This is a genomic window from Rhizobium sp. CSW-27, assembly GCF_018760785.1.
In the GTDB taxonomy this organism is placed as follows: Bacteria; Pseudomonadota; Alphaproteobacteria; order Rhizobiales; family Rhizobiaceae; genus Neorhizobium.
Genome location: NZ_JAHHZO010000001.1, coordinates 1 through 111,777 on the forward strand (window position 1 = coordinate 1; position 111,777 = coordinate 111,777).

The window sequence follows — 111,777 nt, forward strand, 5'->3', positions numbered from 1 at the left end:
CGCGAACTCGCAGATCAACAGAGAGAGCTTTTGACATATCTGCCGACCTCCATCGGCAGATAGTTTGAATCAGAACATCGCTGATTTGCAAAGACCCGAAGATTCATTCAGTCAGGGAACCGCTCTAGCCAGCAGTGAAGAAGCTGCCATGGCATGTACCGGCAGGATCAGGCTCAGCAGGACCAGAAAAGCATATCTGCGCACGTCAACAGTCCTTCGATCACCGGGAGACCCTGGCAGATTGATGGCAGGCAACTGTACTTTTTTGTGGCAGAGAACCGAGGAAGCCAGCCGAAATCCGAGTTCGACAGCATGGCCGACCCGGCATGGCTGCAGCCCCATTCGGGACCGCAGCCCGAAGGCGAACGATTAGAAGGTCAGGACCGTTCCAACCTTCGGCGTCTCCACCCGTGTTTTCAGCCCTTCCATGCCCTTCACGAAGGTCTCCGGCGTCTGGTCGATGATCGGGAAGGTGCCGTAATGGCAGGGAATGGCGTGCTTGAAATCGAAGAAGCGCTGGCAGGCAAGGGCTGCCACGGCGCCGCCCATGGTGAAGCGGTCGCCGATCGGCACGAGGCCGATATCCGGCTGGTGCAGCTCGTTGATCAGGCCCATATCGGTGAAGATGTCGGTATCGCCCATGTGCAGCAGCGAGGGTTCGTCTTCGAAATGCAGCATCAGGCCGTTGGCATTGCCGAGGCAATGCGACACGCCGTCCTCGGTGATCTGGGCGGAAGAGTGCAGCGCCTGGGTGAAGGTGGCGGTAAAGCTGCCGAGGTTCACCGTGCCGCCGGTATTGCCCATCTCGATCTTCTTGACGCCCTTGGCCCCGAGCCAGGCGGCGAGATCGGCATTGGCAAGGACCACGGCACCGGTCTCGTTGGCAAGCGCCACGGTGTCGCCCACATGGTCGCCATGGCCGTGGGTCAGGAGAATATGGGTAATCCCTTCGGCCACGGCCTTGCGATCCTGATCCGCAAAGGACGGATTGTAGCTCAGGAAGGGGTCGATCAGGATTTTTGCACCGGCAGTTTCAATCCGGAAGGCCGCGTGGCCAAGCCAGGTGATCTTCATGGAAAATCTCCTTGTTTCCTCGATAAATTGATGTGATGGCTCGGCCGGACCGAGCGGTGACAGTCTGCTCTGACATTGCGGCTCTACGCCGAACCGCTGGCTGCGGATCTCGGCGTGCCGCATGGGTTAGCACATCGGCAACGGGCCGATAAATGGAAGTTATCGTGAAGACGAAGACCGGCAAGGGGGAGCGGACATGGCATCGTTGACCATCGAGGAACTGGCGGCCACGCTGCAGCCCGGACAGGCCATTGCCGGCCTCGACCTCGGCACGAAGACGATCGGTCTGGCCATGTCCGATCTCGGTCGCCGCTTCGCCTCGCCGCGGCCGGTGCTGAAGCGTGTAAAATTTACCCAGGATGCCGAGGTGCTGCTGGAATTTGCCGCGCGGGAAAAGGTAGCCGCCTTCGTCATCGGCCTGCCTATGAACATGGACGGCTCCGCCGGCCCGCGCGTTCAGGCCACCCGCGCCTTCGTGCGCAGCATGGGCGAAAAGACCGATATTCCCTTCATCTTCTGGGACGAGCGGCTGTCGACGGTTGCCGCCGAGCGGGCGCTGCTGGAAATGGACGTGTCGCGGGCAAAGCGGAAGGAGCGCATCGATTCGGCCGCCGCGAGCTTCATCCTTCAGGGCGCGCTGGACAGGCTCTCTTCGCTGGCCGCCAGCCGCGGCACCGAGGCCTGACGCGCCCGCCACCAGGTGGCAATGGCGCGCCGCTTGCGAAACAGCACGATGGACAGGACGATCAGGCTGTCGAAGGCAATCGCGCGTGCGACCATCGGCGGCAGGTCCTGCGGCGGAATGCCGAGGATGTTGCCATAAATCTGGAACACCAGATCATGCGTCTTGCGCGTCAGCATGAAGAAGCCGAAGCTCATGTCGTAATAGGAAAGCCCGTACCACAGGCCGAGCAGCGCCACGGGACCCGCCCACAGAATCAGGAACCATTTCATGCGGGCACTCCTTGCGGCACGGGGCGATCGAGAGTCAGAAGCAGCCGGCGCATCAGCGCCATGCCGGACAGCACCAGCGCCGGCACGGCAATGTTGAGCGCCAGCGCCGAAAAGAAGACGAGTGCTCCGACGAGCAACGCAAAACTGTAAGGGCTATATCCCGACACCGGCGCCTCATGCGTGGTTAACGATCCGTTAACGCCACCTTAAGGGCCGGAGCCTGCCGCGCAACGAAAACCCCGCGGCATGGTTAACCGCGGGGCGAAAACGCCGCAAATCGTGGATTTCTACGCCGAACGCTCAGGTCGCCGCCGGATAGAGAAGGTCGACGATATAGGATGCGTCGAAGCGCGAATCGAGCATGCCATAGGTGGTGCGCCAGCCGCCGGCGAGGCGTGTCTCGAGGAAGGCATCGGCGATCTTGCCGGCCCCCAGACGGAACAGTTCGGCGGCACCGGCCGCCAGCGCCAGTTGCTCCACCAGCAGGCGCGAAGCGCCCTCGTCACGTTCCGCCAGCGCCATGGCCGCGCGCAGCACGTCGGTCGTCTTGCGCCCGCTCGGCCCCAGATCCCGCTCGATGCCGCCCAGCACCAGGTCGAACAGATCACGGCCGCGATCCATCACGCGCAGCACGTCGAGCGCCATCACATTGCCAGAGCCTTCCCAGATCGCATTGACCGGGGCTTCACGGTAATGGCGCGCCAGCGGCCGTTCCTCGACATAGCCATTGCCGCCCAGGCACTCCATCGCCTCGTAGATCAGCGAGGGCGCGATCTTGCAGACCCAGTACTTGATGACCGGCGTCATGACGCGGGCATAGGCCGCGTCGGTCGGGTTGCTGCCCGCCTTGTCGAAGGCTTCCGCCAGCCGGTAGGCGAGCGCGGTTGCGGCCGCGACATCGAGCGCCATGTCGGCCAATACCCGCGTCATCAGCGGCTGGTCGATGAGGTTCTTGCCGAACACGCTGCGGCCGCGGCAATGATGCACGGCCTCCGCCAGCGAGGCGCGCATGATGCCGGCAGAGGCCAGCGCGCAATCAAGCCTGGTCAGCGTCACCATGTCGAGAATGGTGCGGATGCCGCCGCCCGCATCGCCGAGCAGATAGCCGAAGGCATCGGTGAACTCGACCTCGGAGGACGCATTGGAACGGTTGCCGAGCTTGTCCTTCAGCCGCTGGAACTGCAGGCCGTTGGCGGTGCCGTCCTCCAGCAGGCGCGGCACGAGGAAGCAGCCGATCCCTTCATTGGTGCGCGCCAGCATCACGAAGGCGTCACTCATCGGCGCCGACATGAACCACTTGTGGCCGGAAAGGCGATAGACGCCCTCTCCCACCCGCTCGGCGGTGGAGCGGTTGGCGCGCACATCCGTGCCACCCTGCTTTTCCGTCATGCCCATGCCGATTGTGATCGCGCTTTTCTGCATCGCCGGACGGTTGGACGAATCGTATTTGCGCGACAGAACGCGCGGCGCCCATTCCTTGTGGACGCGCGGCGAGGCCATCATCGCCGCCACCGAGGCGCTGGTCATGGTCAGCGGGCACAGATGCCCGCATTCGAGCTGCGCCGTCAGATAGAAACGGGCGGCGCGCGCCCGGTGCTGGGCATTGCGCGATTCGGCGGCATTTTCCCAGATCGAGGAATTGAGGCCGGTCGACATGGAGCGGCGCATCAGCGCATGCCAAGCGGGATGGTATTCCACCAGGTCCTGCCGCTCGCCGCGCGGGCCGTGCGTCTTCAGCTTCGGCGGATTTTCATTCGCCATCCGCGCCAGTTCCTGCGCTTCAGGCGAGGTGACGTAACGGCCAAGCGCATCGAATTCCTCGCGCACGGCACGGTGCAGCCCGGCCGTCAGATCCACCATCAGCGGATCGGTGCGGTAGGCGTTGATACCGGACCAGAGGCCTGGCTGGTTCAGCTCGGTAAGGGTGTCTTCGGTCCGGGTCATCTGATTCATAGGCTGCTTCTAAACGAATTCTCGGGAAATTGCATGCGCAACGGATCGTCTGGTCATCTGCTCCGCTTGCCCCTCCCGCGCTCAGTCTCTATAGACCGCGGGAAACCAGCGGAGGACAAATTTCGTGGTCTTCTTTCCCCACCGCCATCTCCTCGGAATCAAGGGCCTGACCGAGCAGGACATCACCTTCCTTCTCGACAAGGCAGACGAGGCGGTCAAGATCAGCCGGCAAAGAGAAAAGAAAACCTCGACGCTGCGCGGACTGACCCAGATCAATCTCTTCTTCGAAGCCTCGACCCGAACGCAATCCTCTTTCGAACTCGCGGGCAAGCGTCTTGGCGCCGATGTGATGAACATGTCGGTCGGAAACTCTTCGGTCAAGAAGGGCGAAACGCTGATCGACACGGCCATGACGCTGAACGCCATGCGGCCGGACGTGCTCGTCGTGCGCCATTCCTCCGCCGGGGCCGCCGCCCTTCTCGCGCAGAAGGTCGGCTGCTCGGTCGTCAATGCCGGCGACGGCCAGCATGAGCATCCGACGCAGGCGCTGCTGGATGCGCTGACGATCCGCCGCGCCAAGGGCAAGCTGTCGCGCATCATCGTCGCGATCTGCGGCGACGTTCTGCATTCGCGCGTCGCACGCTCCAACATCCTGCTGCTCAACGCCATGGGGGCACGGGTGCGCGTCGTCGCCCCCTCCACGCTTCTGCCGTCGGGCATCGCCCAGATGGGCGTCGAGGTCTTCCACTCGATGGAAGAGGGGCTGAAGGATGCCGATGTGGTGATGATGCTGCGCCTGCAGCGCGAGCGCATGGCCGGCTCCTTTGTGCCCTCCGTGCGCGAATACTTCCACTTCTACGGCCTCGATGCCGAAAAGCTGAAGGCGGCCCGGGAGGATGCGCTCGTCATGCATCCGGGACCGATGAACCGCGGCGTGGAAATCGCTTCCGAAGTGGCCGACGGCCCGCAGAGCGTGATCGAAAGCCAGGTGGAGATGGGGGTCGCCGTGCGCATGGCGGTGATGGAAGCCCTGCTGGTCTCGCAGAACCAGGGACCGAGAAGCGAAGGAATGGGTGCATGATGAAGCCGCTTGTCCTGACCGACGTCCGCATCGTCGATCCCTCCCGCCGTCTTGATGAAACCGGCACGATCATCGTCGGCGCCGATGGCATGATCCTCGCCGCCGGTGCGGATGCCCGTAACCAGGGCATGCCCGAGGGGGCGGAGGTGAAGGATTGCCGTGGTCTCGTGGCGACCCCCGGCCTCGTCGATGCGCATGTCTTCATCGGAGAACCGGGCGCGGAACATCGCGAAACCATCGAATCGGCGAGCCGCGCCGCCGCCGCCGGCGGCGTCACCAGCATGATCATGATGCCGGACACCGATCCGGTGCTGGACGACATCGCCCTCATCGAATTCGTCAAGAAGACGGCGCGCGACAAGGCGCTCATCAACGTCCATCCGGCCGCCGCCCTGACGCGTGGCCTGAAGGGCGAGGAAATGACCGAGATCGGCATGCTGAAGGCAGCCGGCGCGGTGGCTTTCACGCAGGGGCGCCACGCGCTTGCCGACACACAGGTGCTGCGCCGCGCCATGACCTATGCGCGCGAATTCGGCGCCGTGGTGTCGCTGGAGGCGCGCGATCCCTATCTCGCCGTCAACGGCGTGATGAACGAAGGCCTGTTTGCCAGCTGGCTCGGCCTTTCCGGCGCACCGCGCGAGGCGGAACTGATCCCGCTCGAACGCGACCTGCGCATCGCCGCACTCACCGGCGCACGCTACCATGCCGCCAAGATTTCCGTACCGGAATCGGCGCAGGCGCTGCGCACGGCGCGCGCCCGCGGCGCAAAGGCAACCTCGGCCATCTCCATCAACCACCTGTCGCTCAACGAGAACGACATCGGCGAATACCGCACCTTCTTCAAGCTGTCGCCGCCACTCAGAACCGAGGACGACCGCCAGGCCATGGTCGATGCGCTGGCCGACGGCACGATCGACATCATCGTCTCCTCGCATGATCCGCAGGATGTCGATACCAAGCGCCTGCCCTTCGCCGATGCGGCCGATGGCGCGATCGGGCTGGAGACCATGCTGTCGGCTGCCCTTCGCCTTCACCATGCCGACCGGGTGCCGCTGATGCGCCTGATCGATGCCCTCTCCACCCGCCCCGCCGAGATCTTCGGTCTGGAGGCCGGTACGTTGAAGCCCGGAGCGCGGGCCGATATCGCGCTGATCGATCTCGATGAGCCGTGGCTCGTGTCGAAGGACATGATCGTGTCGCGCTCGAAGAACACGCCCTTTGACGAGGCCCGCTTCAGCGGCCGTGCCGTCGCCACCTATGTGGGCGGCCGTCTCGTTCACTCGCTCTGAGGAGATTTCCGCATGTCCGAACTCTTCACCTGGCAGATCACGCTTGCCACCGCCCTGTCGGCGCTGGCCTTCGGCTACCTGCTCGGCTCGATCCCCTTCGGCCTGCTGCTGACCAAGGCGGCCGGCCTCGGCGATATCCGCTCGATCGGCTCCGGCAATATCGGCGCAACGAACGTGCTGCGCACCGGCAACAAGAAGCTTGCCGCCGCCACGCTGCTGCTCGATGCCTTCAAGGCCACGGCCGGCGCCCTGCTGGCCGGCGCGCTGTGGGGCCCCGAAGCGGCGATCCTCGGCGGCTTTGCCGCCTTTATCGGCCACCTCTTTCCCGTCTGGCTCGGTTTCAAGGGGGGCAAGGGCGTTGCCACCTACATCGGCACCCTTCTCGGCGTCGCACCCGCCATGGTCCTCGTCTTCGCCTTCGTCTGGCTGACGGTCGCCAAGCTCAGCCGCTACTCGTCGCTCTCCGCTCTGGTTGCAACCCTTGTCGTTCCGGTTGCATTGTGGATAGTAGGCGAACAGAAGATTGCGCTCGTCATGGCCGTGATGACCGTGATCTCCTACTGGAAGCACAAGGCAAACATCGAGCGGCTGATCAACGGCACCGAAAGCAGGATCGGCCAGAAGGGCTAAGGGGCATGCCATCCGACAGCGCAAGGCGACCGGGAATTGCGCTGACGGACAAACAGAGGATCGCCTGGCTCAGGCTGATCCGCAGCGACAATGTCGGCCCGTCGACCTTTCGCGATCTCATCAACCATTTCGGCTCGGCGGAGGCGGCTCTGCAGGCCCTGCCGGAATTGTCACGCCGCGGCGGTGCCTCGCGCAGCATCCGCATTGCATCGGTGGACGATGCGGAACGGGAACTGGAACGCGCCCGCCGCTTCGGCGCCCGTCTCGTCGGCATCGGCGAGCCGGACTATCCGCCCGCACTGCGCCAGATCGACGGGGCGCCCCCGCTTCTGGCCATCAAGGGCGACGCCTCGGTGGCCGCCGCTCCTTCCGTCGGCATCGTCGGTTCGCGCAATGCCTCGATCAGCGGCGCCAAGTTCGCCGCCATGCTGGCCCGCGATTGCGGCCGTGCCGGCTATACCATCACCTCGGGCCTCGCGCGCGGCATCGATACGGCTGCTCACCGGGCGAGCCTGGAGACCGGCACCATCGCGGTGCTCGCAGGTGGCCTCGACCAGCCCTACCCGCCGGAAAACCTGCCGCTACTCGACGAGATCACTGGCGGGCGCGGCCTGTCCGTCAGCGAAATGCCCTTCGGCTGGGAGCCGCGAGCCCGCGATTTTCCCCGCCGCAACCGGCTGATTGCCGGCATCTCGCTCGGCGTCGTCGTGGTGGAGGCGGCAGAACGATCCGGCTCGCTGATCACGGCGCGTCTTGCCGGCGATTTCGGTCGCCTGGTGTTTGCCGTGCCGGGCTCGCCGCTCGATCCGCGCTGCCAGGGCACCAACGGCCTGCTGAAGCAGGGCGCCACCGTGACCACCAGCGCCAGCGACGTCATCGAGGCCCTTGCGCCGCTTTCCCAACTCGACCTTCTGGAGGACAGGGTGATCGACGAACCTGGCGGCGAGCGCTCGCCCGATCTCATGCTGCCGCCCGACGACAGCGATCGCCAGAGGATCGCTTCGGCGCTCGGTCCGACGCCGGTGGAGATCGACGACATCATCCGTCATACCGCTCTTCCCGCCGCGACGGTCTATCTCGTGCTGCTGGAACTCGATCTGGCCGGTCGCCTACACCGGCATGTCGGGGGACTTGTCTCCCTGTCCATGATCGATTGAGAGGCGTCGGCGACCGATCTGCAGGTCACCGGCCTCGACATAGGCCATCTCGATCAGATAGCAGAGCATGTCGGCCCCTTCCCGATCCGCCACCACGCGAAGCTCTCCGAGCATCTGGCGGATATAGGCAAAGGTCTCGAAGCTGTCACTGCGTCCTGTCCTGCCGCGATTCGACGTCATGGGTTCACTTTCTATCCGACAAACACTCACGTTATGCGTGCAATATATGCGACATGCTCGCAAATTTACACACACCATTGAAAATTGCAACCAACAATAAATCTTCTAGTGGTTGCATTCCCGCATCGAGAAAATATGGCGCCCCCCTTGACCGCAGGCGAAAGGCCCTCCATGTCGGGAGGTCAGTTTCCCGGCAAGGTCCCTGCGTTCATGACCGACCTTGCGCCGTTTCAGAGAACAGAGATGAATGTTGTAGTTGTAGAATCTCCTGCCAAGGCCAAGACGATCAACAAATATCTTGGCTCCGGCTACAAGGTTCTCGCTTCCTTTGGCCATGTACGCGACCTGCCGGCCAAGGACGGCTCGGTGCTTCCCGACCAGGATTTCGAAATGTCCTGGGAGGTCGATGGCGCGTCTGCCAAGCGGATGAAGGACATTGCCGATGCCGTGAAGGGCTCGGACGGCCTCTTTCTCGCGACCGACCCGGATCGCGAGGGCGAAGCGATCTCCTGGCATGTGCTGGATCTTCTCAAGAAGAAGCGGGTGATCGGCGACAAGCCCGTCAAGCGCGTCGTCTTCAACGCCATCACCAAGAAGGCGGTGCTGGATGCCATGGCCAATCCGCGCGACATCGATATCGCGCTGGTGGATGCCTATCTCGCCCGCCGCGCGCTGGATTATCTCGTCGGCTTCAACCTGTCGCCGGTGCTGTGGCGCAAGCTGCCGGGCGCCCGCTCCGCCGGTCGCGTCCAGTCGGTGGCCCTCAGGCTGGTTTGCGACCGTGAAAGCGAGATCGAACGTTTCGTTCCGGAAGAATACTGGAACATTTCCGCCCTCCTGAAGACGCCGCGTGGTGACCAGTTCGAGGCCAAGCTCGTTTCTGCCGACGGCAAGCGCTTGCCGCCGCGTGGCGTGAAGAACGGCGAGGATGCCGGCCGCCTCAAGGCGCTGCTGGAAGGCGCGGTCTATACGGTGGACTCCGTCGAGGCAAAGCCCGTCAAGCGCAATCCCGGCCCGCCCTTCACCACCTCGACCCTGCAGCAGGCCGCCTCCTCCAATCTCGGCTTCTCCGCGTCGCGCACCATGCAGGTGGCGCAGAAACTCTACGAAGGCGTCGATATCGGCGGCGAGACGGTCGGTCTCATCACCTATATGCGTACCGACGGCGTCCAGATGGCACCGGAAGCGATCGATGCGGCACGCCGCGCCATCGGCGACCAGTTCGGCGAACGCTACCTGCCGGAAAAGGCCCGCTTCTATTCCACCAAGGCCAAGAACGCCCAGGAAGCGCACGAAGCCATTCGCCCGACCGATTTCAACCGCTCGCCGGACAAGGTGCGCCGTTTCCTCGACAGCGACCAGCTGCGCCTCTACGAACTGATCTGGAAGCGTGGCATCGCCAGCCAGATGGCTTCCGCCGAGATGGAGCGCACGACCGTGGAGATTGCTGCGGCAAATGGCGCAGACCGCGCCGGTCTGCGCGCCGTCGGCTCCGTCATCCGCTTCGACGGCTTCCTGGCCGCCTATATGGATCACCGCGAGGATGGCGAAGGCGGCGAGGACGATGAGGACGGCCGCCTGCCGGAAATCAACGCCCGCGAAAAGCTGGACAAGAACAAGGTCAATTCCAGCCAGCATTTCACAGAGCCGCCGCCGCGCTATTCGGAAGCCTCGCTGATCAAGAAGATGGAAGAGCTTGGCATCGGCCGCCCTTCCACCTATGCGGCGACGCTGAAGACGCTGAGCGACCGCGAATACATCGTCGTCGAGAAGCGCAAGCTCATTCCCCATTCCAAGGGCCGCCTTGTCACGGCCTTCCTCGAGAACTTCTTCACGAAGTATGTGGAATATGACTTCACCGCCGACCTCGAGGAAAAGCTCGACCGGATTTCCGCCGGCGAACTGAACTGGAAGCAGGTTCTGCGCGATTTCTGGCAGGATTTCTTCGCCCAGATCGAGGACACCAAGGAACTACGCGTCACCAATGTGCTCGATGCGCTGAACGAGGCGCTCGCGCCGCTCGTCTTCCCGAAGCGGGAGGACGGTTCGGACCCGCGCATCTGCCAGGTCTGCGGCACCGGCAACCTTTCGCTGAAGCTCGGCAAGTACGGCGCCTTCGTCGGCTGTTCAAACTATCCGGACTGCAACTATACCCGCCAGCTCTCCTCCGACGGCGCAGAGGCGGAGGCCTCTGCCCTGAATGAACCGAAGGCGCTCGGCACCGATCCGATGACCGGCGAGGAACTGACGCTGCGCTCCGGCCGTTTCGGACCGTACATCCAGCGTGGCGACGGCAAGGAGGCCAAGCGCGCCTCCCTGCCGCGCGGCTGGAAGCCGGAGGACATCGACCACGAGAAGGCGATGGCGCTGATCAACCTGCCGCGCGATGTCGGCCAGCACCCGGAGACGGCCAAGATGATTTCCGCCGGCATCGGACGCTATGGCCCCTTCCTGCTGCATGACGGCACCTATGCCAATCTGGAAAGCGTCGAGGACGTCTTCTCGATCGGCCTCAACCGCGCCGTCACCGTTCTGGCGGAAAAGCAGAGCAAGGGCGGTGGACGGGCGCGCGCCGGCACGGCCGCGCTGAAGGAACTTGGCAACCATCCGGCAGGCGGCGCCATGACGGTGCGTGAAGGCCGCTACGGCCCCTATATCAACTGGGGCAAGGTCAATGCCACGCTGCCGAAGGGCAAGGACCCGCAGAGTGTGACGGTGGAGGAGGCGCTGGCGCTTCTGACCGAAAAGGCCGGCAAGACGCCCGCCGCCAAGGGCAAGGCCGCCAAGGCGCCCGCCAAGGCAAAGACGGCATCCGCCGACGAGGATGCGGCAAAGCCGGTGAAGAAGACCGCGAGCAGGGCGAAGGCTGCGGCCAAGCCCAAGGCCGCCGCGAAAACGAAGAAGACAGGAACGTGAGCAAGAATCCGCGCGAAGCCAAGCCCTCCCAACCCCTGAGCCGCAAGGCTGCCCTTCGCGCGGAGCTGGCCGCTTCCGGTGACCGGTCGATCATCGTGCAGGGCGTGGTTCCGCCGCGCGAGGTGCTGCTCGCATTCATCGCCGACAATCCGGATCGCGCCACCAAGCGCGAGATCGCCAAGGCCTTCGGCCTGAAGGGCGATACGCGCGTCGAACTCAAGGATCTGCTGCGCGACCTTGAAGACGAGGGTCTGCTGCAGAAAAGCCGCAAGGCGCTGACGCGGCCGGGCGCCCTGCCGCCGATGACGGTGCTCGACATCACCAGCCGCGACAAGGATGGCGAACTGATCGCCCGTCCCGCCGAGTGGCTGGAGGACCAGGGTGTCGCGCCGGCCGTGCTGATCCGTCAGTCCTCCGACAATCGCAGCAAGGCGAAAGCGCCTGCCGCCGGCCTTGGCGACCGGGTGCTTGCTAAGATTTTCCCCAACAAGGATCGCACCGGCCCGGCCTATACGGCGCGTGTCGTGAAAATCATCGACAAGCACCGCAATGCAGCACTCGGCGTCATCCGCCTGATGCCGGAGGGCGGCGCGCGCCTTCTGCCGATCGACCGGCGCGGCGAGGAGATGCAGATCGCTGCCGCCGATCTCGGCGAGGCGAAGGATGGCGACCTGATCGAGGCGGACGTGCTGCGCGGCAACCGTTTTGGACTGACGCGCGCCAAGGTTCTCTCCGTTGTCGGCTCGGTCGCCTCGGAAAAGGCGATCTCGATGATCGCCATCTATTCGCATGGCATTCCGCACATCTTCCCGAAACAGGTGATGGACGAGGCGGAAGACGCCAGGCCCGCCAGCATGGTGAAGCGCGAGGACTGGCGCGACCTGCCGCTCGTCACCATCGACCCGGCGGACGCCAAGGACCATGACGATGCGGTCTATGCCGAACCGGACCCCTCGCCCGACAATGAAGGCGGCGTGATCGTCACCGTCGCGATTGCGGATGTCTCCTATTATGTCCGCACCGGCTCGCAGCTCGACCGCGAGGCGCTGAAGCGCGGCAATTCCGTCTATTTCCCCGACCGCGTCGTGCCGATGCTGCCGGAGCGGATCTCCAACAACCTCTGCTCGCTGCGCGAGGGCGAGGACCGGCCGGCGCTTGCCGTGCGCATGGTCTTTTCGAAGGAGGGCCGCAAGGCGAGCCACACCTTCCACCGCATCATGATGAAGAGCGCGGCAAAACTCTCCTATCAGCAGGCACAGGCGGCGATCGACGGCAAGCCGGATGACAAGACAGGCCCGCTGCTCGACCCCATCCTGAAGCCGCTGTGGAACGCCTATGCGATCATGAAGCGCGGCCGCGACCGCCGCCAGCCGCTCGAACTCGACATGCCGGAGCGCAAGATCCTGCTGAAGCCGGACGGCACGGTCGATAAAGTTATCATCCCCGAACGCCTCGACGCCCACAAGCTGATCGAGGAAATGATGATCCAGGCCAATGTGTGCGCCGCCGAAACGCTGGAGAAGAAGCGCCAGCCGCTGATCTACCGCATCCACGACGCCCCCACCCTTGCCAAGCAGGAGGTGCTGCGCGAGTTCCTGGCGACGCTCGGCATCTCGATGGCCAAGGGCGGGCAGATGCGCTCCAACTCGTTCAACGGCATCCTTGCCAAGGCCGAAGACACGCCGCATCAGGTGATGGTCAACGAAATGGTGCTGCGCAGCCAGAGCCAGGCGGTCTACAGCCCGGAGAATATCGGCCATTTCGGCCTCAACCTGATGAAATACGCGCATTTCACCTCGCCGATCCGCCGTTATGCAGACCTTATCGTGCACCGCGCGCTCGTCGGCTCGCTGGGGCTTGGCGAAGGCGGGATCACGCCGGAGGAAGAAGGCCAGCTCGACGACATCGCCGCCGAAATCTCGACCTTCGAACGACGCGCCATGGCCGCCGAACGCGATACGATCAACCGGCTGATCGCCCATCATCTCGCCGAGCGCGTCGGACAGGAATTCGAGGGCCGCGTCTCCGGTGTTACCAAGGCGGGACTTTTTGTCACGCTGCCTACCTATGGCGCCGACGGTTTCGTGCCCATATCTACGCTCGGCAATGATTATTTCCACTACGACGAAAGCCGGCAGGCCCTGATCGGCGACAAGACCGGCCTCGGTTATCAGCTTGGTGACGCGGTGGATGTTAAGCTGGCGGAGGCGATCCCTCTTGCCGGCGCCCTGCGCTTCGAGATGCTGAGCGAGGGCCAGAAGATGGGCGCGGCGACCCGTTCCTTCCACAAGTCTGGACGGCGCGGCCGCACCGCCGCACGAAAACCCGGAACCCGTCCGCCACGGCGCGGCCGATAGGAGAACAGCGATGACAGTTTCGAGCGATCATGCCCACGGCCCGGCTCAGCCCATTCGCTACGGCAGCCCCGATCGCCCGGAACGTCCGCTTGGCCAGTCCATCCTGCGCGGCCTGAAATGCACCTGTCCCAATTGCGGCAAGGGGCGCCTCTTCGGCCGCTTCCTCAAGCCCGTCGATCGCTGTGCGGCCTGCGGCGAGGAAATGTTCCATCACCGGGCCGACGACCTGCCGCCCTATCTCGTCATCTTCGTCATCGGCCATGTCACGGTCGGCGGCTTCATGATGACGGACATGGTCTGGCAGCTGTCGATGTGGACGCATCTCGCCATCTGGACGCCGATCACCATCCTGACCGCGCTTGCCTCCATGCAGCCGATCAAGGGAGGCGTGATCGGTCTGCAATGGGCGCTGCGCATGCACGGCTTCGGCCAGGAGGACGAGAGCGTCGATCCCGGCCGTGGCGGTCACGGCGCATGACCGGATCGGCCGCATGACCAGCGGGGCCGGCGCGCCAGGCCCTGTCGGACCCTCTGCCGCTTCGACCGGGGCTGCGGCGAGACTGCGTCCGCACCCTTCCGCCTCGCTCATCCTCGTCGACCGCAGCAGCAGCATCTGTCGCATCCTTGTCGGCCGGCGTGGCAGCGGCCATGTCTTCATGCCCGATCTCTACGTGGTGCCTGGCGGCCGGCGCGACCCGCGCGACCACGCCCTGCCCTTCGCGCGCGATCTTCACCCTCAGGTGCTGGCGCGGCTGCAGCGGGATGGCAGGCGCCTGCTGTCGGCTGCGAGCGCCCGGGCACTGGCTCTGGCGGCCGCACGCGAACTGCTCGAGGAAACCGGGCTTGGCCTCAGCGCCGGGCCGGCACAGGCACCGGATCTCTCCTGCCTGCGTTATATCGCCCGCGCCGTTACTCCGCCCGGCGCGCCGAGACGCTTCGACAACCGGTTTTTCGCGGCCTTCATCGACGAGTGCAGCATCGATGACCGGCAGATGAAAGACAGCGACGAACTGACGGACCTGCGCTGGCTGGCAATCGATGCGCTCGAAACCGTGAAAATGCCGGAGATCCTGCTGGCCGTCCTGGGTGACTTAAAAAAATCACTTGAGTCGGATCGTTCTTTGCCGTTTGGAAGCGATGTATGTGTGTACACCAATCGTAACGGTGCGTTTCTGCGTAGGCGGTTGTAAAGAAAATGGATTCCTACACGAAGGATCGACAGATGTCCCAGGCGACGGGCGGCAACATGGGCCACCCCGAAGAGATCCATTGGCCGTCGCTGATTGCCGCCATCTCCGCCATCAGCGCGGTCGGCATCGCCATCGGCCTCGGTCTGCCTCTGCTCAGCATCATTCTCGAAAAGCGGGGCATTTCCTCCACCCTCATCGGGCTGAACTCGGCCATGGCCGGCGTCGCGGCGATGATCGCGGCACCGATCACCACCCGCCTCGCGCATGATTTCGGCGTGGCCCGCACCATGCTGTGGGCCGTGGTGATTTCCGCCGTCAGCGCGCTCGGCTTCTATTACGCCGATGCCTTCTGGATGTGGTTTCCGCTGCGGCTTGCCTTCCATGGCGCCACCACGACGCTGTTCATCCTCTCCGAATTCTGGATCAATGCCGCAGCGCCGCCGCGCCGCCGCGGCCTTGTGCTTGGCATCTACGCCACCGTGCTGGCGGTCGGTTTCGCGATCGGCCCGCTGATCTTTTCGGCGATCGGCAGCGAGGGTATCCTGCCTTTCATCATCGGCGCCTGCGCCATCCTGGTTGCCTTCGTGCCGATCTATATCGCGCGCGACGAAAGCCCGGTTCTGGAGGAAAAGCCGCAGAAGCACTTCCTGCGCTATGTCTATCTGGTGCCGACCGCGACCGCCGCCGTCTTCGTGTTCGGCGCCGTCGAGGCCGGCGGCCTGTCGCTGTTTCCGGTCTATGCCAACCGCTCCGGCCTGCCGGAGGCCAATGCCGCCCTGCTGCTGACGGTGATGGGCATCGGCAACATGGTGTTCCAGATCCCATTCGGCATGATTTCCGACCGGCTGAAGGACCGCCGGCCGATGCTGTTCCTGATGGCGATCGCCGGACTGATGGGCGCGCTTGCGCTTCCCTTCCTGATCCACCACTGGTGGCTGATGGCCGGCCTGCTGCTGGTCTGGGGCGGCTGCGTCTCCGGCCTCTACACGGTCGGCCTTGCCCATCTCGGCTCCCGACTCACCGGATCGGACCTGGCTGCCGCCAATGCCGCCTTCGTTTTCTGCTATGCGGTCGGCACCGTTGCCGGCCCGCAGGCCATCGGCGCCGCCATCGATATCAGCGGAAATGACGGCTTTGCCTGGGCTTTGGCGGGCTTCTTTGGCCTTTATGTGCTGATATCCATATGCCGGCTGCTTTTCGGCCGAGAACGGGCTTGACTTTTCGGACGCGATTTGTAGTTTCGCGCCAGATTTCGCCGTGGACCGCTCAGGCGTCCGCGGCTTGATTTTTATTCAGAGGCAGGAAGACCATGGCGAAAGCTACGACCATCAAAATCAAGCTGCTGTCGACGGCCGATACCGGTTTCTTCTACGTCACGACGAAGAACAGCCGTACGATGACGGACAAGATGACCAAGACCAAGTACGACCCGGTCGTCAAGAAGCATGTCGAGTTCAAGGAAACCAAGATCAAGTAATTGATCGGTTTCCTCTCTTCAAAAAGGCGCGGCGCCCAGGCTCCGCGCCTTTTTTCGTTTCGGCCGAACGCCCGCGACACCGCGCGGCGCAAGCCGGATCTGCAGGAGTACGCTTTCGGCACAGGAGCGTGCTGCATTGAGCGCATCATCCGGCCGGATGCGCCGGCAGCGTGACCACGTCGCGGTCATGTCTCGATTGCGAAAACAAATGGGGTTGGAGGCTAAGGGGGTCGGCCGGCGCGCAAGCGGCACGAGGAACCGCGTTATATGCGAACCGACCGACCGACCCCACGACCCAGGAGATGCGGCGGACCTGAGCATCATGGGGTATCTGAGTTCCCGCGGGAACAAACTGCCTTGTTGCTAAACTTGCGTAATTTAGAACGAAAATCAACCTATTCTTAACCGGCATCCGCTTTTCCCCAGGACATGGTTAAAAACAGTGCGCCGATTGCTATACTCCGGCAAAAATAAGCGAAGTAATATTGCACACCAACTTTGCAACGAGTCAATCTGGCAAAAGCTGAGTGTTTTTTGGACAATGTGCCGCAAAGAAAGACGCGCGCCAGATCAGGCTTTTGTCAAAAGCATACGAAAAATCGGATAGTGCAGCGCACGCCCGCCTTCTCGTCTAACTTTTCGCAAAGCTTTGCGGTTCAGGGCGGACCGTCATCGTCGGGCAGGTTCTATCGCATTTTTGCAATAAAGCCGCGAATCATCAGGCGGCAGATGCCACGACTCGGTTGCGACCGGCAGTCTTTGCCGCATAGAGGGCGCGGTCGGCCTGCTTCAGCAGGTGCTCCGGTGTCTCGATGCCGGAATCGTTGCTGGCAATGCCGAGCGAGGCGGTTATCGACAGCCGGAGCGCGCCTTGCGCCAGTACGAAGGGCTCGCCTTCGATGATGGCGCGCAGCCGTTCGGCAACGACCGCCGCGGTCGCCGCATCGGTTTCCGGCATCACCACGACAAATTCCTCGCCGCCATAGCGGCAGGCAAGGTCGGCTCCACGTACGGTGGAGCGGATGCGCCGCGCGAATTCACGCAGCACCTCGTCGCCCGCATCGTGGCCATAGGTATCGTTCACCTGCTTGAAGCGGTCGATATCGGTGATGCACACCGAAAGAGGCCGTGTCCGGCTTGCCGCACGGTTGAACAGCGTTCTCAGGTGGCTGTCGAGATAGCGGCGGTTGCTGAGCCCCGTCAGCGCGTCCGTGACGGCAAGTTCTATGGAGTGGCTCAGGCTGGCGCGCAGGCGGTCGTTGTAGCGCTTGCGCTTGATCTGGGTCAGCGTTCGGGCCACCAGTTCGTTCGGATCGATCGGACGCATGATGTAATCATTGACGCCGAGATCCAGCGCGCGGATCACCATGTCCTCGGCGCCGGTCTCGGTCACCAGCAGCAGCGGCAGGAAGCGTGTGCGCTCCAGCAGGCGCAGCTGCGCGCAGATCCGCAAGGGGTCGTAGTCCTCACCGGCGGCATTGACGATGACGAGATCCACCGGGCTCTCCGCCGCCTCGAACAGGGCCGCCTGCGGATCGGAGAGCGCCTGCACCTCTGCCACCGGCTTCAGGGCCCGCACGATACGTTCCTGCGAGGCGGCACGGCTGTCGACCAGCAGAACCTGGCCCGGCCCGTCCTCAAGATCCAGGCGGAAGGCGTCTTCAACGCCGATCTTGCGTGCCGTTTCGGCGCGGATGCGCAGCTCGTCGCTCAGCATCTTCAGCCGCACCAGGCTTTTCACGCGCGAGACGAGCTGCAGATCGTTGACCGGCTTGGTGAGAAAATCGTCGGCGCCGGCCTTCAGGCCCTGCACGCGATCTGCCGGCTGGTCGAGCGCGGTCACCATGACCACCGGGATATGGGCGGAGCGGGGATCGGCCTTCAGCCGCGCACAGACCTCGAACCCGTCCATGCCGGGCATCATGACGTCGAGAAGGATGATGTCGACGGGCGTACGGGCAACGATATCGAGCGCCTCTGCGCCGCCGGAGGCCGTCAGCACGTCGAAATATTCGGCAAGGAGCCTGGCTTCCAGCAGCTTCACATTGGCCGGAACATCGTCAACCACCAGGATCCGTGCCGTCATTTACCCTTGTCCCGTATCAGGCATCACCAAGATAGGTCTTGATGGTCTCGATGAACTTCGGCACGGAAATCGGCTTGGAGACATAGGCCTCGCATCCGCCCTGGCGAATGCGCTCCTCATCTCCCTTCATCGCGAAGGCGGTGACGGCAATGACCGGAATGACGTGCAGTTCGTCGTCTTCCTTCAGCCATTTCGTCACCTCCAGCCCGGAGACTTCCGGCAGCTGGATGTCCATCAGGATGAGGTCCGGCTTGTGCTTGCGGGCCAGATCCAGCGCCTCCATGCCATTGCGCGTCTGGATCGTTGCATAGCCCGAGGCCTCGATCAGGTCGCGGAAGAGCTTCATGTTAAGCTCGTTGTCTTCGACAATCATGACCCTCTTGGGCATAACATCATCCCCAAATCCTGCCTTGCAAGCATATCCTGCGAAGATAAGCTCGCCTGCGGCCGATTCCATTCATTCGGTTCAGACAGTCTAAAGCCATTTGGTTGAAGAAAAGGTAATTTGTTGCAGCATGCGGCGCGAGACAGGAAAAACATCATCGCTTCCCCCGGCGGAAGAAACGGCGACCGCCATTCTGCAATGGCTTGCGGAGGAGCCGGAGATGCTCGGCCGTTTTCTCGCGCTGTCGGGCGTGCGCGTGGACCAGTTGCGCGACGCAATCGGCGATCCCGGCTTTCTCGCCGGCATGATCGATTTCGTGATGGGACATGAACCGACCCTGATGGCCTTCTGTGCCGCGCGGGACTGGAAGCCGGAAGCAGTGGTCGCCGCCTGGCACCACTATTCGGGACCGGGCCTCGATTCGGGGGAATCCGGATGAGCGAGATTGTCGACCTTGCCCATGTGCGCCTTGGAGATCGGCCGCTTGCCGTCTGCGACGTCGACGACGTGGTGCTGGAGTTTCTGCGCCCCTTCGAACGTTTTCTCGACAGTCTCGGCCACCGGCTGGTGCCCCGCTCCTACCGGCTGCACGGCAACATCGTCTCCGCGCGCGACGACTCGCCGCTCGCGGACGCGCTGGTCAGCCAGCTGATTCTCGATTTCTTCGAGGCGCAGGAAAGCTGGCAGACGCCGTTCGGAGACGCTGTCACCACCCTCAAGCGGCTCGGCGAAACCGCCGACGTGGTGTTCCTCACCGCCATGCCGCCCCGTTACACGCTGATGCGCCGCCGGCTTCTCGACCGGCTTGACCTCACCTTTCCGCTGCTGGCCACCGAAAGCCCGAAGGGGCCGGTGGTCCGGCACATGCATGCCGACCGGCCGCTGCCGCTCGCCTTCATCGACGACATGGCCCACAATCATGTCTCGGTCGCCGAAAGCGTGCCGCAATGCCTGCTCGTCCACCTTATGCCTGAAAGCGACATGCACCGGCATGCCCCGAAACCCGGGCCACATGTGGTTCAGGCCCGCAACTGGCCCGAGGCGGAAGGCCATCTGCTGCGACATTTTTCCAGGCGCTGAAGCGCGCCCTGCCCAGCGGCGGCCGCCAGCTGTCCACAACCTGCGCCGACGGTGAAGCACGGTGCTTGTCTGCGGCCGCCAAGGCGGCTATGGTCGTGATGTTCAATCTTTGTTCCGGACATGACGCAGCCTGCCGCCCTCGATCCCGGCTTTTGTCGTGACTGCCTGACCGGTCAACCGGAAGGCCGGCGGCGCTGTCGCGCCTGTGGCAGCCCGCGCCTTGTCTACCATCCGGAACTCTATGATCTCACCATCGCCCATATCGATTGTGATGCCTTCTATGCCTCGGTCGAGAAACGCGACAATCCGGAACTCGCCGACAGGCCGGTGATCATCGGTGGCGGCAAGCGGGGCGTTGTGTCGACCGCCTGTTATATCGCCCGCATCAGCGGCGTGCGCTCCGCCATGCCGATGTTCAAGGCGCTGGAAGCCTGTCCCGATGCGGTCGTCATTCCGCCCAACATGGAGAAATATGCGACGGTAGGCCGGCAGGTGCACACGCTCTTCCAGGAACTGACGCCACTGGTGCAGCCGCTCTCCATCGACGAGGCCTTTCTCGATCTCTCCGGGACCGAACGCCTGCACCACGATCCGCCGGCGCGCATCCTTGCAAGGCTGGTGCGCCGCGTGGAAAGCGAAATCGGCATCACGCTCTCGGTCGGCCTGTCCTACTGCAAGTTCCTCGCCAAGGTGGCTTCCGACCTGCAGAAGCCGCGCGGCTTTTCGGTGATCGGCCGGGAGGAAGCGGTGACCTTCCTCGCGCCCCGCCCGGTCACCACCATCTGGGGCGTCGGCAAGGCCTTTGCCGCGACGCTGGAGGCGGACGGCATCCGCACCATCGGGCAGTTGCAGACAATGGCGGAAAGCGACCTGATGCGCCGCTATGGCACCATGGGCCAGCGTCTGTTCCGGCTGGCGCGCGGCATCGATGATAGAAGCGTCCATCCCAACGAGCCTGCCAAGAGCGTTTCGGCCGAAACCACCTTCTTCGAGGACATTGCGCGCTACGAGGATCTGGTGCCGGTGCTGCGCCGGCTGTCGGAGAAGGTCTCCACCCGGCTGAAGAAGCAGCAGATCGCGGGGCAGACGGTGGTGCTGAAGCTGAAGACCGCCGATTTCCGCAGCCGCACCCGCAATCGGCGGCTGGAGGATCCAACCCAGCTTGCCGACCGCATTTTCCGCACCGGCCTCTCGCTTCTCGAGCGGGAAACCGATGGCACCAAATTCCGGCTGATCGGCATCGGCGTTTCCGATCTCACCGATCCGGACCGCGCCGACCCGCCCGATCTCGTCGACCGGCAGGCCGGTCGCCGGGCTGCCGCCGAGGCGGCCATGGACAAGCTGCGCGACAAGTTCGGCAAGACCTCCGTGGAAACCGGCTATACCTTCGGCGCGCGCAAGCCCTAGCAGACCGCCTGCCGGACACCGGAGGGACGGAAGGGAGTGGCACGGCAATGGCCGGCGCGACGCATCGCGTTCTTCCTCCGGTCCGCCGCCCCCTCCCCGCGCCGCCGGGCATCATGCACCGCCTTTGCCTGTCCTGATACAGTTTCACGGGATGGCGGCGGCACAGGAAACCCTTCCTTAAGCATGTGCCTCTAGCATGGTCCCTTCCCGATAATGTCGCTGCCGTGCCATGCCCCCTCGCCTCGCTGCCCGTCTCCTGCTTCTTGCCACCGTTGCCATATCGTCCTCGGCTGCCGACGCCGCCGATCGGCACACGCTGCAGATCATCGTTTCCCGCCAGACCCAGTCGCTCGCCGTCTATGAGGATGGCGTGGTGGTGGCGACCTCGCATGTCTCCACCGGCAAGGCTGGCCACGAGACCCCGACCGGCATCTTTTCGGTGCTGCAGAAGGCACGGCACCACAAGTCCAACATCTATTCCGACGCTCCGATGCCCTGGATGCAGCGCCTGACCTGGTCCGGCATCGCGCTGCATGAATCAAGCAGCGTGCCCGCCTTTCCCGCCTCGCATGGCTGCGTGCGGCTGCCGGCGGAATTTGCCCGTTCACTCTACGGCATGACCGGGATCGGCACGCATGTGGTGATCTCGGACGCACCGGTGGCGCCTCGGCCCGTCCGGCATGCCACATTGTTCCAGCCGCTGCCGGCTGCACCACCGCAGCCGCAGCTTACCGATGCCCCCGAGCGCCACGCCGCGCTGCCGGCCGGCGACGATCCGGTGGACGTGGCGCTGAACACGGCGCATGCGGACACCCTGCCTGCCGCCTCCCCAGACCGGGCCGCGCGTGCGGACGAGCCGCCGGTGCGCATCCTGATCACCCGGCGAACCGAGCGCGACGAGATCGCCGACATACAGGCCATGCTGAGCGAACTCGGCTTCGATGCCGGCACCGCCGATGGCATCATGGGGCCTGCCACCCGGCAGGCGCTGGCCGGCTACAAGCGCTGGAAGGGCCTGCCGGAGACGGGAGCGCAACTGGCACCGGCGCTTGTCTCCGCACTCCGGGCCTCCGCAGGACGCGACAGGCCGCCGGCGGGCAAGCTGATCGTGCGGCAGAATTTTGCCGACGTGCTGTCGGAGCCGGTCGACTTCGACGCGCCGCAGGTGGCGCTCGGCACCCATTTTCTGAGCATCGTGCGGATCGAGCCGGCAAGCCGGGCGGCGGCATGGCAGGGTCTGTCGCTGCCGAACGATCTGTCACCGGAGGAACGCCAGCGCCTCGGCATCACGCAAGAGGCCCCGGACGGCCCGCAGGCGCTGCAGACCGTGCTTGACCGCCTTCATGTGCCGGCAGAACTGCAAGCGCGCATCGGCGCGTTGCTGACCACCGGCGCCTCGCTGACGATCACCGATACCGGCACCGAGAAGGAAACGACTAAGGGCACCGACTTCATCACGCTGACCCATCGCGGCCACAGCGCGCTCGATCTCTGACCGCTGACGGATCAGCCCGCAAGCGCCCGCGCTTCGCCTCAGACCAGTTCCACGTCCAGAACGCCGGGCGCCGCGCGCAGGGCTGCGGCGATCTCCGGCGAAAGGCGGAATTTCTCCGTCAGCTCCACTTCGATCTCCCGCTTGCCGTCATCCTTGATGACGATGAAGGAGACGAGGCCGTCGCCACGGGCATTGAGATGCCGGGCGACCGTCTTCAGCGGACCGGAATCGCGCACATAGACGCGCAAGGCCTTCTGCATCTGCACCGACTTCTCCTCCAGCGACTGCACCGTCTGGATGCGCAGGCCGATGCCTTCCGGCCGCTCGTCGGCCTGCACGGTGATCACCAGCGACTTGCCGGGTTCCAGCAGGTCGCGATACTGGTTGAGCGCCTCGGAGAACAGGATCGCCTCGAACTGGCCGGAAGCATCCGAGAAGGTAACGATGCCCATCTTGTTGCCGGTGCGGGTCTTGCGCTCCTGCTTCGAGGTGACCGTTCCCGCCAGACGCCCTGCCGAGGCGCCTGCCTTCACGGCGGCGGAAAACTCGGCAAAATTCTGAACGCGCATCTTGGCCAGCACATCCTTGTAGGTATCGAGCGGATGGGCCGACAGATAGAAGCCGAGCACCTGATATTCGCGCATCAGCTTTTCCGATGCGGTCCACGGATCGAAGGAGGGCAGGATCAGCTTTTCCGGACCCGCGGCGGAGGAGGAACCGAACATGTCGTGCTGGCCGCTCGTCTTGCCCTCGGCGGCGCGCTGCGCATAGCCGATGATGCGGTCGAGGCCGGTCACCAGTTCGGCGCGGTCCTTGCCAAAGCAATCGAAGGCGCCGGCATAGATCAGGCTTTCGAGCACGCGGCGGTTCACCTGCTTCGGATCGATGCGCAGGCAGAAATCCTCGATGCTGGCAAAGGGCGTGTCGCCGCGCACCGCCACGATGTGTTCCACGGCCGATTCGCCGACGCCCTTGATGGCGGCCAGCGAATAGAAGATGCAGTTCTCGCCGGTCTCGAACTTGCGGAACGAGGTCTGGATCGACGGCGGCACCACCTTAATTCCGAGACGCGCCGCATCCTGGCGGAAATCGTTCAGCTTCTCGGTATTGGCCATATCGTAGGTCATCGACGCGGCGAGGAACTCGACCGGGTAATGCGCCTTCATGTAGGCCGTCTGGTAGGAGACGATGGCGTAGGCGGCGGCGTGGGACTTGTTGAAGCCGTAATTGGCGAATTTCGCCAGAAGGTCGAAGATCAGGTCGGCCTGCGGCTTGGACACGCCGTTCTTCATCGCACCATCCACGAAGCGGGCGCGCTGCTTGTCCATCTCCTCCTTGATCTTCTTGCCCATGGCGCGGCGCAGAAGGTCGGCTTCGCCGAGCGAATAGCCGGACAGGACCTGCGCGATCTGCATGACCTGTTCCTGGTAGACGATGACGCCCTGTGTTTCCTTCAGCAGGTAATCGATCTTCGGATGGATCGATTCGATCTCTTCCTCGCCATGCTTGCGGGCATTGTAGACCGGGATGTTTTCCATGGGGCCCGGACGGTAGAGCGCCACCAGCGCGATGATGTCCTCGATGCAGTCCGGCTTCATGCCGAGCAGCGCCTTGCGCATGCCGACACTTTCCACCTGGAACACGCCGATGGTTTCGCCGCGCGACAGCATCTCGTAGGTCCTGGCGTCGTCCAGCGGGATTTTTGCGAGATCGACGTGGATGTTGCGCTTGGCGACGAAATCCACGGCGGTCTTGAGAACCGTCAGCGTCTTCAGGCCGAGGAAGTCGAACTTCACCAGGCCGGCCTGTTCCACCCATTTCATGTTGAACTGGGTGACCGGCATGTCGGAGCGCGGATCGCGATACATCGGCACCAGCTTCGACAGCGGCCGGTCGCCGATCACGATACCGGCGGCATGCGTCGAGGCGTGACGATAGAGCCCCTCGATCTTCTGGGCGATATCGAGCAGGCGGGCGACGACCGGTTCCTTCTCCGCCTCCTCCTGCAGCTTCGGCTCTTCCTCGATCGCCTTGGAGAGGGGCGTGGGATTGGCCGGGTTGTTCGGCACCAGCTTGCAGATCTTGTCGACCTGGCCATAGGGCATTTCCAGCACGCGGCCGACATCGCGCAGCGCCGCACGCGCCTGCAGCGAACCGAAGGTGATGATCTGCGCCACCTGCTCGCGGCCGTATTTCTGCTGCACGTAACGGATCACCTCTTCGCGGCGATCCTGGCAGAAGTCGATGTCGAAGTCGGGCATCGAGACGCGTTCCGGGTTGAGGAAGCGCTCGAACAGCAGCGAGAAGCGCAGCGGATCGACGTCGGTGATGGTGAGCGCATAGGCGACCAGCGAGCCGGCGCCCGAACCGCGGCCCGGCCCGACCGGGATATCCTGCGTCTTCGCCCATTTGATGAAGTCCGAAACGATCAGGAAGTAGCCCGGGAACTTCATGCGCTCGATGACCGAAAGCTCGAAATCCAGCCGCTCGCGGTAATCCTGTTCCGTATAGCCCGCCGCCATGCCAAGCGCGGCCAGTCGACGCTCCAGACCTTCGACGGACTGGCGGCGCAATTCGTCCGCCTCGGCGCGCTCGGCCTCTTCCGCATCGGCGGTGGCGCCGGTGAAGCGCGGCAGGATCGGCTTGCGCGTCTTCAGGATGAAGGAGCAGCGCCTTGCGATCTCGACGGTGCTTTCCAGCGCCTCCGGCAGATCGGCGAACAGCTTTGCCATGTCCGCCCGGCTTTTCAGATAGTGATCCGGTGTCAGGCGAAACCGGCTGTCGTCGGAGACGATGGCATTGTGCGCCACCGCCATCAGCGCGTCATGCGCGTCATACTCGCCCTTCGAAGGGAAGAAGGCCTCGTTGGTGGCGACCAGCGGCAGATCGTGGCGATAGGCAAGCTCGATCAGCCGGCGCTCGTGGCGACGATCATAGCGACCATGCCGCTGCAGTTCGACATAGAGCCGGTCGCCGAACACCGCCTTCAGCCTGAGAAGACGCTGTTCCGCCTGGGCTGCATGGCCCTCCTTCAGCAGAGGATCGATCGGACCGGAGGAAAAGCCGGTGAGCGCGATGATGCCATCCGCACCCTCCTCCTCCAGCCAGGACATGGCGATGTGCACCGCCTGATGGCTGCCTTCGCCACCGAGATAGGCGCGGCTGACCAGATCCACCAGCCGCTCGTAACCCACCGCATTGGCGGCGAGCAAAACCAGCGCCGGCAGTTTGGCGAGACCGTTCTGGTTGCCGCGCTTCTCCTCGCCCTGGTCCTCCATGTCGATGGCCATCTGGCAGCCGATGATCGGCTGGATGCCCTCGTCCATGGCCTTCTGGGAAAATTCCAGCGCGACGAACAGATTGTTGGTGTCGGTAATGGCTATGGCCGGCTGTCCGTCGGCGGCGGCCTTGCCGAGGATCTTCTTGAGCGGCAGCGCCCCTTCCAGCAGCGAATAGGCCGAATGCACCCTCAGGTGAACGAATTGCGGATCTGCCGCCGCCTGATCGCCCGAAACCTTCGTGTCATTCACTTCTGCCATGTCGCCGCCATCCGATTCAGAGGCGGGCATTGTCCGGCCTCGGACAGATGAAGTCCAGCCGAAGCTTTTCCCATCAACTTAAAATGTGGGAACCCCGCCGGGGCCCATGGCCACGAGAAACACCCAGAGGCAGAGGAGAAAGGTCATCATGGAGGCAAATGCAGCCACATCGCGGAGGAAATCAGTCATCAGCGCTCTCCTTTTCCGTTATGTTTCTATTTTGTTCCAAATATGTTCATGCGTCAACAAAAAGAACGAAGGCGGAACAAACTTGTTTAACCGGAGGTAAACCGCACCCGTTTTGCCCGCTTTCCACAGGCCTCCGCTCGTATCCGATGCGTGCCGATGCGCCGCGCGCAGCCGCGATCCCTCACGCGGCCGGTTTCGACCCGTGGTGTGACGCTGTGTCCGGCCGGGGCGCTGAAAGCTGCCTCGTGGGGTAGTCTATAGGTAGCACCTCTCAGCGCCCCGTTCGGTTGTTTGTGCCCGCCGGTCGGTCCCTCTGTCTGAAAGGCCGGTGGTGCCGTTTGCCATCGCCGTTCCCGCATCTTCCCTTGCGGGACGGATGCGGGCGGACAACGGGCGATGCGGCCCCTGCCTGCCTTCCCCGTGTGTGCCACATAAGGCACGCCCGACGCGCAGCTGGGAGCGTTGAAGGACAGGGCGCAGACGTCCGACGCGCCTTCTCCTCCACCCGGTCGCCGGAGGGGGACCCTGTTGACGGACCCGGATCAGGCGGTTTTGCGTCTCACCCGCCTGCCCCGAACCGGCCCCGCATCGCCGGCACGCCTGCCGGTGTATCCGCTGCGGGACGAGGGGATTGTAGGCATGGATTTCGGGGGTGGGGAAATTGCGAGGGTGATTTTTTTGCCGGAGGCTTGGAGGCTTTGTGCGGAGACCTGTCGGAAGGCGTGTCCGGTCAATGGGTTAGGGAGCTGTCGTTGGACGTTCGCGGATGGGGCTACCCCCTCTGTCCTGCCGGACATCTCACCCTCAAGGGGGGAGATCGGCAGAGTGGTTGGCCGCTCGCAGGACAGAGAGCTCGGAGCGGTTTCTTCGATTGTGACGGTCATGGGGCGGGGAGGTGGCGCCGCGATGCGATCTCCCCACCTGTGGGGGGAGATGCCCGGCAGGGCAGAGGGGGCTGGCGGGCACAGTCGCTTACAACACGCGTCCCAAAGTCCAAAGATGTAACCGCCTGCTGCGCGCTGGGCACGTGCGAGATCGCTGTCGCCATCGGCGGAGGCGTCCGCTTTCGGTGCGTCGGCGCGCCATCTCCCCGGCCAATATATAGCGAGGGCAGAGGGGGCTGGCGGGGGACGCACGGGGTCATGGATCCTCGGGTCAAACCCGGGGATGACCGAGTCTGTGGAGCTGCGGGTGACGCAAGAGACGCCGCTGTCTGCTACAGTGTTCATGCTCGGATGATACGCGGGCACCGCCCTTGGAACATACCGAAGACAAGCCTGATGCTCCTGTTCGCGCGGCAGCAGCGCCAGGCCGCCCTCGCCGCTCCTCCTCGATGCCTCGTCGGCGCTAGGGCTGCACCATGCCGGGCGGGGTCAACACATGCACCAGCAGGAAGCCCGCCATGCCGAGCGCGAGCATCAGGAGGATGATGTCCGTGGCGCGCAGGACGAGCGGCGGACGGTGGGCGGGCGCGGCGGGCAGCGGGCGCGCATGGCCTTTGCGTATGCGGCGCATCAGTCGGACCTCCGCAGCAGCGGGCGGCGAAGCAGGTCGGGCGGCACGCCATCGACGATCTCGCCCTCGATGTCGAGGCTTTGCTGCTCCGGCAGGCAGCAGACGGAACAGGGCGCACCATCGCTTTCATACATCGCCGCATGCACGGCAGACGCCCGGTCGGCAAAGATGCCGCCGACGGTGCCGCGCCCGTCGCAGACCAGCCAGCGGCCGCGTTTGTCCCGGCCGATCCACAGGCGCACGGAGGGATAACCGAGACGGTACGGAAGCTTCACCCGCATGGCAGCCTCCCTCACAGCACGGCAAGGCCGGTCATGCCGGCAAAAAGCAGAGCAATCAGGCCGAACAGACCGGACAGGCGCAACGCCACGGCAAAATCCGGCTGGGACCGCGCGAGGGGTGGAAGCCCCCTTGCCTGCTGATCCCGCGCCCCGGAGAAGGATGAGCGGGCCATGCCCGCGAACCGGCTTATCATTGAACGAACTCCCCTGAACATGCCGTTGCCAGCAACGACATCACCAATGCCGCAAGGTTAGGCCGATGCAGATCAGGTTTCGATTGGGGAGCGTGCCCGCGGGCATCAGGAAAACATCAGGACGGAACGGCGGCCAGTGGGCAGTGGGCAGTGGGCAGTAGAAGCCTCGCATTGCAGTCTGGCGGGCGGTGTTTTCCGGTGCAACAGGCCGATTTCCGAGGCAAGACAGACGGGTGGCAGAGGGCACACGCATCGGGGAGGCCAGTGCTTTGCGTTCCGGGGCGGAGGGCCGGCCGAAGACAGTCAGGCGCGTACATCATCCAGCCGTTTACATCCGCCGGCGCCTCGCCTACTGGAACCCGGCACATCACAGGCGGAAGGCACACCCATGCTGATCAAGCAGAGCGACTATCACCGGATCTACAAGGTCATCCACAGCCTGCTTGTGGCGCAGAAGGCCGATCCCGCCACCGCCTCGATGTATTTTGCGAGCTTCGGCGCCTTCATCCTGAAGCATCACTTCAAGCTGCAGGCGGTGCCGAAGGGCGGGCTGGCGGCCTATAATCTGGGTGGCACCATCGTGCTGTTTGCCGATCACCGCGACGACGGCTATGTGACCGGCGCGGGCGAAACCTTCCACTGCTGGGTGGAGGCGGAAGGTTTCGTCCTCGACTTCATGGCGCCGGCCTTTCCGCAGGCGGTGAAGACGGCCGAGGTGCCGGCCCGCATGTTCCAGAAGCCGGTCAGCGCCATGGCCGCCTCGATCAACGATCTCGGGCAATCCGGCGACTTCTTCCTTCATGCCGAGCCGGAAGCGATGGCCCGACGCTTTGCCGACTGGCGGGGCCAGGGTCTGATCGGCGACCTTGCCAGCATTGCCAGCCAGTGGTTCCGCCCCTCGCCGAAGAAGATGCAGGCGGCGCTCTCGCTGCGCGACTCCGCGGGCACCGAGCGCGCCATTCCGCTTTCCGGCAATCCGCTGTCCGGCAGTTGGTAGGCAGGCAATTTCGCAGGGGTCGGGCGGATCACAGGTACGCCGCCCTGTTGCGCCCTTCGGGTACAGGACCGGGGTAGAACCGAAAAAGTCGGGAGCCGTTGAACCAACAGGCGCGCGGTGAGCAAAGCCCCCTCATCCGCCCTTCGGGCACCTTCTCCCCACAGGGGAGAAGGGACAAGCCTCAACCGCGGCAGTTCTGGGAAAAGCGACCGGCGTGCCGAAAAATCCCCTCTCCCCTCGGGGAGAGGGTTAGGGTGAGGGGGCGCCGCCAACGCAAACTGCATTGAGGCTGCCCTGCGCCAAGATCCACCCATCCCGAAAAGCCGGGGACGCGAAAGAATCAGAACTCGCGGATCTTGCCGCCTTCGATCGTCACGCGGCGGTCCATGCGGGCGGCAAGATCGTGGTTGTGGGTGGCAATCAGTGCGGCAAGGCCGGACTGGCGGACGAGAGCTTCCAGCGCATCGAACACATAGGACGCCGTTTCCGGGTCGAGATTGCCGGTCGGCTCGTCGGCGAGAAGCAGAAGCGGCGCATTGGCAACCGCACGGGCAATCGCCACGCGCTGCTGTTCGCCACCGGAAAGCTCTGCCGGGCGGTGAGCGGCGCGATGGCCGATGCGCATGTAGTCCAGCAGCTGGGCGGCGCGCTCTGCGGCCTCCTTCTTCGGCAGGCCGGCAATCATCTGCGGCATCATGATGTTTTCCAGCGCGGAAAATTCCGGCAGCAGATGGTGGAACTGGTAGACGAAACCGATATCGGTGCGGCGGATGGCGGTGCGGCGCTCGTCGGAAAGTCCGTTGCAGGGTTCGCCGTTGATGTAGATCTCGCCGCCATCCGGATGTTCCAGCAGGCCGGCCAGATGCAGCAGCGTCGACTTGCCGGTGCCGGACGGCGCCACCAGCGCGACGACCTCGCCGGAATTCAGTTCGAAGCTGGCACCCTTCAGGATCGACAGCATCATGTCGCCCTGGCCGTAATGGCGGTCGACACCGATGAGCTTCAAGACGGTTTTGCGGGGCATGGGCTGTCAGCAGTCCTATTCGTAACGCAGCGCCTGCACCGGATCGAGCCGGGAGGCCCGCCAGGCCGGAAAGATGGTCGCGATGAAGGAGAGCGTCAGCGCCATGACGACGACCGAGACGGTCTCGCCAAAACTCATTTCCGCCGGCAGCTGGCTGAGGAAATAGAGCTCCGGATCGAACAGCACCGTACCCGACACCCAGGAAAAGAACTGGCGGATCGATTCGATGTTGAGGCAGACGACGACGCCGAGCAGCACGCCGGCAATGGTGCCGACAATGCCGATGGCAGCACCCGTCATGAAGAAGATGCGCATGATGGCACCCGACGAGGCGCCCATGGTGCGCAGGATCGCGATGTCGCTGCCCTTGTCCTTCACCAGCATGATGAGGCCGGAGATGATGTTGAGCGCCGCGACCAGCACGATCAGCGTCAGGATCATGAACATCACGTTGCGCTCCACCTGCAGGGCGGAGAAGAAGGTCTGGTTGCGCTGGCGCCAGTCGGTGATGAAGACCTGTCGGCCCGCCGCCGCCTCCACCTTCGGACGCAGCGCATCGATGTCATCGGGATTGGAGACGAAGAGCTCGATCGACTGCACGATGCCGTCGGCATTGAAATAGGCCTGCGCTTCGGCAAGCGGCATGTAGATGATCGAGGCGTCGTATTCCGACATGCCGACCTCGAAGATGCCGGAAATCGTGTAGGACTTGACGCGCGGACTGACCCCCATCGGCGTGACATCGCCTTCCGGCGACACCAGCGTGATGCGGTCGCCGGCACCAAGCCCCAGCGAGGCCGCGAGCCGCGAGCCGACGAGCACGCCATCGCCGGTGGCAAAACCGGTGAGATCGCCCGAGCGGATATTGCCGGAGACTTCCTTCAGCTTTTCCAGATCCTCGGCGCGGATGCCGCGCACCAGGGCACCGGAACCGGCCCCCTGCTTGCCGGAGGCGAGCGCCTGCCCCTCCACCAGCGGCAGCGCCATGGTGACGCCCGGTACCGCCGCAAACTTCTGCGCAAGCTGTGCGTAGTCGGTCAGCGGCTGGTCGACCGGCTGGATGATCATGTGGCCATTGATGCCGAGAATGCGCGAGATCAGCTCGGTGCGGAAGCCGTTCATCACCGCCATCACGATGATGAGGGTGGCCACGCCCAGCATGATGCCGACGAAGGAGAAGCCGGCGATGACGGAGATGAACGCCTCGCGCCGGCGCGAGTGCAGGTAGCGCCAGGCCACCATTCGCTCGAACACAGAAAAGGGCCCGGCGGAGGGAACCGCGTCCTGCTGCTGCGTCGTAACCTTCGCACCCTTCGCCATCGTCTCTCCCTGTGCCCGCCGCGCCTGCGGCGGGTCTTGTCCGTCGTCTTTACGCCGAAGCCGTCAGACGGTTCAGCGCCGCTTCAACCGTCATGGTCTCGCGGGCGCCCGTCTTGCGGTCCTTCACTTCCACTTCGCCGGTGGCCGCAGAACGCGGGCCGACAATCACCTGCACCGGTACGCCGATCAGATCGGCGGTCGCGAACTTCGTGCCGGCGCGGTCGTCCGTATCATCGTAGAGCACGTCCATGCCGGCCTTGGTGAGACCCGCATAGAGGCTGTCGCAGACCCGGTCGCAGGCTTCGTCCCCCACCTTCATGGTGATGACCATTGCATCGAACGGTGCAACCGAGGCAGGCCAGATGATTCCATTCTCGTCATGCGATGCTTCGATGATGGCGGGAACAAGGCGCGTCGGGCCGATGCCGTAGGATCCCATGTGGACAAGGTGTTCCTTGCCGTCCGGACCCTGCACCTTGGCGCCCATCGGTTCGGAATATTTGGTGCCGAAATAGAAGATATGGCCGACCTCGATGCCGCGTGCCGACAGACGGTCGCTTTCCGGAATGGCGTCGAAGGCTGCCTCGTCATGCATTTCCGAGGTCGCGGCGTAGACGGAGGTCCACTTGTCGAAGATCGCCTGCAGGCCGGCGACATCGTCGAAATCGGTGTTCTCGCCGGGAATGTCGAATTCGATGAAGCTCTTGTGCGAGAAGACTTCCGATTCGCCCGTATCGGCGAGGATAATGAATTCATGGCTGTGATTGCCGCCGATCGGGCCGGTATCGGCACGCATCGGGATGGCCCGCACGCCAAGCCGCGCAAAGGTGCGCAGATAGGCCACGAACATCTTGTTGTAGGAATGGATGGCATCCTCGCGGGTCATGTCGAAGGAATAGGCGTCCTTCATCAGGAATTCGCGCGAGCGCATGGTGCCGAAGCGCGGACGGATCTCGTCACGGAACTTCAGCTGGATGTGGTAGAGGTTGAGCGGCAGGTTCTTGTAGGACTTCACATAGGAACGGAAGATGTCGGTGATCATCTCCTCGTTGGTGGGGCCGTAGAGCATCGGCCGGTCCTGGCGGTCCTTGATGCGCAGCATTTCCTTGCCGTAGGCCTCGTAGCGCCCGCTTTCCTGCCAGAGTTCGGCCGACTGCAGCGTCGGCATCAGCAATTCGACGGCGCCGGCGCGGTTCTGCTCCTCGCGGATGATCGCGTTCACCTTGTCCAGCACGCGCTTGCCGAGCGGCAGCCACGAATAGATGCCCTGGCTCTGCTGGCGGATCATGCCCGCGCGCAGCATCAGGCGGTGGGAGACGATTTCCGCTTCCTTGGGATTTTCCTTGAGGATCGGCATGAAATAGCGGGACAGGCGCATCGCGGTTTCCGGGTTCTTTGCGGCCGTCCCGCAAGAGGCAGGAATCGGCCGGTGACGGGCTGATATAGGGCTGGCTTCATAGCCTTTTCAGGGCCACATGGAAACCCGCCTCCGCCAGCGGCCCACATGCGGCCCACATGTGGCTCACATGTGCCCCCACGCGCCCACCGCACGCCGGACGCGTGCCGCAGCGATGCCAGGCCATCTGCCCGCGACGCGGACGAAGCACGCCCCTGCCGCGATTGCGCCATGTTTGTGACAAGGCCGATCTCTTTTCCGTCAACAGGAAAATTTTTACGGAAGTGTAGCAAAACTGCCAAATTTGATGGTGACAAGGCCCAAATGTTAAGCTAGTTTCGGCTCATAAAAGAGGCAGGGAGTTCAAATTTCTGCCATTCGCGGTCAAGTCTTGGGAGGATCAGATCTTAGGCGCGCTCGTTCGCAGCCCCGGCAACGGTTAAAGGATCACGCGACACTTGAAACAAGGCTGCAAGGCCTTGTTTTTTTTTGGTTCTTCGACAACCGACCAAGCGCTCGGTCGCCCTGTTTCCGCCGCCGTCATGACAGTTCAATTGGGGCCGAAATCCGGCACGATGCGTGGCAGCGACGACAGGTTGAAGCCGTAATAGGTGGAGAGGGCGAGCCACAGACCGTAGACAAGCGCCGAGACCAGCGTGGTGAGCAGCAGCACACGGCCGCCGCGGAATTTTGCGGGTGCGCTTTCCACGGTGCCCAGCACCACCTCATCCTCATCGGCCTGCGTGCGCAGCCCGATCGGCAGGATGGCGAACAGCGTGATCCACCAGATGATGAAATAGACGGCGAAGGCCGACAGGAATGTCATGCGGGCAAGCTCCTCTTCCGGCCGCACTGTAGCGGGTGATAGCCGCCGGTTGAAGGGCAACCGCCAGGGACCTGGTGTCACACCTGTTCGAGTTCGACCAGCGTGCCGCAGAAATCCTTCGGATGCAGGAACAGCACCGGCTTGCCATGCGCGCCGGTCTTCGGCTCGCCATCGCCCAGCACACGGGCACCGGCGGCCTTCAGCCGGTCGCGCGCGGCGATGATGTCCTCCACCTCGTAGCAGACATGGTGCATGCCGCCGCCCGGATTCCTGGCCAGGAAGGCTGAGATAGGAGAGGCCTCGCCGAGCGGCTCGAGAAGCTCCACCTTGGTATTGTCCAGTTCCACGAAGACGACGGTGACGCCATGCTCGGGCAGTGCCTGCGCCTGCGAGACACGCGCACCCAGCGTATCGCGGTAGGTGGCGGTCGCGGCGGCGAGATCCGGCACGGCAATCGCAATGTGGTTGACCCGTCCGAGCATGCTAGTCCTCCCTCACTTCCAACAGATGCCCGTCGCGCCTTCCACCGGAGCCTAGACCTTGCTGACGAACACCGTCACCACCGGCTTCTTGCCCCAGGCGGCATTGGCGGCCGAGCGCACGGCGCGCCGCACCGATTCCTGCAGCGCACCAAGATCCTTGCGGCGACTGCGCGGAATGCTCTCCACAGCCCCCAGCACGGCGTCATAAAGCGTATCGGCCATGTCCTCGCCCTCCTCGTCGTAATCCGGCAGGCCGAACGGCACCACATCCGGATCGGCGAGGAAATCGAAGCGCTGGTCGAGCAGGATGTTGACCGCGACATGGCCAACATAGGCGAGCTTCTTGCGATCCGAAATTCCCATTTCGTCGATATCGCCGATCAGCTTGCCATCCTTGAAGATGCGGCCATGCGGCACATCCTCGACAACCTCGACGGCGCCCGGCGCCAGCCGCAGCAGATTGCCGTTGCGAACGCGCGGCACGGTGGGGATGCCGGCCGAGCGGGCAAGCTCCGCCTGCGCCGTCAGATGCGCCGCCTCGCCATGCACCGGCACCAGCACCTGCGGCCGGATCCACTCGTACATCTTCTGCAGTTCGTTGCGGCGCGGATGGCCGGACACATGCACCAGCGCCTGACCGTCGGTGACGATCCTGACGCCCTGGTCGATCAGACCGTTCATGATCTCCAGAATGGCCTTCTCGTTGCCGGGAATGGCACGCGAGGAGAAGACGACCGTATCGCCGGCGGCAAGCGCCACATGGCGCATCTCGTCGCGGGCGAGCTTGGCCAGCGCAGCCCGCGGCTCGCCCTGGCTGCCGGTAAGGATCACCACCACCTTGTCGCGGGGAATGTAGCCATATTCGTCCTCGGCGATGAAGGGCTTGACGCCTTCCATCAGGCCGACATCGCGGGCCACGTTGCAGACGCGCTTCAGCGAGCTGCCGAGCAGCAGCACTTCGCGACCCGCCGCCTCGGCGGCCTGGGCGATGGAGCGGATGCGCCCCACATTCGAGGAAAAGGTGGTGATCGCCACGCGCCCTTCGGCCTGCTCGATGACCTGACGCAGCCCCTCCGACACCTCCTGCTCCGAAGGCGAGACGCCTTCGCGCATGGCATTGGTGCTGTCGCACATCAGGGCCAGGACGCCCTCGTCGCCGATGGCCCGGAACCGGTTCTCGTCGGTCAGCGGCCCGAGCGAAGGCTCGGCATCGATCTTCCAGTCGCCGGTATGCACCACATTGCCAAGCGGCGTACGGATGACGAGCGACATCGGCTCGGGGATCGAGTGGTTGACGCCGACCGCCTCGATCTCGAAGGGACCGACATTGATGCGGTCACCCGCCTTGAAGATGGTGATCGGGATCTCGGCGCGGCTGCCTTCATATTCACGCTTGGCTTCCAGCATGCCGGCGGTAAACGGCGAGGCATAGACCGGCACGTTGAGACCCGGCCACAGATCGTTCAGTGCGCCGTAATGGTCCTCGTGCGCATGGGTGATGATGATGCCCTTCAGCCGGTCGCGCTCGCGGGCCAGAAAGCCGATATCGGGCAGCACGAGGTCGACACCCGGCAGGTCCGGTCCGGCGAAGGTGACGCCGCAGTCGACCATGATCCACTGGCGCTTCGCGGCAGGTCCGTAGCCGTAGAGTGCGAGATTCATGCCGATCTCGCCGACCCCGCCCAGCGGCAGAAAAACCAGTTCGTCCTGTTTTGCCATTCACATACTCATTTCGGTTCAAAGGAATTCGGGCTTCGCCCAGGGCCGGATGTCAGAGAAAAAAGACATCGCCGGCGGCGATCGGCAGCATGCCGTGTTGGGTATCGAGTAGCAGAAGTCCCCGATCATCGATACCGGCAAAACGCCCGTCAATGGAGCGATCCGGCAGATTGACGCGGATCGGTTCGCCGATGCCACAGGCAACGGAGCGCCAGCGCTCGGTAATGGCAGACACCGCCCGTCCCTCGTCCCACATCTCCAGCACTTCGGCCATCTCGCGGTAGAGATGGGAAAACAGTTCTTCGGCGGAAATGTTGCAGCCCTGTTCCTGCAGCGAGGTGACCCCATAGGGCGCATCATCGGGGCGAAAGCGGATGTTGACGCCGATGCCGGCCACCAGCGCACGTTGGCCGCCGGGCAGACCCTCGCCTTCGAGCAGGATGCCGCAGGACTTCTTGCGGCCGATCAGCACGTCGTTCGGCCACTTGATTTCCAGAGCTTCGGCCGCTGCCGGCAGAACGGAACGAAGGGCGCCATGCACGGCAAGCGCAACCGCCAGCGGCAGCGAGCCGAGCCGCTCCGGGGGTGCCGGATCGATCAACAGAAGGGAAGCGTAGAGATTGCCGGGCTCAGAGGCCCAGCTTCGTCCGCGGCGGCCGCGGCCGGCCGTCTGGCGGCTGGCGGTGACCCAGAGATTGCCGGGGTCACCGTGCCTGGCACGCGCCAGGCATTCCGTGTTGGTGGAGCTGACCTCGCCCATCGCCACATGGCGGAAGGCGTCGAGGGAGTAGCGCCCCCCTCGCCCGCTCGTCCTCAAAAGAAGGCCTTCGCGGCGGCTTCCGCCGCGCTGCCGACCGGGCCGCCGAACAGCACATAGGCCGTGACGAACAGGCCGGACAGGCCGAAGACCAGACGCAGCTCGCCGGAGATGCGCCCGAATTCACCGGCCGCCGCATCGAACCACATCACCTTGATGACGCGCAGATAGTAATAGGCACCGACGACGGAGGCGAGAACACCGATAACGGCCAGTGCATAGAGCTTGGCTTCGATGGCCGGCAGGATGACGAACCACTTGGCCCAGAAGCCCGCGAAAGGCGGGATGCCGGCCAGCGAGAACATCAGCGCCGTCATGACGAGCGCCATGAAGGGATTGGTCGAAGAGAGACCGGCGAGATCGTCGATGTTCTCGACCGAACCGCCATCCTTGCGGCGCATTGCCATGATGCAGGCGAAAGTGCCGAGCGTCATCACCATGTAGATCAGCATGTAGAGCGCGACGCCCGACACGCCGGACTGCGAACCGGAGGCAAGGCCGACCAGCGCATAGCCCATGTGACCGATCGAGGAATAGGCCATCAGGCGCTTGATGTTCTTCTGGCCGATGGCAGCAAACGAACCGAGCAGCATCGAGGCAATCGAGATGAACACCACCACCTGCTGCCAGTCGGCAAAGACCGGCATGAAGGCTTCGGTCACGACACGCACGAAGACGGCCATGGCGGCAACCTTCGGACCCGAGGCGAAGAAGGCCGTCACCGGGGTCGGCGCACCCTCATAGACGTCCGGCGTCCACATGTGGAACGGCACGGCGGAGATCTTGAAGGCGAGACCGGCCAGAATGAAGACCAGACCGAACACCACGCCGAGCGAACGGGTTTCGGCGGTCAGCACGGCCGCGATGTTATCGAGGCCGGTATTGCCGGTGAAGCCGTAGATCAGCGACATGCCGTAGAGCAGCATGCCGGACGACAGCGCGCCGAGCACGAAATACTTCAGGCCGGCTTCCGTCGAACGCAGGCTGTCGCGGTTGATGGCGGCGACGACGTAGAGCGCGAGCGACATAAGTTCGAGGCCGAGATAGAGCGCGATCAGGTCGTTTGCCGAGATCAGCAGCATCATGCCGAGCGTGGCGAGCAGCAGCAGGACCGGGAATTCGAAACGGTCCAGCTGCTCCGAGCGGGCATTGCCCACCGTCATCACCATGGCGGTGATGGAGCCGACCAGCGCGATCACCTTCATGAACCGGCTGAACGGATCGAGGATGAAGGCGCCGCCCCAGGCTTCGCCCTGGACCGGAACGAGGACCAGCCACAGGCCGGCGGCGATCATGATCGCCACGGCCAGCCCGGTGACCGTCGGAGCCGACCGGTCGCCCGAGAAAACGCCGATCATCAGCAGCGCCAGCGCGCCGATCGCCAGGATCAGCTCGGGCGTCGAGATCTGCAAGCTCGCAAGCAGGATTTCAGCAGTCATGTCCAATCGTGTCCCGTCTCAGTGCACCAGGAGTGCCAGTTTCCCAGCTGCCTGAAGGGCAGCGGAATAGTTGTTGACCAGCAAGTCCACCGAAGCGGCGGTCGCGTCGAAGACCGGAGCCGGATAGACGCCGAAGAAGATGGTCAGGATGACCAGCGGATAGAGCACGATCTTCTCGCGGGTGCTGAGGTCGAGGAGGCTCTTCAGGCTTTCCTTTTCCAGGGCACCGAAGATGACCCGGCGATAGAGCCACAGCGCATAAGAAGCCGAGAGGATCACGCCCGTGGCGGCAAACAGCGCCACCCAGGTGTTGACGCGGAACACGCCGATGATCGTCAGGAACTCGCCGACGAAGCCGGAGGTGCCGGGAAGACCGACATTGGCCATGGTGAAGATCATGAAGGCCACGGCATATTTCGGCATGTTGTTGACGAGGCCGCCATAGGCCGCGATCTCGCGGGTATGCAGGCGGTCATAGATCACGCCGACGCAGAGGAAGAGCGCGCCCGACACGATGCCGTGCGACAGCATCTGGAAGATCGCACCCTGCACGCCCTGCTGATTGGCCGCGAAGATGCCCATGGTCACGTAGCCCATGTGGGCAACGGAGGAATAGGCGATCAGCTTCTTGATGTCATCCTGCATCATCGCGACCAGCGAGGTGTAGATGATGGCGAGAACCGACAGCGTGAAGACGAAGGGGGCAAAGTAGTCAGAGGCAAGCGGGAACATCGCAAGCGAGAAGCGGATGAAACCGTAGCCGCCGAGCTTCAGCATGACGCCGGCCAGGATAACCGAGCCTGCGGTGGGCGCCTGCACGTGCGCATCCGGCAGCCAGGTATGCACCGGCCACATCGGCATCTTGACCGCGAACGAGGCGAAGAAGGCAAGCCATAGCCAGGTTTGCAGACCGGCCGGAAAGCCGAACTTCAGCAGCGCCGTAATGTCGGTCGTGCCCGCCTGCCAGTACATGGCCATGATGGCGACCATCATCAGAACGGAGCCGAGCAGCGTGTAGAGGAAGAACTTGTAGGAGGCGTAGACGCGATCCTTGCCGCCCCACACGCCGATGATGATGAACATCGGCACGAGGGTGGCTTCGAAGAAGACGTAGAAGAGAACGATGTCGAGCGAGACGAAGACACCGATCATCACCACTTCCAGAAGCAGGAAGGCGATCATGTATTCCTTCAGGCGCTTCTCGATCGAGTCCCAGCTTGCGAGCACGCAGAAGGGCATCAGGAAGGTCGTCAGGATCACGAAGAGCATGGAGATGCCGTCGACGCCCAGGTGATAGGCGATGCCGGTGTTCATCCATTCATGCTTTTCCACCATCTGGAAGCCAGGGTTCGCATTGTCGAACCCGATCCAGATGAACAGCGACACCACGAAGGTGAACACCGTCGTCAAAAGCGACACGTTCAGGATATTCCGGCGGCCGAAGGGGCCGTCCTCCCGCGTCAGAAGCAGAAGAACAACACCGACCAGCGGCAGGAAGGTGACCGTGGAAAGAATCGGCCAATCGGTCATCAGAAGGAACTCCCGAGCATCATCCAGGTGACGAGGGCTGCGATGCCGATCAGCATCGCAAACGCATAGTGATAGAGGTAACCGGACTGCAGGCGCACGACACCGCGGGTGATATCCGCGACGCGGGCGGCAATGCCGTTCGGGCCATAGGCGTCGATGACGGCGACGTCACCCTTCTTCCACAGGAACCGGCCAAGCGCCTTGGCGGAACGGACGAAGAGGAAGTCGTAGAGTTCGTCGAAATACCACTTGTTGAGCAGGAACTGGTAGAGAACCCGGTGGTTTTCGGCGAGACGCTTCGGCGTCGACGGCGACTTGATGTACATGTACCAGGCGGTCACGAGACCGGTCAGCATGGCGATGAACGGGCTCCACTTTACCCAGAGCGGCACGTGGTGGAACTCGTGCAGGATCTCGTTGTGGGCGGAGGTGAACAGCGCGCCCTTCCAGAACTCCTGGTATTCGTCGCCGAAGAAGTGACCTTCGAAGACCACACCGGCAAACACCGCACCCACCGTGAGGAAGGCGAGCGGCAGCAGCATCACCAGCGGCGATTCATGCACGTGATGCATGACATCCGACGAGGCGCGCGGCTTGCCGAAGAAGGTGAGGAAGGCGAGACGCCAGGAATAGAAGCTGGTGAACAGAGCCGCCACCACCAGCAGCGTGAAGGCAAAGCCCGACACGGCCGAATGGGAGGCGTAGGAGGACTCGATGATCACGTCCTTCGAGAAGAAGCCGGCAAAGCCGAACATGGTGCCGGGAATGCCGACGCCGGTCAGCGCCAGATTGCCGATGGTCATCGCCCAGAAAGTATAGGGGATGTGCTTGCGCAGGCCGCCCATGTAGCGCATGTCCTGCTCGCCATCGACGGCGTGGATGACCGAGCCGGCGCCGAGGAACAGCAGAGCCTTGAAGAAGGCGTGCGTGAACAGGTGGAACACGGCCGCGCCGTAGGCACCGACGCCAAGCGCCACGAACATGTAGCCGAGCTGCGAGCAGGTCGAATAGGCAATCACGCGCTTGATGTCGTTCTGCACCAGGCCGACGGTCGCGGCGAAGAAGGCGGTGATCGCGCCGATGATCGTCACGAAGGTCAGCGCATCCGGCGACAGTTCGAACAGCGGCGACATGCGGGCCACGAGGAAGACGCCGGCGGTGACCATGGTTGCGGCGTGAATGAGGGCCGAAACGGGCGTCGGGCCTTCCATCGCGTCCGGCAGCCAGGTGTGCAGCAGGAACTGCGCCGACTTGCCCATGGCGCCCATGAAGAGCAACAGGCAGACGCCGGTAATGGCATGCGCCTTGTCGAGCTGCATGCCGAACAGGTTGATCACGGCCTGCTGCGCATCAGCCGCTCCTTCCGCCGGCAGATAGGTCTGGGCGGTCGCGAAGATGGTGTCGAAGTTGATCGAGCCGAACAGCACGAACACGCCGGAAATGCCGAGCACGAAGCCGAAGTCGCCGACGCGGTTGACGATGAAGGCCTTCATCGCGGCCGCCGAAGCCGACGGCTTCTTGAACCAGAAGCCGATCAGCAGATAGGAGGCAAGACCCACGCCTTCCCAGCCGAAGAACATCTGCGCCAGGTTGTCGGAGGTCACCAGCATCAGCATGGCGAAGGTGAACAGCGACAGATAGGCAAAGAAGCGCGGCCGATGCGGATCGTGGTGCATGTAGCCGATCGAGTAGAGGTGAACGAGACAGGAGACCGAGTTCACCACGACGAACATCACCGAGGTGAGCGTGTCGATGCGGAAGGCCCACTCGAAATCGAGGCCGCCGGACTGGATCCAGCGCAGCACGCTGACCTTGATCACCTCATGGCCTTCGGCGTGGCCGAGCGCCACGTTGAAGAAGACGATCCACGACAGGACGGCGGCGACGACCATCAGGCCGGTGGTGACATATTCGGAGGCCTTGGCCCCGATCGAACGGCCGAACAGGCCGGCGACCAGGAAGCCGATCAGGGGAAGAAAGACGATAGCCTTGTAGATCATGACCTGATCAGCCCTTCATCATGTTGATGTCTTCGACCGCGATGGAGCCGCGGTTGCGGTAGAAGACCACCAGAATTGCAAGACCGATCGCGGCTTCCGCCGCCGCGACGGTGAGGATGAACAGCGCGAAGACCTGGCCGACGATGTCGTTCAGGAAGGACGAGAACGCCACCATGTTCAGGTTGACCGACAGCAGGATGAGCTCGATCGACATCAGGATGATGATCACGTTCTTCCGGTTCAGGAAGATGCCGAACACGCCAAGCGTGAAGAGAATGGCGCTGACGGTCAGGTAATGAGAAAGTCCGATTTCCATATTCGCTGTTCCTTGATCGCGCTCAGACGCCCTGACCGGGCTTGACCTTGACCACCTCGACAGCCGTTGCCGGCGTGCGGGCGACCTGCCTGGAAATGTCCTGGCGCTTGATGTTCTGCCGGTGGCGCAGCGTCAGCACGATCGCACCGATCATGGCCACGAGGAGAACGAGACCTGCCACCTGGAAGAAATAGACGTAGTTCGTATAGAGCAAATCACCGAGCGCTGCGGTGTTGGTGCGGGCAGCCGGCGACGGGATCGGCGTGGTGATCGACTGGGCGGCCTGCGGCGTGATCACGCTGCCGCCCACCACGATGATCAGTTCGGCGGCGAGGATCAGCCCGACCAGTGCACCCATCGGCGCATTCTGCATGAAGCCGGAGCGCAGTTCGGCAAAATCGATGTCGAGCATCATCACGACGAAGAGGAACAGAACCGCCACGGCGCCGATATAGACGACGAGCAGGATCATCGCGAGGAATTCCGCCCCGGTCAGCAGGAACATGCCCGCCGAGTTGAAGAAGACCAGGATCAGGAACAGAACCGAGTGCACGGGGTTCCTGGCCGAGATGACCATGAACGCAGATGCCACCGCGACGAAGGCGAACAAATAGAAGAAAACAGCCTGCAAACCCATAGTGGTGCCTTTTCGTCTTCCCCGGCGGGGCCCTGCCCCTCACCGTCAAAACCCGGCGGTCGGTTTCACCGGCCAGGCCTCATGCTTGTGGTCGATCCGGCACCAGGGCGGCGCCGGCAGTGTCATTCGATCAGCGGTACGGCGCGTCGATCGCGATGTTGCGCGCGATTTCGCGTTCCCAGCGGTCGCCATTGTCGAGCAGGCGCTGCTTGTCGAAGTAGAGTTCCTCGCGTGTCTCCGTGGAGAACTCGAAGTTCGGACCTTCGACGATGGCATCGACCGGGCAGGCTTCCTGGCAGAAGCCGCAATAGATGCACTTCACCATGTCGATGTCGTAGCGCACCGTGCGGCGGGTGCCGTCATTGCGGCGCGGGCCGGCTTCGATGGTGATGGCCTGGGCAGGACAGATGGCTTCGCACAGCTTGCAGGCGATGCAGCGCTCCTCCCCGTTCGGATAGCGGCGCAGCGCATGCTCGCCACGGAAGCGCGGGCTGACCGGACCCTTCTCGAAGGGATAGTTGATCGTGGCCTTCTGCTTGAAGAAGTAGCGCATCGACAGGAAGAAAGCCGAAACGAACTCCTTCAGGAACAGCGAACTGACGGATTGTGCCAGACTTGCCATTGTTATTCTCCAGGTGAAGCCGGGTGGCGGCGCCGATCAGGCGCCGGCCGTCAGCTTGACAACGAATGCAGTGACGATGACCAGAACGAGCGACATCGGAAGGAAGACCTTCCAGCCCAGCCGCATCAGCTGGTCATAGCGGTAGCGCGGAACGAAAGCCTTCACCATGGCGAACATGAAGAAGACGAACATGCCCTTCAGGATGAACCAGATGATGCCCGGAACCCAGTTGAGGACCGCGATATCGAGCGGCGGCAGCCAGCCGCCGAGGAACAGGATGGTGGTGAGCGCGCACATCAGCACGATGGCAGCATACTCGCCGAGCATGAACATCATGTAGGGCGTGGAGCCATATTCCACCATGAAGCCGGCGACCAGCTCGGATTCCGCTTCCGGCAGGTCGAAGGGCGGACGGTTGGTTTCGGCGAGCGCCGAGATGAAGAAGATCACCATGGCCGGGAACAGGACGAGCCAGTTCCAGTCGAGGAAGGAGTTCGGCAGGCCGATCATGGTCCCGATGCCGTCCTTCTGGCCGGCGACGATGTCGGTCAGGTTCAGCGAGCCGACCGTCAGCAGCACCGTGACGATGATGAGACCCATCGACACTTCATAGGACACCATCTGCGCTGCCGAACGCAGCGCGCCGAGAAAGGGATATTTCGAGTTCGACGCCCAGCCGCCCATGATGATGCCATAGACCTCGAGCGAGGAGATGGCGAACACATAGAGAATGCCGACATTGATGTTGGCGATCACCCAGTTCTCGTTGACCGGGATGACGGCCCAGGTCGCAAGCGCCAGCGTGACGGAGACGAGCGGCGCCAGCAGGAACACACCCTTGTTGGAGCCGGCCGGGATGATCGGCTCCTTGAAGACGAACTTCAGAAGGTCGGCGAAGGACTGAAACAGACCCCAGGGACCGACGACGTTCGGACCGCGGCGCAGCTGCACGGCAGCCCAGATCTTGCGGTCGGCCAGCAGGATGTAGGCAATGAAGACCAGAAGGCAGACCAGCAGCAACAGGGACTGACCGATCATCACGATCGCCGGCCAGAGATAGGTCAAGAAGAAGGAGTCCATGTCAAATCAGCCTTTACTCAGCCGCAGCCTTGAAGTTGTTGCGGGCCAGCGCCGAACACTCGGCCATCACGGCCGAAGCGCGTGCGATCGGGTTCGTCAGATAGAAGTCTTTGATCGGGGACGCAAACCCGGACTTTCCGAGGCTCACCGGTTTTTTCGCAAGCGTTGCAATATCGTCCGCCGCACCGGCCGCGATCTCGTCCAGCTCGGCGAAATGCGGATAGGCGGCATAGAGCCTGGCGCGCAGCTGCGACAGCGAATCGAAGGGCAGCTTCTTGCCGAGCACGTCGGAGAGTGCACGCAGGATCGCCCATTCCTCGCGGGCCTCGCCCGGCGCAAAGCCGGCGCGGTTGCCCATCTGGACGCGGCCTTCCAGGTTGACCCAGGTGCCCGACTTTTCCGTGTAGGCGGCACCCGGCAGGATGACGTCGGCATTGTGCGCGCCGGCATCGCCATGGCTGCCGATATAGACGGTGAACTTGGCATGCCTGGAGGCAAATTCCATTTCGTCCGCCCCGAGCAGGAACAGAACGTCCATCGCCCGCAGCATGGTGGCGGCATTGGCGCCATTCGGGCCCGGCACGAAGCCGAGATCGAGACCGCCGACACGCGAGGCTGCCGTATGCAGCACGCCGAAACCGTTCCACTCTTCGCCGACGGCGCCGACGGAGACGGCAAGGCTGGCCGCAGCCGCCAGAACGCCTGCCCCGTCATCACGGGTGACGGCACCCGAGCCGACGATGATCAGCGGCTTCTTGGCATTGCGCAGCTTCTCGACGAAACCGTTCGAACCGTTGACCAGATCGGTCAGCGTGTCGGTGCCGGCGCCGAGATAGTCATAGGCGTAACGCAGTTCGGACGCTTCGCCGATCACGCCGATCGGGAAGTTGCCACGGCGCCAGCGCTTGCGGATGCGGGCGTTGAGCACGGCGGCTTCGAAGCGCGGATTGGCGCCGATCAGAAGCAGCGCGTCCGCCTCTTCAATGCCCTGGATGGTGGAGTTCAGGATATAGCTGGCGCGGCCGAGGGACGGATCGAACTTGGCGCCGTCCTGGCGGCAGTCCATGTTCTGCGAACCGAGCGCGGTCAGCAGTTCCTTCAGCGCATACATTTCCTCGACGGAGGCCATGTCGCCGGCGATCGCGCCGATCTTGTCGCCCTTGGTGGCGGCAACGGCGGTCTTGATGGCGGCAAAGGCTTCACCCCAGCTTGCCGGCTGCAGGCGGCCGTCACGGCGAACATAGGGGCGATCGAGACGCTGCGTCTTCAGGCCATCCCAGATGAAGCGGGTCTTGTCGGAGATCCACTCCTCGTTCACGGCCTCGTTGACGCGCGGCATGATGCGCATGACTTCGCGGCCGCGGGTATCGACGCGGATCGCGGAGCCGACGGCATCCATCACGTCGATCGATTCGGTCTTGCCGAGTTCCCACGGACGGGCGGTGAAGGCGAAGGGCCGCGAGGTGAGCGCGCCGACCGGGCACAGGTCGATCACATTGCCCTGCAGCTCGGAGGTCATCGCCTGTTCGAGATAGGTGGTGATTTCGGCATCCTCGCCGCGGCCGATCAGGCCGAGTTCGGAAATGCCGCCCACTTCCGTCGTGAAGCGGACGCAGCGCGTGCAGTGGATGCAGCGGTTCATCACCGTCTTGACGAGCGGGCCGATATACTTGTCTTCGACGGCGCGCTTGTTCTCCGTGTAACGGGAGGCGTCCATGCCGAAGGCCATGGCCTGGTCCTGCAGATCGCATTCGCCGCCCTGGTCGCAGATCGGGCAGTCGAGCGGGTGGTTGATCAGCAGGAATTCCATCACGCCTTCGCGGGCCTTCTTGACCATCGGCGTGTTGGTGTAGACTTCCGGCAGCTCGCCGTTCGGGCCACCACGAATATCGCGCACGCCCATGGCGCAGGAGGCTGCCGGCTTCGGCGGGCCACCCTTCACCTCGATCAGACACATGCGGCAGTTTCCGGCCACCGACAGGCGTTCATGGAAACAGAAGCGCGGAACTTCGGCACCAGCTTCCTCGCACGCCTGCAACAGCGTGAAGTGATCCGGAACCTCGATCTCTTTGCCGTCAACCTTGAGCTTAACCATCGTCACTTACGTCCTGTTTCCAGTCCCCTGCCCTCTTTGACGAGAAGCCGGCGACACATTCCGTCACCGCAGCAGCGCCTTGGCCTGCGCGATCCAATCATCCTTGGCAATGCGGCCGTCGAGCCCCAGCTCCCGGTCGAAATGCTCCACGTCCTTGTCCGTCCAAGCGGCGATGGCGGCGTAACTCGCCACACCCATGCCGTTCAGCAGGTCTTCCAGCTTCGGGCCGATGCCCGAGATCTTCTTCAGGTCATCCGCCTTCGCCTTGCGGGCAGCGGGCTTCGATGCCTTTGACTTCACCGCCTTTGCCTTCGGCGCCGGGGCCGGCTCCGCGACAGAAGGGGCGGCCTTCATGCGTCTGGCCGTCGCCTTTACTGGCGCGTCTGCCTTGACGGCAACCGGTTCGGCCACCTTGCGCACCGGCTTGGCCTTAGCCTTGCTCGGCGCTTCGGCAACCGGAGCGGACTCGACCGGCGCAACCGGTGCATGCGCCGGTTCGGCCTGACTTACAGACGGTTCCGGAGCAGCGTTCGGTTGATCCGTCTTCGGCTCCGACCGGGCCGCCGCATCCATCGATGCCTGCATCAGGCCAAGGAAGGCGGTGGCGAACTGCGTTCCGATCGCAACGCTGGCCGCCGTTGCCGCAGCCATCACCGCGACCGGATTGGCCAGCGCACCGGCCGGGACTTCATCGGCAAAGGGCAGCGTGAAGCCGAGCGACGACGCCGGCCCCTGCTGTTCCCGATCCTTGCCGTTTGTCCCGTCCGCCATCCGTACTTACTCCGCAGCCACCAGAACCGCGCCGTCCTTCGTCGCATTGGCCGTGTACTGGTCGATGCGTGCTTCGATCTCCGGGCGGAAATTGCGGATCAGACCCTGGACCGGCCAGGCGGCCGCGTCGCCCAGCGCGCAGATCGTGTGTCCCTCGATCTGCTTGGAGACCTGGAACAGCATGTCGATTTCGCGCTTCTGCGCCTTGCCCTGCACCATGCGCTCGAGAACGCGCATCATCCAGCCCGTGCCTTCGCGGCACGGCGTGCACTGGCCGCAGCTCTCATGCTTGAAGAAGGCCGCGATGCGCCAGATCGCCTTGATGATGTCGGTCGACTTGTCCATGACGATCATGCCGCCGGTGCCGAAGGACGACTTCACGTCGCGCATGCCGTCGAAGTCCATGATGGCATCCTTCATGTCCTCGCCCTTGACGACCGGACAGGAGGCGCCGCCGGGGATGACGGCGAGCAGGTTGTCCCAGCCGCCGCGGATGCCGCCGCAGTGATGCTCGATCAGTTCGCGGAACGTCAGGCTCATCTGCTCCTCGAAGGTGCAGGGCTTGTTGACGTGGCCGGAGACCATGAACAGCTTGGTGCCGACATTGTTCGGGCGACCGAAGGAGGAGAACCAGGAGGCGCCGCGACGCAGGATGGTCGGGGCAACAGCGATCGATTCGACGTTGTTGACCGTGGTCGGGCAGCCGTAGAGGCCCATGTTGGCCGGGAACGGCGGCTTCAGGCGCGGCTGGCCCTTCTTGCCTTCAAGGCTTTCGAGCAGCGCGGTTTCCTCGCCGCAGATATAGGCGCCGGCGCCGTGATGGACGTAGACGTCGAAATCCCAGCCGTTCTTGTTGTTGCGGCCGAGAAGCCCTGCATCATAGCATTCGTCGATCGCCGCCTGCAGCGCCTCGCGCTCGCGCATGTATTCGCCGCGCACATAGATATAGGCGGTGTGGGCGCCCATGGCGAAACCGGCAATCACGCAGCCTTCGATCAGCGTGTGCGGATCGTGGCGCATGATCTCGCGGTCCTTGCAGGTGCCGGGCTCCGACTCGTCGGCATTGACGACGAGATAATGCGGACGGCCATCGGATTCCTTCGGCATGAAGGACCACTTGAGACCGGTGGGGAAGCCGGCGCCACCGCGACCGCGCAGACCCGACGCCTTCATCTCGTTGATGATCCAGTCGCGGCCCTTCTCAATGATCTCCTTGGTGCCGTCCCAGTGGCCACGGCTCATCGCGCCCTTCAGCGACTTGTCCTTGAGGCCGTAGATGTTGGTAAAGATGCGATCCTGATCTTTCAACATGATCTATTCCACCAGTCCGCGGCCACTTCCGGCCGGCTTGTCAAATGCGTGATGCGCCCGGCCTTCCGGGTGCGGCCCGAGGGAAGAAGGCGCTCTGCCCCTTCCCCGGTTCTGCTTACTTCTTGGTGCCGGCGACATCCGACCCTTCGGCCGGCGCACCTTCCGCCGTGCTGCCGACGGCCTTCGGATCCGGCACGCTCTTTTCGGTGCCCGACAGCGGCCCGGCCTCGGCGGCCTTGGCATTGGCCTGCGCGGCAGCCGGCGCCGTGACCGGCGTCTTCACCGCCGGATTGGTTTCGGCTGCCGTATCCTTCGGCCGGCCTGCATCGCCAGGCGGAACCGAAACGGCTTCTTCGGCCGGCTTCGGATCGAGATTGCTGCGAACCGGCCTGATCTCGTCGAGAAGCGTTACCGGGCCGCCTGCCGGCGCCGACGTGTGGCGGTCGATCTGCGGACCGGTCTTGACCTCGGCACCCTTGCCTGCCTCGAACGCGTCGATGATCTCTTCCAGACGCTCGGGCGTCAGGTCCTCATAGGCATCCTTGAAGATCATCACCATCGGCGCGTTGACGCAGGCGCCCTGACATTCGACCTCTTCCCAGGACAGCGTGCCGCTCTCGTTGCGTTCGAAGGGCTCGTGATGGATCTTGCGCTTGCAGACCTCCATCAGCGCCTCGGAACCTCTGAGCATGCACGGCGTTGTACCGCACACCTGGATGTGGGCCTTCGTGCCGATCGGCTTCAGCTGGAACTGGGTGTAGAAGGTCGCGACCTCCAGCACGCGGATATAGGGCATCGCGAGTTTCTGCGCGATGAACTCGATCGCCGCGCGGGTCACCCAGCCGTCCTGCTCCTGCGCACGCATGAGCAGAGGGATGACGGCCGATTGCTGGCGACCCTCGGGATATTTCCGGATCGTCGCCTCCGCCCATGCTGCGTTCTCCGCAGTGAAGGCAAAGGCTGCCGGCTGGAACTGATCTTCGGCTAGTCGACGAACGGACATTCTTTCTCACGCCTTATCAATTGACAGATCCGCACCGCGTCTTCGTGACACTCACGAATTCACAGGCATAAGCCGACGTGCCCTTCTGCAGGAAAACGATGAGCTTCGTTCCATTGGGCACGGCCGCCTTGATTTCATACTCCCTGGAGAGCAGATGCGCCATGGTTTCCGATGCTCCGCCGCTCTGCGTGCTCGGCTCCGAGGTCTGCGCCAGCGCAGAACCCGAGGCGAGCAGACCGCCAAGAAGGAGGAGCGTGCGGCCCATCAGCGGTCCACCTCTCCGAACACGATATCGATCGAACCCAGGATGGCCGAGACGTCCGCGAGCTGATGGCCGCGGCACAGGAAATCCATGGCCTGCAGATGCGCATAACCCGGAGCGCGGATCTTGCAGCGATACGGCTTGTTGGTGCCGTCGCCGACCAGATAGACGCCGAATTCGCCCTTCGGCGCTTCAACGGCCGCGTAGACCTCGCCTTCCGGCACGTGGAAGCCCTCGGTATAGAGCTTGAAGTGATGGATCAGCGCTTCCATCGACCGCTTCATCTCGCCACGCTTCGGCGGAACGATCTTGCCATCGACGGAAGAGACCGGGCCGGTCTTGGCATCGGACAGCAGGCGGTTGACGCACTGCTTCATGATCTTCACCGCTTCGCGCATTTCGAACATGCGGATGAGGTAACGGTCGTAGCAATCGCCGTTCTTGCCGATCATGATGTCGAAGTCGAGATCGGCATAGCACTCGTAGGGCTGCGACTTGCGCAGGTCCCACTTGGCGCCGGAACCGCGCACCATCACGCCCGAGAAGCCCCAGGCCCAGGCATCTTCCAGCTTGACCACACCGATATCGACGTTGCGCTGCTTGAAGATGCGGTTGTCGGTGACGAGCGCATCGATGTCGTCCAGCGCCTTCGGGAAGGCATCGCACCACTTGCCGATGTCTTCCACCAGCTCCACCGGCAGGTCCTGATGGACGCCGCCCGGACGGAAATAGGCAGCGTGCATGCGCGAGCCGGAGGCGCGCTCATAAAACACCATCAGCTTCTCGCGCTCCTCGAAGCCCCACAGCGGCGGCGTCAGCGCGCCGACGTCCATGGCCTGCGTGGTGACGTTGAGCAGATGCGAGAGGATGCGGCCGATTTCCGAGTAGAGAACGCGGATCAGCTGGCCGCGGATCGGAACCGTGATACCGAGCAGCTTTTCCACCGCGAGACAGTAGGCATGCTCCTGGTTCATCGGCGCGACGTAATCGAGCCGGTCGAAATAAGGCAGCGCCTGCAGATAGGTCTTGGTCTCGATCAGCTTTTCGGTGCCGCGGTGCAGAAGCCCGATATGCGGGTCCACGCGCTCGACGATCTCGCCGTCCAGCTCAAGAACAAGCCGCAACACGCCGTGAGCCGCAGGATGCTGCGGCCCGAAGTTGATGTTGAAATTGCGGACGTTATGTTCAGTCATTGGCGCGCTCCGCGCTGGTGATTAGCGAATAGCGAATAGCGAATAGTTGATCTATGCCGCTCATGTCTTCTCCTGCAGGCTTCTGATCAGCGCACGCATCATCCGACCAATTTCATCGCATTGTTCCATCAAGCTCTGAAACGGCTGTTGCGGGAGAATATCAACCCTCCGCGCAATGATCACATGCGTCTCCAACTCTTTCAGCGATCCCTGAGCGATCCTCAGAAACTGCACGAAGCTTCCGGTATTTTCCCGACCATGCCCTTCCGCGATATTGGCTGCCACCGATGCGGCGGCCCGTCGTATCTGGGCTGTCAGTCCGTAAGCCTCGCTCTTGAGAAAGTTCTCGGTGCAACGGTAGCATTCGACTGCCAGTTCAATGGCCTGCTGCCACACCTTGAGATCCTTGTAAGAGCTGATCGTCTGCCTAATCCTTTCCTTGTGGCGACAACTATTCGCTATTCGCTACTCGCTATTCGCCGTAAAACCCAATCAAGCCTTGGCCTTCTCATCCCCCGGCAGCACGTAGTCCGTGCCTTCCCAGGGGCTCAGGAAATCGAAGCTGCGGAATTCCTGGCGCAGTTCCACGGGCTCGTAGACGACGCGCTTGGCGCTGTCGTCGTAGCGAACCTCGACGAAACCGGTGGTCGGGAAATCCTTGCGCAGCGGATGACCTTCGAAGCCGTAATCCGTCAGGATGCGGCGCAGGTCCGGATGGCCGGTGAAGAGGATGCCGTAGAGGTCCCAGGCCTCGCGCTCGAACCAGTCGGCGCCCGGGAAGATGCCCGTGAGCGAGGGAACCGGCACATCCTCGGCCGTCTGCACCTTGATGCGGATGCGCATGTTCTGGCGCGGCGACATCAGGTGATAGACCACGTCGAAGCGGCGCTCGCGCTTCGGCCAGTCGACGCCGCAGACATCGATCAGGTTGACGAAACCGGCCTGCACATCGTCGCGCAGGAAGGTGACGAGCGAGATCAGCTTGTCGGCCTCGACCGAAAGCGTCAGCTCGCCGAAGGCAACCTTCGTCTCGGCAACCAGACCCGGCCGGACTTCGGCCAGGTAGGCGGCAAATTCGTTCAGGGCTTCATTCATGTTCACGTCCTCGCCCTCAGCGCTCGATCGTACCGGTCCGGCGGATCTTCTTCTGCAGCAGAAGGACCCCGTACAGCAGGGCTTCTGCCGTGGGGGGACAGCCCGGAACATAGATATCGACGGGTACGACGCGGTCGCAGCCGCGGACCACCGAGTAGGAATAGTGATAATAGCCACCGCCATTGGCACAGGAGCCCATGGAGATCACGTAACGCGGCTCAGGCATCTGGTCATAGACCTTGCGCAGCGCCGGGGCCATCTTGTTGGTCAGCGTGCCGGCGACGATCATCACGTCGGACTGGCGCGGGCTGGCGCGCGGCGCAAAGCCGAAACGCTCGACGTCGTAGCGCGGCATCGACAGCTGCATCATTTCCACGGCGCAGCAGGCCAGACCGAAGGTCATCCACATCAGCGAGCCGGTGCGGGCCCAGTTGATCAGCTCGTCGGTCGAGGTAACCAGAAAACCCTTGTCGGCGAGCTCATTGTTGATCTCGCCGAAGAAGGCATCGTCGCTGCCGATGGGCTTGCCCGTATTGGGATCGATGATCCCCTTGGGCTGCGGCGCGATGAGGGTGGACGAAGGATCCATCACTCCCATTCGAGCGCTCCTTTCTTCCATTCATAGATGAAGCCGATGGTGAGGACGCCGAGGAACACCATCATGGACCAGAATCCGAACCAACCGATCTCGCCGAAGGACACGGCCCAGGGGAACAGGAAGGCGACTTCCAGGTCAAAGATGATGAAGAGGATCGACACCAGGTAGAAGCGAATGTCGAACTTCATGCGCGCGTCGTCGAAGGCATTGAAGCCGCACTCGTAAGCCGAGAGCTTTTCCGAATCGGGCGCCTTGTAGGCAACGGCGAACGGCGCAATCAGAAGCGCCAGGCCGATCACGAGGGAGATTCCGATGAAAATCGCGATCGGGACATAGGAACTGAGAAGTTCAGTCATGGTATTCGATCCCTGCTTGCCAAGCGGTGCCCGGGCGGCACATGAGCGAATGCGCGGCAAGCGAACGTGCATTGCAACAAGCCGTGACTAGCGCAGCCCGCATCGCGGCGCAAGACTTTTGAGCGCCACATCCAGCACCAAAATGACACAAAGTGCCACGGCCAGTCGTTGTTGATTCAGACTCGGACCTCACCTTGGCGAAGCCGACAGATGATCGCATGGCCATTGCAAAAAGATGATAAAAATCATCATGTTCAGCAAACGGTTTAGTTGCGGATTTTAGGATATGCAAACTCTGCAGCAATTTCCGCACGCTCATGGCGACCGAGTTGTAGATAGGCACCCTACGGGGCATATGCAACAGGATGTCGGAAATATTCGCAGAGAGTGATGAACGCGATAAAGTCACATTTTCCGGGGCTTGGCACCATTGGCGCGCGACATGGTTAGGCAGGGGTCAATACAAGGAGATCCGGCATGACCCATCACGAGAAAATGACCGACGGCGCGAATGACCGGTCGCGCGAGGCCCCGATCGGCCAGACAGCCGGCGGCCTGCCCGATGACAGCTCCCGCCTGCCGCAACCAAGCGAGGCAGAGGAGGAGGCCGTGCGCCGTGCCGTCTCACCTGGACGCCAACCGGGCGACAAAACACCGCACGACAGACTGATGGAGGAGGTGGACGAGCAGATCGCCGCCTCCGAGCGCGGCTCGGAATAGGCTCTGTGCCTGCTGCGGCGCAGCATGACCTGCTGCCCGCCGTCGGGCGAGAATCTGCGCATCCACGCACTCCACCGGCGCAACCATTCCCCCCTCCCCGCGCAACCGGCCGGCTTCGCCCGCCCGCAGGCGGCAAGACGCCAGCCTGTCGCGGGCATACCCGGCAGCGGAAGACATGGGGAGCCACGGGGACACGGCACAAGGCACAAGGCACAAGGCACAAGGCACAAGGCAAGGAGCACAGCGGCGCAGAACGCAAGATGTTCGACTGCCCGCAGGCATCGATCATGCCTTCATGAAAAACCGGAGAGATTAAAATGGCGCGAGTGACGGGGCTCGAACCCGCGACCTCCGGCGTGACAGGCCGGCACTCTAACCGACTGAGCTACACCCGCGCATCTTCGGATGAACAAACATCCGCCTTCTTTTTCTGGAAATGGCGCGAGTGACGGGGCTCGAACCCGCGACCTCCGGCGTGACAGGCCGGCACTCTAACCGACTGAGCTACACCCGCGCATCGTTTCCAGGGAAGGAAGAAGTCTTCCCGCCGACCGGCAGCGCCAGTCGATGAGCGGCTCTCTAAGGGGTTCATCTCGGGGTGTCAAGCAGGTTTCACGACAAAACGGTGACGCGATGCGCTTTCTGGCACGGCCCGGTTTCACGCTCCGGGGCAGCCTGTGGACGGACACACTTTCGCATCTGCTGAAATGCCCGGCACGGCAGGGCTTTTCACGCACCAGCCCGTTTCGGCCCGCAAAAAAATCAAAAAAACTTCACAAACCCTCTTGCGTCATTCCCGCGATCCGCATAGATCACGGCCACCGACGCGGCGGACACGAACCGCACAGCGGACGGGCGATTAGCTCAGTTGGTAGAGCGCCTCGTTTACACCGAGGATGTCGGGAGTTCGAGTCTCTCATCGCCCACCATTCTATCCCCTTGATATCGCTGAACAATCTGAATTTGTTGACGTTTGCGCCACCTGTTCTGGTACACATGGGTGGTACACATCATGGGTCTGTCGATGCCTACTCCGATCAGGATTGGCCCCAACTACTATCTCCGGGTTCGCGTCCCTTCCGATCTGAAAGACCGCCTCAAAGGCGTGACCGTGACCGTTCCTGTCGATGGTCGCCCCCGTGAGGTCCGCATAGGCGAGTTCGTGAAGGTCTCGCTGGAGACGGCCAAAGCGGCCACTGCGAAGGTTCGTTTCGCTGAGACCTACGACTTCCTCCAACGCTATTGGGCAATGCAGCGAAAGCCCGTGGAGCGACTCACTCACAAGCAGTTGGTCGCCCTCGCAGGTGCCCTCAGGAACGCCTTCGTGACGGCGTTCGAGGACGAGCCGGGAAGCCCTTCCCTGTGGATGAAGGTGCTGGACACGAACGCAGCAGCGAGGGTCGGAAAGGTGAACCCCCTCGCCATCGGTGGTGAGTCGCGAAAGGCCGCAGGACTCAGCAAGCGCTTCGGCCCGATGGTAGACGCTTTCCTCGCTCACCAGTGCGTCCAACTGGATCCTGAACAGCGAGTACGACTCCTCGAACTTGTTGTGGATAGTCTCGACGATGCTGCCATGGTCACCCTCAGGCGAGCCGAAGGGGACTATTCGCCAGACACCGGGGCGGCGAAGTACCCGCCCTTGGAGGTTGTGAGGCCGAAGACCAGCAGTCCAGCCGGTGACCGGTCCACAGACGAACTGACGTTTGACAGCGTCATCGATACTCAGGTCTCTAACAAGGCCGCAGGGAAAGATGCCGCGCCTATGAGGGATGCAACGGTGAGGAAGTTCCGGCTTGCTGCTGCCGAGTTCGTGGCCTTCCGTGGCAGCGACCTGATCAGCACCGTAACAGCGCAAGAAGCCGACCGATGGAAACGGGCAATGCTGGCGGATGGTAAGCTGTCGAACAACACCGTGGGGCAGCGCATCCAGAACCTGAAGACCGTGATCCAGTGGGCACGAGAACAAACCCTTGGTGCGGTCTTTCCTGACGTTCACCCGCTGCATCTCGTCACAACACCAGATGCGGCACCGGTGGCGAGTGAGGACCGGACATTCACCCTGGACGAAGCCCGCGCCACCCTTCTCGCAGCAAGGAAAGAAAAGAAGCCGGAACTGCGGTGGCTTCCGTGGATGTGCGCCTATTCAGGTGCGCGTATCAATGAAGTGGCCCAGCTTCGCCGTGAGGACTTCTTCCAAGTCGGTGACGACTGGTTCTTCGAATTGACGACCAAGGGCGGGAAGTCCCTGAAAAACAGGAACAGCATTCGAAAGGTGCCGGTCCACCCTGCGCTGATCGACGAAGGACTGATCGACTTCGTCAAATCCTGCCCAGCCGGAAAGCGCATCTTCCCGCCTCGGTCCCAGCCGAACATCTCCGAATGGCTGAGGGGTGAAGTCGGCATCAAACGCGCCGAGCTGGCACCTAACCACGGATGGCGTCACCTCTTCGAAGACCGCTGCGTAACCGGGGGCGTCCTCGACAAAGCTCGTCTTTATATAACAGGGCGCACCACAGGCGCATCAGACGAAGGCTATGGTCGCAGCCAAGCGCTGCTGCCGGGGCTGGCGAAGGAGATGGCGAAGGTTCCAAGGATCGACTTGGAGGGGTGAACTCCCAGTGAGTCCCGGCCCCCTCACGGAAAATGAAAGAATGGTAGTCAAACTACCCGGCATCTGTCGCGCTAACCACTCTCTTCCAATCTCACGGGGTCTGTTTCCTCGCGTTCATCACCGAGTCCGGTCTAATGTGGATCGGATCAACATTAGCTTCCCGAACCGGGGTCTCAAAAATTCAGACCCCTAGTGGTCGTAAGGACATGGATCTCATCTCCGAGTCCGCTTTCTCCAACACCGTTCGCGTAGTCGAGATCGACGGCCAGCCGTGGTTCGTTGCGATGGACGTGACGAACGTGCTTGGTATCACGGAGAAAGCTCGCGGCTATGCCGTAGCGCGCTTGGCTGATGATGAACGCTCTCTGTATCAGATACAGAAAGGGCAGAGGTCCGTATCGATCATCTCCGAGTCCGGTCTCTACAAGCTCATCATGCGCTCCGACAAACCGGAGGCCCGTAAGTTCCAAGACTGGGTCACCCGTGAAGTCCTCCCCGCGATCCGTAAGGATGGCATGTACGTGGCCGGTGAGGAGAAGGTGAAGACCGGCGAGCGAATGGCGCACGGCAAGCCAATTATTTCCACCGTGGAAACAAATCCACAGAAGCTCGGTGCATGAGGCTTTGTCATTGCCCGGAATTTTCCGGTGAATGGTCACCCCCTCGATCACGTGAAGCCGAGAGTTCTGACGGAATGCGTCCAAAGTCTTCGATAGCCCCCCCGCAAATGTAACGAAACGTGACGTTAACCCCTATTTGCACGGTGTCAGTGCAAAGCTCGCCATACGCCAGCAATTCCATCGCATCCGATCTATCTACCTTGCCAACTATCCATATGATTTTGAATGATTTTCTGACTTGACGCCTGACTCTTGGCTGCGTTATCCAATCCCCGTTCTGGCCGGAACGTGATCATTCGCAACAGCATGACTACGGACTGACATGGAAATCGCATTCAGCATTGGACGCTTCACGCTCAAAATCGAAATCCTCGGCTTCCTCGACTTCACCTTGGAGACCAACAGCTTCGAGTTCGCCTTTGACCGTCGCCACTGGTTCGAACACCCTGACGGCAAGATGAGGCGCTGGGAGTTCGTCAGGAAGACCAGAAGGGCCGCAGAGACGGCAGCGGTCTGAGATCTGATAGAGGAGCCCTGCCGGTCGATCTGGCGGGGCTTGCTGATTTTTCAGCAGGGGTCATCCACCGTTGGGGGAATACCATGTCGGAGATCTCCTCAGATTTGAGGGCATCTAGGCGGGGGGTGCGTCAATTTTGTCGAGCCCCCCTCCGTCCTCACCATGTCCAGCCGCGAGATCGCAGAGCTGACTGGTAAGCGTCACGCTGATGTGATGCGGGATATCCGTGTCATTCTCGCTGATCTCGAAATCAACGAACGCAAATTTGCGTCGGTCTACATCGACACCAAAGGAGAGCAGCGTCCCTGCTTCAATCTCCCCAAGCGCGAGACCATGATCCTCGTTTCCGGTTACTCGGTCGCCCTCCGCGCCCGCATCGTGGACCGCTGGATGGAGCTTGGGGTGACAATGCACATACTGCTGGGTTTTCAGCACTATGCTAGGCTATGCTCCGCCATTGCGCTCAATTTTGAGGGTATTCAGATGGCGATGGGTGTCCTGATTTTTCAGGAGACCCCCTACGTCCATCCGCAGAACGATCAGACCTACCGCTCGTTCGATATGACCGTGACGGGTTCACTCTCCTTGCCATGGGCTTCACCGGGAAGAAGGCATTTACCCCTGCAATAAGGAAAACCTGCGGCCCTGGCCCGTGATCCGACCGCCCGTCGATTACCCGCCACATAGGGTAGAAGAATTCGAGGTTCCTCGGCCATTACCCCTTCTATCTGGATAAGCCCAAAGGTCATCCGTCCCCGACATCTGGGAGATGGGTATCTCAGCCATGTTCCTGACAGCCTTGCCCTCGGTCGGTCCTCATCGCTCCAGTTTGCTGGCGCGTGGGGACTGCCGGGGGAGCTTTTTAGGTGCCTCCAAAATTGGATAGACCCCACTGTGACATGTGGGTGATCATCTACCCATGACAGCCTGTCAGTGACCGGCAGCGGCCCCTAAGCTGCTCTCTCACGACTCGCCCTTCTCGTCCCCCTCCAGTCCCTGTCCATCGCTGCACCGCCCGCGCCTTCCATGTTCGTGAAGGTCCGTGTTGGTCGCTGGCGTGTGCGCGTGTGTCCCCTTCACAGGCCCCCGGCAGCGGACGGGAGGGGCGGGTTCTGAGAGCGCAGGACGCTCTGCAACGCAACCAATCATGAGACCTTCACATGCATAACCCGATTGAAACCAAACGTCCCATCCGCTTCTCCAAAGACGGCCTGACGGTCTTCGTCACCCTCAAATGTGGTTCCTCGGTCATGATCGACCGGGATGATTTCGACCGCTTCGTGACAGAGCACCTGACCCTGAACTGGTACCTCAGCGGCAACGGCAAGGGCCAGCAGTACGTCTGCGCTCATGACCAGCGCTTCGGGAACATCGTCCCAGTCGCTCGCGAGATCATGCGAGCCGGAAGAGGTGAAGTCATCCGTTACCGCAGCCGTGACCGCCTCGACCTTCGCAAGTCCAACCTGACGCGCTGCGGGGGACCAGCCAAGAGGTCGCTCCGTGGCTGATTTCGCAGCGTGGATCGCTGCCCAGAGAGAAGCCGCGATTGCCCGTGGAGGGAAGCCTTTGACCTTCGTCCCCAGCGATGATGGTCGTGGCTTCCCCTACGCGGCCAGACGCAAGCGCGGTGAGATTATCAACCCCCTCACGGGGGAGATCGTCACAGGATGCCTGACCATCTCGAAACTCTCCGACCAACTCGGTCTGTCGTCCCAGAAGGTGACCGATGCGCTGGAGAAGATCGGAGCCGTTGTCCGTGTCCTGACGACCAAGGAAGTCCCGATGATCTGCGCACCGGAGGTGACCAAGCCCCGGTATGAGCGCGTTCCTCAGGCGACCCGTGAGGGGGTGGAGGATGGTCTTGTCATCCCCATCACCTTCGACCACGGAGGCAGGAAGACCCAATGCGTCCTCGTCACGCCGGAAGGACAGGCTGCTGTCAGCGCTGCCCTGAAGGAGGAGATGAAGACCAAGGGTCCAAAGCCAAGGAAGGTGGAGACGAAGACACAGGTCATCCGTGAACTGATAGCTGCTGGTCATTCCCAAGCCTCTGTCGTGAGGCAGACGGGATGGCCGAAGCAGACAGTTTCACGGCTGGTGAAGACGATGGAGCATAGGGCAGGAGGATGAGTGTCCCATTTTCTCGTCCATACCCATAGTTAAGATAGCAAACGAGACCTAGAGGCAGACAGAAGGTGGGCTTCGAGGAGGGCATGAGGATCGACCATCCATGTTCATTCCCTCCTCAGTCCATCGTCACGTACAGCCTCTGGGTTCTCTGGTCTTACGACCATCGAACAGTCCGACCAGAGAGTGAGGCGTTACAGTTAGCCTGATATATCGACCATGATCTTCGTCATCATCGCCGGAGACGACGAGGATCAGCCGACAACTTCGTAGAGGCGCATAGCGACCCCAGCTACGGTCGTGCAGATCAGCAGGAGCAGCAGAGCGATGATTACAAAAGCCATGAGATCGCGTTTCATGCCCCATTCGTAACGATGCCAGGGGGCCGCGTCGATGTCGGATCTTGCAGAAAATCGTGCTGAGATCCGTCCCGAACTATCTTCAGTCCCTCCGAGGATGGTGATGAACATGAAAACCAGAGAACATCGATCGATCCTTGGTCTTCCACACGGTCACCATAATGGTGGTGATGATCCTCATGGTCTTGATGATCGACAGCGTGTGCATCCCATAGACCGTGCAAAATGCATACCCAGACCCGGAATGTTTGTCGGAAAAATCTGAGACCCCAAGATCATAAAACAGGCTTGGCAAGTCCCCCCGTCCCCCTGCCGCCCTTCATCTGTCGAAGGCCTTATGGTCTTCCGCCGAAACATCAGGTGGTCCAGCATTGCCGTCGGTCTGGTGATCATCTCGTCTCACTAGACCTAGGTTCTGTGGCACTTCGCCACCCACGGCAGAAACAGTCCCACAAGAGTGGGTATTGACTTTTGACACCGATAGTCTCACAACGTCATTGACTTCATTGAAACTTGTGGAGCTGAGACTTATGACTTCGACACTCGTCGGCTACGCCCGCACCTCTACGCTCGAACAGATTGCAGGACTGGAAAGCCAAATCCGGGATCTGACTGCGGCGGGATGCACCAAGATCTTTCAAGAACAGGTGTCGTCGGTGGATACGAAGCGCCCGGAACTGGAGCGCGTCCTGGACTATGTCCGAGAAGGGGACACGCTGGTCGTCACCAAGCTCGACCGTTTGGCACGGTCCATGGCCAACCTGATGGAGATCATGGGCAAGCTGCAAGCAAAGGGCGTGGAGCTGAAGATCCTGGCACTGAACCTCGACACCTCGACGCCAACCGGGAAACTGATGCTGAACCTGCTCGGGTCCATCGCGGAGTTCGAACGTGAGCTGATGCTAGAACGTCAGCGAGAAGGCATCGCCAAAGCCAAGGCAGAGGGCAAATATCGAGGCCGTGCCCCGACTGCTCGTAACAAGGCTGACAAAGTTCGCGGGATGCGCTCTCAGGGTAAGACCGTCGAAGCAATCATCGCGGAGCTGGGGGTGAGTCGTTCCAGTGTCTTCAGGGCGCTGAAGGAAGGAAAGACAGCGGCTTAGTTTCTCTGGGGGAGATAATGTCTTTTGGTCGCCCTGCCCTGCCCGCGTGGAATCGCGCACAGATGACTGCTTAGCGATAATTGCGGATTGCTGCGGGGTCCAAGTCGGCAGCGGGAACGAGCTTATAATGGCGCTCCTCCACGACCTTCACGGCATTATCTTCCACGGTCAGCTCGAAGAGGGCGACCTTCTCGCTTCCTACGAACTGCGCCGAGATCGCCCGCGCTCTCATGTCGGGAAAGGCCTGGGCGCACCAAGCCAGATCCTGCTTTGTCTGCACCACCGAGATCTGATCGGTTCCGCCCTTGGCTTGCACAGGTATTGCATAGTGGCAGCCGTAACGGTCCATACCGACGTACAGCTCATCGATCTCGATCTGCCCGATCCCCTTCACCGTGGTCCTGAGATGGTTCTGGAGGGAGTACGTGGTAAGCCCCAAGAAAATGTCGATTAGTCTATTGTACCGAACGATAGCCAACAGAGCTTGTTCGTCATCGAGCGCGTAGGCGCGGATCATCTCAGGTGTCCCATCAGGCACACCAATCGTAACGAGATCAGCGCGAGGGATAATTCGGTTCAGAGGAACAAGTGTAAACTGATACCGGGATCTTCCTGCACCCTCTATGATCCACTCCATACCCTCAGGCTGCGTGGCAAGGATATCAGGGGGAAGCTTCGCCCGATAGCGCACATTGTACAGAATGTCCCCAAGGTTCTTAGGATCGACGCCCAGTTCCAACGCGGCCTGTTCAATATCTGCACGTGTGAACTCGAAAGCGTGATCGCCCTCTTTGTATTTGTCAGTGAAGATTTTCCGAACTACGGGTTGGTAGATGCTACCCCTCGGCTTCTTAGCCATCGGCGGAGGCTCCAAGCGCAGCAAGACGTGCGGCTTCGGTCTCGTGCTGCTTCCTCTTTTTGATGTTGCCGTTTCTATCTCGCTTGGTCTTGGGAGCAGCGACACCTAGCAAGTTCGCAGCTTCGCTAACCGTGGTATAGAGAAGTGCCTCGTCTCCGAGCTTCACGATCTCTGTCGGTCTGGTCGGCTCGATACCGAGCGCAGCTATGATCCGCGACGCAACAGCTCTTGCCAGCGGCGGCGGCACAGAGTTTCCGATCTGCCGGGCACCGTGCCACTTGGTAGAATGCAAGCGGAACCAATCCGGGAAGCCGTGCAGCCTTGCCATCTCGCGAACGGTCACGCAGCGCGGGTGCTTGTAGTGAATTGGACGTGGACTGGTGAACGCGCCGCGAGCGCCATCAGTACCGGCCCGAAGGGTGTTGGACACGCCCTGAGCATCGAGCTTGTAGAACCTGCTGATCGGCTCATTCTGTCCTGAGGGAGTCTCAGCGAAACGCCGCTTAGAGATGTCCGTGTGGTCGGTGCGCCACGATGAGGTCAGGACTGAGGGGTCCCATTCTCTGCGATAACCATAGTGCCACGCATCGTTGGTCAGGCCGCGCATCTCGGCAGCGTAGAGGCTCGGCGATCCAAACTTGACGCCGGGAACCTTGTCAGTGTCGGCAAGCGCCGCGAAAAGATCAGCATCGGGAAGATCGCCAATAGCGTCAGACACAGTGGGGCCGGGAGGAAGATCCGACGTCCGAGCCTTCGCACCTCTAGTCGTCGGCTCTGGGAAGCTCGGAAGCTTCAGCCCCTTCTTGCAACCCATCAGGATCAGGCGCTCGCGGAGCTGCGGCACACCAAATTCACTCGCATTGAAGACCTTCCACGGAAGACGCACCTCGTAACCGGCATCGTGAAACGCCTCGACGATCTCCTCTAGGAACTTCTTCTGCCTTCCGACCGTCAGGCCCTTCACATTCTCAAATACAAAGTACTTGGCGTCGAGTTCGGTGACCAGTCGGACAAAGTCATAGACCAGCCGGTTTCGCGGGTCGTCGAGTGACCGCTGCCCGATCATCGAGAAGCCCTGGCAAGGTGGACCGCCGAACACAACATCGACCTGGGCATCCGCAGGAAGACCGGCAGCCCGCCGGATGTCTGCACCGCTCAAAGCGGAAACGCTTCGAGGAAGGACAGCACAATCAGGGAAATTGAATTTGTGAACCGCGCAGTGGACCGGATCGATTTCCACGGCTGCCAGCACGTCGAAACCAGCTTGCTCGAAGCCCAAGCTCAGCCCGCCCGCTCCTGCAAACAAATCGATACCGACCGGTCTCGTCATTTCAATCTGCACTCCCTTGGCGGCCCGGAGGGCCTAAGAACCGTTCTATGCTGTCGATGGCCTCATCGAGTCGGGCGACTTCGCATTGCCAAAGCACCAGCGACTCCCAGCCCGCCTTCTTTAACTCGTTTACGTTCCGTTCGTCTCTAGTTTTGTTGGCGTCAATCTTCGGTTTCCAGTATTCCAGTCGTGACTTCGGCAGTGCGCCCTTGCTGCATTCATGGCCGTGCCAGAAGCACCCGTGCACGAAGATGACCTTCTTACGCGACGGAAAGACCAGATCTGGACGCCCCGGCAATGTGCGCCCATGCAGCCGGAAGCGATACCCGAGCGAGTGCAGCTTTTTGCGAACCGCGATCTCTGGCCCTGTATCCTTCTGTTTCACCGACTGCATGATGCGGCGGCGCTGATCCGGGCTTCGCGTATCCACCATTCTAAGTTCCCGAAATGCCCGCCACTGCCGGTTCCAGCAAGTAAGCGACTGTACTGCTGATGGGCAGAACCAGTTCGTGCACCCGCTTTGACTGAAGAGCGGCCTCTGCCTCGGCAGTTGCGATACCTTCCATTTCGAAGATCGCGATGACCTTGGCAGAACCTAGCCGAGCGGTCTTCGCTGCGACCGGCACAATGAAATCGATATCTCGTAGGGCCGCCTCATTCTGGCTCCTCCTTGCCATGGCTGCGACCTGCGACCTAATCTGATCTGGCAAAATAGGCTCGTCTCGCTTGGCTTCAAATGTCACGAGCGCTTTGTGAAGTACCTCCCCCGCTCGGAAGGTCATAAGGAAAAGCGCGTCTATCTCAGGCGTACCCTTCAGCGAGTTTTGTAGGTGGTAGAAATCGACCACATCGAGTGGGGAGTACAAGGCGAAATGCGTTTGCAGAACTCGCTGCTGAACACAGACTTGTATCAACCAAGCTTCGTCCGCCCGACCCATCACTCGTGCAACAGATGGCAATGAGACGGTCTCGACCTTGTGCACCACTGGAGATGTCGGAAGAGTGAAATCGTCTGGGAAGGGAACGGTTTGACCTGGGGAATATGGCACAAAGTCGAAGACACGCCCCTCACTGTAAGACTGTCGCGCGGTATAGCCCGCCTCAGCTATCGAGGCTGGCCATTGAGCGTTGCGGTTCGGGCTCCTCAGGAAGTCCTTCAAAAAGTTCGCGGGATTTCCGGTAGACAATGTGATGCCTTCATCTTGCTGAAGGTGATTGATAGCATCTTGGATTTCGCCGTTGGTGACAGTCAGAGGCGTGAATGTGCCGCTCTCCCAGTCATATCTGCGGTTAAACAGATACTCGAAAACTATGGGCTTCTCACTGTCCCGCGCCATCGCGATGCTCCTCGACTCATCCGAGTTGGATTGTGGCCAACTTCAACTCAGAGGAAAGCTTTTTCGGGAGGTGCTGGTATTCAATATGGTCGGCTTGACCGGAGATCACGTCGCTGGTACACACCAAGTCAAACCGGCGCTGAAAAAATCAATAAATACAGTAGGTAGTGCGAGCCATCGGAGATTTCGAGTCTCTCATCGCCCACCATTTCCCCCACTCCTTCGTAGTTTGTGAACGGTCTTTCAGATGTCCGCGAGACGTCTTCGGCCTATACGTTCTACGTTGAACTCGCCGCACGCGCGCCAAGAGTGCGCATGGCAAGCGCCACCGCCGTTCATCCGAAATTTCTGTTTCTCCTGCCGTTACAGTGACGGGTAAGTTCCAGCGCGTGCGGTTCCCTCACCCGGCCTCCGCTTTGCTCGGCACCCCTCTTCCGAAGGGGAGAGGAGATCCGTGAACGGTACGGCCTGTCCCTTCCCCCTCGGGGAGAAGGTGCCCGAAGGGCGGATGAGGGGCGGCTTGCACGGCAGGCGCCGAAACCAGACCCGAATCGTCCCCGCAACAATGTCTGGACACACAGCCCCGCCTCTGTCACAAGCCCGCGGGAGGGCGCGACCGCCGTTATCTATAGAACGGGTTCGGGCGACAGATTGACGTCACGTTGCTGCCACGAGAACACGTGGCCGCCCTTATTCTTCCCAGACGAGAAGAGCGTACAGGCGCCTCAAAGCTCCAGTTCGGCCCGATTCTGCAGATACCACTCGACGAAGGCCTTGACGCCGGCATCGAGGCCGATTTCCGGCTTCTTGCCCGTCAGTGCCATCAGAAGATCGGGGCTGGCATAGGTGCGCGGCACATCGCCCTGCTGCATCGGCAACATTTTCCGGCGCGCCGGTTTCCCCAGTACCTTCTCGATGGTCTTGACGAAATCCATGAGGCCGACCGGCTGGCCGCCGCCAATATTGACGACGCGGAACGGCGCCTGGTGGGAGAGGGTGTCGCAGACGCCGGCTGCGGTGACGCGATTCGATTCGTCGGGCGCGATGTGCGACAGCGCGATGATTCCCGAGATAAGGTCGTCGATATAGGTGAAGTCGCGACTCATCAGGCCCTCGCCATAGATCTCCACCTCCTGATCCTCCAGCATTGCCTTGACGAACTTGAAGAGCGCCATGTCCGGCCGCCCCCAGGGTCCGTAGACCGTGAAGAAGCGGAAGGCGGTGGTGGGCAGCCGGTAGAGGTGCGAATAGCTGTGCGCCATCAGTTCCATGGCCTTCTTGCTCGCGGCATAGAAGGTCAGCGGCTCATCGGCCTTGTCGCTTTCGCCGAAGGGAATCTTCTCGTTGGCGCCATAGACGGAGGAGGTGGAGGCGAGCATCAGATGGCTTACGCCGGCGTTCTTCGCCAGTTCCAGCACGTTCCAGGAGCCGACCAGATTCGAATCGAGATAGGCCTTGGGATTTTCCAGGCTGTAGCGCACGCCGGCCTGAGCCGCGAGGTGGATGATCACATCCGGCACGCCATCCTCCAGCGTGCTCTCCAGCAGGCGCTGGTCCTCCAGCATGCCGATCACCGGGCGGAAGGCGGGAAACTGCGTCAGAGCCGCGTGGCGCGCCTCCTTGAGGCGCAGATTGTAATAGGGCGTCATGCCGTCGAAGCCGGTGACCCGATGCCCCTCCTCCAACAGACGGCGGGCGAGGTGAAAACCGATGAAGCCCGCGGTTCCGGTGAGAAGATAATGCATTTCAGGCCTTGCTCCCTCTGTCGTGGGGGCGGATAGAAAAGCATTCCAGCCCCCATTGCAACCGTGCCGCCCGGCCTTTCACAGCAAGAGCGCCCACGAAAAAGGCCGGGCAGCAGGCCCGGCCTCGGTGTTTGTCGCGTCGCAGGCAACCGGTCAGTTGATCGCCTTCAGCGAAACGGGGAAGAAGATCGTCTCGCCGGACGAATCATCGACGCCGTCATTGTCGGTCACGGCATAGGCCTTGCCCGACTTGTCGAAGGCGAAGCCTTCCAGCTTGTCGACGACATAGCCGTTCGTGGCGGCCTTAAGATCCGGCAGGAAGTCGTGCACTTCCTCCTTCTTGACCACCGGCAGCTCGCCGCCGATCTTGGCGCCCTTCAGGTCGGCAATCGCCACGCGGTAGAGCTTCTTCAGCTTGGCCTTGTCGCCGATCTGGTTGTCGCGCTCGACGATGTAGAGATGATCGCCATGGGCGGTGATTTCCGACAGGCCGACCCAGCCCTCGCCCGCCTTTTCAAGCGGATAACGCACGGCAGACCATTCCTTGGACTTCGGCTTGTAGGCGAGAAGCTTGACGCTGCCCTTCGGATCGTCCTTCCATTCGCGCTGCACGGCAATCCACAGCGTCAGGTCGTCACCCTTGCCGACGCTCGTGACGCCTTCGAAACCAAAGCGGGTCTCACCGGCCAGAAGCTCGGCAGGAAGAGCGATCTCGGCCTTGATCTCGCCCTTGGCATCGACATTGTAAAGCGCATGCGGCACGAGCTTTGCCGAATCGCCTTCTGAGGCCAGCCAGAAGCCGCCCTTGCCATCCAGCGCAATGCCTTCCAGATCGAGCTTCTGGGCCGGCTGACCACCGCGCGTCACGCGCAGGACACTGGTGATTTCGGCCGGCTTCTTCGTTGCGTCGATGGTGAAGATCGACGGCTGCATGCCGTAGAAGGAATCGGACACGGCATAGAGAACGCCGTCCTTGTCCGCATCGCCGACGAGACCGGAAAGCGCGCCCCAGCCGATGATCTTGCCGTCGACATCCCTGGAGACGAGCGTCGGATAGGCGGGCGTGCCCTCGGCAAATTCATAGAGCATGACGTGCGAGCGTGCGCCGCCATCCTTGCCGAGATCCAGTTCGTTGGCCGTTGCGAGCAGATTGCGGCCGGGAATGGCCACTGCCCCTTCCGGAGAAATGCCGGAGGGAAGCAACTGCGTCAGCTGCGGCTCGGCACCGGTATCCTTGTAGACGCCGACGACCGAGGCGCGCTCGGCCAGCACGAAGAAATACTTCTGGCCGCCGAAGGTCGCCGATTCGAGGCCTTCCGGCTCGACACCCTTCGACTTGGCGCGCTTGTCCGGGAAATGGCCGATGCGGGCAATCGCCTGTTCGAAGGAGGCACCCGATTCGTAAAGCACCTTGCCGGTCTTGTCGAAGATGGTGAAGCCGCGCGTGCCGCCCTTCCAGTCACCCTCGTTGGCAACGACGAGGCGGTCATTGTCCAGCCACTTCACGGCATCCGGCTCGCGAGCACGCTCGTCCACCTTGCCGGTAAAGGTCAGCGCACCATCCGACTTGGTGTCGACGCCTTCGACGGCGGTCTTGCCGGCGGTGAAGCTGGTCTTCACGGTGCCGGTCTTGCCGTCGATGATGACGATGGTGTTGTTTTCCTGCAGCGTCAGGGCAATGTCGTCAAGAGCGTTGATGGCGGTGAATTCCGGCTCCGGATCGTCACCGGCAATGTCGGAAAGGCCGGTCAGGGTGACGTGCTTGATCGTGGCGCAATCGGCCATGCCGTCCTTCAAGGAAACGATGACGAGATCACCGGCCGGCATCTGCGGAATGGCGCCGTCATTGACGTCCTCATCGCGCTCGTTCTCGATGGCGATGGCGGCAAAGCTCTTGTCGGGCGAAACGGCGACCGAATCCGGCTGGCCGCCGAGATCGCAGCTCGCCTCGACCTTCTTCGTGGCGATGTCAACGATGCGCAGCTGGCCGGACGGCTTGACCTTGCTTTCCGAGGTGTTGACGGCGGCAAGAACCTTCTTGCCGGCAACGGCGACCGAGGTCGGCTCGCCATCCATCATCAGGGCACCGGCGGCCTTCGGGGCCTTGGGATCGGTAATGTCGATGAAGCCGATGGCGCCGAGCGGGCTGTCGGAATAGATCAGCATGTTGCCGTCTTCCGATGCCGTGATGATTTCGGCAGAACTTGCGGAAAGCTTGTCCTTGTCGGCCGGAAGATTGGCGGCAACGCCGAAAGATGCAATTCGGTTGAACACCGGCTCGGCACTGGCCGGAACAGCAACAGATGCCAAAAGCGCTGCCGTCAGGGCCGCGCGCGAAATGGAGAACGTCATGTCTACCCCCTTTTCCTCATGGAACCATGGGGTTTTGGGGGAAGGACATGACAGCGGGATGACAGAATACTAGTTTCGTCTTGTGCAGACAGCTTACGGCTGTGCGTCGCCCGCACCCGCCTCCTTCAGCATCAGCGCCAGCGAGGCGGAGAGAATGAGAAGCGCGCCAAGCCAGAGATAGCCGCTCGGCGCATAGCCGAAGACGAGCCAGCCGGCGATGACATTGAGCGGCAGCTTCAGATCGTCGAAGGGCTGCACATAGGCGGCATCCGCCGCATTATAGGCAAGGGTCAGCAGATACTGGCCGAGCGCCGTCAGCAGACCCGCGGCAAGCAACAGCCAGAGCGCCGTGCCGGACGGCAGAACAAAACCCTCCGCCAGCGCCAGCCCGGCATTGATCGGCGTCAGCAGCACCAGCAGCCAGACGGTGACCGTTTCCGGCGCCTCGTGATGCGTCAGATCCTTCATGATCAGCGAGGAGCCGCCCCACAGCAGCGCCGAGAGCACCGGCAGCAGCGCTGCCGCGGAAAAGCTGTCGGACCAGGGCTGCAGGATGATCATCGCACCGACAAAGCCCGTCAGCGTCGCGAGCCACCGATGCAGGCCGACCATTTCGGCGAGAAACAGCCGGGCGCCGATGATGACGAAGAAGGGTGAGGTCATCACAAGGGCGATGGCCTGCCAGATCGGCACCGTGGCAAGCCCGGTGATCCAGGCCTGCACGCCAAGCGCGGCAAGCGCCACGCGCACCACATGCCGGCCAGGAAAGCGGGTGCGCATGGCCGACAGCCCCAGCCGGCGCAGCAGCGGCAGCGAGATCACGAGCGCAAAGCCATATTGCCAGAAAGCGGTGGCAGCCGGCGGAAAGGCCAGCGTCATCGACAGCCACTGGGTCGCGACATTGACCAGCGCGAACGCAATGCCCGCCAGCACCATATAGGCGGCGCCCACCACGGCGCGCGAGCGGATCAATGATGCGGCTTTCGAACTGTTCATGCCATTCCCCTTGTGTCCGACCGTTCCGCGCGATCAGGACGACGGGGACCGCAGGCCAAAGGCCAGTGCAGCGCCGGCCGCAGATGCGGCAAGGCGCAGGCGCGCACCGGCCGGTGCCGCCCTTCCCCGCTCTCTTCCATCCGGACTTTAACCGTCGGCTCCGGGTTTCGACCGGATCTGCTGACCCCGCACCGAAAGAACCGGCACGGGCGCTCGCGGGCTCAAGATCCACATGCGGGACCTTCCACCGCCGGTGGGGACTTTCACCCCGCCCCGAGAACGCTGCCGGAAAAACCGGCATGCCCACCGATAAGGCAGAGGCGGCGGAATGGCAAGCGCAGATCCCCTTTGCGTGAACGGGTGGGCTGCGTGAACGGGTGGGCGCACAACGAAAAAAGGCCCGACGCTGCCGCCGGGCCTTGAAGCGTCACGCCGCGGAGGGGCGTGGCCTTATCTTCGTCAACGCGATCAGCTGTTGACGGCGTCCTTCAGGCCCTTGCCGGCGGAGAACTTCGGAACGTTGCGAGCCGGAATGTCGACTTCAGCGCCGGTCGACGGGTTGCGACCCTTGGAGGCTTCGCGGCGGGATACGGAGAAGCTGCCGAAACCGGCAAGACGAATGTCGCCACCGTTCTTCAGTTCCGACTGAACGGTCTCGAACACGGCGTCGACAGCCGAAGCTGCATCAGCCTTCGAGAGACCAGCCTTTTCAGCCACTGCGGCGACCAGCTCGTTCTTGTTCATGTTTCCACCCCTTTCAATGGTTTCACATACATGGATCTGTCGGGGGCGACTCTCATTTCGACGACCCCTTCGGACACTCAAAAGCGCCGCGATTGCCTGAAAAACAAGGGGCTTTAGCGAGTTTTCACAAAAAAGGCCGGCGAAATGCCGGCCTTTTTGCTTTCCGCCTGTGGATACAACACAGGCTGTCATCATTCAGTGGGCCAGAGAGGCCGCGGCATCGTCGGCGCCTTCGACGGTCGCGATCACCGGCGTTTCCACCGTGCCGTCCCATTCGATCGGCTCCGGCTTGCGGGTGAGCGCATGCTGCAGCACTTCCGACATCAGGGAGACCGGGATGATCTCCATGTTGTTCTTCACATTGTCCGGAATGTCGGCCAGGTCCTTGGCGTTCTCTTCCGGGATCAGAACCTTCTTGATACCGCCGCGCAACGCCGCCAGCAGCTTTTCCTTCAGGCCGCCGATCGGCAGCACGCGACCACGCAGGGTGATCTCGCCCGTCATCGCCACGTTCTTGTCGACCGGGATGCCGGTCATGATCGACACGATCGCGGTTGCCATGGCCACACCGGCGGACGGACCGTCCTTCGGGGTTGCGCCTTCCGGAACGTGCACGTGGATATCCGACTTGTCGAAGCGCGGCGGCTCGATGCCGAAATCGACGGCGCGCGAGCGGACATAGGAGGCCGCCGCCGAGATCGATTCCTTCATCACGTCCTTCAGGTTACCGGTGACGGTCATGCGGCCCTTACCGGGCATCATGACGCCTTCGATCGTCAGAAGTTCGCCGCCGACTTCCGTCCAGGCGAGACCGGTGACGACACCGACCTGATCCTCGCGCTCGGCTTCGCCGTGGCGGAACCGCGGAACGCCAAGATAATCCTGGACATTGGTCGCGGTGACCTCCACCGTCTTCGTCTTGCCCTTGATGATCTCGGTGACCGCCTTGCGGGCGAGCTTCATCAGTTCGCGTTCGAAGTTACGAACACCGGCTTCGCGGGTATACTGCTGGATGACCACCATCAGGGCATCGTCGCTGACGGAGAATTCCTCCGGCTTCAGCGCGTGTTCCTTGATGGCCTTCGGCAGCAGGTGCCGCTTGGCGATCTCGCGCTTTTCATCTTCGGTGTAACCGGCGATGCGGATGATCTCCATGCGGTCCATCAGCGGTGCCGGAATGTTCAGCGTGTTCGCCGTGGTGATGAACATCACATCCGACAGGTCGTATTCCACTTCCAGGTAATGGTCCATGAAGGTGGAGTTCTGCGCCGGGTCGAGCACTTCGAGCAAAGCAGACGACGGATCGCCGCGGAAGTCCATGCCCATCTTGTCGATTTCGTCGAGCAGGAAGAGCGGGTTCGAACGCTTGGCCTTCTTCATCGACTGGATGACCTTGCCGGGCATCGAGCCGATATAGGTGCGGCGGTGACCGCGGATTTCGGCCTCGTCGCGCACGCCGCCAAGCGCCATGCGGACATATTCGCGGCCGGTGGCTTTCGCGATCGACTGGGCGAGCGACGTCTTGCCGACGCCCGGAGGACCGACGAGGCACAGGATAGGGCCCTTGATCTTCGTCGCGCGCGCCTGGACCGCCAGATATTCGACGATGCGTTCCTTGACCTTGTCGAGGCCGTAATGATCCTGCTCGAGGATCTTTTCGGCATTGTTGAGGTCAGCCTTGATCTTCGACTTCTTGTTCCACGGAATGGTCAGGAGCCAGTCGAGATAGTTGCGCACGACTGTGGCTTCCGCCGACATCGGGCTCATCTGCTTGAGCTTCTTCAGCTCGGCCTCTGCCTTTTCGCGGGCTTCCTTGGTCAGCTTCGTCTTGGAGATGCGGTCTTCCAGTTCGGCCATCTCGTCGCGGCCGTCTTCGCCCTCGCCGAGCTCCTTCTGGATCGCCTTCATCTGCTCGTTCAGATAGTATTCGCGCTGGGTCTTCTCCATCTGGCGCTTGACGCGCGAGCGGATGCGCTTTTCCACCTGCAGGACGGAGATCTCGCCTTCCATGAAGCCGAGCGCCTTCTCCAGACGCATCTTCACGCTCACCGTTTCCAGCATGGCCTGCTTTTCGGTGATCTTGATGGACAGATGCGAGGCAACCGTATCGGCGAGCTTGGAATAGTCGTCGATCTGGCTGGCAGCGCCCACCACTTCCGGCGAAATCTTCTTGTTGAGCTTCACATAGTTCTCGAATTCCGAGACCACGGAACGGGCAAGCGCCTCGACCTCGACGGAATCCTCTTCCGGCTCGGCAAGCACATTGGCGCTGGCTTCGTAGAAATCCTCACGCGCGGTGTAGGTATCGATCTTGGCGCGGGCGCGGCCCTCCACCAGAACCTTCACCGTGCCATCCGGCAGCTTCAGGAGCTGCAGGACATTGGCCACCGTGCCGACCTTGTGGATTGCGGAGGGCGCCGGATCGTCATCGCCGGCATTGATCTGGGTGACAAGCATGATCTGCCTGTCGGAGCCCATGACTTCCTCCAGGGCGCGAATGGATTTTTCGCGGCCGACGAACAGGGGCACGATCATGTGGGGGAAGACCACAATGTCGCGCAGGGGCAGGACCGGATAGGTATCACCGCCAGATGCCGCAGACGCTGTATTCGTCATGTCATTTCCTTTCACTCGTCCCGCTTGCGGGAGACGGCCCGAAATCGATCCGGGTCTTTCTGTCCTCCCCAACGTGGAGGTTTTGAATGGGCTTTTCAAGCCTTGCGCGCACCGACGCCGGACAGGTGCAGCCCAAGGCCAGAGACTTAACGCGGATTGCTTACGCGTGACTGTACGCCGTCATGCCGCCTTGATCATCGCATCCCGCAACGCGGTACGCCGAAGGGGCAAAAGACCGGCCCCGCCATGCGGTGACCGGTCCCAACCGAGCCGGGCAGGATTGACGCAACCCTGCCGAAACAGGCGGAGAGGGAAGCAAGCCCCCTCTCCCCCAACGTTCGCCGGATCAGGCCGAAACGTTGGCCTTTTCCTCCTGGCGGTCCGCATAGATGTAGAGCGGACGGGCGGTGCCGCGCACGACTTCTTCCGAGATCACCACTTCCCGAACGCCTTCGAGCGCCGGAAGTTCGAACATGGTGTCGAGCAGGATCTTTTCCATGATCGAGCGCAGGCCGCGGGCGCCGGTCTTGCGCACGATCGCCTTCTTGGCAATCTCGCGCAGGGCGTCCTCGTGGAAGGTCAGTTCCACTTCCTCCATCTCGAACAGGCGCTGGTACTGCTTGACGAGCGCGTTCTTCGGTTCCGAGAGAATCTGGATCAGGGCTTCCTCGTCGAGATCCTCGAGCGTCGCGAGCACCGGCAGGCGGCCGATGAATTCCGGAATGAGGCCGAACTTGACCAGATCTTCCGGCTCCAGCTCGCGCAGAACCTCGCCGACGCGGCGGTCATCCTGCGCCTTGACGGTGGCCGCAAAGCCGATCGAGGTCTTCTCGCCACGGGCGGAGATGATCTTGTCGAGACCGGCAAAGGCACCGCCGCAGATGAACAGGATGTTCGTGGTATCCACCTGCAGGAATTCCTGCTGCGGATGCTTGCGGCCGCCCTGCGGCGGAACGGAGGCCACGGTGCCTTCCATGATCTTCAAAAGCGCCTGCTGCACGCCCTCGCCCGACACGTCGCGGGTGATCGACGGGTTGTCGGACTTGCGGGAGATCTTGTCCACCTCGTCGATATAGACAATGCCGCGCTGCGCGCGCTCGACATTGTAGTCGGCGGCCTGCAGCAGCTTCAGGATGATGTTTTCCACATCCTCGCCGACATAGCCGGCTTCCGTCAGCGTGGTGGCGTCGGCCATGGTGAACGGCACGTCGATGATGCGCGCCAGCGTCTGGGCCAGATAGGTCTTGCCGCAGCCCGTCGGTCCGACCAGCATGATGTTCGACTTCGCCAGTTCGACATCGCTGTTCTTGGAGGCGTGGGCGAGACGCTTGTAATGGTTGTGCACGGCGACGGAGAGGATCTTCTTCGCCTGCTTCTGGCCGATGACATATTCATCCAGCACCTTGATGATGTCCTGCGGCGTCGGAACGCCATCGCGGGACGACTTCATCATGGAGCTCTTGTTCTCCTCGCGGATGATGTCCATGCACAATTCGACGCATTCATCGCAGATGAACACCGTCGGTCCGGCAATCAGCTTGCGGACTTCGTGCTGGCTCTTGCCGCAGAACGAACAATACAACGTATTCTTGGAGTCGCCGCCGTTGCTGCCGCTGACTTTGCTCATATCACTTCCCTTCCAGCACACCGCTCGCCCGTCATCCAGGCGCGGATCCTTCTCTTGCCGGCCGGCAAGGCCTCTCGCTCGAGACCTGCCCGCTTCGCTACCGGGGATACTCTACCGGTGGGATGCTACCCGTCCCCGATCCGGTGGCAACGAAACCCCGCTTCGACCGAATGCTATGTCACAATAATTCAACACAGCCTTAATATGAACTATTAGTGCGCCGCTTGCCAGATGAAAGCCCGTTTCCGGTCACAACCGGGTGACATCCGGCACGCAGGGTATCCGCGTCAATCCGCGGATCCGCCTTCCAGTTCCCGGCGCGAGGTCAGCACCTTGTCGACCACGCCCCAGGCCAGCGCCTCGTCACAATCCATGAAGTGGTCGCGGTCGAGGGTCTTTTCGACTTCCTCATAGGTGCGGCCGGTATGCTTCACGTAGACGTCGTTCAGGCGCTTCTTCATCTTCAATATGTCACGAGCATGGCGCTCGATGTCCGAAGCCTGGCCCTGGAAGCCGCCCGACGGCTGGTGCACCATGATACGCGAATTCGGCATGGCAAAGCGCATGCCCTTCTCGCCGGCCGCCAGCAGCAGCGAGCCCATGGAGGCGGCCTGGCCGATGCACAGCGTCGACACGGCCGGCTTGATGAACTGCATCGTATCGTAGATCGACATGCCGGCGGTGACGACGCCGCCCGGCGAATTGATGTAGAGGGCGATTTCCTTCTTCGGGTTCTCGGCTTCGAGGAAGAGAAGCTGCGCGCAGACCAGCGACGCCATGTGATCTTCCACCGGCCCGGTGAGGAAAATGATCCGCTCCTTCAGGAGACGCGAGTAGATGTCATAGGACCGCTCGCCGCGATTGGTCTGCTCCACAACCATCGGCACCAGGGCCATGGCGGTATCAACGGGATTTCTCATGGTGTTCCTTTGTTTCATCGGGCGCCCGACGGCGTTGCCGCGCCAGGAATCGTCTACAAATCGGTCAACTCCCTACATAGAGTGTTGGAGGCCAGCACTTCAAGACGGGCAGGAGGATATCCTTAATCGCTGCGGCGCGAGGCTAACAATTCGCAAACGGACCGAAATGCGATTTTTCTGATAGGGGCTTCTTTATCAGGTTGCAGCCGTGCTACTGGTTCCAAAGAATATTTCGGAGATCTCACCACGTGCTGAAGACGGCACTGCTACTCTGGGCGGTAGAGGCTGCTACGCTTGCAGTATTGCTGCTGGCCATGTGGGCCAATGATCGCAAGCAGACCGTCGTCCTCGCCTGGTCGCTGGGATTTGGGGCCAATGGGGTCGGGGCGCTTCTGGTGGGGCTGCGGGACATCATTCCCGACTATGTTTCCGTTGTCCTCGGCAACGGGCTTCTGGTGCTGGCTCTGTCCTGCTGGACCGCCGGCATCCGCTACTACGACGACCGGAAATCTCCCGTCTGGATACTGCTGCCATCCGCTATCTGGTTCATCGGCATTCATTTTTCCTTCTTTGCCTCGACCTTCTGGATGCGCGTCTTCCTGTTCCAGTGCGCCTCCTCCGTGGGGTACATGATGGTGGCCTGCGTGCTGGCGGAGCCAAGGCTTCCGCCGCGCGGCGGACGGCTGACCTTTGCCGCCATATCGCTCGTCCAGAGCCTGATGATGGCCTTCACCGCCATTGCCTGCCTCTTTGCCAGGCCCGAAACCTTCAGCGAGATCCCCAACGGTCTCTTCTATACGATTGTCAACATATTCTGCCTCGTCTCGGGCATATTACTTGGTGCGCATCTTCTCATGTCCCGCACCGAGCGCCGCCTGCAGCAGCTGATCGTCACCGACCCGCTGACCGGCGTGCTGAACCGCCGCGGCTTTCTCGAACAGTTTCACCGGATGCGCAGCCGCCCGCCGGCGGGAAAGCTGATGCTGGCGCTGGCAGTGTTCGACCTCGACCACTTCAAGCGAATCAACGACCGCTACGGACACAAGGGCGGCGATGCGGTGCTGATCGCCTTCTGCCGGGTGGCGGACGAATGCATCGGCACGCGCGGGGTCTTCGGGCGGATCGGCGGCGAGGAATTCGCCTGCCTGCTGCATGTGGCAAGCGCCGCCGAGGCCGCCGGCATCGTCGAGGCGATCCGCCTGTCGCTGATGCGCCAGCGGGTCGGTCTGCCCGACAGCGACCGGATCATCATCGCCACCGTCAGCTGCGGCGTGACCGTATCGTCCATTCTCGACGCCGATGTCGATGCCATGCTGTCGAATGCCGACCGCGCCCTTTATTCGGCCAAGGCCGCCGGACGCAACAGCACCGTGCTGCATGACGGCAAGGCCAGCTACATGGTCAATGAAAACCCGCATCGCGACGAGCAGCCGCAGCTCTCCTTTGCCGATACCGGCAGCGTGGCCGCGTTCCCGCTTCCGCCGCTGCCGCCGCTCTCGGCCTGAGCCGCAGAGGCCGCCGGGCAGGCTTTTGCACGCTCCGGCACAAAAGACTTGCCCGCGAAACCGAGTCAGCCTCACTATTCCCGGATCAAACAGGAGAGTGACCGATGCGCGTTTGCCGAATGATGCCCCTCGTTGTCCCCTTCGCGGCAGGCCTGGCGCTTGCCGCCGGCCCCTCGCTTGCCCAGCAGGCCTCCGATACGGTTGCGCCGGAAAAGGCGACGGCGATCGTCACGGCAAAACGGGTCGAGACAGGATCGTTCATGGTCGCTGCCGCCAATCCGCTGGCGGCAGAGGCCGGGCGCCGCATTCTCGAACGGGGCGGAAACGCGATCGATGCGCTGGTGGCGGTGCAGACGGTGCTGGGCCTTGTCGAACCACAGAGCTCCGGCCTCGGCGGCGGCGCCTTCCTCGTCTATTACGACGCGGCATCGAAGACGCTCACCACCTTCGACGGGCGCGAGACCGCTCCGATGGCCGCGACGCCGCAGCTGTTCCTCGACGACAAGGGCCAGCCGCTGAAGTTCATGGATGCGGTGGTCGGCGGTCGCTCGGTTGGAACGCCCGGCACGGTGCGGCTGATGGAGGACGTGCACAAGCGGTTCGGCCAGCTTGCCTGGGCGGATCTGTTTGCGCCGGCAGAAGAACTGGCGCGTGACGGCTTTGCCGTCTCGCCGCGCCTTGCGGCACTGGTGGCGGGCGAAGGCGACAAGCTGAAACGGTATGCAGGCCCGCGTGGCTATTTCTTCGGCCCCGACGGGGCACCGCTGAAGGCCGGCACCATTCTCAGGAACCCCGACTATGCCGCAACGCTTGACGCCATTGCCAGGGATAGCGCGGACGCCTTCTATACCGGGCCGATCGCCGAGGCGATCGTAAAGACCGTGCGCGAGGCGGAAGGCAATCCGGGCGTTCTCTCGCTCACCGATCTTGCCCAGTATACGACGAAGGAGCGCCCGCCGGTCTGCGTGACCTACCGCGCGCTGGATGTCTGCGGCATGGGACCGCCCTCCTCCGGCGCGGTTGCCGTGGGCCAGATGCTCGGCATGCTGGAGAACTTCGACCTCAAGGGCCTCGGCCCTGACAACGTGCAGAGCTGGCGGCTGATCGGCGATGCGCAGCGCCTGGCCTTTGCCGATCGCGAACGCTATCTCGCCGACACCGATTTCGTACCGTCGCCGATCAAGGGGCTCATCTCCAAGGACTATCTGGGTGAGCGGGCCAGGCTGCTGGATGGCGACAAGGCCCTTCCGGCAGATCAGGTGAAGGCCGGCGAGCCGACCTGGGACCATGCGCTGCTGTTCGGCCGCGATGCGGCCATCGAACTGCCCTCCACCAGCCATTTCGTCATCGTAGACAAGGCCGGCAATGTCGTCTCCATGACGACGACCATCGAGAACGGCTTCGGCTCGCGGCTGATGACCGGCGGCTTCCTGCTCAACAACGAACTGACCGACTTCTCCTTCAAGACCCATGACAAGGGCGTGCCGGTGGCCAACCGTGTCGAGCCGGGAAAACGTCCGCGCTCTTCCATGGCGCCCACCATCGTCATGAAGGACGGCAAGCCGCTGCTTGCCATCGGTTCGCCGGGCGGCAGCCAGATCATCGGCTATGTGGCGCAGGCGCTCGTCGCCTATGTCGACTGGAACATGCCGGTGGAGCAGATTGTCGCACAGCCGCACCTGATAAACCGGTTCGGGCGATACGACATCGAAGCGGGCACCGCCGCCGAACGCCTTGCCGAACCACTGAAGGCGCTGGGCTACGAGGTGAAGGCCGGCGAGATGAATTCCGGGCTGCAGGCCATCGAGATCACCTCCGGCGGCCTTGCGGGAAGCGCCGACCCGCGGCGCGAGGGTGTGGCTGTCGGGGAGTGATCGCAAAACCCGCTTTTCTTGGCACGCAAGATATCCTACCCAATCGGGCATGACACAGCTGCCCGATTTCCTCCACATCGACCCCGCCACCCGCCGGGTCTCGCTCGATGCCCGCAACCCCGCCTTTTACGGCGATCCGAACCGCGCTTACGCAGCGCTGCATGCGCACTGTCCGACCTTCTACTGGGAGGAGCAGAGGCAGTGGTTCTTCTGCGGTTATGACCATGTGAACGCGCTTCTGCGCGACCGCCGTTTCGGCCGGCAGATCCTGCATATTGCAAGCCGCGAGGAACTGGGCCTGCCGGAGCCTGCCGCCCATACCGCGCATTTCGATCTTGCCGAGCGCCACTCCCTTCTGGAGATCGAACCGCCGGAACACACGCGGCTGCGCACGCTCGTCAACCGCGCCTTCGTTTCGCGGCATGTGGAGAAGATGAGCGGCGAGATCGAGGCACTTGCCAATCGCCTGATCGATCGATTCGAGGCAGACGGGCAGACGGAACTGCTCTCCTCTTTCGCCGACATCATCCCGGTCACGATGATTGCCCGGATGATCGGCATTCCGGAAGAGATGGGGCCACAGCTTCTCAAATGGAGCCATGATTACGTCGGCATGTACATGTTCAAGCGCTCCCGCGCCGACGAGGAGGCCGCGGATCGCTCGGCGAAGGAATTTGCCGATTACGTGAAGACGGTGATTGCCGAGCGTCGGGCAAACCCGCGCGACGACCTTTTGAGCCATATGATCCATACCGAGCACAAGGGCCAGTTGCTGACCGAGGACGAGCTGGTCTCCACCACAATCGTGCTTCTGAACGCCGGCCATGAGGCGACCGTGCACCAGATCGGCAATTCGGTGCGGGTCATCCTCGAAAGCGGGCTTGATCCGCAGGCGATGTTTGCCGATGCCGCGGCAACCGAACGCACCGTCGAGGAAACCCTGCGCATCTGCGCGCCGGTGCACATTTTCCAGCGCTGGGCACTGGAAGATGTCGAGGTGGATGGCGTTTCCCTCAAGCGCGGCGACAAGGTGAGCCTCATCCTCGCTGCCGCCAATCTCGATCCGAAGAAATTCCCCGATCCGCTGACCTTCAAGCCGGAGCGGAACGAGGGCGTCAATCTCTCCTTCGGCGCCGGCATCCATTTCTGCATCGGCGCGCCGCTGGCGAGGCTCGAGCTCAACATCGTGCTGCCGCTGCTGTTCAAGCGGCTGCCGGGGCTCAGGATTGCCGAGAGGCCTGTCGTGAAGGACGTCTATCATTTCCACGGACTGGAGCGGCTGGATCTGGCGTGGTGAGCAGATCCTTCCCTTTTCTCATCGCGAGCGTATAATTTCCGGAGGGAAACAGGACGCTCCTCATGTCGGTCAGAACATCAGGTGATATGCGCAGGGTTGCATCCGGTGGCGGCACCGGCCGCTCGCAAACCCGGCTTGACCAGAGCGAGATCGATCTTGTGGTGGAGGCGCTGGAAACGAGCGACCGCCGGACCACGGAGCAAGCCCTTGCGAACATCGAAACAGCAACGGAGCGCAGGCGCCGTCCCGGCCGGTTCAAAGGCCGTCTTCTTGTGGGCGAGGAATTCTTCGAGCCGCTGTCAGCGGAGATTCTGCAGGATTTTGACGGTGCTTGAAGTATCTGCTGGATACTCACACGTTGCTCTGGTGGCTCGCCGACAGCCCGCAGCTATCGCCTGCAGCCATCAGGCTGATAGAAGACAACGACAATGACATCTACGTCAGCGCAGCATCAGCCTGGGAGGTAACCACCAAATGGGTGCGGGGCAAACTGCCCTCTGCCGTGCTGCTGCTTCCTGATTTTGCCGCTGTGGTCACCGAAGAAGGTTTCCTGGAACTGCCGGTGACGAGCGTCCACATGGTGCGCAGTTGCCTGCTGCCGGGCGTGCATCGTGACCCGTTCGACCGTATTATTGCGGCACAGGCGATCCAGGAGGGAATGGGCTTGATCTCGACGGATGAGAAGATTGCCGAGTTTGGCATCGTTCTGCACTGGTAGGCAGCGAGGTTTGATCTCGTCACCTCTCGTGAAAAGAGCCGAAGGCGTGTGTTCTCACCAAGCGATCCAGGAGTTGCAGCATGCGCCACGTTTCGATTGCCGAAGCAAAAGAAAAGTTCGACGAACTGATCAGGCTCGTGCGTGCCGGGGAGACGGTTGTTCTAACCGAAGGTAGCCGCGACATCCTTGAGATGAAGGCTGCGCCGGCGCCGATGAAGCCCGTCGATATCGACGCGCTGCAGCGGGACTTGGCGGAACTGCGTGCCTCAATGAAAGGCTTCACGCTCGAGGAACTGGCGGAATTCCGACGTGAAGGCCAAAAGGGCTGATGCGCTTCATGATCGATGCGTCGTAACGGCGTGCTGGCATCGCTTGCGGCGAATGCGGCCTAAAGCCGGATCACATAGTCCTTGCGAGTTGTTTCAACCACTTCCCAGGTGCCCTTGAAGCCAGGTCGGAGGATCAGGCGGTCCCCTGCCCTGAGGTGAACCGGCTCGCCGCCCTCTTCCGTGACGATCGAATAGCCGTCGAGGATGTGGAAATATTCCCACTCATCGTAGGAGATCCGCCATTTTCCGGGCGTCGACTGCCAGATGCCGGCATAGAGACCGCCTTCCGCCTCCTCGATGTTCCAGGTGGTGAAACGCGGATCGCCCGAGATCAGGCGGTCCGGCGCCGGCGCGCCCTCTTCCGGGGTGATGGCGGACAGATCGAAGGAGAGAAAACGAGACATCGGCGGGCTCCGGTGAGGGAGGCGGCGCCTGCTGCGCCGCCTCCTTGAGTTCTTAGACTTTCGCCAGCGACTGTTCCAGATCGGCAATTATGTCGGCAACATCCTCGATGCCGATGGAGAGGCGCACGACATCCGGGCCGGCACCAGCCGCGACCTGCTGTTCCGGCGTCAGCTGCCGGTGCGTGGTCGAGGCCGGGTGGATGACCAGCGAGCGCGTGTCGCCGATATTGGCGAGATGCGAGAAGAGTTTGAGCCCTTCGACAAAATTCTTGCCCGCCTCATAACCGCCCTTCAGGCCGAAGGTGAAAACGGCACCGGCACCGGACGGCGAGTAACGCTGCTGCAGCGCGTGGTTCGGATGGTCTTCCAGGCCGGCATAATGCACCCAGGAAACCTTCTCATGCGCCTTCAGCCAGCTGGCAACCGCGGCGGCATTGTCGCAATGGCGCTGCATGCGCAGCGACAAAGTCTCGATGCCGGTCAGGATCATGAAGGCGTTGAACGGCGAGATCGCCGGGCCGAGATCGCGAAGGCCGAGCACGCGGCAGGCGATTGCGAAGGCGAAGTTGCCAAAGGTCTGGTGCAGCACGACGCCGGCATATTCCGGCCGCGGTTCCGACAGCATCGGATATTTGCCCGACGCCGACCAGTCGAAGGTGCCGCCATCGACGATAATGCCGCCCATGGAATTGCCATGGCCGCCGAGGAACTTTGTGAGCGAATGGACGACGATATCGGCGCCATGCTCCAGCGGTCGCACCAGATAGGGGCTCGCCATGGTGTTGTCGACGATGAGCGGCAGGCCATGCGCCTGGGCGACCTCGGCAATCGCGGCGATATCGACGAAGGTGCCGCCGGGATTGGCGAGGCTCTCGATGAAGAAACCGCGGGTGTTTTCGTCCACCTGAGACGCAAAACTGGCCGGATCGGCGGGATCGGCCCAGCGCACCTCCCAGCCGAAATTTTTGAAGGCATGGCCGAACTGGTTGATCGAACCGCCATAAAGCCGCTTCGCCGCAACGAAATTGCAGCCCGGCTGCATGATCGTGTGGAAGACCAGCATCTGCGCCGCATGACCGGAGGCGACCGCAAGCGCTGCAGTGCCGCCTTCGAGCGCCGCCACCTTTTCCTCGAGCACCGCCTGGGTCGGGTTCATGATGCGGGTATAGATATTGCCGAACTGCTGCAGGCCGAAGAGGGCCGCCGCATGATCGGCGTTCTCGAAGACGAAGGAGGTGGTCTGGTAGATGGGCGTGGCGCGTGCGCCGGTGGCCGGATCCGGTTTGGCGCCGGCATGGATGGCGAGCGTCGAAAAGCCCGGATTCTGATCGGTCATGATATATCCTCCCTCATGGTTTTCCTCATGACATTGTCGTCATGGCAAGGCCTGACCGGCCTTCCGCTGAAAACTATAGCCGCCGATCCCGCCTGCGCCCAGCAGACAGGCGATGCGATCCGTTCGCCGCTCGAGATTTTTTTGCCCGCAGGATCGCGGCCCGGAGAAAAGATGACCGGCGAACGGATTTTGACCAGGATCAAGGCCGATTGCCCGCGGGGTGGCATGGTCATGACGAACACTTCAATCGCTGGAGCACCGCCATGACCATGAACGACGCGAATTCCCATCTTGGACAGCGGGTCCGCAAGCAGCTCGTCGACTGGTATTCCGACCTGCGCATCCGCCACGAGGAGGAGCGCTCGCTGCTGAATCTCGACGCCGAAAGCCGCCGCCAGCTGGCGGAAGACTGTAATGTCGCCATTGACCGGCTGCTGGACGTGGTGCGCGCCGGGCCGCATGGCGCCGACGAGATGGAGCAGATGCTGAAGGCGCTGCACATCGATCCGGTCGATCTGCAGACCCACCTGCCGGACCTGTTCCGCGACATGCAGGTGACCTGTGCCACCTGCGGCCACAAGGGACGCTGCCGCCACGAACTGGAAGACGGCAGCGCCGCGGTGACCTTCGGCGAATACTGCGCCAATGCGCAGGCGCTGAACGTGATGCGGGCGGAACCGCCGCTGCTGCGCGAATAAGCCAGAAGAAACGACACGACAGACTGGGGCGGCGAACGGGCCGCCCCTTTTTTGTCCGGGGCCTCGAAGGGCGACGACGGCGCGACCGCCGCTTTGTGCCGTTCCAGGGTTCAGTGGCGCCCGACGAGCCGCGGATATTCGATCGCCGGGCAGCGATCCTGCACGACCTGGATGCCGGCGGCCTCGGCCCTTGCCGCGGCGGCATCGTCGCGCACGCCGAGCTGGGTCCAGATCACCTTCGGCGGCACATCCAGCGCGAGGGCCTCGTCCACCACCGCTCCCACATGCTCGGAGGCGCGGAACACATCGACCATGTCGACGGGATCGGGAATATCCGCCAGCCGGCCATAGACCGCGCGGCCGAGAATGGTCTTGCCCGCCTGCCCCGGATTGACCGGAATGACCTGGTAGCCCTTCGACAGCAGGAAGCCCATCACGCCATGGCTCGGCCGCGACGGATTGGGGGATGCGCCGACCACCGCAATGGTTTTGACCGTCTTCAGGATGTCTGCAACATAACCGTCTTCATATCGATCGTGATTCATCGCGGCGTCCTCCACAGTCGGCCCTTGGCCTTGCCACAGTCTGCGCTAGTTCCATTCCGGGATCCCTAACAGGACATTTAAGATGCGACCGACACTTCCGGCAATCCTCACCCTGCTGTCTTTCGGCCTGTCGCCGGCAACGCCCGCCGGCGCGATCTCCCGCTATACATCCACCGGCCTGACCTGCAGCGAGGTCCAGTCGCGCATCGCCGAGGAAGGCGCCGTGATCCTGCGCTACAGCGGCCGCCAGGGCATTCCGCTCTATGACCGTTACGTGGCTTCGGGCCGCCAGTGCTCCTACGGTGAATTCGCCAAGGCTGCGACGGTTCCCACCGCCGACCGGCAGAACTGCCCGGTGCGCCATTGCGAGCGGCGGCCGGATCCGCAAGACTGCCGGAACTTCCTTGAGCCCGGCTGTTTCGGCCTCGAATGAGCCCCTTGCCGCCCCCACAGAGCCACGCAAGGCCGGATTATTTTGTGGTATCATAAAACCACATAATCAAGCTATTGTTTTCTAATGATTATTTTCAGAGGCACCGGATCGAGCGATCTTGACCGGATTTCAGCACATCCGTATAAGCCGCGCCAGGATGCATGGTGCCCGCGGTACCCGGCGTCCTGCGGCCCGCACGGGCCAAACCAAGCAACAAGAAACGCCCGTTGCCGAGGGTCACCTCGCTTCGGGATCACCAAAGAAGAGAGCACATATGTCTACCTTCGTACAGAAGCCCGCCGAGGTGGAGAAGAAGTGGGTGCTGATCGACGCCGAGGGTCTCGTCGTCGGCCGTCTCGCCACCATCATCGCAAACCGTCTGCGCGGCAAGCACAAGGCCACCTACACGCCTCACGTTGACGACGGCGACAACGTCATCGTCATCAATGCCGACAAGGTCGTCTTCACCGGCAAGAAGTACACCGACAAGAAGTACTACTGGCACACCGGCTATCCGGGTGGCATCAAGGAGCGTACCGCACGCGCCATCATCGAAGGCCGCTTCCCGGAGCGCGTCCTTGAAAAGGCCGTCGAGCGCATGATTCCGCGCGGCCCGCTCGGCCGTCGCCAGATGAAGAACCTGCGCGTTTACGCTGGCACCAACCACCCGCACGAAGCACAGCAGCCGGTCGTTCTCGACGTGGCCAAGCTGTCCAACAAGAACACACGGAGCGCCTGATCATGGCTGACCTTTCTTCCCTCAAGGACCTCGGCACGGCCGCCCAGGCTTCCGCTCCGGTTCACGAGCGCAAGGTTGACTCGCTCGGCCGCTCCTACGCAACCGGCAAGCGCAAGAACGCCGTTGCCCGCGTATGGGTCAAGGCTGGCTCGGGCAAGATCATCATCAACGGCAAGGACTACTCGGCCTACTTCGCCCGTCCGGTCCTGCAGATGATCCTGCAGCAGCCGATCGTCGCGTCTGCCCGCACCGGTCAGTTCGACATCGTTGCCACGGTTGCCGGCGGCGGCCTTTCCGGCCAGGCCGGTGCCGTTCGTCACGGCATCTCCAAGGCACTGACCTACTTCGAACCGGGCCTGCGCTCCGTTCTGAAGAAGGGCGGCTTCCTGACCCGCGACAGCCGCGTTGTCGAGCGCAAGAAGTACGGCAAGGCCAAGGCCCGTCGTTCCTACCAGTTCTCCAAGCGTTAATCCGCAAGGGATACCGGTTTCCGGAATCGGAAAAGGCGGGGCCTCGGCTCCGCCTTTTTTTTGTTGCGCCTGTGCTTGTTGCCGGACTTGTCCTGCGGTTCGCGTCACGCCTGAGACGGCGACAGCCGCGATCTGTCAGCCGAGGAAATCCACCGCGCCGCTGTCCAAGTCGTAGCGACCATGGACGACCCTGACCTTGCCGTGATGGACGAGTTCGGCGACGATCGGGCTTTCGGCCGCGATCTTCTGCGCCGTCAGCCGGGCATTTTCACGCACCGTGTTGTCGATGAAATCCCCCTCCTTGCCGCGCATGGCCAGCGCCGCCGGCACGATGGCCTCCACCATCGGGCCGATCGAGCCCGGCAGCTTCGTACCCTTTTCCGCAATCTCGCAGGCCGCCGACACGGCGCCGCAACGCTCGTGGCCGAGAACGAGGATCAGCGGCGTGCCGAGATGTTCGACGGCATATTCGATCGAGCCCATGGTGGCGGTATCGGCCATGTTGCCGGCATTGCGGCAGACGAAAAGATCGCCGAGAGCGGCGCCGCCAAACACCAGTTCCGGCGCGACGCGGCTATCGGCGCAGGCCAGCACCACGGCCCAGGGGCTCTGGCCCTTGGCGACGGTTTCCCGCGTGCGGGCCATATCGGCAACACAGACTTCCGGCGCCTTCTGGTATTTCAGATTGCCGGCCTTCAGTTTTTCCAGCGCCTGGTCCGGCGTCAGCGTCGTGGCGGCGGCGGCCGGCCGGACAAGCCCGAGGCCTGCGGTCGACAGCGCCCCCAGCCCCAGCGTTGCGCCGGTGGCAAGGCGGAAGAAACCGCGCCGGCTCATGTTCAGACAGGTGATGCACATGTTTGGGTCCCTTCCTCCAAATCACAGGAAGTTTACCTGACGTGATGACCAAGGCAATTGGTCACCGCAAGAAGAGGGCGCCAAAATCGAGAATATTTCGACCAGGCCTAAGACTATCTAAAACTATAAAATGATCACAAATCGGATAAGTATTTGGCAGGAGACATCACCAGCAGATGAACACCTCGGTCGACCGCTCCTCACAGCAGGAAGGCCGTCGCACGCCGTGTGCCACCCATCAGCATTTGGAACTTGTCCATCATCGCCTTTTCGGCATCCTTTCGCAGTCCAGATGACCGGAAACCGCCCGATGCAGCCGACCGCCTTTGCCGAATTGCCCGACCCGCCCTATTACGTCGTCACCTTTGCCTCGCAGCGTACCGATGGCGACAAAGGCTATGGCGCGATGGCCGATGCCATGCTGGCGCTTGCCGAGCAGCAACCGGGCTTTCTCGGCGCCGAGAGTGCACGCGGCGCTGACGGCTTCGGCATCACCAATTCCTACTGGCGCGATGCAGCCAGCATCCGCGCCTGGAAGCAGGTGGTCGATCATCTTGCCGCACAACAGCGTGGACGGCAGGACTGGTATCGGCAATATGCGGTGCGCGTCGGCGTCATCGAGCGCGCCTATGGTTTTGCCCGCCCCGAGCCAGCGATGGCGACAGAGGGCAACCACATTGAAAGTGACTGAGCCATGGCCTCGAAATCCATAGACAACGCCTTTACCGCCAGAAGCCTGCGGGGTGCCGCGACCGATCCGACCTATGCCGGTGCGCTGTCCTTCATGCGGCGTCCCTTCACCAAAATGATCGAGGGCGCCGACGCCGTGGTGCTGGGCATCCCCTTCGATGCGGCCGTTTCGAACCGCCCCGGCGCCCGTTTCGGACCGCAGGCGATCCGCCGGGCGTCGGCCATTTTCGACAATGACCCGCAATATCCCTTTGCCCGCGACCTGTTCGAGACCATGGCGGTGGCCGATTACGGCGACGTGCTGCTGGACTATGGCAACCACCGGGAGACGCCGGAGCGCATCGAGCGGCACGCCGCCGAGATCCTTTCGACCGGCGCCTATCTGCTGGGGCTCGGCGGCGATCACTTCGTGACCTGGCCGCTCCTGAAGGCCCATGCGGCAAAGCACGGTCCGCTGGCGCTGGTGCATTTCGATGCACATCAGGACACCTGGGACGATGACGGCGAGCGCATCGACCACGGCTCCTTCGTGGCGCGTGCCGTGCGCGAGGGCGTGATCGATGCCCCCCGCTCCATACAGATCGGCATCCGCACGCAAGCGCCGGAGGATTTCGGCATCCGCATCCTGCATGGCCATCAGGTGGAGGACATGAGCGCGCAGGCCATCGCCGACGCGATCATCGATCATGTCGGCAGCGTTCCCTGCTACCTCACCTTCGACATCGACTGCCTTGATCCGGCCTTTGCGCCGGGAACCGGCACGCCGGTCGCCGGCGGCCCCTCCTCGGCGAAGATCCTCTCGGTGCTGCGCAAGCTGGGCGGCCTCGACATACGCGGCTCCGACGTGGTCGAGGTGGCACCGGCCTATGACCATGCCGACATCACCGCCATTGCCGGTGCGACGGTCGCCATGTATATGCTGGGTCTTAGGGCCGAGCGTCTTGCAGCGGGCCGTTAACAAACTGAATCAAGCCGCGGATAAACTGAGTCCGCAACCCCGGTTAAACCCCTGATTTTCTGGATAAAGACATGAGCGCGAAAATCTTCATCGATGGCGAACACGGAACCACGGGCCTGCAGATCCGCACCCGCATGGCCGGCCGCCGCGATGTGGAACTGCTGTCGATCCCGGAAGCCGAGCGCCGCAACGCGGCGATGCGCGAGGACCTGCTGAACAGCGCAGACATCGCCATTCTCTGCCTGCCGGACGATGCCTCGCGCGAGGCGGTCTCCATGCTCTCGGGCAACAACCGGGTGCGCATCATCGACACCTCGACCGCCTACCGGGTCGCCGAGGACTGGGCCTATGGCTTTGCCGAGATGGACAAGGCGCAGGCAGACAGAATCCGCTCCGCACGTTGCGTCGCAAATCCCGGCTGCTACCCGACCGGCGCCATCGGCCTCATCCGTCCGCTGCGCGCGGCCGGTCTGCTGCCGGACGGCTATCCCGTCACGGTCAATGCCGTCTCCGGCTATACGGGTGGCGGCAAGCAGATGATCGCCCAGATGGAGGACCAGAGCCGCGAGGACGCGATCAGCGCCAACAATTTCCTCTATGGCCTGACACTGAAGCACAAGCACGTGCCCGAGATGAAGATGCATGGCCTGCTGGACCGTGCACCCCTCTTCTCGCCCTCCGTCGGCCGTTTCGCACAGGGCATGATCGTGCAGGTGCCGGTCTTCCTCGATGACCTGAAGGAGGGCGCGACGCTGGAGAGCATTCACGCCGCCCTTGTTGCCCATTACGAGGGCCAGGACATCGTGCAGGTCGTGCCGCTTGCCGAAAGCAGCACGCTTGCCCGCATCGATGCCGAGGAACTCGCCGGCCAGGATACGATGAAACTCTTCGTGTTCGGCACGCCGGGCGGCGCGCATGTCAACCTCGTCGCCCTGCTCGACAATCTCGGCAAGGGCGCCTCGGGTGCCGCGGTGCAGAACATGGACCTGATGCTTTCGGCCTGAGACATCACGCAAAACGGGAGGGGCAGGATGCTGGACCACATCGGACTTTCGGTGGCCGATCTTGCCCGGTCCCGCGCCTTCTACGACGCGGTGATGCCGACGCTCGGCGCTGCCTGCGTGATGGCGGTGACGGCGGAGGAAACCGGCGGCACCTATGAAGGTGCAGGCTACGGCCGCAACGGAAAACCTTCCTTCTGGATCGGCAGCGGCGGCCGCACCCGAGGCAGCCTGCATGTGGCCTTCGTGGCCGACAGCCGTGCCGTAGTCGATGCCTTCCATGCCGCGGCCATGGCGGCGGGCGCCGCCAACAATGGTGCGCCAGGGCTGCGGCCGCATTATCACCCGAACTATTACGCCGCCTTCGTGCTCGATCCCGACGGCCACAATATCGAAGCCGTCTGCCATCTGCCGCCGCCGGGCGCATGAGCATGGACGCCGAGGCGACGCCCGATGATCCGATCCTGCGCGCCGATCTGCTGGCGGGCTGGCGGCTGCATGCGCCGCGCCTGCTGGCCGATACCCATTCCAGCCGCCTCTATCGCGTGCGGCGCGCCGATGGCAACAGCGCCGTCCTCAAGCAACTGAAGCCGGAGGGGCTTGGAGAACGGGCCGGCTTTGCCTATCTCGCCTGGCGCGACGGGCTGGGTTCCGTGCGTCTGCTGGAGCGGACCGAAGACGCATGCCTGCTGGAGGATGCCGGCACGCAAAGCCTCGCCGACCTGCACAAGGCGGAGGGCGATGAGGCCGCAACGCCGATCCTCTGCCAGCTTCTGCCACTGCTGCATGCGCGCTCCGACCGGCCGCCACCTTCGGACCTGATACCGCTGGAGCGGCATTTCCGCAGCCTGTTCCAGCTGGCGCAAAAGGAGGGCCCGCACCGGGAGATGGCGAACTGGGCAGCAATGCAGGTGCGCGACCTGCTTGACCGCCAGACGCGGAAGATCCCCCTTCACGGCGATCTGCACCACGACAACGTGATGAAGGACACACACGGCACATGGCGCATCATCGACCCGCAGGGCCTGATCGGCGATCCGGCCTATGAGGTCGCCAATATCTTCGGCAATCCCGGTGGTGCGCATCTGTTCGAGCCGGCACGCGTGGTGCGGCTGGCAGAGGCCTTCGCGCCCGTTCTGGATTGCGATCCGCTCAAGGTGCTGCGCTATGCCGGTGCACACGCCATGCTCTCGACCGCCTGGTCGCTAAATGAGCCGCACAACGCGCATGCGGCGGAAAACATCCGCGAGCGCCTTGCCGTTGCCGGCTTCATTCGTTCACTGATCGAGCAACAATCTGTTTGAAATTTGTGCTGTAGTGTGAACAGCCGATCCCCGCTATGGTCGCGTCAGGATCGGAGACCAGCTTCCATGCAGCAGACACGTTTTCCCGTATATTTCATTCCCCATGGTGGCGGCCCCTGGCCCTTCATGGAATTTCCGAAGAACGACGAGGGCAAGGGCCCCTGGGACGATCTGGACGGCTTCCTGCGCGGACTCGACGCCGAGATCGGCCGCCGCCCGAAGGCGGTGCTGGTCGTTTCCGGCCACTGGGAAACCGAGCCGGTGCCGACGCTGAGCACCGCGGCGCGGCCCTCGATGCTGTTCGACTACTACAATTTTCCGCCGCATACCTACGAGCTGTCCTATCCTGCGCCGAACTCGCTGGAGCTTGCCGCCCGCGCGCGCCAGCTTTTGTCGGATGCCGGCATTGCCTCTTCGGAGGATCCGGCGCGCGGCTTCGACCATGGGGTGTTCATTCCCTTCATGCTGATCTATCCGAAAGCGGATGTGCCGATCACCATGATCTCACTGAAGAATACGCTCGACGTGGAAAGCCATGTGGCGATCGGCAAGGCCCTGCAGCCGCTGCGCGACGAGGACGTGCTGATCATCGCGTCAGGCATGAGCTATCACAACATGCGCAAGTTCCGCAGCGCAGAGCCGGAGCATGTGACTGAAGCCGTCCGCTTCGACGACTGGCTGACCGATGCCGTCGAAACACCCGATGCCGATGCCCGCGCGGCCCAGCTTGCCGGCTGGCAGGACAATCCGGATGCACGCGCCTGCCATGTGCCGGATCACGATCATCTGGTGCCGCTCTTCGTGGCAGCCGGTGCCGCCGGAGAGGATCGCGGCAGGCGCATCTTCAGGGGCAGCGTTCTCGGCAAGCCCTATTCGGCCTTCCGTTTCGGCTGAGCGCTCACGCAACGGCAGGTGCGCTGCGGCGGAATTCGCCGTAGAAGCCCCGCCAGTGGCTGATGACATAGGCCAGCACCACCAGACCGCCACCCTGATGCAGCAGCCCGAGTTCGATCGGCACATGCAGAAGCAGGGTGGCGATGCCGATGCAGGCCTGCAGGCCGACGAGGCCGAACAGCATCATGGCGCCCTTCGCATGGGTCGTGCCGGGTGTCCTGCCGATCGAGACGATCATGTGCACGAAGGTCAGCGTCAGCAGCAGATAGGCGCCGCAGCGATGCACGAACTGCACCGTCTTCGGGTTCTCGAACAGGTTGATCCACCAGGGCTGACGCAGGAAGAGATCGCCGGGAATCAGGGATCCATCCATCAGCGGCCAGGTGTTGTAGGAAAAGCCGGCATCGAGACCGGCCACCAGCGCGCCGAGATAGATCTGGAACAGCGCGAGGAAGGCAAGCCCGCCCGCCGCCAGATGTGAATAGGGTGTCGGCGGCTGGTCGACCCGCTGCGGCGTCAGCCCGCGCATGATCCAGACACAGGCGGAAAAGATCAGACAGGCAATCGTCAGATGGGTGGCGAGCCGGTACTGCGACACATCGGTGCGCACGGAAAGGCCCGAGGACACCATCCACCAGCCGACGAAGCCCTGAAAGCCGCCGAGCGCCAGCAGGCCGAGGAGCGGCAGCCGCAGGCGCCTTTCCACCCGGCCGCTCAGCCAGAAGACCAGCAGCGGCAGGCCGAAGACGAGGCCGATGGTGCGCGCCAGCAGGCGATGCGCCCATTCCCACCAGAAGATCGTCTTGAACTCATCGAGCGTCATGCCGTGGTTCAGCTGCGTATATTGCGGGATGCGCTGGTAGAGCTGGAACTCCTCCTCCCACTCCGCAACGGAGAGCGGCGGGATGACCCCGTGGATCGGCTTCCATTCGGTGATCGACAGGCCCGAATCGGTGAGGCGCGTGGCGCCCCCCACCAGCACAAGACAGAAGAGCGTGACGATGACGACCTGCAGCCAGCGGCGCAGCAGCAGGCGGTTTCGCTCCAGCCGGTGTACCGCATCGGCGCTGCCGGCCTGCGTGATATCCAAGGTCGCCATGGCTTTCTCCTGACATTCGTCAACAATGCCCATCTGCCGTTGATTTGCCTGATGCCCCGGTGCAAAACAAGGGGAGAGGCTTTGCGGCATGCCGTCGCGGCAGCCGGCGGATCGCCACGGACGGGGAGGCAGAATGCCAGTTCGGTTGAAGAAACTCATCGGCACCGTGCTGATCATCATCCTGGTCATGCTCTATGCGCTGCTTGCGACAACCTTTGCGACACTGGCGCTGTCCCAGTCTCCCTGGTGGGTGCACCTTGCCTATTTCGCGCTGACGGGCGTGCTGTGGGTGCTGCCGGCCATGCTCATCATCAAATGGATGGCCGGGCCGCGCCAGGGCTGAGCAAGGCCTGCCTCTTGCCGCCCTTCATCCTCACTTAACCGTGACCGGCAAATCCCTGACCGGTCTTGTGGCGGGTTAGGGTCCGCTTTCGATCCGCCTGCTAGCCTTGCCGGACAAGGATGCAATGGCGAGGGTCTGGCGTGGGCGAGGGATTGCTGGGGTCGATGGAAACCGCGGGGCATGGCATGCCCTTGCGGCGGGAGGCTGTGCGCGGCAGGGCCGGCCCGATGACGCTGTCCGTTCTGCGGCATTTCGAGGCGATCGAGGCGGACTGGCTGCGGCTGGAAGCCTTGCCGCGCAATTCGCTGCATCAGGGTCTCGACTGGTGCCGGGCCTGGGCCGAGGCGCATCGCTCCCGGCTGGCGCTGGTGGTCGGCCGGGTCGAGGGCCGCGTCGCGATGATCCTGCCGCTGGAAATCCGCCGGCATTGCGGCGTCAGAAGCGCGGTGCTGCTGGCGCATCGCTACAACAACATCAACAGCGGCCTGTTCGCCGAAGACGTCGCCCTGTCGCCGGCCGAGCAGCGGGCGCTGGTGCGCGACCTTGCGGCCGCCCTTCGCACCGAAGCCGATCTCGTCGTGCTGGATGCGGTGCCGCTGATCTGGCGCGGCCGCCCGCACCCCTTCGCTGCGCTGACCCGCGTGCCGCACCAGAACCACTCCTTCCAGCTGCCGCTGAAGGCGGACATGGCGGCTACCATCGCCCAGATCAACGCCAAGCGGCGCCGCAAGAAATTCCGTACCCAGACGCGCCGGCTGGAAGAGGCCGGCGGCTTCGAGCATTACACACCCCGCACCAGCATCGAGCGCCATGCGCTGCTGGACGAATTCTTCCGGCAGAAGAAGGTGCGATTCGACGCCCACGGCCTGCCGGATTCCTTTGCCAACCCGGCCGTGCGCGCCTTCCTGCATGCATTGCTGGACGTTCCGCCGAAGGGACACGACCATCCGCTGATGCTGCATGCCGTCCGTCTGACCGGCCTGCCCGGACGCCCCGTCGCCGCGATTGCCGGCCTTTCGCGCAAGGGAGACCACGTGATCTGCCAGTTCGGATCGATCGACGAGGCAAGACTGCCGGAAGCAAGCCCCGGCGAGCTGCTGTTCTGGCTGATGATCGACAAGGCCTGCCGCGAAGGGGCGGCGCTCTTCGATTTCGGGGTCGGCGACCAGACCTACAAGCGCAGCTGGTGCCCGGTGGAAACCGTGCTGCACGACCTCCTCATCCCGCTGACGCCGACAGGGCGGCTGGCCGCCAGCCTGCACCGGGCCATGGTGGCAACCAAGGCCGTGCTGAAGCGCAATGCGGCGCTCTATCACCTGCTGCAGCGGCTGCGGGCCGGGAAGCTGCTGCCGACCCTGACGGAATAGCCGGCCGCCCGGATCAGGCGGCGTGGCGCCCGCGCGGCGTGCCGGGGAGGTCGCCCTCGCCCGTCATCACCAGCGCATCCGGATAGCCGGCACCGGCAAACCGGCCAGCCGCGTCTGCAATGGCCACGGCATCGGCGCCCCCCATCGACAGGATCAGTTCCGCCTGGCTTCCACGCATCAGCCGCTCCAGGGCGCGCGCATCCGCCGGCCCGCATTCCACCAGCACGATCTCATAGGCGCCGGCCAGCGCGTCGACAATCATCGTCAGGCGATCGGCGGCCCGCATGGCGACAACCGGATCGGCGCCCCCCTGCGGAATCACATGCGCCTCCGACAGGCGATCCGGATGGATCGTTTCCCCGAAGGCCGCGTCACCGCAAAGCAGGTCGGTGATGCCGGCAAGGCGGACCTCGCCCGTCATCAGCCGCGTCGGGCAGGCCGAGCCCGTCAGGTCGATCAGCACGACGGAGCGGCGGCTGGCGGCAAGCGCGCGCGCCAGCGTCACGGTGGCGGCAGATCCGTCATCGCCGGACGGCGAAACCACGATTGCAAGCGTGTCGCGCCGGCGCAGAAGATAGTCGCGGACGGCTTCCAGCCCGAGCGGCGGAAGGGCGCCTGCCGCGGCTGCCTCGTCCGGCACACCGGCCTCCGCCTCCGGCTTCGCGGCAAGCCCGGCCTCGCCGGGTTCCGGTTCCTCGGCAGGTCCGGGGGCAGGTCCGGTGGCAGGTCCGGCAGCGGGGCCGACCGCGCGCGGAAGCTCGGCGGGCATCGCAGCGGATTTCGAAGAGAGGGGTGGCCCGTAGCGTTCCGCCTCGGCGATCAGCACGGCCATCTCGGCATGCGGCCGCAAGGCTCCGGGCAACAAGGCTCCGGGCCGATCGGCGCCGGGCGGCATCCCCGACGCGACCGGTCCAGCAGCGCCTGCACCCGGCAGCGACGGTTCCGCAAGCGCCGCATCCGCCGGGCGCAACGCACGCCCGGAAAACAGCGCGACCAGGATGATGCCGATCACCTGCAGCACGAGAGCGCCCAGTGCGCACACGATGGTGATCGGCATCACCTTGGGGAAATAGGGTTCCGGCGGCTCGATCGCCGTCGAGACGATGCGGGCATCGGCCGGTGTCGACTGGACATCGACGCGCGAGGCGGCCTCGCGATAACGGGCAAGATAGGTCTCCAGCAGCTGGCGTTCGGCGGCAGCCTCCCGCTCCAGTGCGCGAAGGCCGACCTCCCCCTCGCCGGTACGGGCGGACTCCGCCTGGACGGTCCCGAGCTGCCGCATCAGGTCCTCCTCCTTCAGCCGCGCCACCCTTGCCTCGCTGTCAAGGCTCGCGAGGACCTTGCGCGTCTCCGCCTCGATCTGCCGGGCGATGCCGGCAAGCTGCGCCCGCAGCGCCTTCAGTCGCGGATGCCCCTCCATCAGGCTGATCGAGGCCTCGGCGATCTGGCTGCGCAGGGCCGCATCGGTTTCCTTCAGACGCTGGATCATCGGCGAGGCGACGATATCGCCCAGCGTGTCGGTGCCAAGCCCGGCCGCCAGCGCGGCGCGAACGTTCTCGGCCCGCGCCTGCGCCGCGGCGCGCTCGCCGCGCACCCGGGCCAGTTCAGCGGACATGTCGTTCAGCTGCTGCGCCGGAAAGCTGGTGTTTTGGCCCGACTGGAAAAGCCCGTGCGCGGCGCGATAATCGGCCACCTTCTTCTCCGCCGCCGCGACGCGGGCCCTCAGCGTCTCGATCTCCGGCTGCAGCCAGCGCGTGGCATCCGAATGGGTGTCGCGCTTGGCGCCGCTCTGCAGGGCGAGATAATCATCCGCCATGCGGTTCGGGATGGCCGCAGCAAGCTTCGGATCCTCGGAACTGAATTCGATGGCGATGACCCGCGACCCTTCCACCGGATAGACCTGCAGCTTTTCGCGGAAGGTCTCCACGATGCGGTCCTCGGCGGGCAGGTCGAGCGGGTTCGGCTTCAGCCCCAGCAGAACGAGCGGGTCCGGCAGCAGAGCATGGGCGGCCGGATCGAATTCCTTGCGTGCCGAAAGGTTCATGTCGCGGGCGATCGTGCGGATCAGGTCGGCCGACTGCAGGATCTGCGCCTGGCTTGCCACGTTGGACTGGTCGAGAACGCCCTCCGTCACGCCCTGCCCGGCCTCACCCGCCATGCCCGCACCGCGCGCCTCGATCAGCAGCCGCGTTTCGGCCTTGTAATCCGGCGTCAACAGGCTTGCGCCGCCTGCGGCCAGCGCCGCCACGAGCGCGGTTGTGGCGAGGATGCGGCGGCGCTTTTCCCAGACAGCGGCGAACAGCTGGCCGAGATCGATATCCGCATCCTGGGTGCCGCTGATGCCCGACATGACGCAACTCCGGTTCTGACATGCGCGAAATCCTAAAGGACTGCGGTAACCCCGGCGTTAATGCCGGACAGCGTCGCCGGACCCTGTCGCGTTCGCAGACAGCCGGACGCGGAAAAGTTGAAACCTCTTTACCGCCCGTTAACCATAACAGTCGATAACAGGGTCAATTGCCTCACCTGAGCCGGAGCTTCGCGCGAAATGTGGTTCGCACGATCCAAACATGTCCTGTCGCTCGCCGCTGCGGCCTGCATTTCGGCAGGACTTGCGAGCTGCACCAGCTACGCGCCGGCACCGAAAGCCTTCAACCAGGCAACCATCCAGCCCTACCGCCTCGACAGCGGCGACCGTCTGCGCGTCACGGTGTTCGAGCAGCCCAGCCTGACCAATACCTATGCTGTGGATCAGGCCGGCTACATCTCCTTCCCGCTGATCGGTCAGGTGCCGGCCCGCGGCCAGACGCTCGCCGCGCTGGAAGGCGCCATCGCCGCCAAGCTGAAGCAGGGCTATCTGCGCAACCCGGACGTGACGATCGAGGTGGACCGCTACCGCCCGGTCTTCGTGATGGGTGAGGTCGGCCGACCGGGCCAGTATTCCTACGTGCCGGGCATGACGGCACAGAACGCCATCGCGATTGCCGGCGGCTTTACCCCGCGCGGCAACCAGCGCGACATCGACATCACAAGAAAGATCAATGGAGAAGTCCTGACGGGCCGCACCAGCATTTCGAGCCCGATTCTGGCCGGCGACACCATATACGTGCGCGAACGGCTGTTCTGAACCCATGCAGGCACGGCCGCTGCGGATCATCCACTGCTTCCGGTCGCCCGTCGGCGGAATTTTCCGCCATGTGCGCGATCTGGTGGAGGAGCATGCGGCGGCGGGCCATCAGGTCGGCATTCTCTGCGACAGCTCCACCGGGGGCGCGCATGAGGAGAGACTGTTCGAGGCGATCGCGCCCAGCCTTGCGCTGGGGCTGACGCGCCTTCCCATCCGTCGCTCGATCGCTCCCTCCGATCTGGCGGCGCTCTATAGAAGTTATAGACATATCAAAAGTTTGCGGCCGGATGTCCTGCACGGACACGGCGCCAAGGGTGGCGTCGTGGCAAGGCTCATCGGCTCAGTGCTGCGGGTGAACAGGTATTGCGTAGCCCGCCTCTATTCTCCGCATGGCGGCAGCCTGCACTATGACCGCGCCCGCCCCGCCGGTCAGGTGGTGCTGCGCCTGGAGCGCCTGCAGGAGCGCTTCACCGACAGCCTCGTCTTCGTCTGCGACCATGAGCGGCGAACCTACGAGGCCAAGGTGGGCGTGCCGCGGGCGCCCGCCCGGGTGATCTACAACGGTATCACCGACAGCGAGTTTTCTCCCGTCGCCACGGCCCCGGATGGGGCCGATTTTCTCTATATCGGCATGATGCGCGACCTGAAGGGTCCCGATGTCTTCATCGAGGCCTTTGCCGCGACGGAACGCGCCATGGGCCGTCCGCTCTCGGCCGTCATGGTCGGCGACGGGCCGGACCGGGAGCGCTATCGCCGGATGATCGTCGAGGCCGGACTTGGCCGGCGCATCCGGCTGCAAGACGCCATGCCGGCGCGCGCCGCCTTTGCGCTGGCCCGCATCGTTGTCGTTCCCTCCCGTGCCGAGGCCATGCCCTATATCGTGCTGGAAGCGCTTGCCGCCGAAAAACCGGTGATTGCCAGCCGCGTCGGCGGCATTCCGGAAGTGCTGGGCACAGACAGCGCGGCCCTTGCCGCGCCCGGCGATGCCGGCGATCTGGCCCGCCGCATGACCGAAGCCCTCGCCGATCCCGGCTGGCAGGCCCGCGAGATGCCGCGGCCGGAGGCGTTCCGGGCCGTCTTTTCCGCCTCCGCCATGGCGGGCCAGATGCTGGAACTCTACCGCGACCGGATCAGCGCGCCCTGATCGACCGCGAGCCGGTCGGCAATCGCCATTCAAAGCTTTCTTAGCACCTTTGCTGCTATTGCTCCGGCCTGACGCGCGCCCCACGCGGTTTCGTACCGCCCGGGCGCGGGAAACGATGCATGATCAGGATCAGCAGGCGGGACAGGGGCGATGAGCGAACCGGCGCGGCAGGACGAGTTCAACGTGGAGGCCCTGCGCCAGAAGGTGACGGCCATCCCTGCCGATGCGGCACGGACGGCCGACGGAAAGACCACCGTCACACTGAACCCCTTTGCCCGTCAGATTGCCGAGCAGTTCCGTGACAGCAGCCGCAACCCGGCCATGCTGGCGGGACAGGTTCGGCTGGCGGAATTCGCCCTGCTTTTCGTTGCCGGTCTTGTCGTCGCCCTGACCGGCGGCCTTGCGCATGCCGGAGACCTTCTCGCCGCATTGCTGGTGAGCCTGTTCCCTGCAACGGTGACGGTGCTTCTGCTGCAGCTTGCCGATGCCTACCAGATCCCGTCGCTCAGGGCGCCGATGCGCATGTGGCGCCGTGTGCTCGTCGCCTGGACGATCGGCTTTGCCCTGCTCGCGGCAGGCGGCTTCGCAACGGAACGGCTGGCGCTGTCACTGGCCATGCTGGCGCTCTGCTATGGCATGGGCGCCATCGTGCTGCTTGCCCTGCGCCAGGCGCTTGCCTTCGGCCTTCGCCACTGGTCGCGCAACGGCATCATGGAACGGCGCGCCGTGATCGTCGGCGGTGGTCAGCCGGCCAAGGATCTGGTGCGCGCGCTGGAACAGCAGGCGGACAACGACATCCGCATCTGCGGCCTCTTCGACGATCGCGGCGGCGAACGCTCGCCGGATGTGGTGGCCGGCTATCCGAAGCTCGGCACCTTCGACGAACTGGTGGAATTCGCCCGCCTGGCCCGCATCGACATGCTGATCATCGCCCTGCCCGCCTCGGCGGAGGAGCGCATCCTGCAGCTGGTGCGCAAGCTCTGGGTACTGCCGGTCGATATCCGGCTGGCCGCCCATGCCAGCCGCCTGCGCTTTCGCCCGCGCACCTATTCGCATGTCGGCAGCGTGCCGATGCTCGACCTGTTCGACAAGCCGATCCGCGACTGGGATTCGGTTGCCAAGCGCATCTTCGACATCGTGTTTGCCGTGGCGGCGCTGCTGCTGGCCTGGCCGGTGATGCTGGCGGCCGCCGTGGCGGTGAAGGCCACCTCGAAGGGGCCGGTCTTCTTCATGCAGAAGCGGCACGGCTTCAACAACGAGGTGATCAACGTCCTGAAGTTCCGCTCCATGTACACGGAGCTTGCCGATCCGACCGCGCGCAAGGCGGTGACGAAGAACGATCCGCGCGTCACCCCCGTCGGGCGTTTCCTGCGCAAGTCCTCGCTGGACGAGTTGCCCCAGCTGTTCAACGTGCTGCGCGGCGAGCTTTCCCTCGTCGGCCCGCGCCCGCATGCGGTGCATGCCCAGACCGGCGAGCGCAAATATGTGGAGGTGGTGGAGAGTTACTTCGCCCGCCACCGGGTGAAACCCGGCGTGACCGGCTGGGCGCAGATCAACGGCCTGCGCGGCGAGCTCGACAGCGACGAGAAGATCCGTGCGCGCACCGCCTATGACCTCGATTACATCGAGAACTGGTCGCTGCTCTTCGACCTGAAGATCCTGCTTCTCACACCGATCCGCCTGCTCAACACGGAGAACGCCTATTGAGCGCGCTGGCCGACAGTCCTGCCCCACCGTTTCAGCCGCAAAGGGCAGCGCTGCGGCTGATCGGCTCCGGCATGGTTGCCTTCGGCGTCTTCCTCTCCGGCTTCGTCATCTCGGAGCCGGCGCCCTACGAACTGATGATGGTGGTGCAGATCGCCCTCTGGTTCCTGCTGGGGCTGAAGATTTCGCGCCGGGTGGCACCGCTCCTGATCCTGCTCCTGCTGTTCAATGTCGGTGGCATCCTGTCGCTGACGGTGATGGCGGATCTATCCGGGGCGCCGATGTATATGGCTGTCTCGACCTTCCTCGCCCTCAGCGCCGTCTTCTATGCGGCCATCATCGAGGATGGTCACCGGCGGCTGCCGCTGATCTTCCGCGCCTGGGTGGCGGGTGCCGTGATCACCGCCAGTCTCGGCATTCTCGGCTATTTCCATGCCTTTCCCGGCGCGGCGGCCTTCACGCTTTATGACCGGGCCAAGGGCGCCTTCCAGGACCCGAACGTGTTCGGTCCCTATCTCGTCGCACCGGCGCTCTATCTGATGTACCGGCTGCTGTCCGGCACCCTGGCCCGCGCACCGCTTCATGTCGCCGGCCTGCTGGTGCTGACGCTCGGCATTTTCCTCTCCTTCTCCCGCGCCGCCTGGGGGCTCTATCTGTTTGCCGTGCTGATGCTGGTGGCGGTGATGCTGCTGAAGGAACGCACGGCCGCCTTTCGCCTGAAGATCCTCTCCCTGTCGCTTGCCGCCATCGCGCTGCTCGTGGTCTCGATCGGCGGCGTGCTGCAGTCGAAGAAGGTGGACGAACTGTTTCTCAACCGCGCCAAGCTGGTGCAGTCCTATGACGGGGCGCGTCTCGGCCGTTTCGAGCGGCACAAGATCGGCTTCCTGATGGCGATGGAGCGGCCGCTTGGCCTTGGCCCGATGGTGCTGGGCAAGATGTTCGGCGAGGACGAGCACAATATCTGGCTGAAATCGCTGACCACCTATGGCTGGCTCGGCTTCGTCAGCTATGTGACGCTGATCTGGTCGACGCTGATCATCGGCTTTCGGGCGCTGCTGCGCGACCGGCCATGGCAGCCCTATCTGATGATCGCCTGGATCACGATTGCCGGCCATGCGCTGATCGGCAATGTCATCGACATCGACCACTGGCGCCATGTCTATCTGCTGCTCGGCATCGTCTGGGGCTGTTTTGCGCTGGAGCACCGCTGGCAGCGTCAGATCAAGACATCGTGACGGCGGCGCCTCCTTGACCTGACCGGTGGACGCGCCATCTTTTTTTCATGATCAGCAAAGAGCAAATTCGCGGCGCACGCGCCATGCTGGGCCTTTCTCCCGAGGATCTGGCCGGCGCTTCCGGACTTTCGACGAACGAGGTGCTTGCGGCCGAGCGCGGCGAAACGGCCGGCATCGACCTTTACCGCCTGCGCCTTGCGCTTGAAGGCCGCGGCATCGTTTTCCTGGGCGCCGGTGAGGACGATGCCGGTGCAGGCCCCGGCCTTCGCCTGCGGCAACCGCCGATGGACGAAGGCATACGGCCGGAAAATCTCAGCTCCGCCAACGACGGCTGAACCGCGCCGCTACCGCATCCGGCGCCGCACCCGCCACGGTCTGCAGCACTCCCTTGCCGCGCGTGGCCATCATCCACAGGGCGATACCGAGCAGCGTCAGCGGCCAGACGAGGCACAGGCCAAGGCCGCCGATGCGCAGCCCGGTCCATGCCTCCCCGCAGGCGAACCTGTCGAGCAGTGCCTGCGCAACGCAGACCAGCGCGACCAGCAGATAGAGGCCTGCCAGACACCAGCCAACCCAGTCAGGAAACGTCATCGTGCAGGCTTCTCCCGCCAAAACCGATCCGATCGCATCTAAGCCCTGATTGCCGCAGCACGCAAGACGGCCGCGTGACGGCAAGGCCTGCAGCTGTTGCTGCCTTGCCGAATCAGCGGGAACAAAAACGGCGCTGCGTCGTTGATCGGCGCCCGCATCGAGGCGGGTGACGGATCAGGGAGTGCTTTCAATGGCGCGCAGCAACAGCCTTTACCTCATCATCGGCGCACTGGTGGTCGTCGTCATCGGACTCGGCGCCTATGTCGTGCGCGAGGAAACCAGGCCGAAGGGCGTGGAAATGAGCATTTCCGGCAATGGCGTCAAAGTGGAACAGAATTGACATGTCTCAATGCGAGAGTGTTTGCGAATATTAACCTTTCGCGATATACAATCATGCGGGGAATGGCAGAAAACTGCAACGCGCAAAAAAGAACGAGAGGGTGCATCATGAGCCAGCATTTTGATCAGCAGGTCACGGAAAAACAGGGACTTCGCAAGGTCTGGAACGTCAGCGAGTTCGCCAAGCGTTACCGGCTGGATGCCCGCGAGGAAAACCGGCTGCTCAAGCTGCTCGGTCCCTTTGCTTCCGAGCAGGAACTGCTGATGAACGCCACCCGCACGCCGAATTTTCGCTAGGCATTCATCACCGCGCCCGAATTAGGCCTTGCACCCGAAGCGGCAAGTCAGTAAGGAGGGCGTGCTTCCACGGAAGCAGGTCGGGGCGTAGCGCAGCCCGGTAGCGCACTTGACTGGGGGTCAAGGGGTCGCTGGTTCAAGTCCAGTCGCCCCGACCATTTCTTCCCGGAACCTTCCCATCCCCCAGGTGGCGGTTCAATCTTTCCAGACGAGCAGACAGGCATCCCGAACGCCACGCGTTGTCGCATGTCATGGCGAACCTTCATGGCCAACCTCCAGTGCGGACCGGCAGGAACCGATGGAACAGGCCGTCGCGTTTCCGGTTTGGTGCTGACAGGCAGAACAGGCGGGCCACCCACGAACGTGCCTTCGTGGCCGCCGGAAGGAGCGCTGGATGCAGCAGATGACGTTAGCGGCGGGCAAGGCACCCGCGACCACCGACAATCCCGATGCCGTGCCGCCCGGCACGCCGAACTCCGGCGAGAACACCTGCCGTCGATGCCTGGGCACCGGCGAGATCGACGGGGCGGACTGTCCGGATTGCGCAGGAAGCGGCATCGTGATCACCCCCGTCGGCGGCGCCGGCTGACGGCGGGACAGACGGAAGCCAGCGGCGCGGTTCTTCACCGGCAAAGCAGCGTCAGCGCACCTGATCCAGCAGCCGCTTGCATTCCAGCAGATCGAACAGCGCTTCCTGCAGCAGGGCACGATCCTCCTTGCCGATCGAACTCTTGCCGATCGACACTTCCAGCGAATCATCCTCGCCGCCACCGCCGAAGCCGAAGAATCGGCCGCTCGGCTTCGCCTTGGGCCGGCCGACGATCTGGTCGTCCTCGGGGCTGGCGATCTTGGGTTCGGCCACGCGGTCGTTGCTGGCGGCCATGATGGCCTCCATCGTGGCCATGTCGCCCGAAGCAATGGCCTGGACGAACTTGTTGCCGTTCGTCTTCAGCAGCTTCTGCACGCCCCTGATGGTGTAGCCGTGATCGTAGAGAAGGTGGCGGATGCCCTTGAGAAGATCCACGTCTTCCGGACGATAGTAGCGGCGACCGCCGCCCCGCTTCATCGGCTTGATCTGCGGAAAACGTGTCTCCCAGAAGCGGAGCACGTGCTGGGGAAGGTCCAGATCGTCGGCTACTTCGCTGATGGTGCGAAAGGCGTCCGGGCTCTTGTCCACGTTTTCATCTCCACCGCCGGCAATGCGCCGACTCACGCAACGGCATTTCGATTGATAAACCGCATTTCAACGGCTTACGGCGTCGAATTCAAGCGTTTCAAGAAATGATAAACAGACGAATGCGACAGGACGGCGATCAGCCCGGCGGATTGACGGGCTTCTGCTTGGCCTTGCGGGCGAGATGCGCCTTGAGAATGCGCTGCTTGAGCACGTTCGACGCCTTGAAGGTCATCACCCGGCGGGGCGAAATCGGCACTTCCTCGCCGGTCTTCGGGTTGCGGCCGATGCGTTCGTTCTTGGAACGCACCTGAAAGGTGGCGAAGGAAGACAGTTTCACCGTCTCCCCGCGCACGATGGCATTGCAGATCTCGTCGATGACCGTCTCGACAAGTTCGGCCGACTCCGTCCGCGAAAGCCCGACCTTGCGAAACACCGATTCCGCCAAGTCTGCTCTGGTCACTGTCTTGCCGGCCATGGCCCCCGCCCGTCACTGTTCGTTTTATTCGTGAAGCGCCCAAACACTATGTTCCTTGGGGTTCACGGTCAAGCACTTGTAAACGCGAGATTACCAGCGAATCAGAAGGGCACCCCAGGTGAAGCCGCCGCCCATGGCTTCCAGCATCACCAGATCGCCCTGCTTGATGCGGCCATCCTCTGCGGCCACCGACAGCGCGAGCGGGATGGAAGCGGCGGAGGTGTTGCCGTGCAGGTCCACCGTGACCACCACCTTCTCCGGGGGAATGCCAAGCTTCTTGGCAGAGCCGTCGATGATGCGGCGGTTCGCCTGATGCGGCACCAGCCAGTCGAGATCCTCTGCCGTAGTGCCGGTCGCCTCGAAGGCGGCCTCGATCACGTCGGTGATCATGCCGACGGCGTGCTTGAACACCTCGCGGCCTTCCATGCGCAGATGACCGACCGTGCCGGTGGAGGACGGGCCGCCATCGACATAGAGCTTGTCCTTGTGCGAGCCGTCAGAGCGCAGATGCGCGGTCAGCACGCCGCGATCGGCAATGGTGCCCTCCCCTTCCTGCGCTTCCAGCACGATGGCGCCGGCGCCATCGCCGAACAGCACGCAGGTGGTGCGATCGGTCCAGTCGAGAATGCGCGAGAAGGTTTCGGCGCCGATCACGACGGCGCGGCGGGCAAGGCCGGCGCGCAGATGCGCATCGGCGGTTGCCACCGCATAGACGAAGCCGGTACAGACGGCCTGCACGTCGAAGGCATAGCCATGCGTCATGCCCAGCCGGTTCTGGATGTTGACGGCGGTGGCCGGAAAGGTGTTGTCCGGCGTCGATGTGGCGACAATCACCAGATCGATGTCGTCCGGCGTCAGGCCGGCGCGCGAGAGCGCGGCGCGCGCTGCCTGCTCGCCGAGAGAGGCGCTGGTTTCGCCGTCGCCGGCGATGTAGCGCTGGCGGATGCCGGTGCGCTGCACGATCCAGTCATCGGACGTTTCCACCAGGCTTTCGAGTTCCTTGTTCGGGACGACGCGCTTGGGAAGCGCTGCGCCATACCCGAGAACCACTGAACGGATCATGCTCGTTGTTCCTGTTTGTTACGCCGCTTCTTCCGGTCCTGCCGGCGGCAGGCGGCGGGCATGATAGGTCTTCAGATCCTGTGCGATCTTGTCGTTGAGGGCATTGCGCACCATGTCGTAGCCCACATCGATGGCGGACGCATAGCCTTCCGCATCCGTGCCGCCATGGCTCTTGATGACGATGCCGTTCAGGCCCAGAAAGACGCCGCCATTGACCTTGCGCGGGTCCATCTTCTCGCGCAGCAGATCGAAGGCGCTCTTGGCAAGCAGATAGCCGATCTTCGACAGAAGCGTGCGCGACATGGCGGACCGCAGCAGTTCGGCCATCTGCCGGGCCGTGCCCTCCGCGGTCTTCAGGGCGATATTGCCGGTGAAGCCTTCGGTGACGACCACGTCCACCACACCCTTGCCGATGTCATTGCCCTCGACGAAGCCGTGATAGGCGATGGTGGACAGGTTGGCCTCGCGGATCATCCGGCCGGCTTCCTTGACCTCTTCCTGGCCCTTCACCTCTTCCACGCCGACATTCAGCAGGCCGACGGTCGGACGCTCGATCTCGAACAGCGCTCTCGCCATGGCGCCGCCCATCAGGGCGAAATCGAGCAACTGCTGCGCATCGGCGCCGATCGTCGCCCCGACATCGAGGACGATGCTTTCGCCGCGCAGCGTCGGCCAGATGCCGGCAATCGCCGGGCGTTCGATGGTTGCCATGGTGCGCAGGCAGAACTTGGCCATGGCCATCAGCGCGCCGGTATTGCCGGCCGAAACGACGACATCGGCCTCGCCGGTCTTTACCGCCTCGATAGCGCGCCACATGGACGAGGTATAGCGGCCGCGCCGCAAGGCAGCGCTCGGCTTCTCGTCCATGGTGATTGCCACCTCGCAATCATGGAAGACCGATTTTTCCTTCAGTTTCGGATGACGGGCAAGCAGCGGCTCGCATTCGGCCTTCTGGCCATAGATGATGAAGGTCGCGTCCGGATGGCGCTCCAGCGCCTTGGCCGCACCCGGAATGACAACCGAAGGACCGAAATCGCCACCCATGGCGTCGAGAGAAATCCTGATCACGCGCTCCTGATCCTTCTGTCCCGCGCTTGGCGAAATCGCGGCCAAAATAATGCTTTTGCCGCCGCATACAACTCATTCCTGGGAAAATGCAAACGCTATTCCTTGTTTTTCCAGTCCTTCAGCACGGCGAAAGGATTGGGTTTGCGCTCATCGGTCGTCTCGTCGGACTCGATATGGTCGGCAAACTGGCTGCCCGGCTTGCGGGGATAGGGATTGAGCGACAGCGCCACGAATTCCGCCACCACGACGCCCGCATCGATCGTATCGCCGACAAAGGTTTCCGGCAGGTCGGGGCCATCCGGATCGAGCACCATCTCGGCGCTGTCGCCGCTCACCAGGCGGGCAAGCTTGGAGCCTTCCGGAATGAAGATCTGCTCGAAGGGCTCGTCGATGATGTCGTCGACCGGCTCCAGCGTCACCACGCAGGCCTGCACCACATGCGCCTTCACCCGGCCCTTCAGCCGCACGCCATCCTTCTTCCAGCGCCCGACCTGCATCTCGGCGCTGAGCGATTCGACCGACAGCACCTGCCAGACCTCGGCCAGCGCCCGACGCTCCCGCTCACTGGCCTCCACATGCACGCTGACCGCATTGGCCGAGACATGCCCGACCTTCACGGGGTAGGAAAACGGCGCCACGGCGCCACGATCCGGGTTGGTAGTCACGATAAAACCTCACGTTTCTGGCGTCGGCAGCGCGAGAGTGCCACGCGCGATCGCGTCTTCGGGCACTTGCTTCAGCGCTGCTTCGGCAGTCATCATCCATCGGGCAAGCCCGTGCATCGCAGGGGCGTCGCTTGCGGCGGGGTGAAAGTTACGGCGCAGGGCCTCTTCCAGCCCTGCCGCGTCGCCGGCATCCATGGCTGCCGCATAGGATTGCAGGCGCCCGTAGAACATGCCGGCCAGCTTCTTCATGCGCTTGGGCACACCCTGATCGCCGATGCCAAGCTCTCGGATCGAATGGTCGATATCCTGGAAGAAGGCGTCGACGATCTCCTGCGCCAACTCCTGACCGCTGATGGGCGAGGTAGCCGTGCGCCGGAAAAACAGGATCATCACCACCGACAGCATCTCGAAGCGGCCCATCACCGTATCGGGCACGCCGAGATCCGTATAAAAGAAAGGAATGCGGGCAGCCGAAGTCAAGGCCGCATACTGGCGCTCGACGATGGCGCGGTTGCCATTTTTCCTGCGGAACAGACCAAAGATCATCAAACCCTGCACTCTTGCCCGTCAAACCGGGGACTGGCCACGCCAGCCGTGTTGCATGGAAGCGAAAGCTGGTTTACCGAAGCAGGCACGAATTGCAATGCCGTTCCGGCGTGGCAACCGCCGAGGGGCGGGAATTCGGGCAAAGCCTGCAGCGAAAGCGCGGGTGTTCGTGGAATAGCCACAATGCTGTCGCAGCACGGCGGTCTACGGAAGGCGGGATGGAACACATGAGGACAGCGTGTTGAGCAAGCGGGTGTTTGGGTCTCAAGTGAATATGGCCGGCAAGGCCGCGATTCTGGCGGTCAGCATGACGCTGGGACTGGCCGGGTGCAGCACCGGCATCGGCGAAACCATCTATAACGGCTATGTGCTGGACAAGGACGCCCTCGACCTGACGCCGGTGGGCTCCAGCCGCGAACAGGTTCTGCTGTCCATGGGCACCCCCTCCACGACGGCAACCTTCGACGGCGAGGTGTTCTACTACATTTCCCAGAAGCGCGAGCGCCCGGTCGCCTTCATGAAGCCGCGCATCGTCGAACAGACGGTCGTTGCCTATTACTTCGACAAGAAGGGCGTCGTTGCCCGCCGCGCGGTCTATACGCTGCAGGACGGCAAGGTGTTCGACACGATCACCCGCACGACCCCGACCGGCGGCCGCGACCTGACCTTCCTGCAGCAACTGCTGACGGGCGCCGGCTCCGGTGCCAATGCGGGCGCTGCCGCCTTCCGCAACCTGCTCGGCAACTGAGGCCGGGCAGACAAGCCGACATGCACGAAACCCGCGGATCGTCTCCGCGGGTTTCTTCGTTTCCGGATGGTGCTGCCGGGAATGTCCCGGCAGCCCTAACGTCCCGGCAGAGTCCCGTCAGGCAGCGAGAATGGCCAGCAGCAGCAGCGCCACGATATTGGTGATCTTGATCGCCGGATTGACGGCCGGGCCGGCGGTATCCTTGTAGGGATCGCCCACCGTATCGCCGGTGACGGAAGCCTTGTGCGCATCCGACCCCTTGAAGTGCTTCTGGCCGTCCTTGTCGACAAAGCCGTCCTCGAAGCTCTTCTTGGCATTGTCCCAGGCGCCGCCGCCGGAGGTCATGGAGATGGCGACGAACAGGCCGTTGATGATGACGCCGAGCAGCGAGGCGCCGAGCGCCGCAAAGGCCGAGGCCTTCGAGCCGGAAATCGCCAGCACGCCGAAATAGACGACGATCGGTGCCAGCACCGGCAGCAGCGATGGCAGGATCATTTCGCGAATCGCGGCACGGGTCAGCATGTCGACGGCGCGGCCGTAATCCGGCCGGTCCGTGCCCTGCATGATGCCCGGCTTTTCGCGGAACTGCCGGCGCACCTCTTCCACCACCGCGCCGCCTGCCTTGCCGACGGCCGTCATCGCCATGCCGCCGAACAGGTAGGGGATCAGGCCGCCGAAGATCAGGCCCGCAACGACGTAGGGATTGGAAAGGCTGAAGGAGATTTCGCCGACATCGGCGAAATAGGGATATTGCTGGCCGTTCGCGGCGAAGTAGCTGAGGTCATTGGCATAGGCCGCAAACAGAACCAGCGCGCCAAGCCCGGCCGAGCCGATGGCATAGCCCTTGGTGACGGCCTTCGTCGTGTTGCCAACCGCATCAAGAGCGTCGGTGGACTTGCGCACCTCAGGCGGCAGGCCCGCCATTTCGGCAATGCCGCCGGCATTGTCGGTAACCGGGCCGAAGGCATCGAGCGCCACGATCATGCCGGCAAGGCCCAGCATGGCGGTGACGGCGATGCCGGTGCCGAACAGGCCGCCCAGCTGATAGGTGGTGATGATGCCGCCGACGATGACGATGGCGGGCAGTGCGGTCGATTCCAGCGAGACGGCGAGCCCCTGGATGACATTGGTGCCGTGCCCGGTGACGGAGGCCTGGGCGATGGAATTGACCGGGCGCTTGTTGGTGCCGGTATAATATTCGGTGATCACCACGATCAGCGCTGTGACCACGAGGCCGAGGATGCCGCAGAAGAACAGGTTGCTGCCGGTGATCTCCTTGCCGGCCACCGTGCCGATGGCACCCCAGCCGATGGTGAGGCTGGTGGCGATGCCGAGGCCGACGATGGAGAGCAGGCCGGTGGCGATCAGCCCCTTGTAGAGCGCGCCCATGATCGAGCCATTGGCGCCGAGCTTGACGAAGAAGGTACCGGCAATCGAGGTGAGGATGCAGACCGCGCAGATGGCCAGCGGATAGAGCATGATGTCGGCCAGCATCGGAACGCCGGCAAAGAAGATCGCCGCCAGCACCATGGTCGCCACCACCGAGACGGCATAGGTCTCGAACAGGTCGGCCGCCATGCCGGCGCAATCGCCGACATTGTCGCCCACGTTATCGGCAATCGTTGCCGGATTGCGCGGGTCGTCTTCGGGAATGCCGGCTTCCACCTTCCCGACGAGATCGCCGCCGACATCGGCGCCCTTGGTGAAGATGCCGCCGCCGAGGCGGGCGAAGATCGAGATCAGCGAGGCGCCGAAGCCGAGCGCCACCAGCGCATCGATGACGTGCCGGCTGCCGGGCCCGTTGCCGAGGATATCGACCAGCACCCAGTAGTAGATCGACACGCCGAGCAGGGCGAGCCCGGCCACCAGCAGACCGGTGATCGCCCCGGACTTGAAGGCGATGTCGAGGCCGGCGGACAGGCTGTGCGAGGAGGCCTGGGCGGTGCGCACATTGGCGCGCACCGAGACATGCATGCCGATGAAGCCGGCCGCCCCCGAAAGGACGGCGCCGATGACGAAGCCGATGGCGGCAAGGCCGGACAAGAGCAGCCAGGTGCCGACGGTCACCACCGCGCCGACAATGGCGATCGTCATGTACTGGCGCGTCAGATAGGCCTGCGCGCCCTCCCGGATATAGCCGGCGATTTCCTGCATGCGCGGATTGCCCTGGTCCGCAGCCAGGACCGACCGTGTGGCCCAAGCGGCGTAGACCACCGACAAGAGCCCGCAGACGATCACACCCAGTATCACTGTCATACGATTGTTCCTCTCCCAAAAGTCCGGCCGCAGACATCGCGCCGGCGCGGAACGGCAAAACTCCCCTCCCAAGGAACTTTTGTTGCCGCTCGCCCGCGAGATTGCGGTTGCGATGAAATGGCGTCAAGGGCCTGCCCGGCAAGGGGTGGCCCGAGCCTACTTCAGGTGGGGGATAAGGTCCCTGCCAAACATCAAGCCGCCGCTGCCGGCTTGCGCCGCAGGATGAGCAGACCGATCAGACCGAGGCAGAGAATCGCAACCGGCCAGATGAACAGGTTCATGAAGGACCAGCCATAGGCCGTGAAGACCTTGCCGGAGGAGAAGGACGACAGCGCCACCGTGCCGAACAGGATGATGTCGTGGAAGCCCTGCACCTTGTCGGCCTCGTGCGGGCGATAGGTGGAGGCGACGATGGCGGTCGCGCCGATGAAGCCGAAGTTCCAGCCGATGCCGAGCAGCACCAGCGCCACCCAGAAGTTCCAGAGTTCGATGCCCATATGGGCAACAACGGCACAGCCCATCAGCGTGACGAGGCCCATGGCCACCACCTTTTCCGCGCCGAAGCGGGCGATGATCATGCCGG

Annotated in this window: 113 protein-coding genes, 4 tRNA genes, 1 pseudogene and 1 riboswitch (1 of these 119 only partly in view); of the genes and pseudogenes, 54 read left to right on the forward strand and 64 right to left on the reverse strand. The window is 63.0% G+C overall.

The window, feature by feature from the left end; all coding sequences use genetic code 11:
* Positions 1–369: 369 nt before the first annotated feature.
* A complete protein-coding gene (locus tag KLP42_RS00005; protein WP_215563608.1) occupies positions 370–1,074 on the reverse strand; it encodes a metal-dependent hydrolase in 705 nt (234 codons plus the stop codon).
* A gap of 196 nt (positions 1,075–1,270) precedes the next feature.
* Between KLP42_RS00005 and ruvX the strand changes: the two genes are divergently transcribed.
* Positions 1,271–1,759: a Holliday junction resolvase RuvX gene (ruvX, locus tag KLP42_RS00010; RefSeq protein WP_215563610.1), complete on the forward strand. Its 489-nt coding sequence runs from the start codon at positions 1,271–1,273 to the stop codon at positions 1,757–1,759.
* Here the strand turns inward: ruvX and KLP42_RS00015 are convergent.
* The 3 genes from KLP42_RS00015 to KLP42_RS00025 form a co-directional block, all read right to left on the reverse strand.
* Complete coding sequence (locus KLP42_RS00015; protein WP_215563612.1) at positions 1,702–2,028, reverse strand: DUF6105 family protein; 327 nt, start codon at positions 2,026–2,028, stop codon at positions 1,702–1,704. The genes ruvX and KLP42_RS00015 overlap by 58 nt on opposite strands.
* Positions 2,025–2,195 carry a hypothetical protein gene (locus KLP42_RS00020; RefSeq protein WP_215563614.1) on the reverse strand — a complete coding sequence of 57 codons (171 nt, stop codon included), beginning with the start codon at positions 2,193–2,195 and terminating at the stop codon, positions 2,025–2,027. The genes KLP42_RS00015 and KLP42_RS00020 overlap by 4 nt, the downstream gene beginning before the upstream one ends.
* A gap of 133 nt (positions 2,196–2,328) precedes the next feature.
* Positions 2,329–3,981 carry an acyl-CoA dehydrogenase family protein gene (locus KLP42_RS00025; RefSeq protein WP_215563616.1) on the reverse strand — a complete coding sequence of 551 codons (1,653 nt, stop codon included), beginning with the start codon at positions 3,979–3,981 and terminating at the stop codon, positions 2,329–2,331.
* A gap of 124 nt (positions 3,982–4,105) precedes the next feature.
* Between KLP42_RS00025 and KLP42_RS00030 the strand changes: the two genes are divergently transcribed.
* The 4 genes from KLP42_RS00030 to dprA are packed head-to-tail and all read left to right on the forward strand — an operon-like array spanning position 4,106 to position 8,138.
* The gene (locus KLP42_RS00030) at positions 4,106–5,062 is read left to right on the forward strand and encodes an aspartate carbamoyltransferase catalytic subunit (protein ID WP_215563618.1); all 957 of its coding nucleotides are present in this window, start codon (positions 4,106–4,108) and stop codon (positions 5,060–5,062) included.
* Positions 5,059–6,351, forward strand: coding sequence for a dihydroorotase (locus tag KLP42_RS00035; RefSeq protein WP_215563620.1), 1,293 nt, complete (start codon positions 5,059–5,061; stop codon positions 6,349–6,351). Before KLP42_RS00030 ends, KLP42_RS00035 begins: the two co-directional genes overlap by 4 nt.
* Before the next feature lie 12 nt (positions 6,352–6,363).
* Positions 6,364–6,981, forward strand: a complete 618-nt coding sequence (plsY, locus tag KLP42_RS00040; protein ID WP_215563622.1) for a glycerol-3-phosphate 1-O-acyltransferase PlsY — start codon at positions 6,364–6,366, stop codon at positions 6,979–6,981.
* Positions 6,982–6,986: 5 nt separating this feature from the next.
* A complete protein-coding gene (gene dprA / locus KLP42_RS00045; protein ID WP_215563624.1) occupies positions 6,987–8,138 on the forward strand; it encodes a DNA-processing protein DprA in 1,152 nt (383 codons plus the stop codon).
* On the opposite strand, the gene KLP42_RS00050 is transcribed toward dprA, so the two are convergent.
* Complete coding sequence (locus KLP42_RS00050; protein WP_215563625.1) at positions 8,091–8,318, reverse strand: hypothetical protein; 228 nt, start codon at positions 8,316–8,318, stop codon at positions 8,091–8,093. The two genes, dprA and KLP42_RS00050, sit on opposite strands and share 48 nt — an antisense overlap.
* A 243-nt stretch (positions 8,319–8,561) precedes the next feature.
* Between KLP42_RS00050 and topA the strand changes: the two genes are divergently transcribed.
* The 6 genes from topA (at position 8,562) to rpmG (ending at position 16,258) form a co-directional block, all read left to right on the forward strand.
* On the forward strand, positions 8,562–11,234 hold the full coding sequence (gene topA, locus KLP42_RS00055) for a type I DNA topoisomerase (protein ID WP_215563627.1): 2,673 nt from the start codon (positions 8,562–8,564) through the stop codon (positions 11,232–11,234).
* A gap of 35 nt (positions 11,235–11,269) precedes the next feature.
* Positions 11,270–13,591, forward strand: a complete 2,322-nt coding sequence (rnr, locus tag KLP42_RS00060) for a ribonuclease R (RefSeq protein WP_252192716.1) — start codon at positions 11,270–11,272, stop codon at positions 13,589–13,591.
* A gap of 10 nt (positions 13,592–13,601) precedes the next feature.
* A complete protein-coding gene (locus tag KLP42_RS00065; protein WP_215563631.1) occupies positions 13,602–14,069 on the forward strand; it encodes a DUF983 domain-containing protein in 468 nt (155 codons plus the stop codon).
* Positions 14,070–14,247: 178 nt separating this feature from the next.
* Positions 14,248–14,781: an NUDIX domain-containing protein gene (locus KLP42_RS00070; protein WP_353844769.1), complete on the forward strand. Its 534-nt coding sequence runs from the start codon at positions 14,248–14,250 to the stop codon at positions 14,779–14,781.
* Between the two features lie 32 nt (positions 14,782–14,813).
* Positions 14,814–15,998 carry an MFS transporter gene (locus KLP42_RS00075; RefSeq protein ID WP_215563635.1) on the forward strand — a complete coding sequence of 395 codons (1,185 nt, stop codon included), beginning with the start codon at positions 14,814–14,816 and terminating at the stop codon, positions 15,996–15,998.
* 92 nt (positions 15,999–16,090) lie between these two features.
* Positions 16,091–16,258: a 50S ribosomal protein L33 gene (gene rpmG / locus KLP42_RS00080; protein WP_023512792.1), complete on the forward strand. Its 168-nt coding sequence runs from the start codon at positions 16,091–16,093 to the stop codon at positions 16,256–16,258.
* A 718-nt stretch (positions 16,259–16,976) separates the two neighbouring features.
* On the opposite strand, the gene KLP42_RS00085 is transcribed toward rpmG, so the two are convergent.
* Entirely contained in the window at positions 16,977–18,344 is a 1,368-nt protein-coding gene (locus KLP42_RS00085) for a PleD family two-component system response regulator (protein WP_215563637.1), read from the reverse strand.
* A 16-nt stretch (positions 18,345–18,360) separates the two neighbouring features.
* Positions 18,361–18,732 (reverse strand): response regulator, encoded by a 372-nt coding sequence (locus KLP42_RS00090; RefSeq protein WP_142880317.1) that lies wholly within the window; start codon positions 18,730–18,732, stop codon positions 18,361–18,363.
* Between the two features lie 127 nt (positions 18,733–18,859).
* Here KLP42_RS00090 and KLP42_RS00095 point away from each other — a divergent pair, with 127 nt between their 5' ends.
* The 4 genes from KLP42_RS00095 (at position 18,860) to KLP42_RS00110 (ending at position 22,711) form a co-directional block, all read left to right on the forward strand.
* Positions 18,860–19,168: a DUF3572 domain-containing protein gene (locus tag KLP42_RS00095; RefSeq protein ID WP_215563639.1), complete on the forward strand. Its 309-nt coding sequence runs from the start codon at positions 18,860–18,862 to the stop codon at positions 19,166–19,168.
* Complete coding sequence (locus KLP42_RS00100; RefSeq protein ID WP_215563641.1) at positions 19,165–19,809, forward strand: hypothetical protein; 645 nt, start codon at positions 19,165–19,167, stop codon at positions 19,807–19,809. The genes KLP42_RS00095 and KLP42_RS00100 overlap by 4 nt, the downstream gene beginning before the upstream one ends.
* Before the next feature lie 120 nt (positions 19,810–19,929).
* Positions 19,930–21,216 carry a DNA polymerase IV gene (locus KLP42_RS00105; RefSeq protein ID WP_215563643.1) on the forward strand — a complete coding sequence of 429 codons (1,287 nt, stop codon included), beginning with the start codon at positions 19,930–19,932 and terminating at the stop codon, positions 21,214–21,216.
* A gap of 229 nt (positions 21,217–21,445) precedes the next feature.
* Positions 21,446–22,711 carry a L,D-transpeptidase family protein gene (locus tag KLP42_RS00110; protein ID WP_215563645.1) on the forward strand — a complete coding sequence of 422 codons (1,266 nt, stop codon included), beginning with the start codon at positions 21,446–21,448 and terminating at the stop codon, positions 22,709–22,711.
* A 38-nt stretch (positions 22,712–22,749) separates the two neighbouring features.
* On the opposite strand, the gene dnaE is transcribed toward KLP42_RS00110, so the two are convergent.
* The 4 genes from dnaE to KLP42_RS00130 all read right to left on the reverse strand — a co-directional run bounded on the left by dnaE (position 22,750) and on the right by KLP42_RS00130 (position 28,429).
* The gene (dnaE, locus tag KLP42_RS00115) at positions 22,750–26,250 is read right to left on the reverse strand and encodes a DNA polymerase III subunit alpha (RefSeq protein ID WP_215563647.1); all 3,501 of its coding nucleotides are present in this window, start codon (positions 26,248–26,250) and stop codon (positions 22,750–22,752) included.
* 1,536 nt (positions 26,251–27,786) lie between these two features.
* Complete coding sequence (locus tag KLP42_RS00120; protein ID WP_215563649.1) at positions 27,787–27,954, reverse strand: hypothetical protein; 168 nt, start codon at positions 27,952–27,954, stop codon at positions 27,787–27,789.
* Positions 27,954–28,235, reverse strand: coding sequence for a hypothetical protein (locus KLP42_RS00125; protein WP_142880311.1), 282 nt, complete (start codon positions 28,233–28,235; stop codon positions 27,954–27,956). Before KLP42_RS00125 ends, KLP42_RS00120 begins: the two co-directional genes overlap by 1 nt.
* 11 nt (positions 28,236–28,246) lie before the next feature.
* Positions 28,247–28,429, reverse strand: coding sequence for a hypothetical protein (locus KLP42_RS00130; RefSeq protein WP_215563651.1), 183 nt, complete (start codon positions 28,427–28,429; stop codon positions 28,247–28,249).
* Positions 28,430–28,817: 388 nt separating this feature from the next.
* Between KLP42_RS00130 and KLP42_RS00135 the strand changes: the two genes are divergently transcribed.
* The gene (locus KLP42_RS00135) at positions 28,818–29,426 is read left to right on the forward strand and encodes a DUF2026 family protein (protein WP_215563653.1); all 609 of its coding nucleotides are present in this window, start codon (positions 28,818–28,820) and stop codon (positions 29,424–29,426) included.
* 340 nt (positions 29,427–29,766) lie between these two features.
* On the opposite strand, the gene KLP42_RS00140 is transcribed toward KLP42_RS00135, so the two are convergent.
* From KLP42_RS00140 to KLP42_RS00255, 24 genes and pseudogenes are all read right to left on the reverse strand, one after another.
* Entirely contained in the window at positions 29,767–30,450 is a 684-nt protein-coding gene (locus tag KLP42_RS00140; protein ID WP_215563655.1) for an ABC transporter ATP-binding protein, read from the reverse strand.
* Positions 30,451–30,465: 15 nt separating this feature from the next.
* Complete coding sequence (locus KLP42_RS00145; protein ID WP_215563657.1) at positions 30,466–31,770, reverse strand: lipoprotein-releasing ABC transporter permease subunit; 1,305 nt, start codon at positions 31,768–31,770, stop codon at positions 30,466–30,468.
* Positions 31,771–31,819: 49 nt separating this feature from the next.
* Positions 31,820–33,148 (reverse strand): proline--tRNA ligase, encoded by a 1,329-nt coding sequence (proS, locus tag KLP42_RS00150; RefSeq protein WP_215563659.1) that lies wholly within the window; start codon positions 33,146–33,148, stop codon positions 31,820–31,822.
* 568 nt (positions 33,149–33,716) lie between these two features.
* The gene (locus tag KLP42_RS00155) at positions 33,717–33,992 is read right to left on the reverse strand and encodes a DUF1467 family protein (RefSeq protein WP_215563661.1); all 276 of its coding nucleotides are present in this window, start codon (positions 33,990–33,992) and stop codon (positions 33,717–33,719) included.
* 77 nt (positions 33,993–34,069) lie between these two features.
* Positions 34,070–34,474, reverse strand: coding sequence for a methylmalonyl-CoA epimerase (mce, locus tag KLP42_RS00160; protein ID WP_215563663.1), 405 nt, complete (start codon positions 34,472–34,474; stop codon positions 34,070–34,072).
* Positions 34,475–34,525: 51 nt separating this feature from the next.
* Complete coding sequence (locus tag KLP42_RS00165) at positions 34,526–36,193, reverse strand: ribonuclease J (protein WP_215563665.1); 1,668 nt, start codon at positions 36,191–36,193, stop codon at positions 34,526–34,528.
* Between the two features lie 52 nt (positions 36,194–36,245).
* Positions 36,246–36,953 (reverse strand): biotin--[acetyl-CoA-carboxylase] ligase, encoded by a 708-nt coding sequence (locus KLP42_RS00170; protein ID WP_502941258.1) that lies wholly within the window; start codon positions 36,951–36,953, stop codon positions 36,246–36,248.
* Between the two features lie 53 nt (positions 36,954–37,006).
* A complete protein-coding gene (gene nuoN, locus KLP42_RS00175; RefSeq protein WP_215563669.1) occupies positions 37,007–38,449 on the reverse strand; it encodes an NADH-quinone oxidoreductase subunit NuoN in 1,443 nt (480 codons plus the stop codon).
* A gap of 18 nt (positions 38,450–38,467) precedes the next feature.
* The gene (locus KLP42_RS00180; RefSeq protein ID WP_215563671.1) at positions 38,468–39,979 is read right to left on the reverse strand and encodes an NADH-quinone oxidoreductase subunit M; all 1,512 of its coding nucleotides are present in this window, start codon (positions 39,977–39,979) and stop codon (positions 38,468–38,470) included.
* The gene (gene nuoL / locus KLP42_RS00185) at positions 39,979–41,979 is read right to left on the reverse strand and encodes an NADH-quinone oxidoreductase subunit L (protein ID WP_215563672.1); all 2,001 of its coding nucleotides are present in this window, start codon (positions 41,977–41,979) and stop codon (positions 39,979–39,981) included. Before nuoL ends, KLP42_RS00180 begins: the two co-directional genes overlap by 1 nt.
* 7 nt (positions 41,980–41,986) lie before the next feature.
* Entirely contained in the window at positions 41,987–42,295 is a 309-nt protein-coding gene (nuoK, locus tag KLP42_RS00190) for an NADH-quinone oxidoreductase subunit NuoK (RefSeq protein WP_215563674.1), read from the reverse strand.
* A 22-nt stretch (positions 42,296–42,317) separates the two neighbouring features.
* Positions 42,318–42,932 (reverse strand): NADH-quinone oxidoreductase subunit J, encoded by a 615-nt coding sequence (locus tag KLP42_RS00195; protein ID WP_215563676.1) that lies wholly within the window; start codon positions 42,930–42,932, stop codon positions 42,318–42,320.
* Positions 42,933–43,062: 130 nt separating this feature from the next.
* Positions 43,063–43,554, reverse strand: a complete 492-nt coding sequence (gene nuoI, locus KLP42_RS00200; protein ID WP_142880297.1) for an NADH-quinone oxidoreductase subunit NuoI — start codon at positions 43,552–43,554, stop codon at positions 43,063–43,065.
* Between the two features lie 36 nt (positions 43,555–43,590).
* The gene (gene nuoH / locus KLP42_RS00205; protein WP_215563678.1) at positions 43,591–44,634 is read right to left on the reverse strand and encodes an NADH-quinone oxidoreductase subunit NuoH; all 1,044 of its coding nucleotides are present in this window, start codon (positions 44,632–44,634) and stop codon (positions 43,591–43,593) included.
* 13 nt (positions 44,635–44,647) lie between these two features.
* Complete coding sequence (gene nuoG, locus KLP42_RS00210; RefSeq protein ID WP_215563680.1) at positions 44,648–46,729, reverse strand: NADH-quinone oxidoreductase subunit NuoG; 2,082 nt, start codon at positions 46,727–46,729, stop codon at positions 44,648–44,650.
* 63 nt (positions 46,730–46,792) lie between these two features.
* Positions 46,793–47,500, reverse strand: a complete 708-nt coding sequence (locus KLP42_RS00215; protein ID WP_215563683.1) for a helix-hairpin-helix domain-containing protein — start codon at positions 47,498–47,500, stop codon at positions 46,793–46,795.
* Between the two features lie 6 nt (positions 47,501–47,506).
* Positions 47,507–48,811, reverse strand: a complete 1,305-nt coding sequence (nuoF, locus tag KLP42_RS00220) for an NADH-quinone oxidoreductase subunit NuoF (RefSeq protein ID WP_215563685.1) — start codon at positions 48,809–48,811, stop codon at positions 47,507–47,509.
* Between the two features lie 148 nt (positions 48,812–48,959).
* Positions 48,960–49,814 (reverse strand): annotated as a pseudogene (nuoE, locus tag KLP42_RS00225) (NADH-quinone oxidoreductase subunit NuoE); the annotation flags it as partial.
* 16 nt (positions 49,815–49,830) lie between these two features.
* A complete protein-coding gene (locus tag KLP42_RS00230; protein WP_215563689.1) occupies positions 49,831–50,079 on the reverse strand; it encodes a hypothetical protein in 249 nt (82 codons plus the stop codon).
* Entirely contained in the window at positions 50,079–51,269 is a 1,191-nt protein-coding gene (locus tag KLP42_RS00235) for an NADH-quinone oxidoreductase subunit D (RefSeq protein ID WP_215563691.1), read from the reverse strand. Before KLP42_RS00235 ends, KLP42_RS00230 begins: the two co-directional genes overlap by 1 nt.
* A gap of 60 nt (positions 51,270–51,329) precedes the next feature.
* Positions 51,330–51,665, reverse strand: coding sequence for a four helix bundle protein (locus KLP42_RS00240; protein WP_502941250.1), 336 nt, complete (start codon positions 51,663–51,665; stop codon positions 51,330–51,332).
* Between the two features lie 96 nt (positions 51,666–51,761).
* Positions 51,762–52,364 (reverse strand): NADH-quinone oxidoreductase subunit C, encoded by a 603-nt coding sequence (locus KLP42_RS00245; protein WP_215563693.1) that lies wholly within the window; start codon positions 52,362–52,364, stop codon positions 51,762–51,764.
* Between the two features lie 16 nt (positions 52,365–52,380).
* Positions 52,381–52,962 carry a NuoB/complex I 20 kDa subunit family protein gene (locus KLP42_RS00250; RefSeq protein WP_215563695.1) on the reverse strand — a complete coding sequence of 194 codons (582 nt, stop codon included), beginning with the start codon at positions 52,960–52,962 and terminating at the stop codon, positions 52,381–52,383.
* A complete protein-coding gene (locus KLP42_RS00255; RefSeq protein WP_215563697.1) occupies positions 52,953–53,318 on the reverse strand; it encodes an NADH-quinone oxidoreductase subunit A in 366 nt (121 codons plus the stop codon). Before KLP42_RS00255 ends, KLP42_RS00250 begins: the two co-directional genes overlap by 10 nt.
* Before the next feature lie 477 nt (positions 53,319–53,795).
* Here KLP42_RS00255 and KLP42_RS00260 point away from each other — a divergent pair, with 477 nt between their 5' ends.
* Positions 53,796–54,038, forward strand: a complete 243-nt coding sequence (locus KLP42_RS00260; RefSeq protein ID WP_215563699.1) for a hypothetical protein — start codon at positions 53,796–53,798, stop codon at positions 54,036–54,038.
* A 318-nt stretch (positions 54,039–54,356) separates the two neighbouring features.
* On the opposite strand, the gene KLP42_RS00265 is transcribed toward KLP42_RS00260, so the two are convergent.
* Together KLP42_RS00265 and KLP42_RS00270 are read right to left on the reverse strand one after the other, a co-directional pair.
* Positions 54,357–54,433: transfer RNA gene (locus KLP42_RS00265), tRNA-Asp, on the reverse strand.
* 42 nt (positions 54,434–54,475) lie between these two features.
* Positions 54,476–54,552, reverse strand: a tRNA-Asp gene (locus KLP42_RS00270).
* A 339-nt stretch (positions 54,553–54,891) separates the two neighbouring features.
* Between KLP42_RS00270 and KLP42_RS00275 the strand changes: the two genes are divergently transcribed.
* From KLP42_RS00275 to KLP42_RS00305, 7 genes are all read left to right on the forward strand, one after another.
* Positions 54,892–54,967, forward strand: a tRNA-Val gene (locus KLP42_RS00275).
* A gap of 83 nt (positions 54,968–55,050) precedes the next feature.
* Positions 55,051–56,649 carry a site-specific integrase gene (locus KLP42_RS00280; protein WP_215563701.1) on the forward strand — a complete coding sequence of 533 codons (1,599 nt, stop codon included), beginning with the start codon at positions 55,051–55,053 and terminating at the stop codon, positions 56,647–56,649.
* 206 nt (positions 56,650–56,855) lie between these two features.
* Positions 56,856–57,269, forward strand: a complete 414-nt coding sequence (locus KLP42_RS00285) for a BRO-N domain-containing protein (protein ID WP_215563703.1) — start codon at positions 56,856–56,858, stop codon at positions 57,267–57,269.
* 322 nt (positions 57,270–57,591) lie between these two features.
* Complete coding sequence (locus KLP42_RS00290) at positions 57,592–57,786, forward strand: hypothetical protein (protein ID WP_215563705.1); 195 nt, start codon at positions 57,592–57,594, stop codon at positions 57,784–57,786.
* Positions 57,787–57,948: 162 nt separating this feature from the next.
* Positions 57,949–58,416: a Rha family transcriptional regulator gene (locus KLP42_RS27375; RefSeq protein WP_502941251.1), complete on the forward strand. Its 468-nt coding sequence runs from the start codon at positions 57,949–57,951 to the stop codon at positions 58,414–58,416.
* Positions 58,417–58,946: 530 nt separating this feature from the next.
* The gene (locus tag KLP42_RS00300; protein ID WP_215563707.1) at positions 58,947–59,294 is read left to right on the forward strand and encodes a hypothetical protein; all 348 of its coding nucleotides are present in this window, start codon (positions 58,947–58,949) and stop codon (positions 59,292–59,294) included.
* Positions 59,287–59,916 (forward strand): hypothetical protein, encoded by a 630-nt coding sequence (locus KLP42_RS00305; RefSeq protein ID WP_215563709.1) that lies wholly within the window; start codon positions 59,287–59,289, stop codon positions 59,914–59,916. The genes KLP42_RS00300 and KLP42_RS00305 overlap by 8 nt, the downstream gene beginning before the upstream one ends.
* A gap of 251 nt (positions 59,917–60,167) precedes the next feature.
* On the opposite strand, the gene KLP42_RS00310 is transcribed toward KLP42_RS00305, so the two are convergent.
* Positions 60,168–60,383: a hypothetical protein gene (locus tag KLP42_RS00310; protein WP_215563711.1), complete on the reverse strand. Its 216-nt coding sequence runs from the start codon at positions 60,381–60,383 to the stop codon at positions 60,168–60,170.
* 419 nt (positions 60,384–60,802) lie between these two features.
* Between KLP42_RS00310 and KLP42_RS00315 the strand changes: the two genes are divergently transcribed.
* Positions 60,803–61,375: a recombinase family protein gene (locus tag KLP42_RS00315; protein WP_215563713.1), complete on the forward strand. Its 573-nt coding sequence runs from the start codon at positions 60,803–60,805 to the stop codon at positions 61,373–61,375.
* Between the two features lie 70 nt (positions 61,376–61,445).
* On the opposite strand, the gene KLP42_RS00320 is transcribed toward KLP42_RS00315, so the two are convergent.
* From KLP42_RS00320 to clpP, 11 genes are all read right to left on the reverse strand, one after another.
* Complete coding sequence (locus tag KLP42_RS00320; RefSeq protein WP_215563715.1) at positions 61,446–62,234, reverse strand: endonuclease; 789 nt, start codon at positions 62,232–62,234, stop codon at positions 61,446–61,448.
* Entirely contained in the window at positions 62,227–63,564 is a 1,338-nt protein-coding gene (locus KLP42_RS00325) for a DNA cytosine methyltransferase (RefSeq protein ID WP_215563717.1), read from the reverse strand. Before KLP42_RS00325 ends, KLP42_RS00320 begins: the two co-directional genes overlap by 8 nt.
* Before the next feature lies 1 nt (position 63,565).
* Positions 63,566–63,997, reverse strand: coding sequence for a very short patch repair endonuclease (locus KLP42_RS00330; RefSeq protein ID WP_215563719.1), 432 nt, complete (start codon positions 63,995–63,997; stop codon positions 63,566–63,568).
* A gap of 1 nt (position 63,998) precedes the next feature.
* Positions 63,999–64,901, reverse strand: coding sequence for a hypothetical protein (locus KLP42_RS00335; protein ID WP_215563721.1), 903 nt, complete (start codon positions 64,899–64,901; stop codon positions 63,999–64,001).
* Positions 64,902–65,626: 725 nt separating this feature from the next.
* Positions 65,627–66,646 carry an NAD-dependent epimerase/dehydratase family protein gene (locus tag KLP42_RS00340; protein ID WP_215563723.1) on the reverse strand — a complete coding sequence of 340 codons (1,020 nt, stop codon included), beginning with the start codon at positions 66,644–66,646 and terminating at the stop codon, positions 65,627–65,629.
* Between the two features lie 153 nt (positions 66,647–66,799).
* On the reverse strand, positions 66,800–68,998 hold the full coding sequence (locus KLP42_RS00345) for an esterase-like activity of phytase family protein (RefSeq protein ID WP_215563725.1): 2,199 nt from the start codon (positions 68,996–68,998) through the stop codon (positions 66,800–66,802).
* A 93-nt stretch (positions 68,999–69,091) separates the two neighbouring features.
* Entirely contained in the window at positions 69,092–69,994 is a 903-nt protein-coding gene (locus KLP42_RS00350) for a DMT family transporter (protein ID WP_215563727.1), read from the reverse strand.
* Between the two features lie 124 nt (positions 69,995–70,118).
* A riboswitch (FMN riboswitch) is annotated at positions 70,119–70,279 on the reverse strand.
* 183 nt (positions 70,280–70,462) lie between these two features.
* Positions 70,463–70,738, reverse strand: a complete 276-nt coding sequence (gene hupB / locus KLP42_RS00355; protein ID WP_143125473.1) for a DNA-binding protein HupB — start codon at positions 70,736–70,738, stop codon at positions 70,463–70,465.
* A 195-nt stretch (positions 70,739–70,933) separates the two neighbouring features.
* Entirely contained in the window at positions 70,934–73,354 is a 2,421-nt protein-coding gene (gene lon / locus KLP42_RS00360) for an endopeptidase La (RefSeq protein ID WP_215563729.1), read from the reverse strand.
* Positions 73,355–73,700: 346 nt separating this feature from the next.
* Positions 73,701–74,981, reverse strand: a complete 1,281-nt coding sequence (gene clpX / locus KLP42_RS00365; RefSeq protein WP_215563731.1) for an ATP-dependent Clp protease ATP-binding subunit ClpX — start codon at positions 74,979–74,981, stop codon at positions 73,701–73,703.
* A 287-nt stretch (positions 74,982–75,268) separates the two neighbouring features.
* On the reverse strand, positions 75,269–75,901 hold the full coding sequence (clpP, locus tag KLP42_RS00370) for an ATP-dependent Clp endopeptidase proteolytic subunit ClpP (RefSeq protein WP_215563734.1): 633 nt from the start codon (positions 75,899–75,901) through the stop codon (positions 75,269–75,271).
* A gap of 248 nt (positions 75,902–76,149) precedes the next feature.
* Here clpP and KLP42_RS00375 point away from each other — a divergent pair, with 248 nt between their 5' ends.
* The 6 genes from KLP42_RS00375 to KLP42_RS00400 all read left to right on the forward strand — a co-directional run bounded on the left by KLP42_RS00375 (position 76,150) and on the right by KLP42_RS00400 (position 81,624).
* Entirely contained in the window at positions 76,150–77,406 is a 1,257-nt protein-coding gene (locus tag KLP42_RS00375) for a GGDEF domain-containing protein (RefSeq protein WP_215563736.1), read from the forward strand.
* Positions 77,407–77,528: 122 nt separating this feature from the next.
* Positions 77,529–79,280, forward strand: coding sequence for a gamma-glutamyltransferase (ggt, locus tag KLP42_RS00380; RefSeq protein ID WP_502941259.1), 1,752 nt, complete (start codon positions 77,529–77,531; stop codon positions 79,278–79,280).
* Positions 79,281–79,329: 49 nt separating this feature from the next.
* The gene (locus KLP42_RS00385; protein ID WP_215563738.1) at positions 79,330–80,577 is read left to right on the forward strand and encodes a cytochrome P450; all 1,248 of its coding nucleotides are present in this window, start codon (positions 79,330–79,332) and stop codon (positions 80,575–80,577) included.
* Between the two features lie 62 nt (positions 80,578–80,639).
* On the forward strand, positions 80,640–80,912 hold the full coding sequence (locus KLP42_RS00390) for a hypothetical protein (RefSeq protein WP_215563740.1): 273 nt from the start codon (positions 80,640–80,642) through the stop codon (positions 80,910–80,912).
* Entirely contained in the window at positions 80,909–81,295 is a 387-nt protein-coding gene (locus tag KLP42_RS00395; RefSeq protein WP_215563742.1) for a type II toxin-antitoxin system VapC family toxin, read from the forward strand. Before KLP42_RS00390 ends, KLP42_RS00395 begins: the two co-directional genes overlap by 4 nt.
* An 80-nt stretch (positions 81,296–81,375) precedes the next feature.
* Positions 81,376–81,624 carry a type II toxin-antitoxin system Phd/YefM family antitoxin gene (locus KLP42_RS00400; protein WP_215563744.1) on the forward strand — a complete coding sequence of 83 codons (249 nt, stop codon included), beginning with the start codon at positions 81,376–81,378 and terminating at the stop codon, positions 81,622–81,624.
* A gap of 59 nt (positions 81,625–81,683) precedes the next feature.
* Here the strand turns inward: KLP42_RS00400 and KLP42_RS00405 are convergent, their stop codons facing one another.
* A complete protein-coding gene (locus tag KLP42_RS00405) occupies positions 81,684–82,028 on the reverse strand; it encodes a cupin domain-containing protein (protein ID WP_215563746.1) in 345 nt (114 codons plus the stop codon).
* A 52-nt stretch (positions 82,029–82,080) separates the two neighbouring features.
* On the reverse strand, positions 82,081–83,364 hold the full coding sequence (locus KLP42_RS00410) for an O-acetylhomoserine aminocarboxypropyltransferase (RefSeq protein WP_215563748.1): 1,284 nt from the start codon (positions 83,362–83,364) through the stop codon (positions 82,081–82,083).
* A gap of 15 nt (positions 83,365–83,379) precedes the next feature.
* Between KLP42_RS00410 and KLP42_RS00415 the strand changes: the two genes are divergently transcribed.
* Positions 83,380–83,631: a hypothetical protein gene (locus tag KLP42_RS00415; protein ID WP_215563750.1), complete on the forward strand. Its 252-nt coding sequence runs from the start codon at positions 83,380–83,382 to the stop codon at positions 83,629–83,631.
* Positions 83,628–84,062 carry a DUF6455 family protein gene (locus KLP42_RS00420; RefSeq protein WP_215563752.1) on the forward strand — a complete coding sequence of 145 codons (435 nt, stop codon included), beginning with the start codon at positions 83,628–83,630 and terminating at the stop codon, positions 84,060–84,062. Before KLP42_RS00415 ends, KLP42_RS00420 begins: the two co-directional genes overlap by 4 nt.
* Positions 84,063–84,172: 110 nt before the next feature.
* Here KLP42_RS00420 and KLP42_RS00425 read toward each other — a convergent pair whose 3' ends face one another.
* On the reverse strand, positions 84,173–84,607 hold the full coding sequence (locus tag KLP42_RS00425) for a CoA-binding protein (RefSeq protein WP_215563754.1): 435 nt from the start codon (positions 84,605–84,607) through the stop codon (positions 84,173–84,175).
* 82 nt (positions 84,608–84,689) lie between these two features.
* Here KLP42_RS00425 and KLP42_RS00430 point away from each other — a divergent pair, with 82 nt between their 5' ends.
* The 3 genes from KLP42_RS00430 to rpsI all read left to right on the forward strand — a co-directional run bounded on the left by KLP42_RS00430 (position 84,690) and on the right by rpsI (position 86,249).
* Positions 84,690–85,040, forward strand: a complete 351-nt coding sequence (locus KLP42_RS00430; RefSeq protein WP_215563756.1) for a hypothetical protein — start codon at positions 84,690–84,692, stop codon at positions 85,038–85,040.
* A 274-nt stretch (positions 85,041–85,314) separates the two neighbouring features.
* Positions 85,315–85,779 (forward strand): 50S ribosomal protein L13, encoded by a 465-nt coding sequence (gene rplM, locus KLP42_RS00435; protein WP_215563758.1) that lies wholly within the window; start codon positions 85,315–85,317, stop codon positions 85,777–85,779.
* Between the two features lie 2 nt (positions 85,780–85,781).
* Positions 85,782–86,249 (forward strand): 30S ribosomal protein S9, encoded by a 468-nt coding sequence (rpsI, locus tag KLP42_RS00440; protein ID WP_215563759.1) that lies wholly within the window; start codon positions 85,782–85,784, stop codon positions 86,247–86,249.
* A gap of 135 nt (positions 86,250–86,384) precedes the next feature.
* Here the strand turns inward: rpsI and KLP42_RS00445 are convergent, their stop codons facing one another.
* Positions 86,385–87,104: a carbonic anhydrase gene (locus KLP42_RS00445; protein WP_215563760.1), complete on the reverse strand. Its 720-nt coding sequence runs from the start codon at positions 87,102–87,104 to the stop codon at positions 86,385–86,387.
* 292 nt (positions 87,105–87,396) lie between these two features.
* Here KLP42_RS00445 and KLP42_RS00450 point away from each other — a divergent pair, with 292 nt between their 5' ends.
* From KLP42_RS00450 to KLP42_RS00475, 6 genes are all read left to right on the forward strand, one after another.
* Positions 87,397–87,795: an antibiotic biosynthesis monooxygenase family protein gene (locus KLP42_RS00450; RefSeq protein ID WP_252192681.1), complete on the forward strand. Its 399-nt coding sequence runs from the start codon at positions 87,397–87,399 to the stop codon at positions 87,793–87,795.
* A 3-nt stretch (positions 87,796–87,798) separates the two neighbouring features.
* Entirely contained in the window at positions 87,799–88,752 is a 954-nt protein-coding gene (gene speB, locus KLP42_RS00455; protein ID WP_215563762.1) for an agmatinase, read from the forward strand.
* Positions 88,753–88,823: 71 nt separating this feature from the next.
* Positions 88,824–89,756, forward strand: a complete 933-nt coding sequence (gene argC, locus KLP42_RS00460; protein ID WP_215563764.1) for an N-acetyl-gamma-glutamyl-phosphate reductase — start codon at positions 88,824–88,826, stop codon at positions 89,754–89,756.
* 27 nt (positions 89,757–89,783) lie between these two features.
* Complete coding sequence (locus KLP42_RS00465) at positions 89,784–90,182, forward strand: VOC family protein (protein WP_215563767.1); 399 nt, start codon at positions 89,784–89,786, stop codon at positions 90,180–90,182.
* A complete protein-coding gene (locus tag KLP42_RS00470) occupies positions 90,179–91,057 on the forward strand; it encodes an aminoglycoside phosphotransferase family protein (protein ID WP_215563769.1) in 879 nt (292 codons plus the stop codon). The genes KLP42_RS00465 and KLP42_RS00470 overlap by 4 nt, the downstream gene beginning before the upstream one ends.
* 66 nt (positions 91,058–91,123) lie before the next feature.
* Entirely contained in the window at positions 91,124–91,951 is an 828-nt protein-coding gene (locus tag KLP42_RS00475; RefSeq protein ID WP_215563771.1) for a DODA-type extradiol aromatic ring-opening family dioxygenase, read from the forward strand.
* A 4-nt stretch (positions 91,952–91,955) separates the two neighbouring features.
* Here the strand turns inward: KLP42_RS00475 and KLP42_RS00480 are convergent, their stop codons facing one another.
* Positions 91,956–93,050 (reverse strand): COX15/CtaA family protein, encoded by a 1,095-nt coding sequence (locus KLP42_RS00480; RefSeq protein ID WP_215563773.1) that lies wholly within the window; start codon positions 93,048–93,050, stop codon positions 91,956–91,958.
* Positions 93,051–93,183: 133 nt separating this feature from the next.
* On the opposite strand from KLP42_RS00480, the gene KLP42_RS00485 reads away from it, so the two are divergent.
* Together KLP42_RS00485 and KLP42_RS00490 are read left to right on the forward strand one after the other, a co-directional pair.
* Positions 93,184–93,393 (forward strand): DUF2842 domain-containing protein, encoded by a 210-nt coding sequence (locus KLP42_RS00485; RefSeq protein WP_215563775.1) that lies wholly within the window; start codon positions 93,184–93,186, stop codon positions 93,391–93,393.
* A gap of 227 nt (positions 93,394–93,620) precedes the next feature.
* On the forward strand, positions 93,621–94,760 hold the full coding sequence (locus tag KLP42_RS00490) for a GNAT family N-acetyltransferase (protein ID WP_215563777.1): 1,140 nt from the start codon (positions 93,621–93,623) through the stop codon (positions 94,758–94,760).
* Between the two features lie 13 nt (positions 94,761–94,773).
* Here the strand turns inward: KLP42_RS00490 and KLP42_RS00495 are convergent, their stop codons facing one another.
* Entirely contained in the window at positions 94,774–97,110 is a 2,337-nt protein-coding gene (locus KLP42_RS00495; RefSeq protein WP_215563779.1) for an exopolysaccharide transport family protein, read from the reverse strand.
* Positions 97,111–97,308: 198 nt separating this feature from the next.
* Here KLP42_RS00495 and KLP42_RS00500 point away from each other — a divergent pair, with 198 nt between their 5' ends.
* The 5 genes from KLP42_RS00500 (at position 97,309) to KLP42_RS00520 (ending at position 102,305) form a co-directional block, all read left to right on the forward strand.
* Positions 97,309–97,887 (forward strand): polysaccharide biosynthesis/export family protein, encoded by a 579-nt coding sequence (locus KLP42_RS00500; protein WP_215563781.1) that lies wholly within the window; start codon positions 97,309–97,311, stop codon positions 97,885–97,887.
* A 4-nt stretch (positions 97,888–97,891) separates the two neighbouring features.
* Positions 97,892–99,031: a glycosyltransferase family 4 protein gene (locus tag KLP42_RS00505; protein ID WP_215563783.1), complete on the forward strand. Its 1,140-nt coding sequence runs from the start codon at positions 97,892–97,894 to the stop codon at positions 99,029–99,031.
* 150 nt (positions 99,032–99,181) lie between these two features.
* On the forward strand, positions 99,182–100,738 hold the full coding sequence (locus KLP42_RS00510; RefSeq protein WP_215563785.1) for an undecaprenyl-phosphate glucose phosphotransferase: 1,557 nt from the start codon (positions 99,182–99,184) through the stop codon (positions 100,736–100,738).
* Complete coding sequence (locus KLP42_RS00515) at positions 100,735–101,970, forward strand: O-antigen ligase family protein (protein ID WP_215563787.1); 1,236 nt, start codon at positions 100,735–100,737, stop codon at positions 101,968–101,970. Before KLP42_RS00510 ends, KLP42_RS00515 begins: the two co-directional genes overlap by 4 nt.
* 47 nt (positions 101,971–102,017) lie before the next feature.
* A complete protein-coding gene (locus KLP42_RS00520) occupies positions 102,018–102,305 on the forward strand; it encodes a helix-turn-helix domain-containing protein (protein WP_215563789.1) in 288 nt (95 codons plus the stop codon).
* On the opposite strand, the gene KLP42_RS00525 is transcribed toward KLP42_RS00520, so the two are convergent.
* Positions 102,283–102,561, reverse strand: a complete 279-nt coding sequence (locus tag KLP42_RS00525; protein ID WP_215563791.1) for a hypothetical protein — start codon at positions 102,559–102,561, stop codon at positions 102,283–102,285. The two genes, KLP42_RS00520 and KLP42_RS00525, sit on opposite strands and share 23 nt — an antisense overlap.
* Positions 102,562–102,751: 190 nt before the next feature.
* Between KLP42_RS00525 and KLP42_RS00530 the strand changes: the two genes are divergently transcribed.
* The 4 genes from KLP42_RS00530 to KLP42_RS00545 all read left to right on the forward strand — a co-directional run bounded on the left by KLP42_RS00530 (position 102,752) and on the right by KLP42_RS00545 (position 103,786).
* Complete coding sequence (locus KLP42_RS00530) at positions 102,752–102,901, forward strand: hypothetical protein (RefSeq protein WP_215563793.1); 150 nt, start codon at positions 102,752–102,754, stop codon at positions 102,899–102,901.
* Positions 102,902–103,008: 107 nt separating this feature from the next.
* Positions 103,009–103,197, forward strand: a complete 189-nt coding sequence (locus tag KLP42_RS00535) for a hypothetical protein (protein WP_215563795.1) — start codon at positions 103,009–103,011, stop codon at positions 103,195–103,197.
* 81 nt (positions 103,198–103,278) lie between these two features.
* Positions 103,279–103,355, forward strand: a tRNA-Pro gene (locus KLP42_RS00540).
* 236 nt (positions 103,356–103,591) lie between these two features.
* On the forward strand, positions 103,592–103,786 hold the full coding sequence (locus tag KLP42_RS00545) for a hypothetical protein (RefSeq protein WP_252192682.1): 195 nt from the start codon (positions 103,592–103,594) through the stop codon (positions 103,784–103,786).
* Between the two features lie 51 nt (positions 103,787–103,837).
* Here the strand turns inward: KLP42_RS00545 and KLP42_RS00550 are convergent, their stop codons facing one another.
* The 6 genes from KLP42_RS00550 to KLP42_RS00575 form a co-directional block, all read right to left on the reverse strand.
* Positions 103,838–104,374: a MerR family transcriptional regulator gene (locus tag KLP42_RS00550; protein WP_215563797.1), complete on the reverse strand. Its 537-nt coding sequence runs from the start codon at positions 104,372–104,374 to the stop codon at positions 103,838–103,840.
* Between the two features lie 136 nt (positions 104,375–104,510).
* The gene (locus KLP42_RS00555) at positions 104,511–104,849 is read right to left on the reverse strand and encodes an integration host factor subunit alpha (protein ID WP_215563799.1); all 339 of its coding nucleotides are present in this window, start codon (positions 104,847–104,849) and stop codon (positions 104,511–104,513) included.
* Between the two features lie 90 nt (positions 104,850–104,939).
* A complete protein-coding gene (locus KLP42_RS00560) occupies positions 104,940–105,911 on the reverse strand; it encodes a beta-ketoacyl-ACP synthase III (RefSeq protein WP_215563801.1) in 972 nt (323 codons plus the stop codon).
* Between the two features lie 18 nt (positions 105,912–105,929).
* Positions 105,930–106,979, reverse strand: a complete 1,050-nt coding sequence (plsX, locus tag KLP42_RS00565; RefSeq protein ID WP_215563803.1) for a phosphate acyltransferase PlsX — start codon at positions 106,977–106,979, stop codon at positions 105,930–105,932.
* Positions 106,980–107,074: 95 nt separating this feature from the next.
* The gene (locus KLP42_RS00570) at positions 107,075–107,644 is read right to left on the reverse strand and encodes a YceD family protein (protein ID WP_215563805.1); all 570 of its coding nucleotides are present in this window, start codon (positions 107,642–107,644) and stop codon (positions 107,075–107,077) included.
* A 9-nt stretch (positions 107,645–107,653) separates the two neighbouring features.
* Positions 107,654–108,190 carry a ubiquinol-cytochrome C chaperone family protein gene (locus KLP42_RS00575; RefSeq protein ID WP_215563807.1) on the reverse strand — a complete coding sequence of 179 codons (537 nt, stop codon included), beginning with the start codon at positions 108,188–108,190 and terminating at the stop codon, positions 107,654–107,656.
* 274 nt (positions 108,191–108,464) lie between these two features.
* Between KLP42_RS00575 and KLP42_RS00580 the strand changes: the two genes are divergently transcribed.
* Positions 108,465–108,938, forward strand: coding sequence for an outer membrane protein assembly factor BamE (locus tag KLP42_RS00580; RefSeq protein ID WP_215563809.1), 474 nt, complete (start codon positions 108,465–108,467; stop codon positions 108,936–108,938).
* A gap of 117 nt (positions 108,939–109,055) precedes the next feature.
* Here the strand turns inward: KLP42_RS00580 and KLP42_RS00585 are convergent, their stop codons facing one another.
* Complete coding sequence (locus KLP42_RS00585; RefSeq protein WP_215563811.1) at positions 109,056–111,194, reverse strand: sodium-translocating pyrophosphatase; 2,139 nt, start codon at positions 111,192–111,194, stop codon at positions 109,056–109,058.
* 191 nt (positions 111,195–111,385) lie between these two features.
* A protein-coding gene (locus KLP42_RS00590) for an MFS transporter (RefSeq protein WP_215563813.1) crosses the window boundary here: on the reverse strand, positions 111,386–111,777 show its end. It continues 835 nt past the right edge of the window; only the last 392 of its 1,227 coding nucleotides appear in the window; its start codon lies off the right edge, out of view — the gene reads right to left on this strand; the stop codon is at positions 111,386–111,388.

Coding starts and splice junctions, on each gene's coding strand:
- KLP42_RS00005 (WP_215563608.1), bottom strand. CDS start 1,074: ATGAAGATCACCTGGCTTGGCCACGCGGCCTTCCGGATTGAAACTGCC.
- ruvX (WP_215563610.1), top strand. CDS start 1,271: ATGGCATCGTTGACCATCGAGGAACTGGCGGCCACGCTGCAGCCCGGA.
- KLP42_RS00015 (WP_215563612.1), bottom strand. CDS start 2,028: ATGAAATGGTTCCTGATTCTGTGGGCGGGTCCCGTGGCGCTGCTCGGC.
- KLP42_RS00025 (WP_215563616.1), bottom strand. CDS start 3,981: ATGAATCAGATGACCCGGACCGAAGACACCCTTACCGAGCTGAACCAG.
- KLP42_RS00035 (WP_215563620.1), top strand. CDS start 5,059: ATGATGAAGCCGCTTGTCCTGACCGACGTCCGCATCGTCGATCCCTCC.
- plsY (WP_215563622.1), top strand. CDS start 6,364: ATGTCCGAACTCTTCACCTGGCAGATCACGCTTGCCACCGCCCTGTCG.
- dprA (WP_215563624.1), top strand. CDS start 6,987: ATGCCATCCGACAGCGCAAGGCGACCGGGAATTGCGCTGACGGACAAA.
- KLP42_RS00050 (WP_215563625.1), bottom strand. CDS start 8,318: ATGACGTCGAATCGCGGCAGGACAGGACGCAGTGACAGCTTCGAGACC.
- topA (WP_215563627.1), top strand. CDS start 8,562: ATGAATGTTGTAGTTGTAGAATCTCCTGCCAAGGCCAAGACGATCAAC.
- KLP42_RS00065 (WP_215563631.1), top strand. CDS start 13,602: ATGACAGTTTCGAGCGATCATGCCCACGGCCCGGCTCAGCCCATTCGC.
- KLP42_RS00070 (WP_353844769.1), top strand. CDS start 14,248: ATGCCCGATCTCTACGTGGTGCCTGGCGGCCGGCGCGACCCGCGCGAC.
- KLP42_RS00075 (WP_215563635.1), top strand. CDS start 14,814: ATGTCCCAGGCGACGGGCGGCAACATGGGCCACCCCGAAGAGATCCAT.
- rpmG (WP_023512792.1), top strand. CDS start 16,091: ATGGCGAAAGCTACGACCATCAAAATCAAGCTGCTGTCGACGGCCGAT.
- KLP42_RS00085 (WP_215563637.1), bottom strand. CDS start 18,344: ATGACGGCACGGATCCTGGTGGTTGACGATGTTCCGGCCAATGTGAAG.
- KLP42_RS00090 (WP_142880317.1), bottom strand. CDS start 18,732: ATGCCCAAGAGGGTCATGATTGTCGAAGACAACGAGCTTAACATGAAG.
- KLP42_RS00095 (WP_215563639.1), top strand. CDS start 18,860: ATGCGGCGCGAGACAGGAAAAACATCATCGCTTCCCCCGGCGGAAGAA.
- KLP42_RS00100 (WP_215563641.1), top strand. CDS start 19,165: ATGAGCGAGATTGTCGACCTTGCCCATGTGCGCCTTGGAGATCGGCCG.
- KLP42_RS00105 (WP_215563643.1), top strand. CDS start 19,930: ATGACGCAGCCTGCCGCCCTCGATCCCGGCTTTTGTCGTGACTGCCTG.
- KLP42_RS00110 (WP_215563645.1), top strand. CDS start 21,446: ATGCCCCCTCGCCTCGCTGCCCGTCTCCTGCTTCTTGCCACCGTTGCC.
- dnaE (WP_215563647.1), bottom strand. CDS start 26,250: ATGGCAGAAGTGAATGACACGAAGGTTTCGGGCGATCAGGCGGCGGCA.
- KLP42_RS00120 (WP_215563649.1), bottom strand. CDS start 27,954: ATGCGCCGCATACGCAAAGGCCATGCGCGCCCGCTGCCCGCCGCGCCC.
- KLP42_RS00125 (WP_142880311.1), bottom strand. CDS start 28,235: ATGCGGGTGAAGCTTCCGTACCGTCTCGGTTATCCCTCCGTGCGCCTG.
- KLP42_RS00130 (WP_215563651.1), bottom strand. CDS start 28,429: ATGATAAGCCGGTTCGCGGGCATGGCCCGCTCATCCTTCTCCGGGGCG.
- KLP42_RS00135 (WP_215563653.1), top strand. CDS start 28,818: ATGCTGATCAAGCAGAGCGACTATCACCGGATCTACAAGGTCATCCAC.
- KLP42_RS00140 (WP_215563655.1), bottom strand. CDS start 30,450: ATGCCCCGCAAAACCGTCTTGAAGCTCATCGGTGTCGACCGCCATTAC.
- KLP42_RS00145 (WP_215563657.1), bottom strand. CDS start 31,770: ATGGCGAAGGGTGCGAAGGTTACGACGCAGCAGCAGGACGCGGTTCCC.
- proS (WP_215563659.1), bottom strand. CDS start 33,148: ATGCGCCTGTCCCGCTATTTCATGCCGATCCTCAAGGAAAATCCCAAG.
- KLP42_RS00155 (WP_215563661.1), bottom strand. CDS start 33,992: ATGACATTCCTGTCGGCCTTCGCCGTCTATTTCATCATCTGGTGGATC.
- mce (WP_215563663.1), bottom strand. CDS start 34,474: ATGCTCGGACGGGTCAACCACATTGCGATTGCCGTGCCGGATCTCGCC.
- KLP42_RS00165 (WP_215563665.1), bottom strand. CDS start 36,193: ATGGCAAAACAGGACGAACTGGTTTTTCTGCCGCTGGGCGGGGTCGGC.
- KLP42_RS00170 (WP_502941258.1), bottom strand. CDS start 36,953: ATGGGCGAGGTCAGCTCCACCAACACGGAATGCCTGGCGCGTGCCAGG.
- nuoN (WP_215563669.1), bottom strand. CDS start 38,449: ATGACTGCTGAAATCCTGCTTGCGAGCTTGCAGATCTCGACGCCCGAG.
- KLP42_RS00180 (WP_215563671.1), bottom strand. CDS start 39,979: ATGACCGATTGGCCGATTCTTTCCACGGTCACCTTCCTGCCGCTGGTC.
- nuoL (WP_215563672.1), bottom strand. CDS start 41,979: ATGATCTACAAGGCTATCGTCTTTCTTCCCCTGATCGGCTTCCTGGTC.
- nuoK (WP_215563674.1), bottom strand. CDS start 42,295: ATGGAAATCGGACTTTCTCATTACCTGACCGTCAGCGCCATTCTCTTC.
- KLP42_RS00195 (WP_215563676.1), bottom strand. CDS start 42,932: ATGGGTTTGCAGGCTGTTTTCTTCTATTTGTTCGCCTTCGTCGCGGTG.
- nuoI (WP_142880297.1), bottom strand. CDS start 43,554: ATGGCAAGTCTGGCACAATCCGTCAGTTCGCTGTTCCTGAAGGAGTTC.
- nuoH (WP_215563678.1), bottom strand. CDS start 44,634: ATGGACTCCTTCTTCTTGACCTATCTCTGGCCGGCGATCGTGATGATC.
- nuoG (WP_215563680.1), bottom strand. CDS start 46,729: ATGGTTAAGCTCAAGGTTGACGGCAAAGAGATCGAGGTTCCGGATCAC.
- KLP42_RS00215 (WP_215563683.1), bottom strand. CDS start 47,500: ATGGCGGACGGGACAAACGGCAAGGATCGGGAACAGCAGGGGCCGGCG.
- nuoF (WP_215563685.1), bottom strand. CDS start 48,811: ATGTTGAAAGATCAGGATCGCATCTTTACCAACATCTACGGCCTCAAG.
- KLP42_RS00230 (WP_215563689.1), bottom strand. CDS start 50,079: ATGGGCCGCACGCTCCTCCTTCTTGGCGGTCTGCTCGCCTCGGGTTCT.
- KLP42_RS00235 (WP_215563691.1), bottom strand. CDS start 51,269: ATGACTGAACATAACGTCCGCAATTTCAACATCAACTTCGGGCCGCAG.
- KLP42_RS00245 (WP_215563693.1), bottom strand. CDS start 52,364: ATGAATGAAGCCCTGAACGAATTTGCCGCCTACCTGGCCGAAGTCCGG.
- KLP42_RS00250 (WP_215563695.1), bottom strand. CDS start 52,962: ATGGGAGTGATGGATCCTTCGTCCACCCTCATCGCGCCGCAGCCCAAG.
- KLP42_RS00255 (WP_215563697.1), bottom strand. CDS start 53,318: ATGACTGAACTTCTCAGTTCCTATGTCCCGATCGCGATTTTCATCGGA.
- KLP42_RS00260 (WP_215563699.1), top strand. CDS start 53,796: ATGACCCATCACGAGAAAATGACCGACGGCGCGAATGACCGGTCGCGC.
- KLP42_RS00280 (WP_215563701.1), top strand. CDS start 55,051: ATGGGTCTGTCGATGCCTACTCCGATCAGGATTGGCCCCAACTACTAT.
- KLP42_RS00285 (WP_215563703.1), top strand. CDS start 56,856: ATGGATCTCATCTCCGAGTCCGCTTTCTCCAACACCGTTCGCGTAGTC.
- KLP42_RS00290 (WP_215563705.1), top strand. CDS start 57,592: ATGGAAATCGCATTCAGCATTGGACGCTTCACGCTCAAAATCGAAATC.
- KLP42_RS27375 (WP_502941251.1), top strand. CDS start 57,949: ATGTCCAGCCGCGAGATCGCAGAGCTGACTGGTAAGCGTCACGCTGAT.
- KLP42_RS00300 (WP_215563707.1), top strand. CDS start 58,947: ATGCATAACCCGATTGAAACCAAACGTCCCATCCGCTTCTCCAAAGAC.
- KLP42_RS00310 (WP_215563711.1), bottom strand. CDS start 60,383: ATGTTCATCACCATCCTCGGAGGGACTGAAGATAGTTCGGGACGGATC.
- KLP42_RS00315 (WP_215563713.1), top strand. CDS start 60,803: ATGACTTCGACACTCGTCGGCTACGCCCGCACCTCTACGCTCGAACAG.
- KLP42_RS00320 (WP_215563715.1), bottom strand. CDS start 62,234: ATGGCTAAGAAGCCGAGGGGTAGCATCTACCAACCCGTAGTTCGGAAA.
- KLP42_RS00325 (WP_215563717.1), bottom strand. CDS start 63,564: ATGACGAGACCGGTCGGTATCGATTTGTTTGCAGGAGCGGGCGGGCTG.
- KLP42_RS00330 (WP_215563719.1), bottom strand. CDS start 63,997: ATGGTGGATACGCGAAGCCCGGATCAGCGCCGCCGCATCATGCAGTCG.
- KLP42_RS00335 (WP_215563721.1), bottom strand. CDS start 64,901: ATGGCGCGGGACAGTGAGAAGCCCATAGTTTTCGAGTATCTGTTTAAC.
- KLP42_RS00340 (WP_215563723.1), bottom strand. CDS start 66,646: ATGCATTATCTTCTCACCGGAACCGCGGGCTTCATCGGTTTTCACCTC.
- KLP42_RS00345 (WP_215563725.1), bottom strand. CDS start 68,998: ATGACGTTCTCCATTTCGCGCGCGGCCCTGACGGCAGCGCTTTTGGCA.
- KLP42_RS00350 (WP_215563727.1), bottom strand. CDS start 69,994: ATGAACAGTTCGAAAGCCGCATCATTGATCCGCTCGCGCGCCGTGGTG.
- hupB (WP_143125473.1), bottom strand. CDS start 70,738: ATGAACAAGAACGAGCTGGTCGCCGCAGTGGCTGAAAAGGCTGGTCTC.
- lon (WP_215563729.1), bottom strand. CDS start 73,354: ATGACGAATACAGCGTCTGCGGCATCTGGCGGTGATACCTATCCGGTC.
- clpX (WP_215563731.1), bottom strand. CDS start 74,981: ATGAGCAAAGTCAGCGGCAGCAACGGCGGCGACTCCAAGAATACGTTG.
- clpP (WP_215563734.1), bottom strand. CDS start 75,901: ATGAGAAATCCCGTTGATACCGCCATGGCCCTGGTGCCGATGGTTGTG.
- ggt (WP_502941259.1), top strand. CDS start 77,529: ATGCCCCTCGTTGTCCCCTTCGCGGCAGGCCTGGCGCTTGCCGCCGGC.
- KLP42_RS00385 (WP_215563738.1), top strand. CDS start 79,330: ATGACACAGCTGCCCGATTTCCTCCACATCGACCCCGCCACCCGCCGG.
- KLP42_RS00390 (WP_215563740.1), top strand. CDS start 80,640: ATGTCGGTCAGAACATCAGGTGATATGCGCAGGGTTGCATCCGGTGGC.
- KLP42_RS00400 (WP_215563744.1), top strand. CDS start 81,376: ATGCGCCACGTTTCGATTGCCGAAGCAAAAGAAAAGTTCGACGAACTG.
- KLP42_RS00405 (WP_215563746.1), bottom strand. CDS start 82,028: ATGTCTCGTTTTCTCTCCTTCGATCTGTCCGCCATCACCCCGGAAGAG.
- KLP42_RS00410 (WP_215563748.1), bottom strand. CDS start 83,364: ATGACCGATCAGAATCCGGGCTTTTCGACGCTCGCCATCCATGCCGGC.
- KLP42_RS00415 (WP_215563750.1), top strand. CDS start 83,380: ATGGTTTTCCTCATGACATTGTCGTCATGGCAAGGCCTGACCGGCCTT.
- KLP42_RS00420 (WP_215563752.1), top strand. CDS start 83,628: ATGACCATGAACGACGCGAATTCCCATCTTGGACAGCGGGTCCGCAAG.
- KLP42_RS00425 (WP_215563754.1), bottom strand. CDS start 84,607: ATGAATCACGATCGATATGAAGACGGTTATGTTGCAGACATCCTGAAG.
- KLP42_RS00430 (WP_215563756.1), top strand. CDS start 84,690: ATGCGACCGACACTTCCGGCAATCCTCACCCTGCTGTCTTTCGGCCTG.
- rplM (WP_215563758.1), top strand. CDS start 85,315: ATGTCTACCTTCGTACAGAAGCCCGCCGAGGTGGAGAAGAAGTGGGTG.
- rpsI (WP_215563759.1), top strand. CDS start 85,782: ATGGCTGACCTTTCTTCCCTCAAGGACCTCGGCACGGCCGCCCAGGCT.
- KLP42_RS00445 (WP_215563760.1), bottom strand. CDS start 87,104: ATGTGCATCACCTGTCTGAACATGAGCCGGCGCGGTTTCTTCCGCCTT.
- KLP42_RS00450 (WP_252192681.1), top strand. CDS start 87,397: ATGACCGGAAACCGCCCGATGCAGCCGACCGCCTTTGCCGAATTGCCC.
- speB (WP_215563762.1), top strand. CDS start 87,799: ATGGCCTCGAAATCCATAGACAACGCCTTTACCGCCAGAAGCCTGCGG.
- argC (WP_215563764.1), top strand. CDS start 88,824: ATGAGCGCGAAAATCTTCATCGATGGCGAACACGGAACCACGGGCCTG.
- KLP42_RS00465 (WP_215563767.1), top strand. CDS start 89,784: ATGCTGGACCACATCGGACTTTCGGTGGCCGATCTTGCCCGGTCCCGC.
- KLP42_RS00470 (WP_215563769.1), top strand. CDS start 90,179: ATGAGCATGGACGCCGAGGCGACGCCCGATGATCCGATCCTGCGCGCC.
- KLP42_RS00475 (WP_215563771.1), top strand. CDS start 91,124: ATGCAGCAGACACGTTTTCCCGTATATTTCATTCCCCATGGTGGCGGC.
- KLP42_RS00480 (WP_215563773.1), bottom strand. CDS start 93,050: ATGGCGACCTTGGATATCACGCAGGCCGGCAGCGCCGATGCGGTACAC.
- KLP42_RS00485 (WP_215563775.1), top strand. CDS start 93,184: ATGCCAGTTCGGTTGAAGAAACTCATCGGCACCGTGCTGATCATCATC.
- KLP42_RS00490 (WP_215563777.1), top strand. CDS start 93,621: ATGACGCTGTCCGTTCTGCGGCATTTCGAGGCGATCGAGGCGGACTGG.
- KLP42_RS00495 (WP_215563779.1), bottom strand. CDS start 97,110: ATGTCGGGCATCAGCGGCACCCAGGATGCGGATATCGATCTCGGCCAG.
- KLP42_RS00500 (WP_215563781.1), top strand. CDS start 97,309: ATGTGGTTCGCACGATCCAAACATGTCCTGTCGCTCGCCGCTGCGGCC.
- KLP42_RS00505 (WP_215563783.1), top strand. CDS start 97,892: ATGCAGGCACGGCCGCTGCGGATCATCCACTGCTTCCGGTCGCCCGTC.
- KLP42_RS00510 (WP_215563785.1), top strand. CDS start 99,182: ATGAGCGAACCGGCGCGGCAGGACGAGTTCAACGTGGAGGCCCTGCGC.
- KLP42_RS00520 (WP_215563789.1), top strand. CDS start 102,018: ATGATCAGCAAAGAGCAAATTCGCGGCGCACGCGCCATGCTGGGCCTT.
- KLP42_RS00525 (WP_215563791.1), bottom strand. CDS start 102,561: ATGACGTTTCCTGACTGGGTTGGCTGGTGTCTGGCAGGCCTCTATCTG.
- KLP42_RS00530 (WP_215563793.1), top strand. CDS start 102,752: ATGGCGCGCAGCAACAGCCTTTACCTCATCATCGGCGCACTGGTGGTC.
- KLP42_RS00535 (WP_215563795.1), top strand. CDS start 103,009: ATGAGCCAGCATTTTGATCAGCAGGTCACGGAAAAACAGGGACTTCGC.
- KLP42_RS00545 (WP_252192682.1), top strand. CDS start 103,592: ATGCAGCAGATGACGTTAGCGGCGGGCAAGGCACCCGCGACCACCGAC.
- KLP42_RS00555 (WP_215563799.1), bottom strand. CDS start 104,849: ATGGCCGGCAAGACAGTGACCAGAGCAGACTTGGCGGAATCGGTGTTT.
- KLP42_RS00560 (WP_215563801.1), bottom strand. CDS start 105,911: ATGATCCGTTCAGTGGTTCTCGGGTATGGCGCAGCGCTTCCCAAGCGC.
- KLP42_RS00575 (WP_215563807.1), bottom strand. CDS start 108,190: ATGATCTTTGGTCTGTTCCGCAGGAAAAATGGCAACCGCGCCATCGTC.
- KLP42_RS00580 (WP_215563809.1), top strand. CDS start 108,465: ATGGCCGGCAAGGCCGCGATTCTGGCGGTCAGCATGACGCTGGGACTG.
- KLP42_RS00585 (WP_215563811.1), bottom strand. CDS start 111,194: ATGACAGTGATACTGGGTGTGATCGTCTGCGGGCTCTTGTCGGTGGTC.